This is a genomic window from Sphingobacterium sp. UBA7249, from assembly GCF_002472835.1.
GTDB lineage: Bacteria > Bacteroidota > Bacteroidia > Sphingobacteriales > Sphingobacteriaceae > Sphingobacterium > Sphingobacterium prati.
The window spans coordinates 57,672-173,014 of record NZ_DKST01000030.1 but is presented as its reverse complement, the minus strand read 5'-3'; the positions used below and the strand labels follow the sequence as shown (position 1 = coordinate 173,014).

General features: G+C 41.4%; 110 protein-coding genes and 1 other RNA gene (2 of these 111 cut by a window edge). 65 read left to right on the top strand and 46 right to left on the bottom strand.

All coding sequences use genetic code 11. From position 1 onward, the window contains the following. A protein-coding gene (locus B4A24_RS22280) for a SusC/RagA family TonB-linked outer membrane protein (protein WP_293947150.1) crosses the window boundary here: on the bottom strand, nucleotides 1–977 show its start. Its footprint begins 2,134 nt before the window's first position; the window shows 977 of its 3,111 coding nt (coding positions 1–977); it begins with the start codon at nucleotides 975–977; its stop codon lies beyond the left edge, outside the window. A gap of 339 nt (nucleotides 978–1,316) precedes the next feature. On the opposite strand from B4A24_RS22280, the gene B4A24_RS22275 reads away from it, so the two are divergent. After that, the gene (locus B4A24_RS22275; protein WP_293947149.1) at nucleotides 1,317–1,538 is read left to right on the top strand and encodes a hypothetical protein; all 222 of its coding nucleotides are present in this window, start codon (nucleotides 1,317–1,319) and stop codon (nucleotides 1,536–1,538) included. 64 nt (nucleotides 1,539–1,602) lie between these two features. Next, the gene (locus B4A24_RS22270; RefSeq protein ID WP_293947148.1) at nucleotides 1,603–4,773 is read left to right on the top strand and encodes an AsmA-like C-terminal region-containing protein; all 3,171 of its coding nucleotides are present in this window, start codon (nucleotides 1,603–1,605) and stop codon (nucleotides 4,771–4,773) included. Nucleotides 4,774–4,830: 57 nt separating this feature from the next. Here B4A24_RS22270 and B4A24_RS22265 read toward each other — a convergent pair whose 3' ends face one another. Then, nucleotides 4,831–4,980 carry a hypothetical protein gene (locus B4A24_RS22265; protein ID WP_293947147.1) on the bottom strand — a complete coding sequence of 50 codons (150 nt, stop codon included), beginning with the start codon at nucleotides 4,978–4,980 and terminating at the stop codon, nucleotides 4,831–4,833. An 84-nt stretch (nucleotides 4,981–5,064) separates the two neighbouring features. Between B4A24_RS22265 and B4A24_RS22260 the strand changes: the two genes are divergently transcribed. Continuing rightward, nucleotides 5,065–6,315: a hypothetical protein gene (locus B4A24_RS22260; protein WP_293947146.1), complete on the top strand. Its 1,251-nt coding sequence runs from the start codon at nucleotides 5,065–5,067 to the stop codon at nucleotides 6,313–6,315. A gap of 89 nt (nucleotides 6,316–6,404) precedes the next feature. Next, nucleotides 6,405–6,938, top strand: coding sequence for a hypothetical protein (locus B4A24_RS22255; protein ID WP_293947145.1), 534 nt, complete (start codon nucleotides 6,405–6,407; stop codon nucleotides 6,936–6,938). Nucleotides 6,939–6,961: 23 nt separating this feature from the next. Here B4A24_RS22255 and B4A24_RS22250 read toward each other — a convergent pair whose 3' ends face one another. The 3 genes from B4A24_RS22250 to B4A24_RS22240 form a co-directional block, all read right to left on the bottom strand. After that, the gene (locus tag B4A24_RS22250) at nucleotides 6,962–7,144 is read right to left on the bottom strand and encodes a hypothetical protein (RefSeq protein ID WP_293947144.1); all 183 of its coding nucleotides are present in this window, start codon (nucleotides 7,142–7,144) and stop codon (nucleotides 6,962–6,964) included. 72 nt (nucleotides 7,145–7,216) lie between these two features. Further along, on the bottom strand, nucleotides 7,217–7,378 hold the full coding sequence (locus tag B4A24_RS22245; protein WP_293947143.1) for an NUDIX domain-containing protein: 162 nt from the start codon (nucleotides 7,376–7,378) through the stop codon (nucleotides 7,217–7,219). Between the two features lie 204 nt (nucleotides 7,379–7,582). Further along, entirely contained in the window at nucleotides 7,583–8,749 is a 1,167-nt protein-coding gene (locus tag B4A24_RS22240; RefSeq protein WP_293947142.1) for an aspartate aminotransferase family protein, read from the bottom strand. A 220-nt stretch (nucleotides 8,750–8,969) separates the two neighbouring features. Here B4A24_RS22240 and B4A24_RS22235 point away from each other — a divergent pair, with 220 nt between their 5' ends. Both B4A24_RS22235 and B4A24_RS22230 read left to right on the top strand, forming a co-directional pair. Further along, nucleotides 8,970–10,403, top strand: a complete 1,434-nt coding sequence (locus B4A24_RS22235) for a PLP-dependent aminotransferase family protein (RefSeq protein WP_293947141.1) — start codon at nucleotides 8,970–8,972, stop codon at nucleotides 10,401–10,403. A 311-nt stretch (nucleotides 10,404–10,714) separates the two neighbouring features. Then, nucleotides 10,715–11,713 carry a beta-ketoacyl-ACP synthase III gene (locus B4A24_RS22230; RefSeq protein WP_293947140.1) on the top strand — a complete coding sequence of 333 codons (999 nt, stop codon included), beginning with the start codon at nucleotides 10,715–10,717 and terminating at the stop codon, nucleotides 11,711–11,713. A 66-nt stretch (nucleotides 11,714–11,779) separates the two neighbouring features. On the opposite strand, the gene B4A24_RS22225 is transcribed toward B4A24_RS22230, so the two are convergent. From B4A24_RS22225 to B4A24_RS22210, 4 genes are all read right to left on the bottom strand, one after another. Continuing rightward, nucleotides 11,780–14,071: a multicopper oxidase family protein gene (locus B4A24_RS22225; RefSeq protein ID WP_293947139.1), complete on the bottom strand. Its 2,292-nt coding sequence runs from the start codon at nucleotides 14,069–14,071 to the stop codon at nucleotides 11,780–11,782. A 184-nt stretch (nucleotides 14,072–14,255) separates the two neighbouring features. Beyond that, the gene (locus tag B4A24_RS22220; RefSeq protein ID WP_293947138.1) at nucleotides 14,256–15,143 is read right to left on the bottom strand and encodes a DUF3347 domain-containing protein; all 888 of its coding nucleotides are present in this window, start codon (nucleotides 15,141–15,143) and stop codon (nucleotides 14,256–14,258) included. 281 nt (nucleotides 15,144–15,424) lie between these two features. Beyond that, nucleotides 15,425–15,901 carry a hypothetical protein gene (locus B4A24_RS22215; RefSeq protein WP_293947137.1) on the bottom strand — a complete coding sequence of 159 codons (477 nt, stop codon included), beginning with the start codon at nucleotides 15,899–15,901 and terminating at the stop codon, nucleotides 15,425–15,427. Nucleotides 15,902–16,064: 163 nt separating this feature from the next. After that, nucleotides 16,065–16,871: an alpha/beta hydrolase gene (locus B4A24_RS22210; protein WP_293947136.1), complete on the bottom strand. Its 807-nt coding sequence runs from the start codon at nucleotides 16,869–16,871 to the stop codon at nucleotides 16,065–16,067. Nucleotides 16,872–17,099: 228 nt separating this feature from the next. Between B4A24_RS22210 and B4A24_RS22205 the strand changes: the two genes are divergently transcribed. From B4A24_RS22205 to B4A24_RS22190, 4 genes are all read left to right on the top strand, one after another. Then, the gene (locus B4A24_RS22205) at nucleotides 17,100–17,540 is read left to right on the top strand and encodes an SRPBCC domain-containing protein (RefSeq protein ID WP_293947135.1); all 441 of its coding nucleotides are present in this window, start codon (nucleotides 17,100–17,102) and stop codon (nucleotides 17,538–17,540) included. A 169-nt stretch (nucleotides 17,541–17,709) separates the two neighbouring features. Further along, a complete protein-coding gene (locus B4A24_RS22200) occupies nucleotides 17,710–18,168 on the top strand; it encodes a MaoC family dehydratase (RefSeq protein ID WP_293947134.1) in 459 nt (152 codons plus the stop codon). Between the two features lie 48 nt (nucleotides 18,169–18,216). After that, nucleotides 18,217–18,687: a GNAT family N-acetyltransferase gene (locus B4A24_RS22195; protein WP_293947133.1), complete on the top strand. Its 471-nt coding sequence runs from the start codon at nucleotides 18,217–18,219 to the stop codon at nucleotides 18,685–18,687. Nucleotides 18,688–18,860: 173 nt separating this feature from the next. Next, on the top strand, nucleotides 18,861–19,154 hold the full coding sequence (locus tag B4A24_RS22190) for a bleomycin resistance protein (protein WP_349681742.1): 294 nt from the start codon (nucleotides 18,861–18,863) through the stop codon (nucleotides 19,152–19,154). Between the two features lie 262 nt (nucleotides 19,155–19,416). On the opposite strand, the gene cysM is transcribed toward B4A24_RS22190, so the two are convergent. The 4 genes from cysM to B4A24_RS22170 all read right to left on the bottom strand — a co-directional run bounded on the left by cysM (nucleotide 19,417) and on the right by B4A24_RS22170 (nucleotide 22,551). Beyond that, nucleotides 19,417–20,289 (bottom strand): cysteine synthase CysM, encoded by an 873-nt coding sequence (gene cysM / locus B4A24_RS22185; RefSeq protein WP_293947131.1) that lies wholly within the window; start codon nucleotides 20,287–20,289, stop codon nucleotides 19,417–19,419. 7 nt (nucleotides 20,290–20,296) lie between these two features. Next, nucleotides 20,297–21,106 carry a serine O-acetyltransferase gene (locus B4A24_RS22180; RefSeq protein WP_293947130.1) on the bottom strand — a complete coding sequence of 270 codons (810 nt, stop codon included), beginning with the start codon at nucleotides 21,104–21,106 and terminating at the stop codon, nucleotides 20,297–20,299. 286 nt (nucleotides 21,107–21,392) lie between these two features. After that, nucleotides 21,393–21,776 carry a DUF3037 domain-containing protein gene (locus tag B4A24_RS22175; RefSeq protein ID WP_293947129.1) on the bottom strand — a complete coding sequence of 128 codons (384 nt, stop codon included), beginning with the start codon at nucleotides 21,774–21,776 and terminating at the stop codon, nucleotides 21,393–21,395. Next, nucleotides 21,754–22,551 carry a HipA family kinase gene (locus B4A24_RS22170; protein WP_293947128.1) on the bottom strand — a complete coding sequence of 266 codons (798 nt, stop codon included), beginning with the start codon at nucleotides 22,549–22,551 and terminating at the stop codon, nucleotides 21,754–21,756. The genes B4A24_RS22175 and B4A24_RS22170 overlap by 23 nt, the downstream gene beginning before the upstream one ends. Before the next feature lie 286 nt (nucleotides 22,552–22,837). Here B4A24_RS22170 and B4A24_RS22165 point away from each other — a divergent pair, with 286 nt between their 5' ends. Genes B4A24_RS22165 through B4A24_RS22150 form a run of 4 tightly spaced genes read left to right on the top strand, consistent with a single transcriptional unit; the run spans nucleotide 22,838 to nucleotide 26,050 of the window. After that, nucleotides 22,838–23,380, top strand: coding sequence for a DUF1599 domain-containing protein (locus B4A24_RS22165; protein ID WP_293947127.1), 543 nt, complete (start codon nucleotides 22,838–22,840; stop codon nucleotides 23,378–23,380). Nucleotides 23,381–23,384: 4 nt separating this feature from the next. Then, complete coding sequence (locus B4A24_RS22160) at nucleotides 23,385–24,572, top strand: BT_3928 family protein (protein ID WP_293947126.1); 1,188 nt, start codon at nucleotides 23,385–23,387, stop codon at nucleotides 24,570–24,572. A gap of 6 nt (nucleotides 24,573–24,578) precedes the next feature. Beyond that, the gene (locus B4A24_RS22155; RefSeq protein WP_293947125.1) at nucleotides 24,579–25,094 is read left to right on the top strand and encodes a shikimate kinase; all 516 of its coding nucleotides are present in this window, start codon (nucleotides 24,579–24,581) and stop codon (nucleotides 25,092–25,094) included. Nucleotides 25,095–25,111: 17 nt separating this feature from the next. Further along, nucleotides 25,112–26,050, top strand: coding sequence for a glycerophosphodiester phosphodiesterase family protein (locus B4A24_RS22150; protein ID WP_293947124.1), 939 nt, complete (start codon nucleotides 25,112–25,114; stop codon nucleotides 26,048–26,050). A gap of 122 nt (nucleotides 26,051–26,172) precedes the next feature. On the opposite strand, the gene B4A24_RS22145 is transcribed toward B4A24_RS22150, so the two are convergent. Further along, entirely contained in the window at nucleotides 26,173–26,469 is a 297-nt protein-coding gene (locus B4A24_RS22145) for a hypothetical protein (RefSeq protein ID WP_172396692.1), read from the bottom strand. A gap of 6 nt (nucleotides 26,470–26,475) precedes the next feature. Beyond that, nucleotides 26,476–26,676, bottom strand: coding sequence for a hypothetical protein (locus B4A24_RS22140; protein ID WP_172396691.1), 201 nt, complete (start codon nucleotides 26,674–26,676; stop codon nucleotides 26,476–26,478). A 267-nt stretch (nucleotides 26,677–26,943) separates the two neighbouring features. On the opposite strand from B4A24_RS22140, the gene B4A24_RS22135 reads away from it, so the two are divergent. Beyond that, a complete protein-coding gene (locus B4A24_RS22135; RefSeq protein ID WP_172396690.1) occupies nucleotides 26,944–27,468 on the top strand; it encodes a hypothetical protein in 525 nt (174 codons plus the stop codon). Nucleotides 27,469–27,824: 356 nt separating this feature from the next. On the opposite strand, the gene B4A24_RS22130 is transcribed toward B4A24_RS22135, so the two are convergent. From B4A24_RS22130 to fbaA, 3 genes are all read right to left on the bottom strand, one after another. After that, nucleotides 27,825–28,493, bottom strand: coding sequence for a sterol desaturase family protein (locus tag B4A24_RS22130; RefSeq protein WP_246251046.1), 669 nt, complete (start codon nucleotides 28,491–28,493; stop codon nucleotides 27,825–27,827). 233 nt (nucleotides 28,494–28,726) lie between these two features. Next, nucleotides 28,727–29,401, bottom strand: coding sequence for a GIN domain-containing protein (locus tag B4A24_RS22125; protein WP_293947123.1), 675 nt, complete (start codon nucleotides 29,399–29,401; stop codon nucleotides 28,727–28,729). 217 nt (nucleotides 29,402–29,618) lie between these two features. Next, entirely contained in the window at nucleotides 29,619–30,698 is a 1,080-nt protein-coding gene (gene fbaA / locus B4A24_RS22120) for a class II fructose-bisphosphate aldolase (RefSeq protein ID WP_288809843.1), read from the bottom strand. Nucleotides 30,699–30,928: 230 nt separating this feature from the next. On the opposite strand from fbaA, the gene B4A24_RS22115 reads away from it, so the two are divergent. The 6 genes from B4A24_RS22115 (at nucleotide 30,929) to B4A24_RS22090 (ending at nucleotide 37,024) form a co-directional block, all read left to right on the top strand. Then, the gene (locus B4A24_RS22115) at nucleotides 30,929–31,339 is read left to right on the top strand and encodes an ArsC family reductase (protein ID WP_312399457.1); all 411 of its coding nucleotides are present in this window, start codon (nucleotides 30,929–30,931) and stop codon (nucleotides 31,337–31,339) included. 93 nt (nucleotides 31,340–31,432) lie between these two features. Beyond that, nucleotides 31,433–33,379 (top strand): M1 family metallopeptidase, encoded by a 1,947-nt coding sequence (locus tag B4A24_RS22110; protein ID WP_293947122.1) that lies wholly within the window; start codon nucleotides 31,433–31,435, stop codon nucleotides 33,377–33,379. Nucleotides 33,380–33,526: 147 nt separating this feature from the next. Continuing rightward, nucleotides 33,527–34,213: a hypothetical protein gene (locus B4A24_RS22105; protein ID WP_172396687.1), complete on the top strand. Its 687-nt coding sequence runs from the start codon at nucleotides 33,527–33,529 to the stop codon at nucleotides 34,211–34,213. 114 nt (nucleotides 34,214–34,327) lie between these two features. After that, nucleotides 34,328–34,741 (top strand): Rrf2 family transcriptional regulator, encoded by a 414-nt coding sequence (locus B4A24_RS22100; protein ID WP_293947120.1) that lies wholly within the window; start codon nucleotides 34,328–34,330, stop codon nucleotides 34,739–34,741. 6 nt (nucleotides 34,742–34,747) lie between these two features. Continuing rightward, nucleotides 34,748–35,395 carry an NAD(P)-dependent oxidoreductase gene (locus B4A24_RS22095; RefSeq protein WP_293947119.1) on the top strand — a complete coding sequence of 216 codons (648 nt, stop codon included), beginning with the start codon at nucleotides 34,748–34,750 and terminating at the stop codon, nucleotides 35,393–35,395. Nucleotides 35,396–35,539: 144 nt separating this feature from the next. Next, nucleotides 35,540–37,024, top strand: a complete 1,485-nt coding sequence (locus B4A24_RS22090; RefSeq protein ID WP_172396684.1) for an amino acid permease — start codon at nucleotides 35,540–35,542, stop codon at nucleotides 37,022–37,024. 113 nt (nucleotides 37,025–37,137) lie between these two features. Here the strand turns inward: B4A24_RS22090 and B4A24_RS22085 are convergent, their stop codons facing one another. Then, on the bottom strand, nucleotides 37,138–37,680 hold the full coding sequence (locus B4A24_RS22085; RefSeq protein WP_293947117.1) for a DUF1543 domain-containing protein: 543 nt from the start codon (nucleotides 37,678–37,680) through the stop codon (nucleotides 37,138–37,140). A gap of 153 nt (nucleotides 37,681–37,833) precedes the next feature. Here B4A24_RS22085 and B4A24_RS22080 point away from each other — a divergent pair, with 153 nt between their 5' ends. Further along, nucleotides 37,834–38,706, top strand: coding sequence for a serine hydrolase (locus tag B4A24_RS22080; protein WP_293947116.1), 873 nt, complete (start codon nucleotides 37,834–37,836; stop codon nucleotides 38,704–38,706). A gap of 257 nt (nucleotides 38,707–38,963) precedes the next feature. Here the strand turns inward: B4A24_RS22080 and B4A24_RS22075 are convergent, their stop codons facing one another. From B4A24_RS22075 to B4A24_RS22060, 4 genes are all read right to left on the bottom strand, one after another. After that, nucleotides 38,964–39,452, bottom strand: a complete 489-nt coding sequence (locus B4A24_RS22075; protein WP_293947115.1) for a hypothetical protein — start codon at nucleotides 39,450–39,452, stop codon at nucleotides 38,964–38,966. Nucleotides 39,453–39,735: 283 nt separating this feature from the next. Beyond that, complete coding sequence (locus B4A24_RS22070) at nucleotides 39,736–40,623, bottom strand: bifunctional 5,10-methylenetetrahydrofolate dehydrogenase/5,10-methenyltetrahydrofolate cyclohydrolase (protein ID WP_293947114.1); 888 nt, start codon at nucleotides 40,621–40,623, stop codon at nucleotides 39,736–39,738. 69 nt (nucleotides 40,624–40,692) lie between these two features. Then, nucleotides 40,693–42,483, bottom strand: a complete 1,791-nt coding sequence (gene lepA / locus B4A24_RS22065) for a translation elongation factor 4 (protein ID WP_108636416.1) — start codon at nucleotides 42,481–42,483, stop codon at nucleotides 40,693–40,695. Nucleotides 42,484–42,631: 148 nt separating this feature from the next. Then, complete coding sequence (locus B4A24_RS22060; RefSeq protein WP_288809822.1) at nucleotides 42,632–43,621, bottom strand: cation diffusion facilitator family transporter; 990 nt, start codon at nucleotides 43,619–43,621, stop codon at nucleotides 42,632–42,634. Nucleotides 43,622–43,832: 211 nt separating this feature from the next. Here B4A24_RS22060 and B4A24_RS22055 point away from each other — a divergent pair, with 211 nt between their 5' ends. After that, nucleotides 43,833–45,038, top strand: a complete 1,206-nt coding sequence (locus B4A24_RS22055; RefSeq protein ID WP_293947113.1) for a pyridoxal phosphate-dependent aminotransferase — start codon at nucleotides 43,833–43,835, stop codon at nucleotides 45,036–45,038. A gap of 102 nt (nucleotides 45,039–45,140) precedes the next feature. Here B4A24_RS22055 and B4A24_RS22050 read toward each other — a convergent pair whose 3' ends face one another. Further along, a complete protein-coding gene (locus B4A24_RS22050; protein WP_293947112.1) occupies nucleotides 45,141–45,698 on the bottom strand; it encodes a hypothetical protein in 558 nt (185 codons plus the stop codon). A 62-nt stretch (nucleotides 45,699–45,760) separates the two neighbouring features. On the opposite strand from B4A24_RS22050, the gene B4A24_RS22045 reads away from it, so the two are divergent. From B4A24_RS22045 to ssrA, 3 genes are all read left to right on the top strand, one after another. Next, nucleotides 45,761–47,791, top strand: coding sequence for a M3 family metallopeptidase (locus B4A24_RS22045; RefSeq protein WP_293947111.1), 2,031 nt, complete (start codon nucleotides 45,761–45,763; stop codon nucleotides 47,789–47,791). A 356-nt stretch (nucleotides 47,792–48,147) separates the two neighbouring features. Continuing rightward, nucleotides 48,148–48,630 (top strand): hypothetical protein, encoded by a 483-nt coding sequence (locus tag B4A24_RS22040; RefSeq protein WP_293947110.1) that lies wholly within the window; start codon nucleotides 48,148–48,150, stop codon nucleotides 48,628–48,630. A gap of 200 nt (nucleotides 48,631–48,830) precedes the next feature. Next, nucleotides 48,831–49,198: a transfer-messenger RNA gene (gene ssrA / locus B4A24_RS22035) on the top strand. A gap of 44 nt (nucleotides 49,199–49,242) precedes the next feature. On the opposite strand, the gene B4A24_RS22030 is transcribed toward ssrA, so the two are convergent. After that, a complete protein-coding gene (locus B4A24_RS22030; protein WP_293947109.1) occupies nucleotides 49,243–50,091 on the bottom strand; it encodes an AraC family transcriptional regulator in 849 nt (282 codons plus the stop codon). A 233-nt stretch (nucleotides 50,092–50,324) separates the two neighbouring features. Here B4A24_RS22030 and B4A24_RS22025 point away from each other — a divergent pair, with 233 nt between their 5' ends. The 6 genes from B4A24_RS22025 to B4A24_RS22000 all read left to right on the top strand — a co-directional run bounded on the left by B4A24_RS22025 (nucleotide 50,325) and on the right by B4A24_RS22000 (nucleotide 56,198). Further along, the gene (locus B4A24_RS22025) at nucleotides 50,325–52,004 is read left to right on the top strand and encodes a GMC oxidoreductase (RefSeq protein ID WP_293947108.1); all 1,680 of its coding nucleotides are present in this window, start codon (nucleotides 50,325–50,327) and stop codon (nucleotides 52,002–52,004) included. Between the two features lie 4 nt (nucleotides 52,005–52,008). After that, nucleotides 52,009–52,581, top strand: a complete 573-nt coding sequence (locus B4A24_RS22020; RefSeq protein ID WP_293947107.1) for a gluconate 2-dehydrogenase subunit 3 family protein — start codon at nucleotides 52,009–52,011, stop codon at nucleotides 52,579–52,581. A 67-nt stretch (nucleotides 52,582–52,648) separates the two neighbouring features. Continuing rightward, nucleotides 52,649–53,710, top strand: a complete 1,062-nt coding sequence (locus B4A24_RS22015; RefSeq protein WP_293947106.1) for a sugar phosphate isomerase/epimerase family protein — start codon at nucleotides 52,649–52,651, stop codon at nucleotides 53,708–53,710. A gap of 20 nt (nucleotides 53,711–53,730) precedes the next feature. Then, nucleotides 53,731–54,882, top strand: a complete 1,152-nt coding sequence (locus B4A24_RS22010; protein WP_293947105.1) for a Gfo/Idh/MocA family protein — start codon at nucleotides 53,731–53,733, stop codon at nucleotides 54,880–54,882. Between the two features lie 296 nt (nucleotides 54,883–55,178). After that, nucleotides 55,179–55,682: a GNAT family N-acetyltransferase gene (locus B4A24_RS22005; protein ID WP_293947104.1), complete on the top strand. Its 504-nt coding sequence runs from the start codon at nucleotides 55,179–55,181 to the stop codon at nucleotides 55,680–55,682. 72 nt (nucleotides 55,683–55,754) lie between these two features. Continuing rightward, a complete protein-coding gene (locus B4A24_RS22000) occupies nucleotides 55,755–56,198 on the top strand; it encodes a hypothetical protein (RefSeq protein ID WP_293947103.1) in 444 nt (147 codons plus the stop codon). Between the two features lie 77 nt (nucleotides 56,199–56,275). Here B4A24_RS22000 and B4A24_RS21995 read toward each other — a convergent pair whose 3' ends face one another. Both B4A24_RS21995 and B4A24_RS21990 read right to left on the bottom strand, forming a co-directional pair. Next, complete coding sequence (locus B4A24_RS21995) at nucleotides 56,276–57,094, bottom strand: universal stress protein (protein ID WP_172396667.1); 819 nt, start codon at nucleotides 57,092–57,094, stop codon at nucleotides 56,276–56,278. Between the two features lie 117 nt (nucleotides 57,095–57,211). Continuing rightward, a complete protein-coding gene (locus tag B4A24_RS21990; RefSeq protein WP_293947102.1) occupies nucleotides 57,212–58,099 on the bottom strand; it encodes a sugar phosphate isomerase/epimerase family protein in 888 nt (295 codons plus the stop codon). Nucleotides 58,100–58,353: 254 nt separating this feature from the next. On the opposite strand from B4A24_RS21990, the gene B4A24_RS21985 reads away from it, so the two are divergent. Continuing rightward, a complete protein-coding gene (locus B4A24_RS21985; RefSeq protein ID WP_172396665.1) occupies nucleotides 58,354–58,536 on the top strand; it encodes a hypothetical protein in 183 nt (60 codons plus the stop codon). 459 nt (nucleotides 58,537–58,995) lie between these two features. Then, entirely contained in the window at nucleotides 58,996–59,499 is a 504-nt protein-coding gene (locus tag B4A24_RS21980) for a helix-turn-helix domain-containing protein (RefSeq protein WP_293947101.1), read from the top strand. Here B4A24_RS21980 and B4A24_RS21975 read toward each other — a convergent pair. Next, nucleotides 59,471–60,547 (bottom strand): fatty acid desaturase, encoded by a 1,077-nt coding sequence (locus tag B4A24_RS21975; RefSeq protein ID WP_293947100.1) that lies wholly within the window; start codon nucleotides 60,545–60,547, stop codon nucleotides 59,471–59,473. The two genes, B4A24_RS21980 and B4A24_RS21975, sit on opposite strands and share 29 nt — an antisense overlap. Nucleotides 60,548–60,689: 142 nt before the next feature. On the opposite strand from B4A24_RS21975, the gene B4A24_RS21970 reads away from it, so the two are divergent. The 5 genes from B4A24_RS21970 (at nucleotide 60,690) to pstB (ending at nucleotide 64,677) form a co-directional block, all read left to right on the top strand. Continuing rightward, a complete protein-coding gene (locus B4A24_RS21970; RefSeq protein WP_293947099.1) occupies nucleotides 60,690–61,184 on the top strand; it encodes a hypothetical protein in 495 nt (164 codons plus the stop codon). Between the two features lie 153 nt (nucleotides 61,185–61,337). After that, nucleotides 61,338–62,198, top strand: coding sequence for a PstS family phosphate ABC transporter substrate-binding protein (locus tag B4A24_RS21965; RefSeq protein WP_293947098.1), 861 nt, complete (start codon nucleotides 61,338–61,340; stop codon nucleotides 62,196–62,198). Between the two features lie 5 nt (nucleotides 62,199–62,203). Continuing rightward, nucleotides 62,204–63,094, top strand: coding sequence for a phosphate ABC transporter permease subunit PstC (gene pstC, locus B4A24_RS21960; protein ID WP_293947097.1), 891 nt, complete (start codon nucleotides 62,204–62,206; stop codon nucleotides 63,092–63,094). Beyond that, the gene (gene pstA / locus B4A24_RS21955) at nucleotides 63,084–63,941 is read left to right on the top strand and encodes a phosphate ABC transporter permease PstA (RefSeq protein WP_172396661.1); all 858 of its coding nucleotides are present in this window, start codon (nucleotides 63,084–63,086) and stop codon (nucleotides 63,939–63,941) included. Before pstC ends, pstA begins: the two co-directional genes overlap by 11 nt. Further along, nucleotides 63,931–64,677: a phosphate ABC transporter ATP-binding protein PstB gene (pstB, locus tag B4A24_RS21950; protein WP_172396660.1), complete on the top strand. Its 747-nt coding sequence runs from the start codon at nucleotides 63,931–63,933 to the stop codon at nucleotides 64,675–64,677. The genes pstA and pstB overlap by 11 nt, the downstream gene beginning before the upstream one ends. A 131-nt stretch (nucleotides 64,678–64,808) precedes the next feature. On the opposite strand, the gene B4A24_RS21945 is transcribed toward pstB, so the two are convergent. Beyond that, nucleotides 64,809–65,219, bottom strand: coding sequence for a hypothetical protein (locus B4A24_RS21945; protein ID WP_293947096.1), 411 nt, complete (start codon nucleotides 65,217–65,219; stop codon nucleotides 64,809–64,811). Between the two features lie 285 nt (nucleotides 65,220–65,504). Next, nucleotides 65,505–67,370, bottom strand: coding sequence for a vWA domain-containing protein (locus B4A24_RS21940; protein ID WP_293947095.1), 1,866 nt, complete (start codon nucleotides 67,368–67,370; stop codon nucleotides 65,505–65,507). 79 nt (nucleotides 67,371–67,449) lie between these two features. On the opposite strand from B4A24_RS21940, the gene B4A24_RS21935 reads away from it, so the two are divergent. From B4A24_RS21935 to B4A24_RS21915, 5 genes are all read left to right on the top strand, one after another. Continuing rightward, nucleotides 67,450–68,028, top strand: a complete 579-nt coding sequence (locus tag B4A24_RS21935; RefSeq protein ID WP_293947094.1) for an RNA polymerase sigma factor — start codon at nucleotides 67,450–67,452, stop codon at nucleotides 68,026–68,028. Continuing rightward, the gene (locus B4A24_RS21930; RefSeq protein ID WP_293947093.1) at nucleotides 68,015–69,274 is read left to right on the top strand and encodes an energy transducer TonB family protein; all 1,260 of its coding nucleotides are present in this window, start codon (nucleotides 68,015–68,017) and stop codon (nucleotides 69,272–69,274) included. Before B4A24_RS21935 ends, B4A24_RS21930 begins: the two co-directional genes overlap by 14 nt. Before the next feature lie 115 nt (nucleotides 69,275–69,389). Then, a complete protein-coding gene (locus B4A24_RS21925; protein ID WP_293947092.1) occupies nucleotides 69,390–71,360 on the top strand; it encodes a transglutaminase domain-containing protein in 1,971 nt (656 codons plus the stop codon). Between the two features lie 438 nt (nucleotides 71,361–71,798). Further along, nucleotides 71,799–72,347: a dihydrofolate reductase family protein gene (locus B4A24_RS21920; protein WP_293947091.1), complete on the top strand. Its 549-nt coding sequence runs from the start codon at nucleotides 71,799–71,801 to the stop codon at nucleotides 72,345–72,347. A gap of 96 nt (nucleotides 72,348–72,443) precedes the next feature. Continuing rightward, on the top strand, nucleotides 72,444–72,929 hold the full coding sequence (locus B4A24_RS21915; RefSeq protein ID WP_293947090.1) for a MepB family protein: 486 nt from the start codon (nucleotides 72,444–72,446) through the stop codon (nucleotides 72,927–72,929). 82 nt (nucleotides 72,930–73,011) lie between these two features. On the opposite strand, the gene B4A24_RS21910 is transcribed toward B4A24_RS21915, so the two are convergent. Then, on the bottom strand, nucleotides 73,012–74,493 hold the full coding sequence (locus B4A24_RS21910) for a PLP-dependent aminotransferase family protein (protein ID WP_293947089.1): 1,482 nt from the start codon (nucleotides 74,491–74,493) through the stop codon (nucleotides 73,012–73,014). Nucleotides 74,494–74,635: 142 nt separating this feature from the next. Between B4A24_RS21910 and bioB the strand changes: the two genes are divergently transcribed. The 6 genes from bioB to bioD all read left to right on the top strand — a co-directional run bounded on the left by bioB (nucleotide 74,636) and on the right by bioD (nucleotide 80,500). Continuing rightward, nucleotides 74,636–75,715, top strand: a complete 1,080-nt coding sequence (gene bioB / locus B4A24_RS21905; protein ID WP_293947088.1) for a biotin synthase BioB — start codon at nucleotides 74,636–74,638, stop codon at nucleotides 75,713–75,715. 42 nt (nucleotides 75,716–75,757) lie between these two features. Further along, nucleotides 75,758–77,044 (top strand): adenosylmethionine--8-amino-7-oxononanoate transaminase, encoded by a 1,287-nt coding sequence (bioA, locus tag B4A24_RS21900; protein WP_293947087.1) that lies wholly within the window; start codon nucleotides 75,758–75,760, stop codon nucleotides 77,042–77,044. After that, nucleotides 77,044–78,201, top strand: coding sequence for an 8-amino-7-oxononanoate synthase (locus B4A24_RS21895; protein WP_293947086.1), 1,158 nt, complete (start codon nucleotides 77,044–77,046; stop codon nucleotides 78,199–78,201). Before bioA ends, B4A24_RS21895 begins: the two co-directional genes overlap by 1 nt. Then, nucleotides 78,198–78,905 (top strand): DUF452 family protein, encoded by a 708-nt coding sequence (locus tag B4A24_RS21890; protein WP_293947085.1) that lies wholly within the window; start codon nucleotides 78,198–78,200, stop codon nucleotides 78,903–78,905. The genes B4A24_RS21895 and B4A24_RS21890 overlap by 4 nt, the downstream gene beginning before the upstream one ends. Nucleotides 78,906–78,918: 13 nt before the next feature. After that, on the top strand, nucleotides 78,919–79,707 hold the full coding sequence (gene bioC, locus B4A24_RS21885; RefSeq protein ID WP_293947084.1) for a malonyl-ACP O-methyltransferase BioC: 789 nt from the start codon (nucleotides 78,919–78,921) through the stop codon (nucleotides 79,705–79,707). Nucleotides 79,708–79,867: 160 nt separating this feature from the next. Then, nucleotides 79,868–80,500: a dethiobiotin synthase gene (bioD, locus tag B4A24_RS21880; RefSeq protein ID WP_293947083.1), complete on the top strand. Its 633-nt coding sequence runs from the start codon at nucleotides 79,868–79,870 to the stop codon at nucleotides 80,498–80,500. A gap of 132 nt (nucleotides 80,501–80,632) precedes the next feature. On the opposite strand, the gene B4A24_RS21875 is transcribed toward bioD, so the two are convergent. Further along, nucleotides 80,633–83,146 (bottom strand): phosphocholine-specific phospholipase C, encoded by a 2,514-nt coding sequence (locus B4A24_RS21875; RefSeq protein ID WP_293947082.1) that lies wholly within the window; start codon nucleotides 83,144–83,146, stop codon nucleotides 80,633–80,635. A gap of 169 nt (nucleotides 83,147–83,315) precedes the next feature. Between B4A24_RS21875 and B4A24_RS21870 the strand changes: the two genes are divergently transcribed. The 4 genes from B4A24_RS21870 (at nucleotide 83,316) to B4A24_RS21855 (ending at nucleotide 87,177) form a co-directional block, all read left to right on the top strand. Then, a complete protein-coding gene (locus tag B4A24_RS21870; protein ID WP_293947081.1) occupies nucleotides 83,316–84,002 on the top strand; it encodes a response regulator transcription factor in 687 nt (228 codons plus the stop codon). Between the two features lie 2 nt (nucleotides 84,003–84,004). Then, entirely contained in the window at nucleotides 84,005–85,384 is a 1,380-nt protein-coding gene (locus B4A24_RS21865; RefSeq protein ID WP_293947080.1) for a HAMP domain-containing sensor histidine kinase, read from the top strand. Nucleotides 85,385–85,864: 480 nt separating this feature from the next. Continuing rightward, entirely contained in the window at nucleotides 85,865–86,698 is an 834-nt protein-coding gene (locus B4A24_RS21860; protein ID WP_293947079.1) for a sulfite exporter TauE/SafE family protein, read from the top strand. A gap of 77 nt (nucleotides 86,699–86,775) precedes the next feature. Next, the gene (locus B4A24_RS21855; protein WP_293947078.1) at nucleotides 86,776–87,177 is read left to right on the top strand and encodes a DUF1634 domain-containing protein; all 402 of its coding nucleotides are present in this window, start codon (nucleotides 86,776–86,778) and stop codon (nucleotides 87,175–87,177) included. A 21-nt stretch (nucleotides 87,178–87,198) separates the two neighbouring features. Here the strand turns inward: B4A24_RS21855 and B4A24_RS21850 are convergent, their stop codons facing one another. After that, nucleotides 87,199–87,738, bottom strand: a complete 540-nt coding sequence (locus B4A24_RS21850) for a GNAT family N-acetyltransferase (RefSeq protein ID WP_293947077.1) — start codon at nucleotides 87,736–87,738, stop codon at nucleotides 87,199–87,201. A 274-nt stretch (nucleotides 87,739–88,012) separates the two neighbouring features. On the opposite strand from B4A24_RS21850, the gene B4A24_RS21845 reads away from it, so the two are divergent. Both B4A24_RS21845 and B4A24_RS21840 read left to right on the top strand, forming a co-directional pair. Continuing rightward, a complete protein-coding gene (locus tag B4A24_RS21845; protein ID WP_172396644.1) occupies nucleotides 88,013–88,600 on the top strand; it encodes a Crp/Fnr family transcriptional regulator in 588 nt (195 codons plus the stop codon). Nucleotides 88,601–88,705: 105 nt separating this feature from the next. After that, nucleotides 88,706–89,299: a YceI family protein gene (locus tag B4A24_RS21840; protein ID WP_293947076.1), complete on the top strand. Its 594-nt coding sequence runs from the start codon at nucleotides 88,706–88,708 to the stop codon at nucleotides 89,297–89,299. Between the two features lie 150 nt (nucleotides 89,300–89,449). Here the strand turns inward: B4A24_RS21840 and B4A24_RS21835 are convergent, their stop codons facing one another. The 4 genes from B4A24_RS21835 to B4A24_RS21820 form a co-directional block, all read right to left on the bottom strand. After that, a complete protein-coding gene (locus tag B4A24_RS21835) occupies nucleotides 89,450–90,235 on the bottom strand; it encodes an SDR family oxidoreductase (protein WP_293947075.1) in 786 nt (261 codons plus the stop codon). 66 nt (nucleotides 90,236–90,301) lie between these two features. Continuing rightward, nucleotides 90,302–91,957 (bottom strand): ABC1 kinase family protein, encoded by a 1,656-nt coding sequence (locus tag B4A24_RS21830; RefSeq protein WP_293947074.1) that lies wholly within the window; start codon nucleotides 91,955–91,957, stop codon nucleotides 90,302–90,304. Between the two features lie 198 nt (nucleotides 91,958–92,155). Further along, complete coding sequence (locus B4A24_RS21825; protein ID WP_293947073.1) at nucleotides 92,156–92,797, bottom strand: hypothetical protein; 642 nt, start codon at nucleotides 92,795–92,797, stop codon at nucleotides 92,156–92,158. Further along, the gene (locus B4A24_RS21820; RefSeq protein WP_172396639.1) at nucleotides 92,787–93,290 is read right to left on the bottom strand and encodes an RNA polymerase sigma factor; all 504 of its coding nucleotides are present in this window, start codon (nucleotides 93,288–93,290) and stop codon (nucleotides 92,787–92,789) included. Before B4A24_RS21820 ends, B4A24_RS21825 begins: the two co-directional genes overlap by 11 nt. A 122-nt stretch (nucleotides 93,291–93,412) precedes the next feature. On the opposite strand from B4A24_RS21820, the gene B4A24_RS21815 reads away from it, so the two are divergent. Continuing rightward, the gene (locus tag B4A24_RS21815) at nucleotides 93,413–93,850 is read left to right on the top strand and encodes an acyl-CoA thioesterase (protein WP_293947072.1); all 438 of its coding nucleotides are present in this window, start codon (nucleotides 93,413–93,415) and stop codon (nucleotides 93,848–93,850) included. A 113-nt stretch (nucleotides 93,851–93,963) separates the two neighbouring features. Here B4A24_RS21815 and B4A24_RS21810 read toward each other — a convergent pair whose 3' ends face one another. The 3 genes from B4A24_RS21810 to B4A24_RS21800 form a co-directional block, all read right to left on the bottom strand. Continuing rightward, nucleotides 93,964–94,407, bottom strand: a complete 444-nt coding sequence (locus B4A24_RS21810) for an Hsp20/alpha crystallin family protein (RefSeq protein ID WP_120262112.1) — start codon at nucleotides 94,405–94,407, stop codon at nucleotides 93,964–93,966. Between the two features lie 281 nt (nucleotides 94,408–94,688). Next, complete coding sequence (locus B4A24_RS21805; RefSeq protein ID WP_293947071.1) at nucleotides 94,689–95,450, bottom strand: AAA family ATPase; 762 nt, start codon at nucleotides 95,448–95,450, stop codon at nucleotides 94,689–94,691. Nucleotides 95,451–95,483: 33 nt separating this feature from the next. Next, on the bottom strand, nucleotides 95,484–95,852 hold the full coding sequence (locus B4A24_RS21800; RefSeq protein ID WP_293947070.1) for a dihydroneopterin aldolase: 369 nt from the start codon (nucleotides 95,850–95,852) through the stop codon (nucleotides 95,484–95,486). A gap of 182 nt (nucleotides 95,853–96,034) precedes the next feature. On the opposite strand from B4A24_RS21800, the gene B4A24_RS21795 reads away from it, so the two are divergent. Further along, a complete protein-coding gene (locus B4A24_RS21795) occupies nucleotides 96,035–96,763 on the top strand; it encodes a 3-keto-disaccharide hydrolase (protein WP_293947068.1) in 729 nt (242 codons plus the stop codon). 161 nt (nucleotides 96,764–96,924) lie between these two features. Then, a complete protein-coding gene (locus B4A24_RS21790; protein WP_293947067.1) occupies nucleotides 96,925–99,102 on the top strand; it encodes a S9 family peptidase in 2,178 nt (725 codons plus the stop codon). Nucleotides 99,103–99,258: 156 nt separating this feature from the next. On the opposite strand, the gene B4A24_RS21785 is transcribed toward B4A24_RS21790, so the two are convergent. Next, on the bottom strand, nucleotides 99,259–100,824 hold the full coding sequence (locus B4A24_RS21785) for a M20/M25/M40 family metallo-hydrolase (RefSeq protein WP_293947066.1): 1,566 nt from the start codon (nucleotides 100,822–100,824) through the stop codon (nucleotides 99,259–99,261). Nucleotides 100,825–101,038: 214 nt separating this feature from the next. Further along, the gene (asnB, locus tag B4A24_RS21780) at nucleotides 101,039–102,727 is read right to left on the bottom strand and encodes an asparagine synthase B (RefSeq protein ID WP_293947065.1); all 1,689 of its coding nucleotides are present in this window, start codon (nucleotides 102,725–102,727) and stop codon (nucleotides 101,039–101,041) included. 237 nt (nucleotides 102,728–102,964) lie between these two features. Here asnB and B4A24_RS21775 point away from each other — a divergent pair, with 237 nt between their 5' ends. Together B4A24_RS21775 and B4A24_RS21770 are read left to right on the top strand one after the other, a co-directional pair. Next, complete coding sequence (locus tag B4A24_RS21775) at nucleotides 102,965–103,540, top strand: Crp/Fnr family transcriptional regulator (RefSeq protein WP_172396631.1); 576 nt, start codon at nucleotides 102,965–102,967, stop codon at nucleotides 103,538–103,540. Nucleotides 103,541–103,767: 227 nt separating this feature from the next. Then, nucleotides 103,768–104,229 carry a VOC family protein gene (locus B4A24_RS21770; protein ID WP_293947064.1) on the top strand — a complete coding sequence of 154 codons (462 nt, stop codon included), beginning with the start codon at nucleotides 103,768–103,770 and terminating at the stop codon, nucleotides 104,227–104,229. A gap of 217 nt (nucleotides 104,230–104,446) precedes the next feature. Here B4A24_RS21770 and B4A24_RS21765 read toward each other — a convergent pair whose 3' ends face one another. The 3 genes from B4A24_RS21765 to B4A24_RS21755 all read right to left on the bottom strand — a co-directional run bounded on the left by B4A24_RS21765 (nucleotide 104,447) and on the right by B4A24_RS21755 (nucleotide 107,673). Continuing rightward, nucleotides 104,447–104,782 (bottom strand): HopJ type III effector protein, encoded by a 336-nt coding sequence (locus B4A24_RS21765; protein WP_293947063.1) that lies wholly within the window; start codon nucleotides 104,780–104,782, stop codon nucleotides 104,447–104,449. A gap of 38 nt (nucleotides 104,783–104,820) precedes the next feature. Beyond that, entirely contained in the window at nucleotides 104,821–106,659 is a 1,839-nt protein-coding gene (locus B4A24_RS21760) for a UbiD family decarboxylase (protein ID WP_293947062.1), read from the bottom strand. A gap of 144 nt (nucleotides 106,660–106,803) precedes the next feature. Then, a complete protein-coding gene (locus B4A24_RS21755; protein WP_172396627.1) occupies nucleotides 106,804–107,673 on the bottom strand; it encodes an NAD(P)-dependent oxidoreductase in 870 nt (289 codons plus the stop codon). Between the two features lie 443 nt (nucleotides 107,674–108,116). On the opposite strand from B4A24_RS21755, the gene B4A24_RS21750 reads away from it, so the two are divergent. The 4 genes from B4A24_RS21750 (at nucleotide 108,117) to B4A24_RS21735 (ending at nucleotide 114,911) form a co-directional block, all read left to right on the top strand. Beyond that, a complete protein-coding gene (locus tag B4A24_RS21750; protein WP_246251031.1) occupies nucleotides 108,117–109,373 on the top strand; it encodes a deoxyribodipyrimidine photo-lyase in 1,257 nt (418 codons plus the stop codon). 181 nt (nucleotides 109,374–109,554) lie between these two features. Next, entirely contained in the window at nucleotides 109,555–112,296 is a 2,742-nt protein-coding gene (locus B4A24_RS21745; protein ID WP_293947061.1) for a 2-oxoglutarate dehydrogenase E1 component, read from the top strand. 63 nt (nucleotides 112,297–112,359) lie between these two features. Then, on the top strand, nucleotides 112,360–113,601 hold the full coding sequence (gene odhB, locus B4A24_RS21740) for a 2-oxoglutarate dehydrogenase complex dihydrolipoyllysine-residue succinyltransferase (RefSeq protein WP_165309020.1): 1,242 nt from the start codon (nucleotides 112,360–112,362) through the stop codon (nucleotides 113,599–113,601). 230 nt (nucleotides 113,602–113,831) lie between these two features. After that, entirely contained in the window at nucleotides 113,832–114,911 is a 1,080-nt protein-coding gene (locus B4A24_RS21735; protein ID WP_293947060.1) for a hypothetical protein, read from the top strand. Nucleotides 114,912–114,917: 6 nt separating this feature from the next. Here the strand turns inward: B4A24_RS21735 and B4A24_RS21730 are convergent, their stop codons facing one another. Next, nucleotides 114,918–115,343, bottom strand: partial view of an LTA synthase family protein gene (locus B4A24_RS21730; protein ID WP_293947059.1) — the 3' end only. 1,500 nt of this gene lie beyond the right edge of the window; 426 of the gene's 1,926 nt are visible here — the last part of the coding sequence; the start codon falls outside the window, past its right edge; it ends in the stop codon at nucleotides 114,918–114,920.

Here is a 115,343-nt window from a genome sequence, read left to right as displayed (position 1 = left end):
GTTTTTGCTCCAGCAACAAGCTTACCATCTTCGCCGACAGGCTGTGGATACTTATTGCCATAAGGATTTACATTTAGATCGGTCAATAACGTTTTACTTGCGTTTGCAGCTGATTGAGCCGCAGTTAAGCCATTAGATAGGTTTTTGTTTCTTAACGCCTCCCAATAGAGCTGGAAATACTCATCCGTGGAAACTTGATCATAATCGCGAACCGCCCGGGTTGAATAACCTTGTGTAAAATTTAGATTAATCTTTGTATTATCAGAAGCCACTCCTGACTTGGTCGTAATAATAATCACCCCGTTCGCACCCCTAGATCCGTAAAGTGCGCTAGACGCCGCATCCTTCAATACCGAGATCGACTGTATATCATTGGGATTAATGGAATTGATATCACCGGCATAAGGGTTGCCATCCAACACAATCAAAGGTGCGCTAGAAGCATTGATAGAGCCAATCCCTCTAATCCGGATAGTTGCCTCGGTACCCGGCTGCCCTGAAGATGCTACGGATTGCAATCCCGGAACCTGACCCTCTAGCGCTTTGGTAATATTAGAAACCTGCCTGTTCTCAATCGCTTTACTACTCACCGTGCTTACCGACCCAGTGATATTGGACCTTTTGGATGTACCATAAGCCACCACAACTACTTCCTCTAGGTCTGTGCTCGATGGTTTCAAAGCCAAAGAAATATTCGTTCCCGAGACTCTCAGCTGTTGTGATTCATAACCTATAAATGAAAATTCCAAAAGAGGAACATCTTTGCCTGACGCGTTAATCGTAAACTCACCTCTCGCATCAGTTAGTGTCACCTTATTCTGATCCGATATTCGTACACTGACGCCGGCTAGTGCCTGCCCGGTAGTCACATCAGTAACCTTCCCCTGGATGGAACGTTGCTGTGCATACAGTTTATTCATATTGGCACTAGACAATGCTACCGCGACAATAGGAATGTATTTGAATGTTGAGTGCATATAAAGGGTGTTTTAATAAATTAGTTAAGTATGATAGTATATATAGAAAAAATAAATATTAATATAATTATTCAAGCAAAACTGCTCACCTTAGCGTTTATCTTTAAAATCTATCAAACTGATAGATTTTATTAGAGCGCAAATATAATATAAACTACACTAAATTACTATACTTTTTACATAAAAATTAAAGCGCTTAAAATCAGTGTTTTAAAAAATAATACTAACAATACGCTGATAGTAGTAAGCTAACAATTATTATTAATCGAGTCAGCGCTGAAATTTGGAGAGTGTTCTTCGCTCATAATAACGGCTATCGCCTTTGGATTTTAGGGATTTATGATGGATAATGCCGAGCAGTCCCCCACCTATCAACAGCAACAAAAGCAGACAGAAAATGAGGTTGGTACCGTATTTCTGTTCAGCATTTTTAAATCGAAAATTCACGCCGCGAAAGTACAGGAAAATTTTCTATCATTACCAAACCAGCTGATAAGAAAGGGCTTTGCTGATCCGTTTGTCATTGAATCTCGACATATTTTACGCGAGAGTCCAAAATAAATTTTTCAATCAGCGAACTTTAGCAATAAATTTCGGACTTTTGTAGCCACAAAAAAACAACACTGTGTCAAAAGCAACATTTCTAAAGCTTGCCAAACGAATCTCTATCGGTCTAGCAAGTTTAATAACACTATTTATTCTTTGTATATTATCCATTCCCTATATCTTCGAAAAAGAAGTAAACGACAAAGTCAAATCTTTGGCAAATGCGCATATCAATGGGGAGCTCAACTATACAAAAGTCAGATTGACCTTCTTTGATCAATTTCCGCTGTTGACAGCGTCCATGGATGACGTGTTGTTAAAAGGCGCCGAACCGTTCAGAAAAGACACTTTGCTTGCCGCCAAACAAGTAAGCTTTGGGATTGATCTCATGAGCTTATTTAAGTCTAAAATCATCATTGACAAGTTTATCGTTAACAACGGAAGAATCAATATTTTGGTAGATTCGCTGGGCAATGCGAACTACAACATTTATAAATCCGCACCTACGGATTCCTCCAAAACAAAAGACGATTCTGAAAGCAGTGCACTGGCGTTTCAGCTGATCAGATTTGAAAAGACCAATCTCCATTATGAGGATCAATCCGTTCCGTTATGGATCGAAGCCAAAGATCTGGACTATGAAGGCAAAGGTGACCTGATGTCAAATATCTTTGACCTGAATACCAAAGCAAAGATCGCTGCTTTTTCCTTTTCCTTTGACAATGAACTATACGTCGATAAAAAATCCATTGACGCCAGCTTATTAACACGTATCAATACCGATAATCTATCCTTTGTATTTGAAAGAAATGATATCAGGATCAATCAATTACCCGTACGGTTCCGTGGATTATTATCCTTTATTTCGCATGGTTATCATCTGGACTTTAAGTTAAAATCACAAGAAAGTACCCTCAGTGAATTGCTGTCGCTGGTTCCCAATAGTTACGCATCCTGGATAAAAGATCTATCGGTCAAGGGTACTTCTGAGGTATTTGTCAATTTAATAGGAGACTATATTATCGACAAGAACGAAATGCCCGATCTTTCTTTGGGCCTAACCATCAACAGCGGTTATCTTGCCTATAAACAATCTGGAAATCCACTAACAGACTGGAATGCAAAATTAAGGATAGATCTCCCCGCATTGAATCTCGATTCCCTCAAGGTAGATCTTCATCAGTTTGATTTCAAAGTCGCTTCCGGTTATTTCAATGCAAAAGGTCAGACCGCCGGACTACATCCAGTTACGGTGCACGCAGATATGAAAAGTGACCTGGATCTGGGCATCCTCCATTCCTCTTTGCAATTCCCGGGATTCTCTTTCGGAGGCCGCTGGAACCTCGACGCAAAGATCCACGGAACCTATGCCAAAGCCATACGCAAAGTCGGTCTTCAAAAGCGCGAACAGGAGTACATTGCTTCCATACCGACATTTGACATTAAAAACACCCTCACAGACGGTCATTTCAAATTGGCCGATCTCCCCAAAGGGCTTGAAAAGATCGCATATCGCTTAGAAGCAAAAGATCCGGATGGAAAAATGAAAAGTGCTTCCATCTCCATACACGATATTTCGATTCAGGCACTCAGTAATTATATCAAAGGTTACGTTTCCATAACAGATTTTACCAAACTTGCAGTGCAGTCTGAACTCAAAGCCTTGTTTAACTTGGCTGATATCAAAAGCTTCTATCCAATCAAGGATATCGAACTGGCGGGTCTGATTAATGTCAACCTCAATGCAAAAGGCTATGTTGATCTCAAACGAAATATTTTTCCGGAAACCAATACTTCCATTGTAATGAAAGATGGATTTATCAAATCCAAGGAGTACCCTATTCCAATGGAAAATATACATGTTGAAGCCTTCGTGAATAGTGAGAAGGGATCTTTACGTGATTTGAGGGTGAAAATACTACCTGTTTCGTTTACCTTCGCGGGGGAACCATTTTTCCTGAATGCAGATCTGTGCAATTTCAATAACATCAACTATAATATTCAGTCCAAAGGAAAACTCAATCTTGGCCCTATCTATAAGTTTTTTGCCTTGGACGGAACCAATATTGACGGATTCATCCATACAGATTTCAGTCTAAAAGGTCTTCAGAGCGATGCGACGAGCGGCCGTTATGCCAGACTCCACAATAGTGGTCACATCAACATCGGCCAGATCCAGGTACAGACAGATCTGCTCCCTCAGCCCATAGCAATCAAGAGCGGTGACTTTAGTTTTCACCAGGAGAAAATGAACTTTGATAGATTCCTGGCCAATTACGGTAAAAATGCGATTTCGATAAAAGGTTACATGAACAATATCATTAATTACCTGACTAATAGCAGTGCATCCTTACAGGGGCAGTTCACACTCAACAGCAAAAAAATCAATGTTGATGACTTCATGGTTTTTGCGGACAATCCTTCGGCGGCATCCTCTTCTGCGGAGACAGGTGTGGTCCTTTTGCCTAAAAACCTGGATGTTCAGGTACTGGGCTTAGTCAACAATGTTTCTTACAACAACATGAATATCAAAGATTTCAAGGGGGATCTACAGATCAAAGAAGGCAAACTGACGCTCAACAACACCACTTTTGAACTGGCGGGATTAAAAGCAGCTATGCAAGGAAATTACAAGCCATTAAATCCCCGCCGGGCAGCATTCGACTACGCTGTAAAAGCGGACAGCTTTGATATCCAACGTGCCTATAAGGAAATTCCAATGTTCAGAGAGATGGTGACTGCAGCCAAAAATGCGCATGGCCTTGTCTCTTTGGATTATAAACTGGGCGGCTTATTGAACAGCAATATGCAGCCTGTCATGCCTTCCATTGTCGGAGAAGGTACTTTGACGCTAAACCAGATCAAATTCAGAGGGTTCAAGTTACTGAATGGTATCAGCGAATCCACCTCAAAAGAAAAATTGAAAGACGGCGAAGTGAAAAAAGTTGTCATCAAATCACATATCAAGAACAATGTCATGACCATCGAACGCACCAAAATGAAGATGATGGGATTCAGACCCCGATTTGAAGGTCAAGTTACATTAGATGGACGGATGAATCTTGGGTTCAGACTTGGACTGCCTCCATTCGGAATCTTCGGAATCCCGATGCGCATCACCGGTACCGCAGATAATTTTCGGCTTAAAATGGGAAAATATAAGGAGGAAGATCTCGATATGGACATGGACGATGAGGACAGTAAAGTGTACAAAGAATCTCAGCAAGAAAAGACAGCGACTGAAAAATAATTGGGTCCTCAGGATAGGGGCGCAACAGGATAACAAGCCCGGATAATAGGGACATCTTTAGGACGAAGCTATGGCTAACAAAGTATTGTCGGAGGGAGCGGCAATCCAGAGTGGCGCGATGATACCGAAAATAAATGGTAGAATGACCGCTGAGATCAGGTGCACATAAATATAATACAGATTTAATAGTACGTTTATCCTATTCATCGTTGAATCATTTAGTTTCGCAGATAGCTTACAAACTATTTGCAGTTAGGTTTGTATAGGATTACATAAACCTCGATTACATAAATGATGATTCAACGACAAACACTTGGATTGATTTTTATGCTTGCCATGACAAGCATAAGCTGTCAGAAAAATGACGTAATGACGGCGTCAGCAGAAAATGAAGCATCATCAAAGCTTAAAGCGAACATAAACGCCGCTGCAGTCACGGTCAACAATTATGTCAATACCAGCACCTACATCAATTCAGGATTCAGTTTTCTAAATCCTTCCCAAGTAAACAAAAACAGGCAGGCTATCGGTGGTAGTGCCTATACCGAGGTTTATGGCTTCAATATTCCAGAGGAAAATCGGGTGCGCGGAATTCGTTGGAACAGCGATGATGAAACTACGGCCATCTGGCGGCCACAGGGCATTGCCGGATTTACAAAAAATGGCGTACGTTATCTATTAGTCAGCTGGTACGCCCGCAATAGCGCCGAACATAAAGGCTCTCGCATTACGCTGATCGACATTAGCCCAAGTTCAAGCACCTACCTGACTTACCGCCATATCCTGCTGGTGCAACCTGATATCCCGAGCGGTACAACAAGTCATACACAGTTCGGATCATATGCTCCGCTCAAAGTACATGCCGGTGGTATCGCCTACTTCAAAGGTAAAATCTACCTAAGCAGTACCAATTTAGGCGTCCGGGTATTCGATCTCGATAAAATTATTGAAGTCAGCACCGGTGAGGATACCAGTGAAAAATGTGGCAAAGACAGCAACGGTAATTTGTTCGCCTTTAACTATCGGTATATATTACCACAGGTGGGCTATCAAAAAATCAATAATGCCAGTCCCTTTTCGACCATCCAAGTCAATGATGAAGGCACTCAGTTTTGGACTGGGCAATATTATGCCGGTAGCGCCGATGCTGCCATCGTACCTCAGATTTTTGGCTTCCCTATTGATACGGATGGCAAACTTCAAAATACAGGAATTGTTACAGTTACACCAAAGAACAGCTTGTTTGCTGACCATCATGCGCATGGTATCCAAGGTGTATTCCGAAAGGGAAATCGCACCTGGCTATCCTGCACGGGTTCGCCGAGCAATTCCTATGGATCGAATGCCCGACTGGCGCGGTACAGCGATGGTGCGGATGATACTGTTCGTTACAGATGGCCATATGGTGCCGAATCTCTGTATTACGAAGCAACCTACGGTTATCTTTGGAGTCTTACTGAATTCGAACCCAATGCTGGCGCACAGAATGGCAGTCAGGTCAACCGCTGTATTTTTGCGGTAGATTTTTCAAAATATGAATAGCCCTACCCAATAGTAAAATATAGATCCTGTTCGTAAAGAATGTAGCGAGATTTATTATCTTTATTATTGTATTTAAATCCATTGAAACTATGCGATATTTAACGAGTATATTATTTGCGCTATTGGCCATCTGTAGCTGGTCTAGTTTTAGCATCATTCAAGATCAAAAAAATCCATTGTATGGAAAGATATTTCGGGAGATTAATGAAATTCCGGGACTGAGCAGTTATGCCCATGCATCAGGAGCAGTAATAGATGCGGGCAAAAGTGCCAGTGGCGACTATCGCTTTGCTGCCGGATATTATACCAACGATAAAAATGGAATCTGTATTTTAAACGAATTGCTTGACGACAAGGAAAATGGAAAGGGGCAGGTAAAGTATAAAATCCTAGACACGATCAATATCCCTAAGCTTAAATCCAACGAACAGCTTAGCCTCTGCAATTGCAGATTAGGCAACAAAATGGATAGTGAAATTGTTGCCATTAGTGTGGTGGAAGAAGACAAAGAATACTTTGATCAGATTGTGAAAGCCTGGCGATTGAATACCAAGACCGGAAAAATAAGCCCAATCCAAGATACAAAGACAATAAATTGCGTCAATGAAGGTTATGGTATCTAATAGCACTACATAAGGTATTTAGCTTAAATTAAGCCATCTGCTTTCAACTTAGTAAACACCTCTATTACACCGATGACCTGAATAGGTTCACGTAAATAATCTTCATGGGAGAAGTACTTCACTTCTCCTATTTCATTACTAGGCTGTATCGTTTCGGTGAGCGGATACAGGAAACAGTCCTGCTCCATGATCACTTCGGGTACCATACCATAGGCGGGAGCAGTGATATGACAATAATATGAAATCTTTTGGGGATCAAGATCGATGTTCAGTTCCTCCTAAATCTCCCGGCGAAGGGATTGCAGGGAGTCTTCTCCCGCATCTATTTTTCCACCCGGTAGATACCAAGCTTTTTTATTATTGCTATAAGCAAGCAATATTTTATGATCCACTATACTAATCAATCCAGCTGTTGGTAAGCCCTGTGTAATTGTTGACATCTGTTTCCGTGTATGTATCCAGTTAAAGTATTCTGTTGTGTTATAGTATCTGTCGTGAAATTACTTTTTTAACCGCATTTATCCAAGAAAATCTCCATTCCCTCGTCCAACAAGTCGTCCCCTTCGCCCCGATTAATCAATGAAATTTAGCAGGGATCAGCGAAACACGATTCTCTATTTAATTACTGCTCGTGATAAGTTTAATTACTGCATTTGATACGATTGATTTTGGGAATAGTGATCATTTTTCAGGAGCAATTTTTTCAAGCTCCTAAGAAAAATCTGCGCATGTTCCCTTGTAAAACACAGCGGCGGTAAAAGCCGCAAGGTATGTGCGCCAGCATATCCTATAAAGATTTTCTCGTTATACAGCAGTTCGTGGCGTATCTGCCGTATGTCCCCGTCAAATTCCACACCGATCATTAATCCCCTTCCCCGCACTTCGGCAATGCCCGTCATGTTCTGTAATTCTTCCATTAAAAATGTACCAACCTTTGCCGCATTCTCCATCAGCTTTTCATCCCGTATCACCTCTAATACAGCAATTGCCGCCGCACAAGCCAAATGATTACCCCCAAAGGTTGTTCCCAGTTGTCCCATTACGGGTGTAATGTCAGGAGAGATTAGTGTTGCGGCCATCGGGAGACCATTCGCAATACCTTTCGCTACTGTAATCAGATCCCCTTTTATTCCGGCATGCTGATGTGCGAAAAATTTCCCCGTACGGCCATACCCCGACTGGATCTCATCGAGAATAAGCATCGTTCCTGTTGCCGTACAGATCTGCCTGATTTCTTGTAGAAACGCCACAGAAGCAATATGGATTCCGCCGACTCCCTGGATCGGTTCCATAATCAGGGCGCAGTATTCCTCCGTTTCCAGCTGTTTTCTCAAACGGGACGGGTCATTGAAAGATGTAAAAAAATAATGGCGATTATCGTTTACCGCAGCTCGGATGCTAGTTATATCGCTAGCTGATACAGCTCCCGAAGTGCGCCCGTGAAAAGCATTGGATAGGGATAAGACCTTTTTGCGTCCCGTAACAAAAGAAGATAGCTTCAAAGCATTTTCATTTGCCTCTGCACCGGAATTGGAGAAAAACACCCCATAGTCCACATACCCACTGATTAGTCCCAATTGATCTGCCAGTTTATTTTGCAGATCATTGTATATCGTATTCGAATAAAAGCCGATCTTATTGAGCTGTCGCAAGGTGCTGTCGACAATATGCGGATGGGTATGCCCCACAGCAATAACAGCATGTCCGCCGTACATGTCCAAGTAAGCCTGTCCTGACTGGTCGTACACAAAGCAGCCAGCAGCATGGTCAATCTGTATGGCCAATTTTTCAAATACTGGAAATGGTTTCATCAAATGATCGAGATTTGGTTTACTCCAAAAATCAAATTAAATCTTCCTTTAAAGGTGGTCCAGGATCAATTTAAAGTCGATAGTCCAGCCCCGGGTAGAAAATACAAGCTACTCATCACAAGCCAAATACATAAACTACAAATGCGCTCGGATCACTGTAAAAGGTTTCAATTTTGCAGAACAATTGTATCTTTGGGTGAATTACCCGATATAATTGACCATGCTCAGACCCTGGAATTTGACAATGGAGATTGACCGATCCTCCACAAAGGCGATTTACTTACAGCTAGCAGATAATATTGCTGCGGATATACAGTTAGGCAGATTAACCCGCGGAACAGCGCTGCCCAGCAGCAGGGCACTTGCGGCCCAACTGAAGCTAAACCGCAATACTGTTGTTGAAGCATTCCAGCAGCTTTTGAGCGAAGGCTGGGTGGTGAGTGAACAGCGCCGTGGAATTTTCGTGGCCCAGCAACTTCCACAATTAATTGCCACAACTGAAAACACAGCGCACAACAACATTGAACCACATGCCTCCATACCATTGCGTATTATCTTTGACGATGGTAATCCAGACAGTAAAATCGCACCCATAGACCAGCTTGGGCGTGCTTACCGGCAAATTTTCAAACGGAGTGCCCGATGGAAAATGATGGGGTATGCCGACCCAAGGGGGCATATTGATTTCAGGCAGGCGATCGCGGATATGCTCAATCAGGAGCGTAATATGAATATTACGCTGGACAACCTATGCATCAGCCGTGGCAGTCAAATGGCCATGTACCTCGTTGCTCAATGCCTGTTGAAAAAGAATGATTTTATCTTCGTTGAATCTCCGGGTTATCATTCAGCATGGAAAATCTTTGAGCATACTGGCGCACAGCTCATAGAAATCCCCGTTGATCAAGATGGTATCATTGTTGATGAAATGATCCCCTACCTTAAAGAAAATAAAAATATCAAAGCGGCATACCTTACACCGCATCGGCAGTACCCGACCACGGTTACATTAAGTAAGGTGCGTAGATCCGAACTGATTCAACTGTCCAATCGGTATGGATTCACGGTCATTGAGGACGATTACGACTACGAGTTTCACTTTGAACATACACCTTACTACCCACTGGCTACTGATGCCGAACTACAAAACTCGATCTACATCGGAACACTGAGCAAAGTAGTCGCTCCGGCACTTCGCATAGGTTATCTTGTCAGCAAAGATAAACAGCTCCTGCAGGCTATCGCGCAACTACGTTATATGGTCGATATGCAAGGGGATAATATCATGGAACAGGCTGTTCTGGAGCTTATTCAAGACGGTACAATCAGAAGACACATCCGCAAAGCCACCAACTACTACCGGAACAAGCGCGACTTTATGGTCAAACAGCTAGACCTACATCTATTGGAACATATCAGCTATCAACCTCCTCAAGGCGGATTGGCTGTCTGGCTTGAACTCAGACATCAAGTAGACTGGACATTACTGTTCAAAAAGCTTAAAGAAAAATCAGTTCATATCCCCCACCCCGACAACTACCATAAAGACAATTGTTACGGGGGCTTGCGCTTAGGGTATGGCTCACTTTCCGAAGAACAGATCGAAGATGGAATCCGGATCTTGGCCGATCTTCTCCAGTTTGCCCGAATTTAGATATAAGTGGTCTCAGCGCATCAAAAACAGCTAGACCGTTTTCCTATTCTGAAAAGAACAAAAAGATTAATATTTCGATAAACACGAAACAAACAACATATAATTTCGCTTCACCAAGACCAATTAAAAGAATAGTATAGACCAAAGGTTAAAAACGGTTAATTTTACCACAAAACGTAATTATTTTGTCAAAAACCTATCTTTTCCGCTTTTAGTTGTTCAAATTAACCGTAGTTTTACGGCGCAAAATTACAGCCTATCTAATTTGTTAGATAGGCTGTATAAAAAGAGAGAAAAGAGTACATTATTTTATGACTGAAAGAATACCGAGCAGGCCGTATGCAGCAATAACTGGGGTTGGAGGATATATCCCACCGAACAAAAGATCCAATACCGATTTAGAGCAGTTTTGCGAGACCTCCGATGAATGGATTATCAAACGTACGGGAATTAAGGAGCGAAGGATATTGGACGAAAATCTTGCCACATCGGATATGGCCGTCAATGCCATTCAGGATCTAGCAAAGCAATACAACAAGGATTTGCGGGATGTGGATGCGCTTATTGTGGCAACTTCAACACCAGATATGCCTATGCCAGCTACGGCAAATATTATTCTCGAAAAATTAGGATTGACAAACGTATGGGCATTTGATGTCAATGCCGCTTGTTCAGGTTTTCTCTATGCTTTGGATATGGCATCGTCGCTCGTCGAGACACAACGTTATAAAAATGTGCTTGTTGTCGGGGCAGATAACATCAGTACCTATGTCGATCTAAAAGATCGCTCTACCAATATTCTTTTCGGCGATGGCGCCGGGGTCATTTGGCTCGAACCTTCGCTTGAAGGTGGCGTCATGGATGCCTACCTGCGTAGCAACGGTGCTGGACGTGAGTTTTTGAAAATCGAGGCTGGTGGTTCTCTCTATCCAATTGACAGTAACCTTCCGGTAAACGACAACCGCTTTCTTAAGCAAGATGGCAAAACAGTTTTTAAACATGCTGTTCAGTCCATGAGTGATGCTTGTAATACCGTTTTACAGCGAAATAACTTACAAATTGAAGATATCAACTGGTTAATTCCACACCAGGCCAATCAGCGTATCATCGATGCCGTAGGCCGTAGTCTTAATATTCCTGAAGATAGAGCGCTAAGCAATATCGAATACCTAGGCAATACCATTGCCGCGACGATCCCTTTGTGTATCTGGCAAAATATCAAAAAATTGAACACCGGAGACTTAGTGATGCTTACAGCTTTCGGAGCGGGCTTCTCCTGGGGAGCAAGCTTATTTAAGTGGATGATTTAAATCACATAAACAAGATAAAAAAGGAAGGCACTTCNNGAAGTGCCTTCCTTTTTTATCCACAAAATGCTAGTAATTTAACGATAGTCCCACACCAAAGCCCATATCACTATCATAATGCGTCCGGAAGGCGATATTCTTTGTGATAACATAATTTAATCCGGCCATATATTCAAGGTCCGAGTTGACCATAAAATCACCACGGATTCTGCGGGAAATTGCTATATCTTCGCGCATCAGCTGCAAGCGGACGATACCGTCATGATATACTTCAGCCTGGAAATTCACGAGCATTGGCAAGGTATACATAAAACCCAGGCTCAGCGCCTTCCGGCTATCCTTTTTATTAGCCTGACCGAAGATATTCTTTTCATGTTCATCTTCACCCATCCGGCGGTAGCGGTAATCAAAGCCTACAAAGGGCATAAACCACTGCATTTTCCCAAAAAACCGTCCCAAGTGGGTCTCTACCTCATAACCATGCATATCGTTATACCCCAAACGCCATTCCGATCCAAGTTGCCAGCGTGCATTCTGAAACATGGCCTGACCATCATTTCCATTTGTCGCAAAGTCATTCTGCGCCATAAAATGCGTCATATTGCTTTCCATTTGCAGCGCCTTATAAGCCTTGGCCTTACCCGGCAAATAAGGATTTTTATAGTTATCTACCGCAAATACGCGGTTCATCCCCGCCATCATATGATATAAAATATGGCAATGGAAAAACCAATCTCCCTCTTCATTCGCCAAAAATTCAATGGTATCCGTTTCCATCGGCATGATGTCGACCACATTTTTCAGCGGCGCTTTTGCCCCCTTACCATTCAACAACCTAAAATCAAAGCCATGCAAATGGATCGGGTGACGCATCATCGAATTATTGTAGATCGTGATCCGTAACACTTCCCCTTTTTTCACCGCAATTTTATCGGTCTCTGAAAGAATTTTATCGTCCATACTCCAGACATAACGGTTCATATTTCCTGTTAGGGTAAATTTAAGATCCCGTATAGGTGCGTCTTTGGGCAACTCAGTCGCATGGGGTGATTCCAGCATTGCATAATTCAGCGTAACAATATCCCCCAGCGCATTCGCATTATAACGGTTTGGATCTTCATCTGTCTTCATCTTTCCATGATCCATGCCACTATGTTTGCTATGATCCTCCTTGTTCTTCCCATCGCCCGTAATTTCAGGGTACATGACCACATTCATATCCATCTGATTCAGGCTCATATTCATGCCCATATCATTGAGATTACCATCCATCTTCATCATATCATTCATCATCTCCATCCCCTCAAAATATTTTAGGCGGGGCAGCGGGGATATCAGCTGCTTGACTCCATTTCCAACAAAATAACTCGCGGACTGCGTACGATCCTCTGTCGTTGCCATAAATTCGTAGGCCGTACCCTCATTCGGGATTGTCACCACCACATCATAGGTCTCCGATACCGCGATCAATAACCGGTCCACCTCCACGGGGACCACATCGTTTCCGTCATTGGCGACTACGGTAATTTTTCCACCTGCATAGCGCAACCAAAAGTAGGATGAAGCACCACCATTGGAAATCCGCAAACGCACCTTATCTCCCGCTTTCAGTGTTTTGCCATCCACTTCTTTTAAATCCGTCGTATAGGCACCATTCATTAAAATCTTGTCATAGTAGACATCACTGACATCCATCGCAAGCTGACGCTTCCACTCATTGGTGACCTTTGTTTTGAATTTGCCTTCTTTAATTGCTTCGGCATAAGACTGCGTAGCCCCCTTTTTAATGGCTGCCCAATCATTGCCGGTATGTAACATACGTTGGATATTGTCTGGATTATAATTTGTCCATTCGCTTATGATGACCGGAATAGTAGGTAAGTCATCTATCCCTTTGCGAAAAGTCTTGTCACCCGCACGTTTGTTCAGAATAAGGCTACCGTACATACCAATCTGTTCTTGCAAACCCGAGTGTGAATGATACCAGTGCGTTCCATGCTGGATGATCGGGAAACGATAGGTGTAAGTCGAATTAGGCTTGATCGGCTCCTGGGTCAGGTGCGGTACTCCGTCCTCTTTATTTGGCAGAAAGATACCGTGCCAGTGCAGTGAAGTACTCTCTTTCAACTTATTGTGAACAACAATTTCAGCGGTATCCCCTTCTGTAAATGTCAGGGTAGGCATGGGAATCTGTCCATTTACGGCAATGGCCCATTTTGCTTTGCCGGCGTAATTGACAATGGTATCCCGTACATACAGGTCATGGCGTACCACTTTCTGGCCAAACACCGCGACCTGTGTCGCTACGAATAAAACAACTATTAATACGATATTTATATTTCTCTTTTTACTTACTTTCATACGTTTGCTTGATTAAAACGGCATTGTCCTTAGGTCCTATACAATACTGGCAGACCAGTCGCGCACCATGGTTTCCTATAATAAATAGTATCACCGACAAACTATCAACAAATTCATTATCAAATAGTTTACCCATATTACTACACTCCACCTCATCTTGGTCGCATGTTGCTGGAGCGATGGATTAATTAAGTGTTTCAACTGTGCTTCCACAACTGATCATCTGCGATCCGAAGAATGGATTTTTAATGGATTTTTCCTTACTCAACCAGTTCGCCCCCTTCCCTTGATTAAACATCGGACAATGTTGATAATAGACAGGACTTTCTAAAGTACCTACTTTGATCAGTTCGTACATATTGCGGGAAAGCGAAGCAAATGCGACCCGTTGTTTGCCCACATCTTTCCCCTTAGCGATGGCTGTTGCGTCGATAGTTAAGTTGTTCATCACTTTCATCCAGACCGTGTGCTCGGCAGAAACAAGCTTATTCATATCCACTGCTTTTATGGCTGCCTGCAATATGGTGGCTTTCACCGCCGCCGCTGAAGCATCTGTCTTAACCAGCGCGTCTTTTAGCACAAAGTATTGACTGAGCAGATTTGTCAACTGTGTTTCTTTACCCTTTTCTGTTTCTGTTGTTGGTTGATGGGTGGAATGATCAGCTGCCAACATATTATGATGTCCGTTCTGCGGAGTGATTGCTTCAGTCTGATGTGCTGACGCCGGCTTTAAGGTTCTACTGTATTGATCCACTTTAGGCAACTGAGCATAAACATCATCCGGAGCCAGAAATTTCTCATTATCGAATCCTGCTAAAGCAATACGCTTTAGTATCTCATCCTCATTTGTCTTTGACGCATCATAGGTGATAGTCGCCATATTTGTTTCCTGATCCCACAGTATTTTAGCGTTTTTTTCCGATTTACCCTCCTTCTCAATGGCCGTCTTCGCGGCTGGAGTATTTCCGAATATCTTTACCGTTGCTGTTGTCGCATTTTTGATCTGCGCATGTATTGTGATATCGGTCAGTAACACGAGGCTTACCATACCAATTAGTGAAATTGATTTCATAGCTATATAATTATTTTTTGAGCTCGTTATGCTCAATTTATCTTTAAACACCGTCTGTAATACCCGCATATTTTGTGCAGTATTTCTACTTTTCATAGGCTTATTTCACGATGAATAATTTTTGATTAAATGAATTCCAATGAAAACAGTCATTTGCAGCGCTGAAGCAACACCAACAACAGGTCATATGATCCAATGACAGTTTTCATTTAAAAATGATTAAAGGGATTTTGGATGCAGATAACGATCCAAAAGGACATAGCATGGGCTATTGCCAATTATTAGGCTATCTTAGGAGGCTGCCAAATCGAAAAATAAGCATCGGCACAAAAAGGTTGCTTATACAAAGTGTATAGTTTTAGTTGACCGATCTCCGACAGTGGTATAAAACCCGTTCCATAAACAGCTATCATGGGACTGTATTGCATGAAAGTACGGCATGACTTTCCGCTGCAACGTTTACCACAGTCATCACCGTGATCTTTTTCATTTTGTACATCGTTACAACAATCTTTGCCTTCGGTATCTTCTACATCTCGATCCTTGTCAGTATTTTTTAATTCCTGATTTTTGTGGGTATCATTTACACCATGTGTATTATCGGTAGCGTTTAAATCCTGATCGTTTTCCGAACAGCAGGACATTTTTTCTTCTTGCTTGGTTTTTTCAGGAGTCAGATGGCAGGCAAACACCCGGCTCGGAGCTAAAAATAGCCCCAACATACAGATGACCAACAAGATGTTGACTTTTGCCCACATAACGGCTTAAAATTTATCTTTTTTTACAGTTACCCGATTACAAAACATCAAGGTATATGTTTAATTACCGAATAAAGGTCGCAACTTTTTTCCAAATCGCTGTTGTAATATTTTTTATTTTATTTATAAGATTTCATTTCCAGTCACTGAAACGACCGCCTATCTATTTCTCCTGTTCCTTGATCCATTTAAGCATCAGCAGGCAACCGGGAGCATAAACGCCGCCGTGGTCAAATCCCTGCAATTGATATAAAGAGGTTTTGGTATGCCCCACCTGTTTTAGTATCGCTGCGAGATGCGCGTTCTCTTCATATCTAGCCGGAAGTTCCAATTGTGGGTCGCCGATAATCAGTACAATAGCGGGTGCATCTTTGCGTGCAAAGGATATCGGCGCGTATTGATCCATCTGCGGGATTGCCATCGACTGTCCACGTTCCTTTTTGATCGTATAATGTGTGTTGGTCTGACCACTGATCGGTACCAGTCCCTTTAATTTATTTGCACTGACACCCTGTTTTTGAAGGTAACTACTATCGAGTCCTACCATTAAAGCCAAATATCCACCAGCGGAATGACCTGAAACATAAATCTTAGCCGGATCGCCCCCATAGGATGCGATATGGGAAAAAGCCCAGGCAACAGCTTCCGCTGCATCTTCAATATAATCTGGCGCCTTCACTTTGGGACTCAACCTATAATTGACAGCAACCACCGCCACACCTTTCTCTTTAAGTTCTAATGGAATAAATTTATTCCCTTCCTCCAATCCTCCACCATGAAACCACACGATCGTGGAAAAATTCTTCCGATCGGTCGGGACATAGAGATCGAGCTTACAACGTTCTTTTTTATAGTCGTCGGTATCAGTAATTTTACAATAGCTAATATTATCTATGGTACGGTATTTCTGGGCAAAGATTTGGTTCGATAAAATCGACAAAAAGAATATGACAAGAAATTTTGGAGACATAATAAATGGGGTTAAGGATTCACATTCATAAAGTTAGCAAAAACCCGTCAAATCCCCTCCCTATAGTTCAAAATTGTTTTACCTTGTAGCACGAAGACATCAGGCTACCATCCCGCTATTTTTTTTGGGAAATATCAGGTTTATCTCATCTAGGAACATAACAAAAGATAAATTTTCCTGTTATTAGTATAGAAACAATAATTACGTTAGAAACATTATTAACGACATATGGAGCAGATAAAAATACAAACACATATTGGCGTACGTGTGGAAACCATTTGGAACGCCTATACCTCTGCTGAAGATATTATGCAATGGAATCGAGCCTCCGAAGACTGGCATTGTATTGAGGCGATTAACGATTTGCGCATAGGGGGAAAATTCAAAAATCGTATGGAAGCAAAGGATGCTTCGGCGGGTTTTGACTTTACAGGAACCTATACCGAACTTGAGCCCTTTAAAAAAATAGCCTATGTGATGCCCGATGGCCGTCATGTAACGATCAATTTCAATCCCAAAAAGGCTGCTACCGACGTCGAAGTTATTTTCGATGCCGAATCCGAAAATCCGATCGATCTACAACGCCAGGGGTGGCAAGCCATTCTCGACAATTTCAAGTTCTATGTAGAAAAAACATACGGCAGCGCATCACAGGCACAGACATTTTAATACGGAGATTATCGGCTATTGCTCGTGCGGCGAACATTTCAACGAATAGACATATAATAACAGACATACTTGGATTGCTAACGACAATGGTTATCTTTGGCCAAAATTTGATATCCCAGCGTGAACCTTACGGAGCAAATTCCAACGAAAAGCGATAAAGACATAATATATGACAATAATTAACAATTATGAAGAGTACAAAGCCTTTGAAGGAAAGTCATTAGGCGAATCTCAATGGCATACAATTGACCAAAAGCAGATCAACCAGTTTGCCGATGCAACTTTAGATCATCAATGGATCCACCTGGACAACGAAAGAGCAAAAACAGAAAGTCCATTTAAATCGACCATCGCACATGGCTATCTAACCTTATCACTTATTCCTTATTTGTGGAAACAAATAGCAGAAGTACGAAATGTCAAAATGGAGATCAACTATGGTATCGAAAATCTGCGTTTTGCACAACCCGTTCTGGTCGATAATGAAGTACAATTGCATACACATGTTAAATCCGTTGCCAATCTTCGGGGGGTAGTCAAAGTAACCATTGAAGCAACTTTAAAAATTAAAGATAGCGCTAAGCCGGCCTATGTGGGAGACGTTATCTTTTTATACCACTTCAATTAAATCAATCAGATAAGCATTCACTTCAATAAATTCAGGTAAGCTATTTGCATGTTAACCGATTTAACAATAAAAGAGATCACAAATCATAAGGATTACCCTTATGATTTGTTGCTTTTGGCGGATGAAACGATCGCCGCGATCAATAAGTATCTTTTTGATTCGGCTGTCTTTGTTGTTCAGGAAGAACAACAGTCCATCGCTGCATTTTGTTTGTATCCCGTTGATAACGAGACCTTGGAAATCAAAAATATTGCTGTGTCTCCCTCACATCGAAACAGAGGACTTGGCAGCAAAATATTACGATATATCCAAGAGACTTACCATGCGCAATATCCGAATCTGATTGTTGGAACGGCAGATTGTGGCTTTGATCAGATCCGATTTTATGAGCGCAATGATTTTGTTAAATATGATCTACGTACGAACTTTTTCATTGAAAATTACGAACAGCCCATCTATGAAAATGGTCAATTGTTGAAGGACATGGTTTTACTAAAATATCAACCCAAGCGAACCTAAAAGGGGACTTTCATTACGATCCAATAGGTAGTGCTTCTTTAGCAGTATCAGGAGTAAAAATAAACACTTATATTTCAGTAAGATTCTAATAAAACCAGTAAATAAACAATGAAACTGACTACGATACACCCCAAATTACCTATGCGTGACAGGCTGTCACAAGCGATTTTTACTTGGGTCAACTGGGCTTCAGCCTATGCGGCACTGCAAACTATGAAGGATATCTGATGATCAAAAAAAATCAGATCGAAATTCATTTTTTTGAATTTAAGGAGCTACTACCTGAGGAGAATTATGGCATGATCTATATCCGCACCGACGATATTGACCAGCTCTATCACTCTTTTTTAGTGCGCAATATTACCATCCATCCGAATGGTAAGCTGGAGAGAAAACCTTGGGGACAGCGTGAGTTTTCCATCTTGGATCCGGATAGTAATTTGCTAACATTTGGACAGGGGAAGTAGAATTACACATCTAGCTTTAAGAGTAGAGACTTGATGTTGAAGCTATTGCTGTACCGGACACAATCAGACTGAGCAGATCACACTTTATCAAAGCTACACTGCCCAATAGAAAACGACACGACAAATAAAGGAGAAATATCCGTTGAGACGATTAGATAGGACAAGAAAAAATCAAAAAAAAACCTGTCATTATACGCAAAAATGGAGCGTAACGATGACAGGCGCTATAATTTTAGATACGGGTTTGCTGCATCAGAATGGACTAACCGAATAAATCTGAACTCAGGTAGCGGTCTCCGCGATCACAGGCAATAAAAACAATGACGCCTTCCTCGATCTCATTGGCAATTTTCAGGGCTCCGGCAAATGCTCCACCTGTACTCATCCCAGCAAAAACGCCTTCCCGTTTCACCAGTTCACGCGCCAGTTCGGTCGCCTCCTGTTGCGAAATATCAATGACACGATCCACACGGCTTGGGTCAAATATTTTCGGCAGATAAGCTTCTGGCCAGCGTCTGATTCCGGGGATGGACGACTCCGGTGTAGGTTGACAGCCGACAATCTGTATCGCCGGATTTTTTTCTTTGAGATAGATGGAATTTCCCATGATCGTTCCAGTTGTTCCCATCGCGCTCACAAAATGGGTAATTTTCCCATCTGTATCACGCCAGATTTCAGGACCCGTGGTTTTGATATGGGCTTTATAATTATCGGGATTGGCAAATTGGTTTAAAATAAAATAGCCTTCATTTGCCGCTTTTGCCTCAGCGTAGTCCCGGCATATTTCCATGGACTCCAATAGCGTAACCTTGGCACCAAAAGCTTCCATGGTCAGTGTACGCTCACGGGTAGACGATGCAGGCATGACCAACTCTAGATTCAAGCCATATATACCGGCAATCATGGCCAGGGCGATTCCCGTATTCCCACTCGTCGCTTCGATAAGCTTACTGTCTTTCGAAATTTCGCCACGCTCCATGGCTGAACGGATCATATTTAAGGCTGCACGATCTTTGACAGAACCAGCGGGGTTATTCCCTTCCATCTTTGCAAAGATCCGTACGTTGGTATTTGCATGAAATTGGGTAATTTCCACCAATGGTGTATTTCCGATGGTATCTATAATATTTCCCATAATGTATCTATATAATTGGTTTTGAATCTATAAATTTCGCTGTTGCTTGATGATACACAGTAGTATAAGGTTCTACTGAACTTGTCAGCCAAACATTACCTCCGATAACCGAATGATGGCCTATACGTGTTTCGCCGCCCAAGATCGTTGCTCCCGAATAGATGATGACATGGTCTTCAATCGTTGGATGACGTTTGACATTCGAAAACACCTTATCCACACTCAGAGCACCCATCGTCACCCCCTGATAAAGTTTAACGTAATTTCCGATTGTACACGTTTCTCCGATCACCAATCCGGTACCATGATCAATATGGAGGTGATGGCCGATGGTTGCTCCCGGATGAATATCTATTCCTGTCTTGGAATGTGCATGCTCGGTCAATATGCGTGGGATCAGAGGGACTCCAAGGCGATGCAGCTCATTGGCCATTCGGAAAATACAGATCGCAAAAAAACCAGGATAAGTACGTACAACCTCCCGCTTGTTCTGTGCGGCCGGATCCCCATCCATCAACGCGTCAGCATCCCAGCACATGAGTTCATACAACGCTGGAATGCGCTCAAAAAACTGATGGGCTATTTGCGCATGGTTGCAATGACCACAAGCTTTTGATTTGCTAAGGAGTTGTTCCAGTTCCAGTTCAAATTGTTCAAAAGCAAGTTTCACATCGTCTACCGATTTCATCTCGCCAGAATTTCGCTCCGGAAAAAGCACATCCAAAATTTTGGTAGCCCAGCCGCAGATCTTCTTATTGGAAGGCATTTCTAAAACAGCTAATTGCTGCTCATAGATATGTTGATAAAAATCATGCATCTTCAAAAGTAAATATTAAAACAACCTTAGCTCAAGTTTCTATTGTATAGAATTCTAATGGAGAAACATACAAATTTAATGTCTCTCTTTGATCTGCAAGAGCTTTATTCTTAAACAAAGATACTATACAATATTGATAGATTAAGCCTTATTACCACTTAACTATATGATTAAATCATTTTTTATCTTTATTTGACTTTTAGGACAACCCCAGACTTCCTCCCCATCGCCGTCTCGTCAATATCATTTCTTCATCGCATTAAATTTAGAAACCTGCTTATGCCTCTTAAAGCACTAAGCGCTCAAAAAGATTTTGTAATGTTGCTTCAGGATCTTCACAGAGTCCGGGATGCGAAGCCGAACATTGAATAACCGTGCTGCGTTTGGCGGTAAGCCATCGGAAACGTTCTGTAATATCCAATGCTGCTAGTTTTCCGGCACCTTTATCCCCATTACAGATTCGTTGAAAGGAGGACAGATGGTTTTCAATCAGTTCCAGTTCAATTTTAGGACAGAGCGCGCGTACCTTTTGCTCATCTACGGCATAAACCATCTTGGCAAAACGATATTTACGGCAATAGAGCGCGATACCAACATTGATAAATTCCTCTCGCTCTACACGTGGCACCAATCGTACCACAGCATATTCATATAAGGTTTTTTCTGGCATCTTCTATCTGTTTTACAAAAATTGACGAATTAGCCATACGTTGTTTCAGGAAGGATACGTATACCTCTCTCGCCTCTGTCGCAGACAGCTCACGTTCGGAATCCGCTAACCATTCATCCGGTACAACAGCTAATATCTTACGAAAAACATCCTCTGTAAAAATAGCGCTAAAGTCAGTATTTATTTTTTCGACGATGGCGGCATTTTTTAATAGCACATGGTCTTTGATCTGCACAAAGGGTTTGACCGCTTGCTCTTCCCAGTTGTCCCAGCTGTGGTGGAAATACAAAGCTGCACCATGGTCAATCAGCCATAATTCCTTATGCCAGATCAGCATATTCGTATTCCGTACTGTACGGTCAACATTCATCAGTAAAGCATCCAGCCACACAATTTTTGAAGCCTCTTCCGCTCCAATCAGGTCGACATTGGCATCAAAAGTTACTGCCCCACTCAAAAAGTGAAGCCCGAGGTTTTTCCCTACGCTAAATTTGAGTAGATCCTGTATTTCTTCGTCCGGTTCGGAGCGCCCAAAAGACTCATCAAGATGTGCGAAGACGATTTCGGGCACTCTTAATTTTAGAAGCCTGGCCAGCTCTCCACCGATCAGTTCAGCAATGAGTGCCTTACGGCCCTGTCCTGCTCCTCTAAATTTGATGACATAACTAAAGCCATCGTCCGCATCGACTAGCGCAGGCAAAGATCCACCTTCCCGAAATGGCTGAACATATCGGATAATTTCTACCTCGCGAATTATAGGTTGTTGAAAATTCATGAATTTATATTTTCTTACTGTTCAAAGTTGGTCATCAACGTTGAGCATTATAACAAACTAAGATAAATTTACCTTTATTTACAAGTTTGTTCGTCATGTACGCTACAAATTTGTTATTCCACCACAACCTTTGAACGTTTTAATGGTGGAAATATCTCAAATATTTATTTATATTTTAGCAAAATAGCACAAATTGTACATTCATTTGACCATTAGAAGTACTATTTTCTAATTATATTTGTCATAGAATCTCGACTTGTCTCATCAAGTTCTTTTCAAAAACGATATGGATACTATTCAGGAATATAACAGTGTGATCAAGCACTGTCAAGATTTATTTATAAAAAAAACAAAAGATTATGGCACGGCATGGCGGATCATGCGGCTATCCTCCATTACTGACCAGATTTATATCAAGGCGCAACGTATACGTACCCTTGAGATCAAAAAAGTATCTAAAGTTGGTGAAGGTGTCGTCGATGAATACATTGGTATCATTAATTACTGCATTATGGCCATGATCCAAATTGATCTTGGTGAAGATGGAGAGGAAAACCTCGATCCCGTCTTCGTAAATCAAAAATATACCGAAAAGGTAACGGAAACCAGAGACCTCATGCTGGCCAAAAATCACGATTATGGTGAGGCTTGGCGTGATATGCGCGTTTCTTCGATGACGGATTTGATCTTAATGAAAATTCACCGTGTCAAACAGATCGAAGATAACGATGGACAGACTATCGTTTCCGAAGGAATTAATGCCAATTACCAGGATATGCTTAACTACGCAGTTTTTGCCTTAATTAAGTTAGGACTCGCACAACAATAATTGAATGATGACAGCAGCACAACAGACAACTAAAACAAATTACCTTTTAGGTTTTTGTCGCATTTTCACTGGTCTTCTTTTTATTTTCTCTGGATTTATTAAGGCCAATGACCCTACAGGATTCGGCTATAAACTGCAGGAATATTTTGAAGTGTTTCACCTGACCACCTTCAATGAATACGCTACGGCGATAGCTGTGGTGATCTGTGGCTTTGAAATCCTCTTAGGTGCCTTACTGTTGTTTGGTGTCTACGCCAATTTGGTGGCTTGGGGATTACTGCTATTGATCCTTTTTTTCACCTTTCTGACATTCTATTCCGCATTTTTCGAAGTCGTGACTTCCTGTGGCTGCTTTGGTGATGCTATTCCACTAACTCCCTGGCAATCCTTTTCCAAAGATCTTGTGCTATTGGCCTTGATTCTGATTATCTTCTTTAACCGCAAACAGATCCAGTCCATCATCAAAGGATCTGGCAATCAATTTGTCGTCGCCCTGATTACTACCATCGTTTCATTGGGGATTGGCATTTATACGGTCAATTATCTCCCTTTTATTGATTTCTTGCCCTATAAAATTGGCAACAATCTTCCATCCCTGATGGTCCTTCCAGAAGGTAAACAGGGCGATGTCTTTGAGCAGCTCTATACCATGAAAAACAAAAAAACGGGCGAGACCAAGAAAGTGAATGACAAAGTGTACATGGCAGATAAACTATGGGAAGATGAGTCTTGGGAAATCATTGGCGAACCTGAAAGTAAACTCATCAAAAAAGGTTATGATATTCCCATCCCCGACCTTTTAATTACTGACGCAGACGGTACTGATCATACACAGGAGATCATAGCAAACCCTTATTATAATATTATCATCGTCGCCAAGGATCTTTCATCAACCAATATTAATGCCATCCAGAAAATCAATCAGACAGTCACACAGATGACCAAAGATTACAATGGTCTCCGTGTTGTCCTACTGACCGCCTCAGCTTCCAAAGACGCACAATACCTGAGTGACAAAATGCAATTGATTGCAGAAATTTATTATGCGGATTTAATTCCATTGAAAAGTATGGTCAGAGCCAATCCGGGGGTAATCCTTTTAAAAGGTGGAAATGTAATGGGCAAATGGCACTACAACAATTTCCCGGACGCAAAGACGTTTGAAGACAATTTTTTAAGTAAGGACAAATAATACAATATGCCTAAACCTATATTTTTGATTGGCTATATGGGCAGTGGAAAGACCACATTGGGAAAAAAGCTGGCCAGCAAATTAGATTTACCTTTTATCGATACCGACGAGGAGATTGTGAAACAGATCGGTATGAGCATCACTGAATATTTCGGTCAATACGGTGAAGAAGAGTTTCGAAAACTGGAGCGGGAGCAGCTTCGTAAATTTGTGAACAGCTACGCCGTTATCTCTACGGGTGGTGGTGCGCCCTGTTTTTTTGATAACATGGATTGGATCAAAGCCAATGGATACGCGGTGTATTTACAAATGACGCCCAAAGCTTTATTTGATCGTCTGTCGCAATCAAAATTACATAAACGACCTATTCTGGTCGGAAAATCACCGGAAGAATTAAGGGCTTTTATTGAGGAGAAATTAACGGAACGGGAGCCTTACTATACCCAGGCTCATCTAACAATAGATCAGCTCAATACACCAGTAGAAACATTAGTGACCCTGATCAATCAGCATAATTTATAACCGCACAATAGTCAATAATGAGAATACGCCTGTACTGCTTCCTTTTGTTCCTGACCTGTATAACTGTTTGCAGCTGTTTTCGCCATGGTGGTGACACAGACGGTTTACCTGTAGGCAAGCGTATTCAGCTGACAACGGTAGAGGACCTTTATCAGTTTCTGACCTATGATGACAACCGCTATCCGCTCGTTAGCCTGCATCGTGGGGGACCTGCCTCTGGCTATCCGGAAAATGCCTTAGAAACCTTTGCATATAATGCCAGCCTGCAACCCGTTATTGTGGAGTGCGATGTCAGGCTTAGCAAAGATTCTGCACTGGTACTGATGCATGATAATACGCTCAACCGTACCACAACAGGCCGAGGGTCTGTTAATGAACGTACATTGGCCGAACTCAAAAAACTAAGGTTGGTAGACAACGACAAGAAAATAACACCCTATAAAATCCCTACACTCGACGAAGCGCTCGCATGGGGAAAGGGTAAGGTCATTTTCACACTGGACATTAAAAATGAGGTACCTTACGAATCCGTGATCAATGTGATTCGCAAACAACGTGCTGAATCCAACGTTGTTATCATTACTTATAGCGCTGGTCAGGCCGGAAAAGTACACAATCTGGCCGGCGATCTGATGATATCCGCTTCGGTGAAGAACCTAGATGATCTCGCCCGTCTCAACGAAAAAGATATTCCAGACAATAAATTACTGGCCTTCGTCGGGACGCGGGAAGCTGATCCGCAGCTGACCAAAGTACTGCATGATCATGGTGTTATGTGTATCCTGGGTACACAAGGCAATCTAGACAGACAGGCCACAAAGAAAGGATTTCAGCTATATGCCAGCTTCATTGAACGCGGTGCAGATATCTTGAGTACTGATCGTCCGATCGAGGCAGGTAGAGCGTTAAATTTTTATATCAAGAAAAGAGGAATAAGTTCTAAATTTGTGCAGTAAAAGACTATTCAAAAGTAAGCAACGTTGTTTAACGGTTAAAAGATACATTTTACAGATATTGATCAAAAGATCCTGAGGTAAATTTTACTTTAGCTAAATTGAAATCTTAAATTGCCGTCTGATCACCAGACATCACGGTTAGAGGCATCTAGGCTATCCTTAATATAATTTACTAATTCGTCATTTTCATCTGATTGTTTCAACCGTTTTCGAAGATTTATTAACCAATCTTCCAATGCCTCCGCTGGCGACTCACCATTTCCAAAAACACCCCGGTGCGGGTCTGGGCCCAATAAGCACCAATAAGAAGTTTCTTCTCTGAATACAACAGGGCGTAATTCTCGAATTTCTCGAGGTAGTTCCTCTGCCTCAAAATCTATTGGCACTATTTTTTCCGCTGCTATCTTCATTTGTTCCATATTTCCTTACAATTTTTTAAGTTCTTCTTCTGGCCAAGTCACCAATTCTTTTAGCAAATAGGTTTTTGGCTCGGCTTCATCATCAAATTGAGCCAAAAATTCCGGTAGGTCCCCTTCGATTTTTAAGAGCTTGCCTTCCTGTAACACGTCATAGCCCTCTGCGAGCCATTGTTCTATTTTTTTTCTATTGATTTGAATATGCTCCATGGTGAGAAATTTTAGCACGTTATATTACAAATTAGTTGATTCATCATGTATTTATAAAATAAACAATACTGCAACAGATAACGTTTTGTCAATTTGAGCTTAGATGTATCACACCGTCAAATAAAACAAAATTAATACACTTAAAATAAATTAGTTAATAAAAAAAACATCCTCGATCGGCAAGAAACACCTATTTGGCAAGATATTTGTTCAAACAGCAAAAGTTTTCAGTTCGAAAACTTAACGCTAACATTTTTTAAAAATATCATGAAAAAAGTACTTCTACCTATTCTGACACTTTTTACATTCGTATTTGCCATTAACCAGAAAGCAAATGCGCAAACTCCTTACCGCACAGCCATCGGCTTGGGAATTGACTTAGGGGACGGTCAATCACTGTTTGGTCCGCAGATCAAACACAACTTTGGTGGCAATGACGCCGGAAATGCACAGGTATTATTTGGTGATAACATCACCGTAGTTGGGGTAGATTATTCTTACAACCAGCGGATTCCAGGAACACGTGGTTTGTCTTGGTACGTAGGTGTTGGTCCGCAAGTATCGTTTGTAGATTATGGCAAATGGCATGATGACTGGGACGATGACTATCACTGGAAAGATGGTGATACCGAAACTTTTTTTGCTATCCGTCCGGCATTAGGCTTGGAGTTCCGTATTCCTTCAGCTCCATTGGCCATGCATTTTGACTGGAAACCATGGTGGAATTTATCTCATGGCTCTGACTTTGAACCATCCCGTTTCTCATTGGGATTCAAATTTGTATTGAAATAAAAAAAACAATATATCCAGAAACAAAAAATCCTGCAGGTATTATCGCTTGCAGGATTTTTTTTATTCTTTAGCCCAAGGCAATACTTCGCTTTTTCCAGAATACTTTTTTTGCGCGCATTTACATCACGTATCAACTAGTTCAATAAAGATAAAAAATCGTTCTCTCATTCTTTTCAATGCATATCTAGAGCGTCTTTCGTATATACTTTTTCATTTCAATATATTGCCCATTGGCATGGTAGAAGAAGAGTTATTTACATTTTCATAATATTCATCCATCAAACAGAAAAATATTACCAGCAAAAAAGCCTTTGGATATCTCCAAAGGCTTTTTATTATAATGCAGTTAAAAAGCGTTATGCTTTTTCTTCTTTTAATGTCGACGTCTCTTTTTTGGATTCTTTTTCCTCAAACCCCGAGCGTAAGATTTCATCCCATAAAGACGAACTCACACCAAATCCTTTTTCAGGATCCGAATAATGGTGCAGCATATGATGTTGTTTAATACGTTTGAAGATACCACTCTTAAAATTTGCGTGGTGCATCGCGTAGTGACATTCATCATAAATCAGGTAACCCACCATAAATCCAGCGAAAAAGCAAGCCAAAATAAACTCATTTGAAAAGAACAATGTAAATCCAAAATACACTAGGGCCGCCAATGGAATACTCGCTGAAAGGGGCATGACCAAACGCATCCTATCCCTTGGGTAGTCATGGTGTACACCGTGAAAGATAAAAGCGATCCTTTTCCCCCATTCTGATGTTGGGTGAAAATGAAATACCCAACGATGTAATGCATATTCAAATGCAGTCCAGAATGCCAATCCAAAAACAAAATATCCAATATATGTTAATAGGTCAACATCTCCCCAGACTAGAGCTTTATACGAAAAAAAAACAACTACGGGTACATAGAAAATCAAAGGTACGCTCCAGTGCACTTTCGTCAATGACTCTAAAAAGTCATTTTTAAACATGCGCGTAGATTCCGTAGAATTTGAAACATAATTACGCTTTGCCATAATACAATATTTATTATTCCCCCACAAAAATAAGTATTTTAAGCGCAAATGAAGAAGGTTCCAGACTAGAAAAACAAAATATTTGACCTTTTCAACAAAAAGGTTAAACGTCTATTAACGCCCTTTCTAGTCTAAAACCTTTTATTTGATCTTTTAACTCTAATTTTCTTAAATTTTCGCAGCAGTTGATCAAAAACTCACAGCGTCAAAATTGACAAAATCAAGACAGTTTCCTATTTAAAGTTAACTGTCCCCCCTGCCATTTTCTTTTCGACCCGTTGTTCTGGCTTGCCGTAGACATCTATCGTACCGCCACCCCGTGTCTTTGTTTCAATTGCATCTACAGCATGTACTTCCGCTTTTCCACCACCATTTACAGTAACGGTAGTTGTTTTTGTTTTAAAATCTTTGCCCTCATATTTACCACCAAAATTAGAGATTATAACCTGTTTGTCGGCTTTACCATAAAGTGCTATCGTTGCGCCAGAGGTTACTTTGACATCCGTACTTTTTGCGTCTGCGTACAGATCAACCAAGCCTCCTTCGGATGCATAGACTTTGAGGTGGTCAGCTACAACTGTATTGTTTGACGTTGCAAATACCTTTGCGCCCTTTTTAGCCTCTACGTTTTTCAGACTTTTATAATATACTTTCACAGAAATATTACCGCCCTGCAACATATTTAGGGTATTCATTTTTAAAGCTAAAGCACCATTTGTATTGACCACCTTCACATTCTCGTAATTCTGTCCTTCAAAAGTCACCAACGATTCATTTGCCTTGATCAATTCAACTTGTATTTTATCTGTAGCGACAACTGAACTAAAATCTCCCACATTTTGTTTTGCCTGTCCAGATACCAGTTGAACCATTAATAAAAAAACCGCGCTAATTCCTAAAAATTTCATAGTGTATTTTCCAATTTTTAATTATTTGATATGCCGCTTTCCAGCAGTATTTTCACATACTTTATTCTAGCGGGATAGCATACGCATATCGACTTATCTGCATTTCTGACGTCAAAAAACACGCCAATCATCACCATAATCTTACTTTTTAACCTATTTTGACAAAAAAAAGGTGTCCTAAAAATTAGGACACCTCGCTATCTCTATTTTGTTCAGCTTACAATTTGCTATTTACGTCAACCGCATTCAAATCAGCAAAAGCTTCTTTCAGACGAGCAACAAATGTTTCTTCCCCTTTACGTAACCATACTCGCGGATCGTAATATTTTTTGTTTGGAGAATCAGCACCTTCAGGATTTCCGATTTGTCCTTGCAAATAATCGTGGTTTTTAGCTTCGTAAGCTCTCACGCCATCCCAAAATGCCCATTGCATATCAGTGTCTATATTCATTTTGATCGCACCATAAGAAATCGCTTCTGCAATCTCCTCAGGCGAAGAACCAGATCCACCGTGGAATACAAAGTTTACTGGTTTCTCAGCAGCAAGCTTGTATTTTTCGCGGATATATTCTTGTGAATTATGTAAGATTACGGGTTGTAATTTCACATTACCAGGTTTGTAAACGCCGTGTACGTTACCAAATGCTGCTGCAACTGTAAATTTGTCAGATACCTTAGACAATTCTTCGTAAGCATAAGCAACTTCTTCTGGTTGTGTGTATAATTTAGAGCTATCAACATCTGAATTGTCAACACCGTCTTCCTCTCCACCTGTAACGCCCAATTCAATCTCTACAGTCATACCTAGTGGTTTCATACGTGCTAAGTATTTTGCAGAAATTTCGATATTTTCCTCGATTGGTTCCTCAGATAGATCCAACATATGGGAAGAGAATAACGGCTTACCATGTTGTGCGAAGAATTTCTCACCAGCATCCAACAAACCGTCTATCCAAGGTAAAAGTTTTTTAGCCGCGTGATCCGTGTGCAAGATTACTGCCACACCATAGTGTTCTGCCAACAAATGTACGTGTTGCGCTGCAGATACCGCACCTAATACACAAGCTTGCAAGTTATCATTATTTAATGTTTTACCAGCATAGAATTGTGCACCACCATTTGACAATTGAATGATTACAGGAGAGTTTACTGCTTTTGCAGTTTCCATTACCGCATTGATAGAATTTGTTCCGATAATGTTTACCGCTGGCAAAGCAAATTTATGTTTCTTTGCAACTTCAAACAACTCTTGTACTTGATCTCCTGTCAATACACCTTTAAAATCTTTTAGGCTCATATTACTGTTATTGATTTATTTTAATCTTTATTAACTCTTGAAGCTACTAAATTATTAAAAATAATTATCACTTCCTAATTTTTAGAGTGTACTTAATACACTATCAGATTGTTTATCACATTAATCTTTAGAATCCGGATAAGAGTTAGACCAGTTCGATAGCCTTCAATTTAACCGTTCCATATTTTCACATGTTCTAACCGACCTCCTGTTCCATTAAAAAAATACACTTGGATATCCCGCTAATACACCTGGGATTGATTAAATTTGAGCTCACTAATATTGGAATCATTATGCTACAGGTATACGGTATCAAAAACTGCAACACAGTAAAAAAAGCGCTAACATGGTTAGAAGACAATGAGATTGACTTTCAATTTCATGACTTCAAAAAAGAGGGTGTCAGTGATGAAAAACTTGCAGAATGGGAAAGCCAAGTGGACTGGCAGTCCCTGGTCAACAAAAAAGGTACAACCTGGAAAAAATTGACAGCAGAAGAACAAGCCCAGGTGATCGACGCAAACAGCGCCAATAAAGTACTAAAAGAGCACACCAGCATGATCAAGCGCCCTGTAATTGAATATGGCAAAGGTGTCCTACTCGGATTTAATGAAGAAGACTATAAAAGCTCCTTAAAATAGTTGTTACAAGCTCCTTTTTAAGGAGCTTTTTTTTGCCTTATCTACTTTTCATTGTATATTGTGTTTAATAAACGTAATTTAATTCGAACAGATATGATGAAAAGATTTGCATTGGCTTCTTTGAGCCTGATTGCATTGAGCTATGCTTTTCCGTCCTTTTCCCAGGAAAAAACATCCAACTATAGTTACACTGAAGCCTTTGCACCGTTATTTTTCAAGAATAATGGAAATGATTACCGCTCTGCGGCCGGAAAACCTGGTCCCGGATATTGGCAAAACGCTGCAGACTATAAAATTCAGGCATCATTAAACGATCAAAACGATCAGGTGACTGGCTCGGTAGAGATCACCTATAGTAATAATAGTCCTGACAACATGGACTACCTTTGGCTGCAATTGGATCAAAATATGTTTTCTCAGCATGGACGTGGCCAGTTGATTTCCCCATTGACCAATAGCCGATATGGAGACGGAAACTCAAAATTTGATGGCGGTTATGAGATACAGTCAGTCACTGATGTCAATGGAAAAGCCATAGAACATATTATAAACGATACCCGCATGCAATTACGGCTCCCAGCTGCATTGAAAAGTAAGGGCGGGAAAATTACATTTAAGATTACCTATCAATACACTGTTCCCCAATATGGTGCCGATCGTACCGGTATACTTGACACCAAGAATGGAAAAATATATGCCATCGCACAATGGTTCCCCAGACTTTGTGTCTATGATGATATTAGGGGCTGGAATACATTGCCGTATACAGGACCTGGAGAATTTTATCGTGAATTCGGGAATTATCAGGTCGAGATCACCGCTCCTGCCAACCACATCGTTGTACTTGGCGGCGAACTTCTAAATCCACAGGAAGTATTTACAGCAGATCAGTTCAAAAGATATCAGCTTGCGCTACGTAGTGATCAAACGGTATTGATTCGCTCAGCCGAAGAAGTGACAGCGAAAAGTTCAAGGCCAAACAAAAAGACTTTAACTTGGAAATATCAGCTCAGCAATGCACAGGACATTGCCTGGGCCTCTTCTACGGCCTTTATATTGGATGGTGCAAAAATAAATCTACCAAGCGGCAAAAAATCTCTGGCCCTATCAGCCTATCCCGTGGAAAGCAATAGCAACAATGCGTGGGAGCGCTCCACGGAGTACACGAAAGCTGCCATCGAGATCTATTCCAAAAATTGGTTTGAATATCCTTATCCAGTAGCCGTAAACGTTGCTTCTAACGTAGGTGGAATGGAATATCCAGCCTTGTCATTCTGTGGGAACCAAGCGAAAGCAGCTTCTCTTTGGGGTGTTACCAACCATGAGTTTGGCCACAACTGGTTTCCAATGATTGTCGCATCTAACGAACGTGAGCATGGTTGGATGGATGAGGGATTTAATACTTTTATCAATGAACTGGCAACGCAAGAATTCAATAATGGCGAGTATTATCGCCAGCAGGCTAGTCGTCCATATATCTTTACCTCACAAAATCTCGAGCCAATTATGAGTACGCCTCAAAATATGAAAGAGCGCAACATTGGCGCCCTTGTTTATTATAAACCAGCCTATGGACTTAAACTGTTGCGCAACGAAATCATTGGCAAAGAACGCTTTGATTATGCCTTTAAAAAATATATTCAGGAATGGGCCTATAAACATCCAACACCCGAAGATTTCTTTAAAGCGATCGAAAACGGAACCGGGGAAAGCCTCAATTGGTTCTGGCGTGGTTGGTTTGTTAACAACTGGCAAATGGATCAAGCCATTAAATCCGTTTCCTATGTCAACAATCAACCCCTGCTGGGCGCGTTGGTTACCGTAGAGAATCTCGAAAAATTACCAATGCCTATTATTGTTGAGGCTACTACCGTATCGGGCAAAAAAATAAGAAAAAAACTACCTGTGGAAGTCTGGGAAAGAAATAATGTATGGCAGTTTAAGATCTCTACGAACGAAGCCCTGCTGTCTGTCCAGTTAGATCCTGATGACGTAATGCCAGACAAGAATCCGGACAATAATACCTGGAAGGCAAATTAGGGTTATAATTCAAAATCTATTCGTTATTTTTGATAAGAAAATTGGACCATATGAAGCCATTACGAATATATCAAAAAATGTTTAAAATGGTTTCATTATGCTAGCCGAAATGCAACGAGCTCATTTATGTATATATATTATATCCCCATGAAAGTCATACAAACGATTCTAAGCTGCTTATTGATAACGTTGTTCAGTGGACAACTATTTGCGCAGGAAAAAACCAAAGGCATTATTATGGAGCTTGTCAGCGGAGAGAAGATAGGAGCTGCGCAGATCCAGAATTTACGAAGCAAAACAGAAGTCCATACCGACAAGGATGGATCGTTTACGATCGATGCCAGTATTAACGACCTGCTCTTGATCAAGGCAACGGGATACGAACAAGATACTGTTTTTATCTATGATACGAGCTTGCGGAGAATCTATTTAAACAGAATAAATAACCCTATTGAATTGAATCAAGTAATCGTTGAACGAATGACCGACAGTAGACTTGCTGCTGAAATTCAACGGGAGAAAATAGCTGGAAAGTATTCGGACGCTAGCCAAAACCGTGGTGGGATCCGGATCTCTCCAAGCCGTATATTCAGCAAGGAAGGAAAACAGGCCCGCTCAAACTACAAACTTCTCGTAGCTGAACTGGAAAAGAGAGCCATTGACCGTAAGTTTACCGATAATCTCATCAAAGAGTTGACACCACTTGACGGTTCCGAATTAGCCCTGTTTAAAGAAAGGTTCAGACCTTCCTATAAGTTTATCCAAAACAGCAGCCAAGAAACATTACGGGTCTACGTAATGGATAGTTACAAAAAATTTAACGAGAAAAAATAAAAAACAAAGATTTTTATCATATAATTGTCAGAAGGTTTTAAACTGTAATATTTTTTGTTTCAGTTTAAAACCTTTTCCATTACTTTGTGTTATCAAAATTAAATCAGCAACGGGATGTTACACAACTTGAGGTTTGCAACAGCTTTACATATTATGGTCTTAGCACAATTGGAGGAGCCCGAACAATGGCTTTCCTCTGAATACATTGCTTCAAGCATTCAGGTAAATGCTGTTGTCGTACGCAAGGAAATTGCCTCCCTAAAAGCAGCATCCTTATTAATCAGTAAAGAGGGCAAAGGCGGTGGGATTCGCATAAATAATAAAAAAGAGCACATTACCCTTGCAGACATTTATCATAGTACCAAACAAAATGAGTTATCGGGTAAATTCAACAACCCCAATCCAGCTTGTATTGTCGGTAAAAACATCAATGCCAAATTACAGGTTCTTTATCAGGAAGTCGACACTGATATTGTACAACGTTTGGAAAAAATGGCGCTGGCTGATTTTAGCAGAACATTTAATTAAAAACACATGAAAGTAGCAGTAATTGGATCCACAGGATTTGTAGGAGCACATCTTGTCAAAGAATTGGTTGACCGAAACTACGAAGTCGTAGCACTCGCTCGCCATATAGAAAGCATTCCATCGAATGACAACATAAAAAAAGTAGCTGTTGACATCAACAACCATGGACAATTGGTTAACGCTTTAGTAGGTGCAGATGTAGTTATTTCGGCGTTTAATGCGGGTTGGACCAACCCTAACCTTTACGAAGACTTTACTAAGGGTGCTTTAGCCATCCAACAGGCTGTTAAAGATGCCGATGTGAAACGTTTTATTGTTGTAGGTGGAGCTGGAAGTTTATTAATTGAGGGCAATCGTCTAGTCGATTCACCTGAATTTCCGCAAGAAATTAAACCTGGTGCCTTAGCGGCAGCCGATTACCTGGATACCATCCGCAAGGAAGATCAACTTGAATGGACAATGATCAGTCCTGCGATAGAGATGAACCCACAGGCAGCCGGTACACGAACTGGAAAATACCGAACTGGATTGGATACGCCTATTTTTGATCAAGAAGGTCGCTCAAGATTATCTGTTGAGGATCTTGCTGTTGCGATAGTTGACGAGATTGCGAATAAACAGTTTATCAACAAACGTTTTACAGCCGCGTACTAATAGCTATACAATCGTTTGATTTATATTTAATATGAAATTTTATCACAAAAGGGAAGCGCAATCTTCCCTTTTGTCGTTGATATCATTTATATTTGACATTAATTAAACAATTAAAAAGCTAAATAATCGTAAAGAATTAATCCTATGCTATTTAAAAAATCGATTCCTCAACTGATCGCTGAGGCAAATGAAAATGGTGAACATACGCTAAAGAGAACACTGTCCAGTACAGGACTGATTGCCTTAGGCGTTGGAGCCATCATTGGAGCGGGACTATTTTCCTTAACCGGAATTGCCGCTGCCGAGAATGCTGGCCCAGCTGTTATCTTATCTTTCATTATCGCCGCCGTTGGTTGTGCTTTCGCAGGTCTTTGTTATGCTGAATTTGCATCCATGATTCCTGTCGCTGGAAGTGCCTACACGTATTCTTATGCCACCATGGGTGAATTCGTAGCTTGGATCATTGGTTGGGATCTTGTATTGGAGTATGCTTTGGCAGGAGCTACTGTTGCTGTCAGTTGGTCTCAATATTTCAATCAGCTCCTCATGATATTCCATATCCATTTGCCCGACATGTTGCTGAAGGGTCCATGGGAAGGCGGCATGGTTAATTTGCCTGCGATTATTATCGTGTGCTTACTTTCTTTGCTTTTGATGCGGGGCACGCAGGAGTCATCGACCGTAAATAATGTATTAGTTATTTTAAAAGTAGGTGTTGTTTTAATTTTTATCGCATTAGGATGGAGCTTCATCAACCCAGCTAATCACAATCCATTTATCCCAACAAACGCGGGCGAGGAGATGGTCAAAAATGGTCAACAAAGCTTATGGACCTTTCTAAAGAGCGATGACTTTGGTCATTTTGGGATTAGTGGTGTTTTGCGCGCAGCAGGGGTTGTATTTTTTGCTTTCATTGGCTTTGATGCGGTTAGTACGGCTGCCCAGGAAGCAAAAAATCCGAAAAAGGGCATGCCAATTGGTATCATCGGCTCGTTAATTATTTGCACCCTTCTTTATGTATTATTCTCATACGTAATGACAGGCATTGAAAATTACACCATGTTTAAGGGGGATGCCAAGCCAGTCGCTACAGCGTTTGCGAAGACAGGATATCATTTTCTCAATACAGCTTTGATTATTACGATTATTGCAGGTTATACCTCTGTTATTCTCGTCATGCTACTTGGACAAAGCCGGGTATTTTATTCGATGAGTAAGGATGGTTTACTTCCTAAAGTATTTTCTGATCTTTCAAAAAGACAGACTCCTTGGAAAACAAATGCTATATTCATGGTATTTGTAAGTATCTTCGCTGGATTCGTCCCAGTTTCCGACCTAGGTCACATGGTGAGTATCGGCACCTTATTTGCCTTCACATTGGTCTGCGTAGGGATATTGGTCCTACGTAAATCTGATCCTAATTTAGAACGTCCATTCAAAACACCTTTGGTTCCATTTGTTCCGATCATGGGGATTATAGTCTGTGTATTAATGATGGCCTCTTTGCCTATTGAAAGCTGGGAGCGTCTAGCAGTCTGGCTGGCCATAGGTCTATTGATTTACTTCGTCTATGGCAAAAAGCATAGTGTTATCCGTAAACAGCACAGGGATCAACAACATATTCAATAATACTCACAGCTGCTAAAATACTGCAACTTCATATAAAAATAGGGGGCTTCTAAAAAAGAAGTCCCCTATTTTTATAACTTAACAATCTATCTGACTATAACCTTTGCACCATCTTATAAAGCGCTCAGTTTAAAATACCCATTTGCAATGACATCTTCCTTCAATCCGGCTCTCGGTACAATCTGAATATGATATTTTTCCTTATCTGCAACAAGCAAGAGATCTTCAATTTCATAAATATCGTCAACATCCAAACCATACTTATCATCAATATGAGCACTGCTATGATGCTTCCAGAAAACGGTTCGCTTAGCCTTCTCAGTGGCCTTTGCCAAATTAGGTGCGACTATGAGTTCTTTATAATGAAATTCATCAAACTCATTTGGCTTATATCCCCCCAGATTGACAAAAAACAACTTCAATTCCGTATCTGAAATTGTCGAATCATTTTTTTCAATGACCGTAATTTCATACTCTCCGATCTTATTGACAATCCGATAAGCATCAATATGGATTTTACCATCGGCATCAGGCCAAAAATCTTTGATTGGGTCTATAAAATCCTTAAGTTCATTTCCGATTCCGAAAAAAATATCATGCTGTTCTGTACGTCTATTTTTCGGTTTGCAACCGATCAAAATCATAAATAATTTCATATGCAATAATCTGACTTTGTATGGGAATATCAAATATCCAGGTTATTTTCATTCCTGTTTTTGCTTCCAATCGTGGATATTTCATAACTTAAGCCCACTGAACAATAAAAATAACGATTATTCACCACATTTAATACACATAAAGTCCTGACTATGAGTAAAATTTTCCTATCATTTACGTTACTATTTCTATCATTATGCTCTTTCGGGCAAAAACGAAGCACTGATAAAAAACTTGAAAAACAAATTAAGAAGCTTATTCTTGGTTTTCAGGGAGACGTAGGCATTTATGTACACGATCTCAAGAAACACAAGGAAGTGAACATCGGAGCCGACACTATCTTTCCTACAGCTAGTATCGTCAAGATCCCAATTTTGATTGGTGTATTTGATAAAATTGAAAAAGGAGAACTGCAATTGGATCAAGAATTTATCTATCGTGAAACTCAGAAATATGGAGGATCAGGCTTGATGCAATTTTTTAAAGATAGCAGTAAAGTTGACCTCAAAACGTTGATTGCCCTAATGCTCTCCTATAGTGACAATGTCACTAGCATCTGGAACCAAAAACTTGCTGGTGGCGGAATAGCCATCAATAAATTAATGACCGACCTCCAACTAGCACATACCCGTGTCAACTCACAGACAGAAGGCAGAAAAGGGGACTGGGAAAATTATGGCTGGGGACAAACCACCCCAAAAGAGATAGCCGATCTCCTTACCTTGATCCGTCAGGGCAAGGTAATTTCGGAAAAATCCTCCGATCGTATGTATCGCTTTCTAGGCAATATGTTCTATGATGAAAGAGGGCTCTCTCAAATTCCAGCGACCGTAAAGGCCGCATCCAAAACAGGATCCTTGGATGATGTACGTAGTGAAGTAATGTTGGTCAATGCACCCAAAGGCGATTATGTATTCAGTATATTCACCAAAAACAATCAGGACCAGAGTTGGGGTAAAACCAATGGAGCAGAAGTGTTGACACGCAAACTTTCCAAACTACTATGGGATTACTACAATAAGTAAAATACAAAAGATATACAGTGAATCCGTAGACATTCGTTGTAATCTTGCAAACGGTATGGCTTTTCGTTGCATCCGCTAAACGGGCTTTTAACCAAACTGCAAAAAAATCGGATCAGCCAATTTATTATGTAAGCAGCAGTGGGTATAAAGAAATAGGGAACTTTATGTTCCCTATTTCTTTCTCTTAATGGTATTATAAGCGAATTCGTTTTTCAACTATTCACTAAGATTATTTGTTTTGCAGCTAATGCTGTCATCTACTTTTTAAAAGCATCTTTCACATCTTTAGCTGCCTCTTTTGTACCCGAAGCAACATCCTCAGCCACTTTTTTAGTGCCGTCCGCTACATCTTTCGCTACATCTTTAGTCTTATCGGCAGCTGTATTTGCAGCGTCTACCGTAGCATCTTTTGCGTCTTTCAATCCTTCTTTCACATCCTGACCAGCGTCACGCAAAGCAGTTTTAGTTTTTTCCCAAGCGGTATTAGCCTCCTCAGAAGCAGCACGCGCTTTCTCTTCAGCAGCTTTATCACCTTTGGCAATTGCTTCATCTAAAGCTTTTTTTGCTTCCTCAGCTTTCAAACGCGCGCTTTCTTCGGCGTTCTTTAAATCTGCAATCGCTGCATCTACATGATCGCCTACTGTTTGTGCAGTATCAGTCGAATCTGACGCTTTTTTCTCTGAATTGTTGCAAGAAGACATTACCAATGCTCCTGCTACTACCGCTAAAAGTGCAATTTTTTTCATCCGTTTAATTTTTTTTTTTTGATAAAGCCATCAGGTTTATTCATTACCCTGTGTAATTATTTACTCACAAACTGTCTTTCTTTCAATTTATGAATGCATTACACTCGCTTGAATAAATCATGATAATTTCATTAGAATATTTGTTTTTTAATGGCAAGAAGATATCATGAGGTTATATTTATCCATTTTGGACTCCCATCAACCACATGATATTCTCATGTAAGTTTGTAATTATATGATTAATTAGTCTTTAATTTACAACTTCTATGCCAAATAGACAAACTTAGTGCTTCGGATAAATTGTTCCCTTTGCAGCCTCCAATGTATTTTTCAATAATCCTACAATGGTCATCAGGCCCACACCACCCGGTACTGGAGTGATCCAGGACGCTTTAGGTGCCACATGCTCAAAGTCCACATCGCCGTATAATTTAAATCCTGACTTTGTTTCAGTGGATGTCTCTCTGTTGATACCCACGTCAATTACCACAGCCCCCTCTTTCACCATATCAGCAGTAACAAAATTCTTTCTACCGATAGCTGCCACCACGATATCTCCACGCAGTACCTCCGTTTTCAGATCTTTTGTACGGCTATGCGTTAAGGTCACGGTGCAGTTCCCTGGGTTAGCATTACGTGCTAGTAAAATACTCATTGGCGAACCAACAATATTGCTTCGGCCTACGACTACGGCATGTTTGCCTGCTGTCTCGATCTTATAGTAATCCAGCATCAACATAATACCATAAGGTGTCGCTGGAATAAAACAAGGAAGATTACGCTGCATCCGACCCAAGTTGACCGGATGAAATCCATCCACATCCTTACGGTAATCAATTGCTTCAGTAATCTTGTCTGGATCAATATGTTTTGGTAACGGTAATTGAACGATCAGACCGTCGATAGAATCATCTTTATTGATTTCTTTGACCTTGGCGATCAATTCCTCTTCAGTGATTGTCTCATCATAACGAATGTTTGTCGATTCAAAGCCGACCAATTGACAATTACGCATTTTGCTGGCCACATAAGTCTCGCTACCACCGTCGTTACCAACTAGGATAGCTACTAAATGCGGTTTCCGACCCGTTTGAGTTGTAAATTCAGCCGCATCCAGAGCAATCTGCTCTTTAATTTTTTCGGAAACTAGTTTACCATCTAATAGATTCATGTTTAGGAGATTTGATTGTATTTAAAAGGAGCCCAAGAGCTCCTTTATTTTGTATAATTTAAAATGTTATTAATCCAATTTCAATACCGCCATAAATGCAGATTGTGGAATTTCTACGTTCCCAACCTGACGCATGCGTTTTTTACCTTTCTTCTGTTTTTCCAACAATTTACGTTTACGGGAGATATCACCACCATAACATTTCGCGGTTACATCCTTACGTAATGCAGAGATCGTTTCACGGGCGATAATCTTCGCACCAATAGACGCCTGGATCCGGATTTCAAATTGTTGGCGCGGGAGCAATTCTTTCAATTTCTCACAGATTTTCTTACCGAAATCGTAGGCATTACTTCGGTGGATCAAAGAAGACAATGCATCTACAGGCTCATCGTTCAACCGGATATCCAATTTAACAAGATCCGAAGTACGGTAACCGATCTGGTGATAGTCAAATGAAGCATATCCTTTGGAAATTGTTTTCAACTTATCATAAAAGTCAAATACGATCTCACCCATTGGCATTTCAAAAACCAATTCTACACGGTCCGAAGTCAGGTAATGCTGATTCATGATCGTACCGCGTTTTTGAATACACAGCGACATGATCGGCCCTACAAAGTCCGATTTGGTAATGATATTCGCCTTGATATAAGGTTCTTCGATCGAATCTAATTTACTTGGATCAGGTAAGTCCGACGGGTTGTGCACGATCACTTCTTCCTTATCCTTCGTCATATACGCTTTGTAAGATACGTTGGGAACGGTAGTAATTACCGTCATGTCAAACTCTCTTTCCAAACGCTCCTGAATAATCTCCATGTGGAGCATACCCAAGAAACCACAACGGAAACCAAAACCTAAGGCGGCTGAGGATTCAGGTTCAAACACCAAAGAAGCGTCGTTCAACTGCAGGCGGTGCATTGATTCACGTAATTCCTCGTAGTCTTCTGTATCTACAGGATAGATACCGGCAAAGACCATTGGTTTTACTTCCTCAAATCCTTGGATCGCTTGACCGCAAGGGCGATCTTTGTGTGTAATGGTATCCCCTACTTTCACTTCACGTGCTTCCTTGATACCAGAAATAATATACCCTACATCCCCGGTTTTAATGACTTCTTTTGGCACCTGATTAAGCTTCAAAGTACCGATCTCATCCGCAAAATATTCTTTGCCTGTCGCCACGAACTTTACTCTATCCCCTTTACGGATCTCGCCATTTTCAACTTTGAAATAAGCCATGATCCCACGGAATGAATTAAATACCGAGTCAAAAATCAAGGCCTGTAACGGTGCATCAGCATCCCCCACAGGATGTGGTATACGTTCAACAATGGCTTCCAGGATATCTGGTACCCCAAGGCCTGTCTTTCCCGAAGCAGGAATAATTGCCTCACGTTCACCACCGATCAGATCAACAATTTGATCTTTCACCTCTTCGGGCATGGCCCCTGGAAGATCCATCTTGTTTAAGATCGGGATGATTTCCAAGTCATGCTCCAAAGCCAAATATAAGTTTGAAATTGTCTGTGCCTGAATACCTTGTGAGGCATCCACAATCAACAATGCCCCTTCACAGGCGGCGATAGAACGGGATACTTCATAAGAAAAGTCAACGTGTCCAGGAGTATCAATCAGGTTCAAAATATATTCCTGACCATCTTTTTTATAATTCATTTGGATGGCGTGACTCTTGATCGTAATACCACGTTCACGTTCCAAATCCATATTATCAAGTAATTGTGCCTGTGCCTCGCGCTGACTAATGGTATTGGTATACTCTAAAAGGCGGTCTGCCAAAGTACTTTTGCCATGGTCAATATGCGCAATAATACAGAAATTACGAATGTGCTTCATATAGGATTTTTAAACTCTTTTGCTAAAAGGCAAAGATACCTTTTTTTATACATATTTATAGAATCAAGTATATTTTTCGTTTGCGGACTGGAGGCGGACAAAAAGTTTTGCTATGCGCATGATGCACAGGCAAAAAGCATTTTCATTTCTAGTCTGCTACGGCGTAGGAAAAATGCTTCTGGTTGCGGGTCACCTTATCCATATCCCAGGCGATTTTCCCCTTAAACCGCTCCGAACGTATTGGGCAGTCTGCAACCTGGCAATAACGGCAACATTGCGGGAGACAAGGATCCGCATGGACAAAAAACTCGGTACGCACGGACATTTCCTTATTAACTATTTTATCGACAGCTGAAATCTCATCATGTACTTTCACTAGATCGAGGTAACTTGGCAAAGTCAGGTGACAATCGACATGCAGTTCGTTGCCATAGCGCTGCACCCTAAGATTATGCACATCAATCCACTCAGGCTTACGATTACGTTCCAAAATCGCTACCACATCCTGCACAAGCTCGGTATCTGATTCATCCATCAGTCCACCAATAGACTGTCGAAGCAATTTGTAGCCATTAAACAAGATAAAGAGACCCAATATAATGGAGATCACTACGTCGATCCATTGGAAACCTGTCAGCTTCATCAAGAATAAGCCTAATATCAAGCCAATCGTGCTATAAGCATCCACCTGGAGATGTTTACCATCGGCTACCAAGGTAATAGATCCCAGAACGCGTCCCCTTTTCATGATATAAAATCCCACAGCAAAATTGATCAGCGAGGTAATTCCGATCAAGTAGATCCCCTGTTCGAGATGAGTGATTTCTGCCGGAAAAAAGATATTATAACAGGCTTTGGCTAAAATAATCGCTCCAGCAATAAAAATCAGTCCTCCCTCAAGGAAAACGGAGAAAAACTCGACTTTGCCATGACCATAGGGATGATTTTCATCTTTAGGTTGCGCAGCAAGATAGATACTGTAGAAAGCGAAACCAGAAGCGATCACATTGACGATACTTTCGGCAGCATCTGTAAAGATAGCGCTGGAATCTGTTAGAAAATAGGCAACAAACTTAATAATCATTAAACCTATTCCTGTAAACAGCGATAATAAAACCAATCTTGTTTGTCTCGACATGATCTGCATTTTGTAAGGCAAAGGTAAAGATATAACGTCAAATCAAATTGATTAGTTTTACACATCAACATCAAAAAAAGTCGATATTGATGGGCTAAATCGCGACAATTGCTTTTTATTACCAAAGCCCCAATAAAAACCACCCTTTTCTTTGTAAATTTTCAAAAATAAACACAATTATTTGCAACGTATATAATATCTTTGTCTCACCATGAGCACATCATCATACTTATCAGACAGGATAAATAATTTGTCCGAATCGGCTACACTTAAAATGACCAAGTTGGGCCGCGAATTAGCAGCAAAAGGCGTTAATGTAATCAGCCTTAGCGTAGGTGAACCTGATTTTAACACTCCTGAACATGTAAAAGATGCAGCAAAGAAGGCCTTGGATGAAAACTGGACACGTTATTCGCCAGTACCGGGATACCCTGAATTGCGTCAGGCGATCGTAAATAAATTGAAGACAGAGAATAATCTGGACTATGATATTTCGCAGATCGTCGTTTCAACAGGTGCAAAACAATCCCTGTCTAATGTGATCTTAACATTGATCAACCCAGGTGATGAAGTCATTATTCCTACACCGTACTGGGTATCTTACTCTGAAATGGTTGTTTTAGCCGAGGGAAAATCAGTATTTATCAGTACAGAAATCGACAATAACTTTAAGATTACGCCAGCGCAATTGGAAGCGGCTATTACGCCAAAAACCAAATTGTTTATGTTCTCTTCACCAAACAATCCAACAGGGACAGTTTATAGTAAAGATGAATTAGCAGCATTGGCTAAAGTTTTCGAAAAGCACCCGCAGGTATTTATTCTATCTGACGAGATCTATGAGCACATCAACTTTGTGGATAAACACGAGTCCATTGCACAGTTTGACAACATCAAAGATCGCGTTATTATCATCAATGGTTTTTCAAAAGCCTTTGCCATGACAGGCTGGCGTTTGGGCTATATTGCAGCCAACAAGACAATTGCTGCGGCAAATGATAAATTGCAAGGACAGACAACATCTGGAACTTGCTCAATTTCACAACGTGCAGGGATTGTTGCCTATGAACAAGGGTTAGAGTCAGTCAATAAAATGAAAGAAGCTTTTGCGCGCCGCCGCCAATTGGTTTACGATCTATTGAGTGATATCCCAGGTGTACGTACCAATCTTCCAGAAGGCGCATTCTATTTCTTCCCTGAAATTTCATCCTTCTTTGGCAAGAAAGACCAAGACGGCAATATCATCAAAAACTCATCTGATCTCGCTTTATATTTATTGAATGTTGGTCACGTCGCTACTGTAGGCGGTGACTCTTTTGGTAATGACAACTACATTCGCTTATCTTATGCCGCTTCAGACGAAAGTTTGATCGAAGCATTAAAGCGCATTAAAGCAGCATTAGGCAAACTAGCATAATCAGTATTAAACATTGAAAATGGGCTGTTCAGGAAAACTGGACAGCCCATTTTTATATACTTTACTATATTTCCTTCAGGAGACTATGATCACAGATCTTCTTTACCTAATGTGTTCCATTACCTCAATGAATTTCTTTTCTTTATTTTTCGGGTCAAAAAGTAATTTTTCTACTTTATCAAGCTCAAGGGCCTCCAGGTGACTGGGCAGCAAGCTAGTTTTCATTAGCTTCAGTAATTGCTCCCAATCCGGACGATTGATCCTATGCTGGATCAATTGCATCATCTCTGCCGCATTTTGGTATTCCTTTCCTGCTTTCAGTTCCGTCACCATATCCATCCAGTCACCGTAAGTGAAAAGTCTATTTTTTTCCCGTTGCAATTGCAAGGCTTTCATTTTGACCAGATCATAGCCCAGCAACATCTCCGTGACAGAGTCAATCTCCATACAGGCAGCGATTTTAGCATAATCTTTCGAAAATTCCACTCGGGCCTCGTCATCCAGAAGCTTGCAAAAAGTTGGCACTTCCATTTTCAAGGAATCACAGTCCCGTTGCGCATATCCCACCATCGGTACCAGAGCAATCATCAAAGCTAAGATCTGTAAATACATCCTTCTTAATTTCATGCTCCGAAGATAGCCATTTTCTGGAAATATCATTCTCAGCACATAATTTACATTGGTTTTAGCGCTTCAAGCAAATATTTATTACATTTACCTCTATGAGTATTTTAACAGAAAAATTCGAAACGAAGCACGGTACCGCTCCGTTTTCACAAATAAAGAACGAAGATTATATCCCTGCATTTGATCGTGCAATTCAAAGGACAAAAGATGAAGTTGACGCTATCGTCAATAATCCCGAACCAGCCACATTTGATAATACCATTGCAGCGATGTCCTATTCTGGACAGACCTTAGATCGTTTATCCAGCATCTTTTTCAACTTACATTCTGCGGAGACCAATGATGAACTTGAAAAGATCGCCCAAGATGTTGCCCCTAAATTATCCGCTTTAGGTAATGACATCACCTTAAACTTTGACCTTTTCAAACGTGTAAAAGCAGTCTATGAGCAAAAGGATCAGCTGTCACTTACCGCAGAACAAACCACTTTGTTAGAGAAATCCTATAAAGATTTTGTGCGAAATGGCGCGTTATTGAACGATGAGCAGAAAGAACAGTTACGTACGATTGATGCCGAACTATCGCTCTTAAAATTAAAATTCGGCGAGAATGTTCTTGCGGAGACCAACGCCTATCAGCTCCTGGTTACCCAAGAGAAGGATCTGGCAGGACTTCCGGAGGGAGCCATTGAGGCAGCCCATGCTTTAGCCAAAGCCAATGAAAAAGAGGGTTGGTTATTTACCTTGGATTTCCCAAGTTATCTTCCTTTTGTCACTTATGCAGATAATCGCGCATTGCGGAAGGAGATCACTTTGGCAGCAGGACGCAAGGCTTTTCAGGACAATGAATACAACAACGTGGAAAACGTGTTGAAAATCGTAAAACTACGTTTTGAACGTGCTAAATTATTAGGTTATGCAACCCATGCAGATTTTGTACTAGCTGAACGCATGGCACAAAATCCGACAAAAGTAACCACGTTTTTGAATGATTTGCTGGGGAAAGCAAAACCTGCTGCACAGCAAGAATTTGCCGAATTAGGTGCTTTTGCCAAGAAACTGGACGGGATTGAACAGCTGGAGAAATGGGATGGCGCTTACTATGCGGAAAAACTAAAACAGGAGCGCTTTAACCTGGATGATGAAAAGCTGAAACCCTATTTTAAGCTTGAGAATGTCCTAGACGGTGCATTTGAGGTTGCCCACCGCCTATTTGGCATCAATTTCAAAGAAGTCAACGATATTGACACCTATCATGAAGAAGTACAGACTTTTGAAGTCACCAAAGATAATGGTGAGCTAGTCGCTATATTCTATGCCGATTTCTTTCCACGCAAAGGGAAACGCAATGGTGCCTGGATGACCTCCTTCAAACCGCAGTATGTACAAAATGAAAAAAAAGAACGTCCTCATGTATCCATTGTATGTAATTTCACCCGCCCTACAGCTACGAAACCTTCCTTGTTGACCTTTCAGGAAGTAACGACACTGTTTCACGAATTCGGACATGCCCTACATGGGATGTTGGCGGATACGATCTATCCAACTTTATCCGGTACATCTGTCTATTGGGATTTTGTCGAGTTACCAAGTCAGGTAATGGAAAACTGGTGTTACGAAAAAGAGGCACTAGAATTGTTTGCCAAACATTATGAAACAGGCGAAGTAATACCAATGGAGCTCGTGGAAAAAATCCGTGAGAGTGCATCTTTTCTGGAAGGAATGGCTACGATGCGCCAGCTGAGCTTTGGCTTATTGGATATGGGCTGGCATGGGCAAGACCCGAGTGGCATTGCTGATTTGAAATCATTCGAAGATGAACAATTCGCATCCACGAAGTTATATCCCGACGTGAAAGATAACGCTATGAGCACTGCTTTCTCCCATATTTTCAACGGGGGGTATTCCTCTGGCTACTACAGTTACAAGTGGGCCGAAGTACTGGACGCTGATGCCTTTGATTACTTCAAACAAAATGGCATTTTTAACGCCGAAATTGCGCATAAATTTCAAGAAAATATCTTATCCAAAGGAGGAACTGAACACCCAATGGTACTTTACAAGCGCTTTAGAGGCCAGGAACCATCTGTCGAACCCCTACTTAAACGCGCGGGATTATTAAAATAAAAAACTGTATCAAAGTCATTTTTGATCAATAATAATGATAGTTTAGAAATTCTGTCCAATGATCGAATAAGGTCCAAGTTCCATAACGGGTTTGGACCTTATTCTTTAAAATTCCCTTTCCACAATTGATCACGCAACTTAGACCTACCCTACAACATTGAATGCTCATTCCGAATTTCAAAGTTTAACTGAGACTAGGCTATGTCAAGCATACCCCGTTTATTGTTAAAAAAAATCTTCTCCCCGGAATCCCCTAGCAACCTGACTGTCACAAATTACAAAGATTTTACTATCTTCACCATTTATTAATTCTTCAAAAAGATAAAAATTAGACTCAATTCAAACGTTTCCACAATATGAATGAAATCAACTTCTTATTCCGAGATAAAAATCGTCGTAAATTTTTCTTCAAGTGCATTTTAATCGGGCTTCCCATACTGATAGGCGCGGCATTGCTGATCAATTATATTGAAGATAGTTCTGCCGCCGAGGGCACACCAAACGATAAAGGTGGAAGGGACTATTATTTTAGAGATGCCATAACGGAAACAGCTCCCGATGTTCTATGTAAACTAATCCCCATGTATCCCAATGGCAAAATTACTTACTACAACTTTTCTACAGATCAAGCTAATAATCCAGTTGGGGACCTATTTTTATTTACATCCGACTCTTTCGACAAAGTGAAAGCATTCTACCAGGAAAAAGGAAAGATAATTGATGAGAGCACCGATACATTTGTCTGTGCTATTGATGGCAAAAAAATAACACTAAGCAAATTCACTACACAAGAAGACGACCAAATACAGGGCGAGAATAAGATCAATATCTCATTTTAAATTTTGCTGCCTTAGCGTTCATAGCAGTTGAATTTACCGTAGTATACCAAGTTATGTTTAACAGCTCCGCAGCATCCGTTATGCCTGTTATAAAATGAACATGTGTTCCTATGCCGATATTTTAGGATGTTGTAATGCCAATAAAAATAGGTTGGTGTTGATTTATCATCAAAAAAGCTGTATCTTTGTAGGACATAATTGGGGTTGACCGGAATTGACAGGATGGAGACGGTTATGTAAGCATGTAGTGCGTTGTTAGTAGAGCACTTTAATCTGAACTTTCAGAATTATAACTGGCGAAGAAAACTACGCCTTAGCTGCTTAAGTTAGACTTAACATAGCTATTTGTCCCGTTAGATCCTGTTCTTTGGTTTAACATTCGGGGCATCGAACGATAGAACTGGCAAGTGTGATGTTGCTAAGCACTTGTGAGAAACAGCAACTACGGCGTACGGTATAGGTAAGCGACTCACCTTCCCTCGCCCGACAATCAAAGAGAAGCTAAACATGTAGAAAGCGTATACAGTACCATGACTGGACGAGAGTTCGAATCTCTCCAGCTCCACTAAATAAGCCACATTCAATGCTAATGTGGCTTATTTTTTTAAAGGACTATCCCGTACGAAATTGCTTTCTATACTTTAAGGGAGACACCTTAGTCACCACCTTAAATTGTTTGCTGAAATGTGCCCAACTGTTATAGCCACTATTATAACAGATATCCAAAATAGGCCGGTCCGTATCGCGTAACAGTTTACATGCATGTCCGATCCGGAGTTCCTTAATAAAATCAAAATAACTCTTTTTTATGTTCTTCTTAAAGAAACGACAAAATGCCGAAACGGACATATTTGTATTGGCGGCGACTTCTTTCAACGAAACCGGATTTAAGAAATTCTTGAAGGAGTAATCTATTATTGTTTCTATCAACACGTTTTCCGCACCGCCGGCAAAAGTATCAAACGCGATCGTAATCACTTTTTGTTCTTCAGATAATCCGATCTGTTCCAAGCATTTCAATAGTAACTGAATCCGCTCAAGTCCCTCCATATTTTCTATTTGTCGGATCATATGAGCAATATTCTGCCCACTGCTTCCTTGGAGTCGGATTCCCATGCTCTCATTTTTCAATAATCCAGCAATTACATGCATTTCAGGCAAGGATAAAAAAGCATCCCCTAAAAAATCCTTTAGGAAATGAACGACGATTGCACTGCCAATAGCGTCCTGCTTAGATTTGCGAAACCAATGTGGCAGGTCTGAGCTGAGAAAAAACACGTCACCCGGCTTGTAATCGCCGATATAATCGCCGATAAGTGCAGTACCATTCCCTGCCGTGATTACAATCAGTTCACACTCGGGGTGCCTATGCCAAGCCGTTTCAAAATTCGGAGTTCTATACATCCGACAAGCGAACGAATATTGTTCTTCAACATGTATTTTCTGGATCAGTGTTTTCATAACAAACGGTTTATAGCAAATACATCTGCTATCTAAACAGATAATATACAATTAAAAACAAAAAAAATGACAAGATAACATATTTTTTTATTGAAATAGCAGTTGAATGATGGTTGGTCGATGCTGTAAATTTATCTTAAGATAAGGGTACCACTTTTGAACAGTATGCGGATACCGCAATACCTTATAAACCCAAAAACTAATTATGAACACAACTTCAATAAAAATAAAGTATGGAAGCGAATACCTATGATGCCATTGTCGTAGGCTCTGGTATCAGTGGCGGATGGGCCGCAAAAGAGCTTTGTGAAAAGGGCTTGAAAGTACTGATGTTGGAACGTGGCGGCCCCTACGAGCACATCAAAGATTATAAATCTGCGCTACGGGAACCCTGGGATCTCCCACACCGCGGACGGACGACGATAGAACAGAAACAAAAATACCCCGTTATTCATCGCGGATGGGCGGCCTCAGAAGCGGTTATGGACGGCTGGGTAAACGAAGAAGATTGTCCATATACCGAACTGAAACCCTTCACCTGGTGGCGTAGCTACCGTATGGGCGGACGCTCTACCCTATGGGGTCGGCAGTCCTATAGATTTAGCCCAATGGACTTCGAAGCCAACGCCCGGGATGGAATCGCTGTCCCATGGCCAATTGGCTATCATGATGTGGCCCCCTGGTATGACCATGTTGAAAAATTTGCTGGAATCAGCGGATCCATCGAAAATATCGCACACCTTCCCGATGGACAGTTCTTGCCTCCCATGGAGTTGAATTGCGTAGAAAAAGATGTCGCCAAACGTATTAAACAAGAATATGGGGACAAGCGACACCTGATCATTGGACGAACCGCAAACCTAACAGCCCTGATTCCGGGGCGATCAAAATGTCAATTTAGAAACCGATGCTGGGAAGGATGTCCTTTTGGGGGCTATTTTAGCACACAGTCCTCTACCCTGCCCGCTGCAATGAAAACCGGCAACTTGACCGTCCGGCCCTATTCGCTGGTCAGGCAAGTATTGTACGATAAAGATACTAAAAAGGCTACTGGGGTTGAAGTGTTGGATACCGAGACCAATCAAACCTACGAATTCAAAAGTAAAGTGGTTTTTCTATGTGCATCGTCCCTCAACAGTACATGGGTCTTATTCAATTCCGCGACAGATATATGGCCCGAAGGCCTGGGCAGCAGCAGTGGCGAACTGGGGCATAATGTAATGGATCATCATTACAACCTCGGTGCATCAGGTATGGTGGAAGGCTACGAGGACAGCTATATATTCGGCAAAAGAGCCAATGGATTTTATATACCGCGATTTGTCAATATTGGCAGTGACAAAAGAGACTATCTGCGTGGTTTCGGTTATCAAGGTAGTGCCAGTCGCGAAGGCTGGAGTAGGGATATCGCCGAACTGAGTATAGGAGGTGATTTTAAGGATGCGCTCACCGAGCCCGGTCAATGGACCATCGGTGCGACCGCTTTCGGAGAGATACTCCCTTACCATGAAAATAAAATCTCCCTGGACAAAGACCGAAAGGATAAATGGGGGCTACCCGTACTAGCGATGGATGCTGAGCTAAAGGAGAATGAACTGAAGATGCGCAAGGATATGCTTGCGGAAGTGAAAGCGATGTTGAGCATCGCAGGTGTAAAAAATATTAAGACTTGGGACGGTGGCCATGCTATGGGACATGGCATCCACGAGATGGGAACGGCGAGAATGGGACTGGATCCCAAAACTTCAGTGCTCAACAAATGGAATCAGGTGTGGGATTGTCTTAATGTATATGTCACAGACGGTGCTTGCATGACCTCATCGGGTTGCCAAAATCCTTCATTGACTTATATGGCACTAACGGCGAGGGCCGTAGACCATGCAGTCAATGAACTAAAGAAAAATAATAGCTAAGCCAATGGAAAGAAGAACACTTTTAAAGATGATCGCCCTGCTTACGGGTGGGGCAGTGATTGGCGGCAATGCTTTTTTGACGGGTTGCAGCTCCAGCGAGGAACGCAACCTTAAAGCACGCCTCAAATTAACTCCCCAACAGGTTGCATTCTTGGACGAAGTGGCTGAAACCATACTCCCCACTACACAAAAAAGTCCAGGAGCCAAAGCAGCCAAAGTCGGTTCGTTTATGACAATCATGGTAAATGATTGTTATGAAGCTCCGGATCAGCAGATCTTTCTCGACGGGATGGACAAATTGGATGTGGCTTGCAAAAAAATGCACGATGTGGGTTTCATGGAAGCCACAGCTGAGCAAAGGCTTGTCCTCCTGACTGCTATCGATAAAGAAATCAAAGAACATATGCTCCAAAAAGGGCAATCACCCAATCACTATTACACGATGTTTAAGCAATTAACACTCCTGGGTTACTTCTCTTCAGAAATTGGCTATAAACAAGCCCTCCGCTATAACCAAGCACCGGGTAGGTATGAAGGGGATGTCCCTTATAAAAAAGGAGATAGAGCCTGGGCTTAACATAACGAAAAACGAACAAACGAATAAGGTTCCCTATAGGAGTAGCCTTTTTACAAAAAAAACATGTATGACAACAATTAAAGGACCTGCTATTTTTTTGGCTCAATTTGCTGGAGATAACGCACCTTTCAATACGCTGGAAGGCATCTGTGAATGGGCAGCATCGATTGGCTATAAGGGTATCCAAATACCAACCTGGGATGCGCGATTAATAGATCTTCAAAGGGCTGCGGAAGATAAAGATTATGCGCAGCAACTAAAGGCTACCGTACAATCATACGGTCTGGAGATTACCGAATTATCGACACATCTCCAGGGACAGCTGATAGCCGTGAATCCATCTTTTGATAGCCTATTTGACGCATTTGCCCCGCAAGAGCTACATGATAAACCAAAAGAACGACAACAATGGGCTGTACAACAGCTCCATTATGCCATCAAGGCCTCTAACAACCTAGAGTTGAAAGCCCTAGCAACTTTTAGCGGCGCTTTTCTGTGGCCATATGTATACCCTTGGCCGCAGCGCCCAGAAAATTTGATCGAAACAGGGTTTACCGAATTGGCAAAAATGTGGTTACCCATATTGGATGCAGGCGAACAATACGATGTGGATCTCTGCTATGAACTTCATCCTGGTGAGGATCTACACGACGGCGTCAGTTTCGACATGTTCTTGGCGAAAGTAAATTATCATAAACGAGCGAACATTCTCTATGATCCATCACATTTTGTCTTGCAATGCCTTGACTACCTACAATTCATCGATATCTACCACGAGCGGATCAAAATGTTTCATGTAAAGGATGCAGAATTTAATCCTTCTGGCCGTCAAGGTGTCTACGGAGGTTACCAAAATTGGCAAGCACGAGCCGGCCGTTTTCGTTCCATCGGGGATGGGCAGGTAAATTTCAAGGCTATTTTTACCAAATTGACACAATATAATTTCCAGGGATGGGCAGTCTTGGAATGGGAATGTGCCTTTAAGAATTCAGAGGACGGGGCTCGCGAGGGTGCACAGCATATTAAGGATTACATTATCCGGGTAAGCGATCATGCATTCGACAATTTTGCTTCTGCTGGCAGCGACAACGACCTAAACCGAAAATTGATAGGATTATCAGACCAATAACAGCATAAAATAAAGTTATTATGGAAATCAGAAAAATCAGGATGGGCATGGTAGGTGGTGGCAAGAATGCGTTTATTGGTGCCGTACACCGCATGGCCGCGAGTATAGATGGACAGATCGAACTATGCTGCGGTGCTTTAAGTTCTGATCCTGTTAAAGCAAAAGAATCGGGAACACTACTTTCGCTTCCGGCGGATCGAATCTACGCAAATTTTCAAGAAATGATCCTGCGCGAAAGTAAATTACCTCCAGACGAACGGATGCATTTTGTAAGCATTGTAACCCCAAATGTTGCCCATTTCGAACCGGCCATGCTTGCCCTCGAAAATGGTTTTCATGTGCTTCTGGAAAAACCCATGACTTTCACGTTAAAAGAAGCAGAGTTATTGCAGCAGAAAGTGAATGAAACGGGACTGCTTCTTTGCGTTACCTATACCTATTCGGCATATCCCATGGTCAAACAAGCACGACAGCTAGTCCGCGACGGCAAGCTCGGTAATATCCGTAAAATCATGGTCGAATATCCCCAGGGATGGCTCAGTACATTGATCGAGACTGAATCGCCACTTGCTGCCTGGCGAACCGACCCTGAAAAAGGTGGGCTGAGCAGCTGTATGGGAGACATCGGAACACATGCTGCACATTTGGCTGAATATATTTCTGGTTTAAAAATAACCAAAGTATGTGCAGATCTCCGTACTGTCGTAGACGGAAGGCGATTAGAAGACGACGGGAATGTCTTACTGGGATTTGAAAATGATGCAACAGGTGTATTGTCGGCTTCACAGGTCGCGGCAGGGGAAGAGAATGCCTTAAAAATAAGAATATATGGTGAAAAAGCAGGCTTGGAATGGAATCAGCAGGACCCCAATACCCTTCTGCTAAAATGGCTCAATGAACCGGCACAGATATTCCGTGCAGGACAACAATATCTCGTCCCACTTGCGCAACACAACAGTCGTTTACCGGCCGGGCATCCGGAAGGTTACATCGAAGCATTTGCCAATATCTATAGAAATTTTTCAGCGACAATCCTCGCAAAAATAAACGATAGCAGTCCTTCTGAAGCAATGTTGGACTTCCCAACTGTGGAAGATGGGGCGAGGGGCATGAAATTTATCGAAACAGTAATAGCCTCGGGACAGTCCAGTCAAAAATGGACAACATTCTGATTCGCTGATCGAAAAAACATGCTTAAAATCGGTAGCGATTACTGAAATTACTGAACGGTCCATAAGATATCTTACGGGATCCTTCAGTAGTTTTGGTTTTTCATCACTTTTTTGAACGATTTATATCAATCCATTAGCCCCTTAATTACCGTATCCCGCAGTACGTCGCGTTTGGTATCCACAAGTGGACTATCAGAAACACGATAAAATTTCATCGGGATGAAAAACTTTGTCAAAAAGTATCAACTATTGTGTAAAACTGATATTTTTGATGTCAGTTCTAAACAACATGTAACATGAGCCAGTTAACATTTCGGGATGCCCAACAATCAGATTTATCCCGTATCGTAGCGATATACAATACCACCATTGCATCGAGAATGGTTACAGCAGACACCAGCCCAGTATCTGTAGAAAGTAGGCAAAAATGGTTTGACGAGCATAGTCCTTCAAAAAGACCGCTTTGGTTGGTAGAGGACGAAAATAACAACATGCTAGGTTGGGTCAGTTTCCAATCCTTCTATGGCCGACCAGCCTATGATGCCACCGTAGAGATAAGCATTTACCTGGATGAACAGCAACGTGGCCGGGGACTGGGCAAACAAATCCTCCTGTACTGTATAGACAGAGCTCCGTCACTTGGAGTACATACTTTATTAGGATTCATCTTTGCGCACAACCTTCCAAGCATCACGCTATTTGAAAAAATGGGGTTCCAGGAATGGGCGAATCTTCCAAATATTGCCACGCTAGATGGTGTAGAACGGAGTCTAAAGATATTGGGAAAGAGATTGCGCTAAATTTCATAATTGTCGCTCAAAAGAATTATCATTAGCTTTAAGTAATTATTTTACATTCTTAACGCCATAGGTATGAGACGACGATCACAAGTATTTTTCTTATTGACTCTTTGTATGTTATTCTGGTTCAATCTCGCCACGGCACAAAATCCGGAGCGGACCAAGACCGTCGCGATTTCCGCGGATTCTGTCTATACAAAAGTCTTGCGGGCGCTTCACGAAAGCGGTTACTATATTGCACAATTGGATCGTCCTTCGGGTTTTATTCAAAGCAGTGTATTCCTTAAAGATAAATCAATCATTGGCTTCAAAGAGGGTGAAAAAAGAATCCTTAACTTCTTAGTTAGTTCACATTCCGATAGTACAGCCACAATTGTATTAAACATATTTCGAATAGAACGTTATCGAGGCGGCAGCTTTGATTCACCGAATTATTACGAAGAAGATAAGGGGCTTGTTCAGGACGATAAGATCTATCAGCAGATGTGGAACAAAATTTTACCACTTATCCACTGAAATAAATTCATATCTCCTCAAAGCTCTTCAGCAACAAATTTTATATGCACTATAAAAAATCCCTGAGTTCTGTCCAGCTATATTGAGATGGTCAGCAGCGGAACATCCAGGCCAGAAGCCATCATCCGTGTTTTGCTGCGATGAGTCAGCGAACTCCAGAAACCATATTTATACGGAATCATAACCAATAGGTCCGTATCACTTTCTTTAACCTCATCACGGATGGCTTTGACCACCTCATTGGAAGTTACATTTTTATAGTAGTAGCTAACGATTCCCATGACATTGCCGATTGCCTCCCGGGTTTCACTTCCCTTTTCCTCGTTTAGCTGCTCAACAGTTTTACGGATATTAAGTACTTCCAATACCGCATTAAACTCAGTCGCGAAATCTTTCACTTTTTCAAGGATCTCTTTTTGCACGCCGCGTACGATATCGCAAGCGAAGAGAATATGTTTAAGCCCGCTAAATTGTGCTCCCAGTGGAACTGAGAGAATAGGGATTTTTAGTTTACTGATGGCGGCAGTTGTTGTGTTACCCAACATATCCTGGTCGAACGACCTTTTGGCCATCCCCATGACCAAAAGATCGGCACCGGTTTCCTGGATACACTTTGTAATCTGATCATAGAACAGCCCCGTAGCCAAATAAGGGACGGTTGACACACCGTTCTGGAGGGTTATAGCTTCGGCTTTACGTTTCAATATCTCGTTTTGGTGTTCAAAAATCTTGAACATGGAATCGGGAGAAAGACGTGCATTCATTGCGTGGATAGAAGGATTCTGGAGTGAAAACAAGACAATCTCATATTCTTTACCAGCAAAAACTTCAAGTATAAATTTTAAGGCATGTTCTGCCTCTGCAGCATAGTCTGTAGCAACAATAATCCGTTTCATATGATCCGATTTAATACGTTTAAATAACCCTTTTTATTACGATCAAGTTAACGAAAAATAATAAATCTATCAACCGGATAATTGTCTCAGCATCGTCAATTTTCTCCCGATTTACGACTATTTTGAATAGCTGTTTTTTACAAAAGATGCCTTTTTTAAGTAATCAATACTTTGCTCAAGCCCCGTGTAAATATCATTGTGTGTTTCTTCCAGTTCGACGAATAGATAATTAAGGCCAGCTGTTTTGGCATTGTTAAAAATCGCGTCAAATCCTACCATTCCACTTTGACCGATTTCACGGTGATCTTTGATATGCAATGCTTTAAATCTACCCGCGTATTTGTTGAAATAATCCACAGGACTTACATCTCCGATTACTGCCCAGTAAACATCCATTTCGAAAAATACGTTTTCAGGATTAGTGTGCTCCAACATATAGTCATACATGACCTTATCTTCCACTTTTTTAAATTCGTGCGAGTGGTTGTGGTAACCGTACAATAGTCCCTGTTCACGGCATTTTGCACCTACCGCATCCAAATAGCGGCACTGTGTTTCTAGATCTTTGAGAGTCTTAGGTACCTCCATCCAAGGTGTTACAATATATTTCATACCGGCAGCCTTGTGGGTCGCAATACATTCGTCCCACCACTTTAAGGACTCAGAGAAATTTCCTGAGGCGAGTTCTTCAGCGGACAAAGTTTTTGTTGCGTGCGAAGACAATACTTTCATTCCCGCTTTTTCCACTTTCGCTTTAAATTCCTGCGGACTGAGGTTATACAATTTTCCTTCTTTATAACCAGCGGCTTCCACTCCAGTATAGCCAAGAGCAGCAATCTTTTGTAAAATTTGATCGAAATTCGGGTTTTTACTGATTTCTTCACGTACAGAGTATAACTGTAGGCCGATTTCTTTTTTTGCGGCTTTTTGCTGTGCAAAAGTCGGATTGATGGCCAATAGCATACAGCCTGCCATGAATGATCCGATAAGTGTTCTTCTTTTCATGTGTTTTATTTATTCATAGACCTAAACAACACGAAAGCTATTGCAAACATCAGTTTACGGGTTGTTTAGGTTTATCCGTGTTAAGTGCAGCTGCAATGTATGCAAATACTCTAAAAAACACAATGCTTTGGACTTTTATTTATTCACATGCGGATATTTTAATGTTTTTGGGGGCCTGTTAGAAGGCGATAATCGAACATGTAAACGATTTACCGACGAAACTTGTTCTCTTGACAAGGACAACAATTTAAAAGATGGAAAATCAATTCAACACCCCGGAGAATAGCCATGAAAAGCAGGATGGAAAATTACCTGATGTAGCCGTTAAAGAAAGAGACGATGCACCTGCTGGTCGCAATATTAAACGAACGATCATTATCGCCGTTTGTGTGCTGATTGTAATTTATTTGATCTATTATTTTATGAGTGATCATTAAACACCGAAGTTTATTTCATGGGCTTTATAAGCATATAGCAAAATATTTCAGTTTTATCAGGCTAACAGCTGATAAAACTGAAAAAATAATTCCACGACAACATGTACGCTCACCAAACTAGCCTCTATCTAAATCTTTTTGATACAGCTTTCGGGTTATCCAACTTACCACAGCTTCGGTTAAGCTTGACGGATTCTCTGAAAACCGAAGCTGGGCAAGGTGGCTTGTTTCTGTTTACATGTTTTTCAATTGCTGTCCAAGAATTTACTACTGGGACAGAGACATAGGGATTGGTTATTCGTCCGGCTTATTGTTAATTCATAGGTGTATGTAGCCTTGAAATTCGTCAAAAAAAACTATCTTCCTATCAGATGGTTTCATAAAACAAATATAAATAAAGCAAATATTTAAACAAAATAATAAACATTATTTTGCATAAACTATCATTCAATTCGTCATATGACGGATAAGGACAGAGAAAAACTTGAATCCATTGGTCTGCGCTTCCGCGCACGGCGTAATGAACTATACTATTCTTTAAAAGATGTATCTAATTTAACAGGTATTTCTACCGGTACACTTAATGGAATAGAGCGGGGAAAAGATTTAACGCTCACCAATTTTTTGATCCTATGCCGGAGTCTCGAAATCCAACCTAAGACCTTTTTCCAAAGCGATATAGAACTCATTCCCCCCTATTCACTTCCGCCTGATGTGCAAGAAAGAATTTCAATAAATAAAAAGCTGGACGACCTTGTTTATTATTCCGACTTCTTTAACAGTCCAAAACGGGTTTCCGATGTATTAAAGGAATTAAACATTGATAAAAGTCAAAGCAACAAATTCTCGGTCTATCTTTCTGCTTATTGTGAAGAAGGCGCGCTTGAATATGAGCAACAAGGCAACTATAAGGTATATCGGAAGAAAGCGGACGCTACTTCGAAAATTCCCGGAAACGGTTAGCTCTTTTAAAAGTCCCTAGATCATTAAACCGCACACCATATTTCCGTAATACTTCCTGTGCTTTCTTGCGACCGATATGCCGTACATAAAAGGTTTCATTCACAACAAAATGATGAATACTATGTGTCCATCCGAAAAAGAAACAGAATAATTGCATGGGGTAAGTCCACCAGATATTGAGCACCTGTGTTTGTTCAATCACGTTACCCTCCTCCACATCACCGAAATAATGCATATTGGATGTAATAAAATGTAAACAAAATTGACGTAACAAATTTGGAAGTAGAATCGTATAAATAATCAAATTTAGACTTATCAACATGTTATCAACATAGTGTGGAAAACTCAAATTGGTTATAGCGTACCCGTTTAACCAATCCAATAACCCATCTACAAAAAAGAAATATAACACCACATGTGCAAAAATCGTTACGGGCACGATACTCAAAAACATGATCCTTTTTAATTTTGATGATGTTTCCAGTTTAAGATTTCCATTCTTGACCTCCCGATCCATATCACCAAACATGCGGTACAAGCGTAGCAGTCCGCCTAAAACAACATCAGGAGTTGTCAACAGACGCTTGATTGTCCAACGCTCACCATTAGTTACACTGCGTTCCTCAACATCATGCAAAGTTCCCGAAAACTTGTGATGATGATGGTGTAAAGTGCGTCGAATCCAGGGGTTGACAGTCAATGGACGTAAAATCCAAACAATAAAAAGCATAGCATGGTGTATGGTTTTCTGCTTCTTAAAATAGAGCCAATGAATAAGATCATGTTCGATCTCATGTAGCAGCCCCATAAAAAAAGCATTTGCAACGATCATAAGCCAGGTCGGCACAATTGCCCTATACCAGCCTATAGAAACTGCAATAATAGCGATCACAGCGATTAAAAAGATAACAAACCCAATGCTATTCTGCCGTTTTAATATAGGGTGCGCCCTCTTGAGCTGTTGGTAAGATAGATTGATCTCCTTTCTGATCCGGCCCGACTTTTCCTGATGTGTCAATATAATGTGATTTTGGAGGCAAAAGTACATATTTTTTTATTAGATACACCTGCTAACCTTCCTGTTATCAAAATAATGAACACAAGGTATCTACTTTTTTTTCAATAAATCTGTAACATAAGATTCCGTCCCTATACTAATTCGAAAAATAAACATATTAAACTAAGCAATTATGGAAAAGCAATCGATTTACAGCTGGAAAAGCAACCTATTGGGAAATAAATCAAAATTATATAACAATGACACCATGATTGGAACACTGGAATCCAACGATTGGACATTGGATGCCAACGTCTTTATCCATTCGGACCAATATAGTTTTAAAAACAAAGGCTTATTTACCCCTTATACCGAAATACGGAATAAATACGGCGAATTAATAGGTGATATTGAATACAATAACTGGACAGGCGGAGCAACTATTAGCTTCATTGACAAGAAATACAAATGGAGCCCGCGAAATATGTGGATGTCGGCCTGGAAAATTGCAAACGAACAAGGCCAAATTGCTGAAATAACCCCCTCTGCAATGGGAAATGGCGGAACGATAGAAAGTGTGGAAAACAATGAACTTTTACTATCCATTAGTCTTTATCTCCAAAAACGAACGGTCATCATGTATTCCATGCTTGCAATAATTCCCGCCTTTGCAATATTCTTATTTTAATCTATACCGAAAATATGTAGCTATTTCTCGAGCTGACTAATCAAGTTTGCAACAGCTTTTGTCGCATGAAGTTATATTTACAAAATATTAATTCACAATAAGATAACATCAACTTAACACAAAATCACTCTTCTTCTGTTTAACTTAGTAAGAATGAATGATATGGTTTTCAATCGTCTTATTTTTACAATCCTTGTTAGTTTCGGCACATTGTTATGCTCCTGCGGAGATACCGAACATACCATCAAAATGAAAGGTTCGGATACCGAAGTCAATCTGGCTGTTAATCTCGCCGAAGCATATAACGGCACTGATCCAACATTCAGTATGGCGATTTCAGGCGGTGGGTCGGGTTTGGGTATTACCTCACTTTTAAATGGACAGGCAGATATTGCCAACTCATCAAGGCCCCTGACCGAAGAAGAAAAGGCTCTCTTTAAAAAGAAAAATATACGCCTGAAAACCGTTGTTTTTGCCGAAGATGCCACCGCTTTCGTTACTCATAGTGACAATCCGATTTCGGAGATAGATGTGAAAACACTTTCAAAAATTATGAGCGGTCAGGTTGAAAACTGGAAATCAATTTCAGGCCAGGATATCCCGATCACGATCTACGGCAGACAAAGCAGTTCGGGCACCTATTCTTTTATTCGTAAAAAATTAAAAATCGTCTACAGTCAAAAGGCCAAGGAAATGACAGGGAATGCACAAATTCTGGAAGCTATCAAAATTGACAAGTCTGGTATCGGTTATGTCGGTGCCGGTTATATTTCCAAAAAAATTCAAGATAATAAAGGTATCAAGGTATTGAAGATCAAAAATGAGGGAGATTCCAATGCCATATCGCCTTTAGACCCTACTGCCATTAAAAATAGGATATACTTTTTTCAACGCCCTCTTTATCAATTTATTCCAGAAAAATCATGGGACAAGGTCCTGTCATTTATCCATTTTGAAACAAAGGGGGAAGGAACAAAGATCATCGAAAACTCAGGTTATTACCTTATTCATTAAATAGCATGCAGTACAAAAAACGGATAGCCATCGATAAGATTGCCAAAATCATATTCAAGTCAACCGGGTATTTGGTGCTTGCACTTCTCGGCGGTATTTTCTTTATGTTACTTTATAATGCAATTGCGTTCTTTTTGGAAGTTTCGCCGCTCGATTTTATCACTGGAAGCCAGTGGAATCCTACAGCTACAGATCCGGCCTATGGAATTCTGCCTTTAATTGTAAGTACTTCCATTGTCTCCTTGGGTGCTATGTTGATCGCCATACCGCTCGGCGTGGGTACCGCAGCTTTTATTTCTGAATATGCTAGCCCCAAGCTCAAAACTATTCTAAAACCAGCCATAGAAATGCTTGCCGCGATTCCTTCGGTGGTAATAGGTTTTTTAGGGATTGTGCTCGTTGGTCCTGGAATAGCAGATCTAAACAATTTACCAAATGGACTAAATGCATTAAATGGGGCAATTTTACTGGCAATAATGGCTCTTCCAACCATCATCACGATTTCCGAAGATGCTATCCATGCCGTACCACAGACTTACCGTGAAGCAAGCTATGGCCTCGGCGCATCCCGTTGGCAGACATTGCGCAAGATTACGATCCCGGCAGCAGCACCCGGAATTATTGCAGCAGTCATGCTAGGGCTGGGAAGAGCCATCGGTGAAACCATGACCGTACTGATGGCAACCGGTAATGCCGCGATCTTTCCAAAGGGATTTTTTGACTCGGTCAAAACCATCACGGCAACCATCGCCATCGAAATGGGTGAAGTACCTTATCAGACAACACATTATTATGCCTTGTTTGCCATCGCTATTGTGTTATTTTTTATGACCTTGGTGGCTAACCTGATCGGTGAATATTTTATCAACCGCTTTAGAAAATACCATGCAGCATAAATTCAAAAAACTGGCGCCGATCGTCGAATGGGGCACACTTCTCCTCACCACCGGACTGGTATGCTTCTTTCTGTGCGTGATCTTATATGATATATTTACCAAAGGCTACCAAGTGCTGTCCTGGGAATTTGTTTCTCAAATGCCTACCGATGGTATGACGCAGGGCGGGATTCTGACCCCAATTATTGGTACGGTATTTTTGACATTAATAACAGCAATATTCTCCATTCCGTTCGGAATCTGTTGTGCCATTTACCTCAACGAATATGCAGAAAATACCTGGCTGACCCGCACAATCCGCGCTTCGATCCGTAATTTATCCGGTGTCCCATCAATTATTTATGGTCTGTTTGGTCTGGCACTATTCGTTCAGGCGCTGAATTTCGGAACTTCGATTTTGTCTGCCGGACTCACTTTAGGTCTCCTATCTCTCCCATATATTATTACAACCACCGAGGAGGCCTTGCTCCGTATTCCCCGCAGCATGCGGGAGGCCGCATTGGCCGTAGGCGCTACTAAATTTGAATCTATCAAAGACGTGGTACTTCCCGCCTCCTTGCCCGGTATATTAACAGGTATTGTTCTGACACTTTCCAGAGCTGCTGGCGAGACAGCTCCCATACTCTTTACGGGAGCCGCTTTCTATATCACCAATTCCTCTGGAAACCTCAATCAGGAGTTTATGGCACTGCCCTATCACCTATATATGTTGTCAACGCAACACCAGTCTATCGAAGAGGTCAGACCTATCGCATATGGCACAGCATTAGTGCTTATCATTGTGGTCTTCCTCATGAATTTAACAGCTTTCTATATTCGGTATAAGTTTAGAAATAATGAAAAGTAAATTGGTCGCTGAACATCTCAACCTATGGTTTGGGAGCAAACAGGTGTTGAAGAATATCAATATCGAATTTGAAGAAAATAAAGTTACAGCTTTGATCGGCCCATCCGGTTGCGGCAAGAGTACCCTTTTGCGAAGCCTTAACCGGATGCATGATCTTTATCCAGAAGCCAGGATCGAGGGACATATCAAATTAGACGGTCGGGAGATCTATCAAAAAGATGTAGAGGTAACCGATCTGCGTAAACGTGTGGGTATGGTATTCCAAAAAGCTAACCCATTCCCCAAAAGTATTTACGAAAACATTACCTATGGCCTCAAGATCAATAATTTGGTTGCCGACAAGGCAACAGTACAAAAAGCATTGGAAGAAGCCTATATCTGGGAGGAAGTAAAAGATGATCTAAAAAAGCCCGCTACCAGGCTTTCTGGTGGACAACAACAACGACTCTGTATCGCCCGTGCCGTCGCGTTGCGTCCTGAAGTTATTTTGATGGATGAACCTTGTTCAGCATTGGATCCGGTGAGTACCCTGAAGATTGAGGAACTGATTCACCATTTGAAAAAAAAATATACGATTGTCATCGTCACGCATAATATGCAGCAGGCACAGCGTGTCGCTGACAAAACAGTCTTCATGTATCTCGGAGAGATTATTGAACAAGGAGATACGCATCAGATTTTTAACAATCCACAACACGAGACCACTCGTAATTATATCAGTGGGCATTTTGGTTAACCCCTTCAGCAAATTCTAAACACACATTCTGTGTGTATGTACCACTGCTTTCTCCTATGTTCGGCGAGTTCCTGTCTTGCCGAACATGCTAGAGGAAAAAACCAGTTTAACAAAAGGACAATACACTAACGTCAGCTTCCAAAGGGATCCGTCTTCTTTTCCGTTTTCAGTATCCCGATCAGATGCTGCAAAGCTTTTTGCAAACGTTTGGCGTCATCTTCGGTTTGAATAGCCCACAAAATCTCCTCAGTAATCGCAGCCGATTTATAGCGGATTTGATAGCCTGCCTTTACTCTTGCGATAACAAGAGGCTCCGATTTAGAAATATCACTCCGATAATGTTGTCCTGTCGAGAGAAATACAGTCAAGACCTTCCCATCGACAGTAACCGTGTCTATCTTGGTTTCTTTGTAACGATAAGCTATCTTATACAGCTTGTTAATATAAGCTATCGTCTGCTGTTTATTTAGCGTAGTATGTTGACCCTGTGACTGTGTCCCTATTCCTATTAAAAGGAAGCAACATAAAAGGAAATTTTTCATTCGAAATTGTGTTATTTGTCTACCCCTTATAACCTGTGCCGCATTCAGTCAAATACACAAGTAATAATTTGCCCCTAAAAATATCTATTTATTTAGGATTTTCATTTGTCTTTTTTATAAAAGTCTACTATCAAATCGCATGCTGTTGCAAATCGACAACGATCTCCCTCTGCTACCTATTAAATCGAAAAAAGGCCGGGCCAGATCTGTCAATCAACTTCCCAACCCTTTTTCCCTCTATTTTACTTCACCAATTTATTCTACCGCACTAAATAAAAAAATCAGCTACAGTCTAGTTTTCAATAAATCCCGCGCATTTTCTGCCATCCGGATAAATTCAGCGCGATAGCCTTCATTATCCACCCCCTTGGCTGCTTTAGCGCGTGCGATCAAACTGTCAAAATTAGCCTGTTGTTTAAAATCCGAGTCCCGAAGTAATAAACCTAGTTCAGCCACCGCCGTCGCAAAGCGTAAATCTTCACTGACCTTATTCAAATCAGCAACCTTAGCCTGTACAACCTGTTGTTGCAATTTACTTTTTTCGCCATCAGGGTCTTTGTAACGGAATTTCACTGTCGCCAATTCTCCATTCCCCCGGACCTCGATGTATTTCGTCGAATTTCTCTGGTATTTCAACGGATCAACTGTTCCGACCATTGTCGAGTTAACACCTACAGGAACGATCTCATATAGCGCCGTAACGACATGACCCACCCCCATATCGCCGCCCATCTTTTGATCGTTGTTGAAATCTTCCGCTTCAAGCAGGCGGTTTTCATAACCGACTAGGCGATAGGCCTGAACATAATTCGGATTAAACTCTACCTGAATCTTGACATCTTTGGCCACGGTAAATAAGGTGCCACCAAATTCGGTGACCATGGCTTTTCTAGCTTCTGAAATATTATCAATATAAGCATAGTTACCATGTCCTTTATCGGCCAAGGTCTCCATCTTACTATTTTTCAAATTTCCCATACCATAACCGAGCACGGTCAGAAAAACTCCCGATTTGCTTTCTTTACCAATCAACTCCTCCATGGATTCGTCGCTACTCTCCCCTACGTTGAAATCGCCGTCACTAGCCAGAATAATTCGATTGTTCCCACCCTTGATCAAATTTTGACGGGCAATTTCATAGGCTTTTTTGATTCCTGCAGCACCCGCTGTACTTCCTCCAGCCTCGAGCTCATCTATGGCCGTTTTGATTTTCATTTTTTGACTACCGCTTGTACTTTCCAATTTCACATCCGCCGAACCCGCATAGGTGACAATAGCAACACGGTCTTTATCGCGCAACTGATCTACCAACATCTTCAAGGAAGATTTTACCAAAGGTAATCGTCCGGGGCCCATCATGGATCCCGATACATCAATCAAAAAGACTAAATTAGAGGCTTTGAGTTTGTCCGTTGGGATATCTTTGGCTTTTAACGTCACACGCATCAACTGATGCTCATTGTTCCAGGGCGCCTTGGTCAGTTCCGTCACGATATTTACCGGTTCGCCATGCTTTGGTCCTTCAACCTGATACTGAAAATAGTTGATCATCTCCTCAACACGTACGGCATCTTTATCGGGCAAACTGCCCGCATTGATAATCCGACGGACATTGCTGTATGAAGCGGCATCCACATCCACAGCAAATGTTGACAAGGGTTCCTTTAGTGGATTGATAAACTTATTTTCTTTGATTTTTTGATAGGATTCCTGATTTTGATTTGGTACATACACCATTCTCCTTACGTTTAAATTCGTAGCCTGTCCAGACAATGCTGCGACCACCTGCGCCGAACCGACAACGCTCGTCTTGGCTTTGGGAGCGTACCCCATAACGACCACTTCTTCCAGTGTACGGTTATCCTGTACCATAGCTACATTGACCTTCGTTTTCCCCTTTGCCTGGATACGCTGTGTCATATAGCCGAGATAGCTAAACTCCAAAGTCGTATTTTCCGCATCCACTTGGATTTGATAATTCCCTTCACGATCGGCGGATTTGCGTTCGTTCGTTTGCAGATTCGTTACTACCACGCCACTTAACGCCAATTTGGTCGTTGCATCAGTCACTTTCCCTTTCAGCTCATATTTGTGGCCAGCATAACCACCAATCGATAGCAGCATGCTCATTAAAAAAAGTATTGTTCTCATATCCTCAAATTTTGTCAAGGGATGCGGCAAATATTAAATTTCCATAAACCAGAAAAAAAAAATATTTTTAACAAATAAAATGCTCGCATTCAAGTCGTCAAAAAAGGATTCAACGCAAGACCATGAACTCTTGCAACAATATCAGGAGACAACAGATCTCAAGGTATTGGGGGACCTCTATCAACGACATACCGAAATGGTATATTATGTCTGCTTACGCTATCTTCAGGATCCAGAACTGAGCAAAGATGCTGTAATGAATATATTTGAAGAGCTCATCTACAAAGTTAATAAGCAAGAAATCAAAGACTTTCCGAGGTGGCTCTATGTGTTGAGCAAAAACCATTGCTTGATGTACTTACGATCACAAAAGAACAAATCACAAATTTCTTTGGATGAATTTGTGAAATATCCCGAAGATGTGCATCAGTATGAACATCACGATGAAAAAGAAGAACAATTGACAGCCATGGAAGGCTGTCTGGAAAAGTTACCCGATAAGCAGCAACAGTCTGTCAGACTCTTTTTTCTGGAAGAAAAATGTTACAAAGAGATCAGCGACTCGACAGGATATAGCTTAAATGAAGTAAAGAGTTATATCCAAAATGGGAAACGGAATTTAAAAAATTGCATGGAGGCTTGGAATGAGCGACAGTAATTACGACATAGCATATTTAAAAAAATACCTCAGCGGTCAGCTCTCACCTAAAGAGATGTACGCCATTGAGCGTGAGGCCCAACGTGATCCTATGTTGGCAGATATTCTTATGGGTATAGAAATGGATCAGAACGACACTGTTCCTTCCGAACTCAATGTCCGTATTGCACAACGTGTCGAAGAAAAAAAAGAAGCAAAAATAAAAGTCTTTGACTGGAAACGATTGATCATCGCTGCAACCGTAGTTGCTGTTTTAGGTGCTGGCATCCTATATTTCCAACAAGAGAAAAATACCGCTGAGGCAAACCGAACTGCAGATGTTGCGCTGCCAACTGATATCCCCTCATCAAAATCGGTGCCTCAAAATGATACTGTAGCTTCGGCTGACATTCAACCCAATATCAAAGAGCAAGACAGCCCTCACTTGGCAGATAACAGTAAACCAACAGTTGTGCACAATCGTTTACAGGAGGAGACGACCCCATCCCTAAAGAATCCATCTCTGCGACTAGCCCCAGTTGAAATGAAGAGGGGTATTCAATCGGAAAGGTCCTTTGGCGACTCAAAATTGATGGACAGTGCAGTTGTATATGGTTACGCTCCAAAAGCAAAACAGAGTATTACAGGAAGTAATGTTATTATCAGAGGCGACCAGCTCAATACCATTGCCGGCCGTGTAGCTGGAATCAATCTAACACCACAGATGAGCGGAACTCCCTTGCAGGTAACCGTACGGGATAAAGAAACAGGTCTGCCCATATCGGGTGTCACCATTATGCAACCCAATAGTAAGCTGACCACAAATACCGATGTACAAGGGAAGGCAACCATTCAGCCAAGTACAGTGGACTCACTGGTTGATATTATGGCTGTGGGCTATAATACCGTTGCATTAAATATGCGCCGCAACAAAAACTTGAATGTAAAATTACAACCATCCAATGCCACACTTGAGGAAGTGGTAGTTACAACCATGTCCTCCCGAAAAATAAAGAGCGCAGAACCTATTTGGGGTTGGAAATCATTTAACAATTACGTCAAGAAAAAAACAGCCAACAGTCGATATGAAGGTACCGTACGTTTAAATTTCTATATTGATAAAGATGGATTTCCATCCAATATCAATATTTTACAGCGTGCGAATGACTATTTGGACAACCGGGCCAAAGAGATTTTACTTTCGGGACCAAAATGGAAAGGTGAGGACAACAGATATGTAACACTGACCTTCGACTTTACCTATTAAAATATACAAGTAAATCCGATACAGCAACAGCTTAATCTTATTTTTTTAAACTTATAAAATTTAAGATTATTTCATAAATTAGCATTATAAATTCTTAACCATATAGTGACTTTTTATGAAAGGCTTTTTCACCAGTCTGCTTATTTTCGGCAGTTTTTGGGCGCATGCCCAAGATTTTTCATTTGGTAAAATAAAAAAAGAAGATTTCGCCATTGATATCAGTAAGTTGGATACTGCCGCCAATGCATTTGTCATTCGCGAATATGGCTCCGCACAAGTCAACTACACCTCGCATACTGGCCTCATTGTCGAGTTTGTCAAGCACGTCCGGATTAAAATATTGAACAAGGAAGGCTACAACTATGCAAATTTTACAATTCCACTTTACAAAAGCGGAAATGATCGTGAAGTTGTCACCGATATCAAAGCTGCTTCTTACCACCTACAGGGAGATAAAGTGATCGAAACCGAAATGACAAAAGCAAATGTCTTTAACGAAAACTCTTCGGAAAACATCTCCTTGACTAAGGCTGCGATCCCACAGGTGCAGGAAGGAACAATTATTGAATACCGCTATAAAACAGAATCTCCCTTTATTTTCAACCTCAACTCCTGGGAATTTCAGGAGGAACTTCCCAAACTATATAGTGAATATGTCACACGTATCCCAGAAATCTGTCATTATAAAACCAATTTAAAAGGCGGTATCCCGATCAAGGACCGCAAAACTGAAAATTATAACACCGGGCTACATAGCGAAGTCGGTGAAATTCTGGGTGACAAAACGACCTATACCATGGAGAATATTCCAGCCTTCCACAGCGAAGACTACATGACATCTTCCAAAAATTTTCGATCAATTATATTTTTTGAGCTTGGACGGTATAGTATCCCCATGGGGCCCACAAAAGACTTTTCCCTAACTTGGGAAAATGTACACGAAAAATTGATCGCCGATGAAAGTTTTGGCGGTCAGGTAAAAAGAAAAGGAGCCCTAAAGGAATTTATCGAGCCCGTATTGCAAGGAGCGAACAACGATATAACTAAAGCTTCCCGTCTTTATGCCTATTTCCAGAAACGCATCAAATGGAACAATAAACATTCTATCTATGCAAAAAATATTAAGGATGCGCTTGAAAAACGAACTGGCAACAGTGCAGACATCAATCTCGGATTGGTCAATGCGCTACGTTATGCGCAATTAGAGGCTATCCCCGTGATCTTGTCAACGCGTGACAATGGTTACGCCGGATTGTATGCCCCAGCAATATCAGAATTCAACCACGTTGTCGCCCAGGTAAAACTCGGTGAGGAATACTATCTATTGGACGCCACCTCACCCTATGAACCCTTTGGCAACATCCCCCTAAAATGCGTCAATTATCAAGGCCGTTCGATTCCGTTGACCGGAGAGTCGGATTGGGTGAAACTAGAATCAAAACTTCCATCGTCCCAAAGTAATTTCTTCTTTGGTGAGTTAATGGAAAATGGCACTTTAAAAGGAAAATGGGTTACTTCTAGGAATGGCTATCTGGCCTCGAGAATGCGTGAACGTCTACAGGGTAGCAATTCGGAAGAGGAATTTTACGAAAAATGGGATGAGGAAAATAATCGATTCAAAATCAACAGCTTTAAGGTATCCAATCGGGATTCATTAGACAAACCCCTAGCCGAAGAATTTGAAATCGAAATTGAAAATTTTGCTAGCTTACAAAATGACCAACTCGCGTTTAACCCTTACATTGATAGCAAAACAACCAAAAATCCTTTTAATTTGACCGAACGGAATTACCCGATTGATTTTGGTTCCTTGATTCAAGAGGAAAGCTATATGGAAATCAAACTACCAAAAGGATATACATACGCCCCAGAGACAAAATTAAAAAATGTCAGTATGGCCTTACCTGAACGTGCAGCCCGCTATATTTTTAAGGTCAGTAACTTAGATCCAAATGTCTTGCTTATTGAGTCCGCAACACAATTTAACAAACCGTTGTTCCTACCCGAAGAATATTTTGATCTAAAAGAGTTTTTTAGCCGGATCATCCAAGCCCAGAAACTGGATATTGCACTAAAGAAAATCTGACCGACAGCTTAACAAAAACTTCATGTTATATTGACGATAAGCTTAAATAAAGATGATAAATTTGAATATCAAAAAAGAAGAAATAAAATGATTAAAGATTCAGAATTGTTCGAACTAGAGTATACCTTTCTTGGTGAAGGTTTCGAGTTAGATGGTGATGATATTATCACCGATGAAGACTAGGTCTTCACTTTTTTAAGCAAGTATTATTCCCCTTATATAATCTCTAAGCCCGGTTGATTCCTCTCTGGGCTTTTTCTTTTTCTTAATTCTGAGCCTGGTCAAACACAATCAAAGTTTGCCTACTTTTTATAAATTAGCTATATTTAACTCATTCCTATTAACACATAAGCAACCGTAATTCAACAAGCTGCCCCAGATCCGAAACACAGGATATGATAGGTTATATCTAAAAACACATGTTCAAACAGTAGCTATATGAGAAAAATTATATTAGATCTAGCCATGACGCTAGATGGATTTATTGAAGGCCCTAATGGCGAAATCGATTGGTGTATCATGGATGATGATATGGACTTCGACGGTTTTCTATCGGGTATCGACAGCATATTTTATGGACGGGTAAGTTATGATGCATGGGGGAATTTCCAGCCAGACAGTGAGGCAGGAAATGCCGAAGCAAATCTTTGGAAAAATGTGCACAGCAAGAAAAAATATGTTTTTTCCCATCAGCTTAGACAGGATCCGCAAGCCATCTTTATCAGCGACGATATCCAGAAACGAGTTTCAGCGATAAAGCAACAGGATGGAAAAGACATCTGGCTTTATGGAGGCGCAAGCCTCATCAAAACATTTATTAAGGCAAATCTTGTTGATATTTATCGGATCTCTGTCCATCCGATTGTTTTAGGTAGTGGAAAACCGCTTTTCGAAAACCTCTCCGGAAGGCTGAATTTAAAACTCATCGAAAGCAGAACGTTCAAATCAGGTGTTGTGCAGTTGATCTATAGCGCCAGGATTGAGTAAAAAACAGCTCTGTGCAGTCGTTCAGGAGGTATAACTCCATACTTTGCCACTACCTCCTAAATTCTAACAAAAGAAATACAACATCCCCCTTCCTACATGATGAAAGAACTAAAACTACTCGAAGAAATTCTATCTATAGGCGTAACAAACTTAACCAAAGATCAAGAATGTGCAAGTTATTTCGGTTTCACCTTTCAACTTGGCGACCGGAATATCAAGTTTAGAAAGGCTAAGGTCACACCTAAAAAGACAGGACAATTCGTTACCTTCTGGAAACGCAACAGTCAAGGCCAAACAATCCCTTTTTCAATTGATGACAAGGTGGATTATTACTTTATTGCTGCAGAAGACGAACGACATCTCGGTTTCTTTATCTTTCCAAAACAGACCTTAATCGACAAACAAATCCTTACCACGGCCCGCAAGGAGGGTAAACGTGGATTTCGCGTTTATCCAAGCTGGAGTATAACAGAAAACAAGCAGGCCACGCAAAGCAAAAACTGGCAGACACAATATTTTATTGATTGCACAGTTCCCTATCTGGGAGTAAAAGAAAAATTGACAAGTATTCTACAGCTCTGAAGGTAATTTCCGGTTACATCTTGACAAGGTTCAAGCAACTGGTAGATTACTTTCATCGCCCTCCACAGCCCAGAGACACGTACTACATCGTTCCAAACAGCTCCTGATAGGCGCTATGTAGGAGATGTATTGCGTCGCTCATATCTTTCTCATCGAGATGGGCAAAACCCAAACGTAAGGCAGTAACCGCTCGGTTCTGGTATAAGCAATTACTAGGCAACAACACCCCCTTTTCCCTTGCTTTTTCTTGCAAAGCAGTCAGTGAAAAACTGGAATTAAATTGAATCCAAAAGGCCAATCCCGAAACGGGAACCGTAAAAGCGACCTTATCTCCAAAATGGCTATCCAGCAATTGCGCAAATAAGTCCTTTCGTTCGGTAACTATTTTTTGAAACTTCCGTTGATAGCGAAAGATATCACCCTGATGGATAATTTCCCCCAAAGTTTTTTCAATCATAAAATTGGGTTTACCAAAAAGATTCAGGTATTTTTTCCCTTCTTCCAAGAGATCCTGTGGAGCAATCAAAAAATTCATCTGAAATCCGGTATCCAAAAAACGACCAAAAGTACCTATGTAAATAACGTGCTGACCGGCATTTTTCCGAAAAAGGGATTCACTTTTATCCTTGACCAATGAACACTCAAAATCGACATCATCTTCGATCACAATAAAATGGTACTGCTCAGCGAGTTGTAACAGCCGTAATTTTCTCTCTTCGGAAAGACTTACAGTGGTTGGATATTGGCATTTCGTATTGATATATACACATCTGATCTCACCAGGTTTAAATTGATCTGCAATATAATCAATATTCATACCCATAGCATCGACCGGCACTGTTTTCAGTCTGGCTCCGGCTTGGCTAAAGATCATATTCGGTAAAAAATAACTTAGATTTTCCACCAGCACCACATCTCCTCTTTGAATCAATAAGCGCGATAAAATAGAAAATATCTGCTCCCGGCTGGCAATGGGCAGCAAAAAGTTTCGGGAGAGGTGAAATCCACGTGTCAGGTTGAGGTAGTAGCTCAATTGATCCCTAAAAAAAAGATTTCCATCAGCAGTAGCCAGAAATTCATCGCTCTTCTTTTTGCGCTTCACCATGGCGGCGTAAAAACGGACCAGCTCTTCGGTCTCAATGATACGGTAATCAGGAGTACCATCCGTAAAATAATATTTTTCCGGAATCTCAAACACGGGCGTGTCCAGGATCAATTCCCGTCTAAAATGGTATGGGGCCCTATCCGGCGGTTGTCGAAAAGCTACAATTGCTGAAGCTGCGTTCGCAACACGATCGGGGTTCTTGACAAAAGTCCCCCTGTTTGGGCGGATCTCCACCCAGCCTTGTTCCTGTAGCTCGGATAAGGCAGCGACGACCGTTTTTCGGTGCACCTTCAATTCCGTCGCGATCTTTCGGCTTCCCGGAAGAAGATCACCATCTTCCAGCAAATTCCGTTTAACAGCATTGATAAATTGATACACGATCTGTATATAAACAGCATCTTCTTTACGGCGATCAATCTTAATAATTGAATAAAAATTTACACTAACCGGACTACTCATTATGTTTATTTCGGACTACCAAAATTAAGATTTAAACTATAATCTTTGCAATTCATTTGAAAAAATACGCATACAAAAATTCAAAATCCAGCTAACAACAACACGACAAACAACTGATTTACAAACGATAAACACATGAAACATGGACACAAAAAAGAAATGGACACAAGCGGAAGTTGTTGCTTTATATAACAAACCGATTATGGAGTTACTGTATGAAGCAGCGACAGTTCACCGAAGCTACCACGATCCAAATAAAGTACAGGTGTCCACCTTGATTTCCATTAAAACAGGCGGATGCCCCGAAGATTGTGCTTATTGTCCACAGGCAGCACGTTACCATACTAACGTCAAGGCGGAGCGACTGATGAGCGTAGAACAGGTCAAAATACAAGCCTTGGCTGCCAAAGCCAATGGCAGTTCGCGGATATGTATGGGTGCCGCATGGCGAAACGTCAAAGATGGCCCTGAGTTTGAACAAGTACTGGACATGGTCCGCACCCTGAACAGACTCGATATGGAGGTGTGCTGCACCTTGGGTATGTTGACCGAAAATCAAGCACAACGCCTATCGGAGGCAGGACTCTATGCCTATAACCACAACCTAGACTCTTCTGCTGACTATTATGAAGAAATCATCTCCACCAGAAGCTATAATGACCGTTTGCAAACCATCGAAAATGTACGCAAGACCAACATTACGGTATGCAGTGGCGGCATTATTGGCATGGGCGAAAGCATAGCCAACCGTGCAGATATGCTGATTACACTTGCCTCGCTTGTTCCCCAACCGGAATCAGTTCCGATTAATGCGCTCGTCCCGGTAACAGGCACTCCTATGGAGGCAATGGAAAAGATATCCATCTGGGAAATGGTACGAATGGTTGCTACCGCACGCATTTTATTACCGCAGACTCAGGTTCGCCTCTCTGCAGGTCGCAGCAACATGAGCCACGAGGGACAAGCGCTATGTTTTTTTGCAGGTGCCAATTCTATTTTTGCGGGCGACAAATTACTCACAACGCCCAACCCGGATGTAAACGAGGATATGGATATGTTCAAAATACTTGGGCTGATACCCCAACAACCCTTTGAAAAGAAAAGCCAACCCCACACGATCACAACAGATGGAACCCAATATCATGCACTGGGAGAGCGACCACAGTGGTCACGCCCCGACCACAAGATTGAACGCAACCTAGCCAAACAACAGGAGAAGTAGAGCACAGACAAAAAATCAGTTTTTATAATCAAAAATAACGGCATGACACAACAGTACGCTACGGACGAATTCGACAGAAACCATTTATGGCATCCTTATACCAATATTACGGATCCACTACCAGCCTACAAGGTCCGTCGGGCCGAAGGCTGCATGATCGAACTGGAAAATGGACAGCAGCTTATCGATGGCATGTCGTCCTGGTGGTGTACCATCCATGGTTATAACCACCCTGTGTTAAATGCTGCGGTAACTGAGCAGATCAGCAGCATGTCGCATGTAATGTTTGGCGGATTGACACACGAACCGGCAATTGCCCTGGGTAAAATACTCATTGACATCACACCACAGTCGCTCAACAAAATATTTTATACCGATTCCGGTTCTGTTGCGGTAGAAGCGGCACTCAAGATGGCCGTACAGTACTGGGTGGCACAAAACAGGGTCAATAAAACCAACTTTGTCACCATTCGCTCAGGCTATCATGGCGATACCTGGAATGCGATGTCTGTATGTGATCCGATAACAGGAATGCATCGCATTTTTGGCAATACCTTGCCGTTACGTTACTTTGTTGAGGCACCCCAGATCAGATTCGATGAAACATGGGACGAAAACGACATTGCACCACTGGCACAACTGATCAGGACCCATGAGGACGAACTCGCAGGTCTGATCCTCGAACCCATTGTTCAGGGTGCCGGTGGCATGCGCTTTTATCATCCCGAATACCTACGCCGGGCAGCTCAACTTTGTAAGGAAAATAACATCCTGCTGCTTGTTGATGAAATTGCAACGGGATTCGGTCGCACTGGTAAGTTATTTGCCTGCGAACATGCAGCAGTGGAACCGGATATCCTCTGCATCGGAAAGGCATTGACAGGTGGATACATGACTTTATCAGCCGTCATTACCAGCACGACCATAGCAGAAACGATTTCCAATGGTAGCCCCGGAACATTTATGCACGGCCCTACTTTTATGGCAAATCCCCTGGCCTGTGCCGTTGCCCTTGCGTCGATCAAATTATTATTGTCTACAGACTGGAAAACAAAGATTAAATCCATCGAAGCCCAGTTGACACGATCGCTTGCACCTGCAAAACACTTTCCCCAGGTGGAAAATGTCCGGGTTCTGGGTGCCATTGCTGTCATTGAAATGAAGAAAACTGTGGCTATGGCCAGCATACAACAACGATTTATTGAAGAAGGTGTCTGGGTAAGGCCTTTTGGTAAGCTAGTCTATATCATGCCCCCCTTTATTATCAGCACCGAAGAGCTAAACAGATTAACACAGGCTTTGCTCCGGGTCGTCAAAGAAATCAAATAATGGAAAACAATCTCCTGCATAGCATTTCAAATGAGCTTCTAGAACTCGAAAAACAAGGAAATAGCCGAAAGCTCCACCTAATTACACAACAAGGCAACATGATACAACAAGAAGAGAAAAGCGGCTATAACCTCTCCTCAAACGATTACCTTGGTCTAGCTAGGGATACTGCATTACATGAAGAATTCCTACGTTCGATGAGCAGAGACAATGCAATTTTCAGTGCTTCATCTTCACGCTTGCTAACAGGAAATCATGTCTTGTACGCACAGCTAGAGGCACAGCTTAGCCATATGTTCGGCACCGAAAGCGCACTGGTTTTTAACAGCGGTTACCACATGAATATGGGAATACTTCCTGCGATTAGTAATGTGCGCACCCTAATTTTGGCCGACAAATGGGTCCATGCCAGCCTAATTGATGGCATCCGGCTTTCGGCGGCTCAGCATTTTCGGTATCGTCATGGCGATTATGCACATCTTGAAGAATTATTAGCAAAGTATGCTTCCCGCTTTGAACGCATTATTATCGTCACCGAAAGCATTTTCAGCATGGATGGCGACTGCACAGACCTCAGTTACCTAGTTCGCCTCAAACATCACTATCGCAATATCATCCTGTATGTGGATGAGGCTCATGCCATAGGGGTGCGCGGCATAAAAGGGCTTGGTTGTGCCGAAGAACAAGGATGCAAAGCTGAAATTGATTTCTTGACCGGCACCTTTGGAAAGGCACTGGCTTCCCTGGGCGGTTATCTGGTCTGCAGCCAGCCTATTCGGGATTACCTGATCAATAAAATGCGAACCCTACTGTTTACAACAGCTCTCCCGCCAATCAACCTGATGTGGAGTTTATTTATTCTGGAACGCTTGGATAGTTTCGTGGATCAACGTCGACAATTACACAAAAATAGCGCCTTACTCAAAAAACAGATCGTTGCAAAAGGCTATGACTGCCGTTCGGAGAGTCATATTCTGCCCCTTATTATCGGTGATAGCAAGGCAGCGGTATTAAAAGCTGAAGAATTGCAGCGGAACGGATTCTATGTACTCCCCGTCCGTCCACCTACTGTACCGGAAGGTACCGCGAGAATACGCCTCTCATTAACGGCTAATATAACAACATCGCTCATCCATCAACTTGCAGCAAACTTATGAAACTCGAAAAAATTATACCTGTGCCCCATGTCGGGCACCTCAGCAATTCGAATCTGCTGAATCATTCTGTACCATCCAACAAAAAGCTTATTTTATTTTTTGCGGGCTGGGGAATGGATCAACAGCCTTTCCTAACATACGCCCCGTCCAACTGGGACCTCATCGTTGCCTATGACTACTATTCCTTGGCAATAGACGAAAGCCTACTCAAGGGCTATAACGAAATTCGGGTTTTTGCATGGTCTTTCGGGGTGTGGGCCGCCTCCCAAGTATTACCAGGGCTGCAGAGCAAAAGTTATCCGCTTCTTACTTGCTCCGCTATCAATGGTACCCCATTTCCAATTAACGACCAGAAGGGCATTCCAACCCAATTATTCAGAGGAACCCTAGACAGGTTGAGCGAGGGGACGCTTTATAAATTCCGGCTACGGATGTGTGGCTCGGGCGAACTATTGCAACATTTTCTTGCTAACGCACCCAAACGGAATATCGAAAGTCTTCGAAAGGAGCTGTCCGCAATAGAAAAACAGGTAACTGAAAGTTCCGTTACTGCGTTGCAATGGGATCAAGCCTACATCGGAAGGCAGGACCGAATCTTCAGCCCAGAAAATCAACGTCGTGCATGGGAACATACACCCCACACGTTTTTCGATGCAGGTCATTATGCTGAAAAACTATTTAAAGCGCTCTTTCAGGAGATTTAAAATGAGCATAGTTATGAACAAACAACGGATCACATCGCGCTTTTCCAAAGCCGCATCGAGCTATCAGTCGGCAGCTATTGTGCAACGTCAAGTTGCCGAAAAAATGATTACCCTGCTGCAAGGAACGATCCCTTTACGAGCAGAAAAGGTTTTGGAAATAGGTTGTGGAACGGGAATTCTCTCCCGCTTATTGCTTCAGCGTCTCTTGCCAAAACAGCTATTCCTCAATGATATCAGCCTAGAAATGATAACCCAAGTAATGGCTATGGTTAGGTCGCAGCATCGTTCGATCCAATGCAGCTTTATCTGTGGCGACGCCGAAACCTACCCCCTACCCAAACAGTTGGATCTTATTACCTCCTGCTCCACCATTCAATGGTTTGAAAATCCCACTGCTTTCTTTGTGCGCTGCCATACTTTGCTCCATGCAGATGGTATCCTGGCATTTAGCACCTTTGGTGAAGAAAATATGCGCGAAATTAGTACTACGACCCAAGTGGGATTAACCTACAGTTCGAAATCAAGCCTTGTTGCAGCGCTGTCGGCATTGGACTATGAAATTCTTTTCGCAGCGGAAGAGTTGATAAGACTATACTTTGACAGCCCATTACAGGTACTCAGGCATCTGAAACAAACTGGAGTAACAGGTATAAAAAGTCAAAGCTGGACAAAAGGTAAACTTCAGGCCTATTGTACTGTATATACAGCGCACTATGCTGTGGGAACGCAGGTATCACTCACTTATCATCCCGTCTATATCATCGCGAAGAAAAAAAGGATCACAAAACAAAAAATAATTTGAACATTCACTTCCATCATTTCACACGAAGTAAAATGGTGCTAGCGCAAAGCCTAAATACAGAAGTCCATACACGAACAACCTGAAAGTCAGCAGATCCGTGCTACAGCTTCATAAATGAAATCTGTTCAAATAATTAAGTAAGCAACAAACACATACAGAAATGAAAAACAATATTTATTTTGTCTCTGGCATAGATACAGGGATTGGGAAAAGTTACGCAACCGGACTTATCGCAAGGCAATGGAATGCCACTGGTCTACGCACAATAACGCAAAAATTGATACAAACCGGAAATACAGCTGTCTCAGAAGATATTATCCTGCATCGCCAACTTATGGGCATCACCTTTACTGAAGAAGATGAACAGAAAATGACTATGCCCGAAATTTTCAGCTACCCTGCTTCCCCTCATCTAGCAGCACGTATAGACAACCGTGACATCGATTTTGAGAAAATCAGACAAGCAACAATTCAGTTGAGCCAACTGTATGATGTGGTATTGATCGAAGGTGCCGGAGGTTTAATGGTACCACTCACTGAAGATTACTTACTCATAGATTACATTCAGGAAATGGGTTATCCCCTACTTTTTGTTACCTCTGGAAAATTGGGCAGCATCAATCACACACTTCTAAGCTTAGAAGCCATCGCCAAACGCAGAATTCATCTGCATACGCTAATTTACAACACATTCCCCTTAGAAGCAGACAATATCATCAATACAGATACACAACGGTATCTGCGTAATTATATCCAAACACAGTTTCCAGAAACCAAATTTATCACCCTATAAATGCATGAATACATTACATCAGATTGAGCCATGCAATGCTATTTCAGGTTGTAAATACGCAAATTGAGACAATCCTGCCCGTTATGAGCAAAGTCAGGCTTGCTTGCTTGCTTGCTTGCTTCTATCGTCAATTTACGCCAACAAGGGATCAGTTGTAGTTTCCACGCCAGTCTCTAATCGTCCGGCAAGCTGTAATCCAAAACTTGAATTGCCCAATTCCCGAATTGCCAGATCATACCAATTTCCCTGCGCAGCAATATCTAAAACCAAAACGATTTCTTCGCCGGCTTTGATTTCTCTTGTCGTTTTATAATCCTGATAATTCAAGCTTTCGACCTCCACCTGAACAGCCTTTGCATCAAGATTTTTCAACGATAACTGCAACTTACCCGTAGGCGCTTTGGTCAGCGGTTTAAGTTCTGGAGATACCGCCACCCATACTGCTGGCGTATCTTTTTGCCCAGCAAACTGTCGATAATAGCCATTTGGTCCATGCAACTCAAAAGCATATCCCTGCCCCTCAAACCTCTTAAGATCCCATTGATAGTGGAGCCGATCGCCCGCTTTGACTGCGAAATTCCAATTTCGATAAGCTTCAATTTGCCCCTCCTCATCTGTATAACTTAGCGGACTATACACATTAAAAGGCACGCCGCTTGTCTTTTTACCAAATAGGGTCGTATCCACCTGCATTATCAATTTGAATTGCCCATTCTGCACGTAGCCTATCACATCATGGCCATAAGGTAAGCTAGGGGATCTACGGGTTCCCTTTTCCTGTACACGATTAAATTTCGGAGCCCATACCTCCTGCTTAACCTGGTTCAGGTCGGTAATTTCGATAAATCCACTCGGATTATCTTTGAATTGCGCATTATAGATGGTTTCGATATATTGATTGCGCTCCAAGAAAGGGAGTTCTTCCTTCCCATGAATGAAGGGTGTAAAGGCGGCTGTCAGGTCACCACAGATCGCTCGTCGCCAGGCGCTGATATGGTCAAGCTGGATATTTTTATTGTATTTATGATTAAAGAAGTACTCTAAAAACTGTAGGGTAGATGTATGGTCAAACACTTGTGAACAGACTTTTCCGCCACGCGACCAAGGTGATGCGATATACATCGGCACACGGAAGCCCAATCCAACAGCTCCCTCGCGGGCCTGTTTCTTCGGAATCCCCTGTTTGAGTTCGTTGTCCAGCCGCACCATTTCCACCTCACTATCAATCCCTGCTGAACAGGCCCCCGTATCTTTTTTCTTTAAGTCCGGAACCAGGAAAGGTTTTACATGGTCATAATAACCATCATTCTCATCATACGTAATGATAAAGATGGTTTTCCTCCAGACTTCTGGATTTTTGGTCAGAATATCCAGTACTTCTGATACGTACCAGGCACCATACCAAGGTGCGCTGGGATGATCCGAGAAGTTTTTGGGACCAGCCAACCAGGATACTGCTGGCAATTTTCCTGCATTTACATCTTTTCGGAACTGATCGAGCACATCGCCTTTAGGCACTTCCAATGTCCTTTTTTTCCCCTGCTCCTTAAACACCAAAGTTTCGAGCTTACGGTAATTCTGGTCCCCTCTATTGATTGTAAACGCACGCTGGTGCAAAGATTTGGTAACATCAGAAAGCTTATCGTAATTATCGGCATTGAATTCCTTCAGCTCAGCCTCAGCCCGCTCCAATGCGTCGCTTTTCTTACGAATGTCAATGCGAATCTTTTCAGCCTGTTCCTCCGATTCTGGTGACCGCTCCTCGAGTTTAGAAATCTGCCCAGGCAGATCCCGCAACTGCACCTTGAGGTTGTCAACATAGGTATCTTTGAATTTAACCTGATACGCCTGAAAGAATTCCAATAGATTACAGCCAAAGTTGGAAAGCCAAGCCCGCTCTTCGCCCGATAATCCACCACCACAACTGGTCTCATTTTGGTAAAAACGCCAATCTATGCCATTCCTTTCCAACAACTCAGGAAAGGTCTCCCAGGTCATTTTACCATAACCAAAATCATCATTGCGAATATTAACCTTCTGCAAACCGTCCTTCAACTCGGTGATCTTACCTGTCCAAAAGAACGCACGGTTGGGTGTTGTACTGGTCATGCCCGAACAGAAATTCTGATCACATACGGTAAAGGCATCCGCCAGTGCATAATGAAAAGGTAAGTCTTCTCGGTTGAAGTACCCCAAAGTAAGGGGCATAGTAGCATACTGTTTATTCCCCGATTGCTTCGCGGTCAACCATTGGTCGTATTTCCCCCGATTATAGGCGTCTACCTGGCTTGCCCTACTGTGTGGAAGTGAGCCCATCCAAGTCACCTTGCTTTCTTTGAGATTTAACCGAAAAGGAGCAAATACTTTCCCGGTCTTGTCCGTTTGATACCAAACAGGGAGGCCATTGGGTAGCCGCACAGCGCGTGGATCATTAAAACCACGAACACCGGAGAGACTGCCCAACGTATGGTCAAAGGAGCGGTTTTCCTGCATCAGGATTACAATGTGTTCTGCATCAAGAAAACTGCTCCCCGGTGCCGGATCTATTGCAAAGGCTTTTTGAATTGAGGCTGGCATAAAACTCGCAATACCAGCAGCTCCTGAAAATAATAAGCTTTTTCGAAGGAACTCTCTTCTGCTTTCCATAATATTTATTTATAATTTCGATTTGAATCTACTTAGATTTCTTTTTGTTTCATATTTCTTCGTGTAAATCTTATGTTACTAAATTGTATACCCAAGAAAGAGCTATACTGCATCGCTTGATGAAGGATGGCAAAATTTGCTTATTTTTACAGAAAGACAATGCGATATTATGGTGGACATTTTGCTATTGGAAGATGACAAGGTTCTTTCTACAGAAATTAAATCCTTTTTATTGAGTCAGGGATTCTCCTGTGACCAGGCTTTTGATGGCATCGAATTTTTGGCCCAAAAGCATCAAAAGAAATATGGTTTTTACCTGTTAGACATCAATGTCCCAAAGATAAATGGTTTGGAAATATGCAAGAAAATAAGAAGCCATGATGCGCTGACCCCGATTATCATTCTTTCCGCCTATGACGATATCGACGACAAAAAAGAAGCTTTTCTGCGTGCCGCTGATGATTACCTGGTCAAGCCCTTTGTCCTGGATGAATTGTTGATGCGTATCAACTCACTTTTGCGCCGTCATCAGCACAACGATAACAACGGCACCACAACATTGGTTATCGATGATCTGGTTATTCATCCTACTGAAGCCCGAGTGCTTCGGGCCAATGAGGAGATCGGCCTGACGCAGAAAGAATTTCAGTTGCTCCTGATTTTGGCGCAGGCCAATGGACGGACCTTGTCCAAACAGCGTATCGCTGAAGAGGTATGGCAAAATCAGTTTCAGACAACACAAAATACTATCGAAGTTTACATCAATTTTTTACGAAAAAAAATCGACAAGAATTTTGAACATAAGCTGATTCATACCAGACCAGGATTTGGCTATTACCTCGCTGCCGATAAATGACCTTGAAAAAAAAAATAGCGATCAGTTTTAGCATTGCTTTCTCCGTTTTATTTGGAATTGCAATGCTTATTATCTATTATGCCAGTGTCGATTTCAGAACTGATCAATTCCGTCGGCACCTGGAGGATAAACTGGACTATATTTCTCATTACATTGCTAACGCACCTTCCTTCGACCCTGAATCTTATAAAACTTATTTTCAGGATATCGAAGACGGCCTCTTTTATGAGGATGTCATTATTCTGAATAAGGATAAAAAACTTGTTTTCAGCACAATAAAAGACAAAAAAATTATCTGGAATCAGGCTATTGTAAACCGTCTGAGAAATGAAAAACGTATTTTTTATAAGCAGGATCAATATGAAATAATGGGCAAATATTACCTGGTCGACAAACAAGCTTATTACCTTTTGGTCAAAGCACAAGATTACTCGGGCAATGAAAAATTGGATCACCTGGCCATCGTATTAACGATTTTGTTTTTATTGAGTACGATGCTGGTCTGGATCTTTAGTTACAACCTTATCCTCCGTTTATTGAACCCATTAGACAGACTCAAAAAAGACATTACACAAATCAATGCCAGTAAGTTGACCAATCCCGTTAAATATACGGGAAACACGGATGAGATCGCAGTATTGACCTTGGCATTCAATACGATGCTGAAACGATTGTCCAATGCATTTGAATCGCAAAAAGAGTTCAATTCCAGCGCATCCCATGAACTACGGACGCCGCTAGCGAGAATGTCATTTCAATTGGAGAATCTCCGACATCAACATCAGCTTGATGAACGCGTCGGCCATGTACTTGATAATATTTCAAAAGAAACACAGCATCTCTCCGAAGTAACAAACTCGCTGATGTTACTTTCAAAATTTGATTCAGCAACATTACAGGCAACCTATCAGGAAGAACGCATTGATGAAATCATTTTTACTGCATACGACAAGGTAGCAAAGACCTTTCCCAATCTGCAACTCAATTTTTCTATCAAAGGTATCGCAGATCCCAAACTGACTTTATTTTGTTCCGCTCAATTGATTGAAATTGTCTTTACCAATCTATTCAAAAATGCAGCGCTATATTCGTACAATCCCGAGGTAGAGGTAGTTATACACGAGTCTACAACATGGTTAAAAGTAATGGTTACCAGCCATGGTCCATCGCTCAGCGCCAATGACCAAAAGCGTATTTTTGATGCATTCAGCCGTGGTGAAAACGCCTCTGAAATTACCGGATCAGGCTTAGGGCTCCGGATCGTCAAACGCATTATGGATTCACAGCAGGCCAGCATCGAATACAAAGCCGATACAGCACATTCGGCGCACATATTTGTACTCAATTTCCCTAAACCAGCAATAGAAGCTCCCCAGCTTTAGTTTACCTCCGCGACCTCCATACCAGACCTTTATAATTTTTACCGGCTCGATTACTATACGGCTAACAGAAATTAGCCCATTTTCTTTTTAAGTTCCCGGTACTCTTTTAACTTTTTTCCTCTGCTTTTTTATAGGAAAGAGCTTCTTACCTCGAATGGTTAAATTTTAAGTTTTTTTTAAGTCACCGTCCCAACCTTGCTAATTCTTTCATCATCTACGATATCTCCGACCGGGAAGAACGTCTAACAAAGACTTCAAGAACAATAGTTTTCATCTGACAGGCAACAACTTACAACATTAACAGCCTCAACGCTTCGATAAGCCTTGGCCTGTAATGCTGTACCTCCCTAAGGATACATATTGATGTAACATTTGTATCTATTCGGATCATAAAGTTTCAAAAACAACAAAAAGCCCTTAAGTTTACAACAAATTATCTTCTTGGGGATATCTGATACCCGGGAGCAACAAACAAAATATATGACTATTCTCACCTTTACGCTCATCCTCCTTTTGGGTGCATTTGTAGCAGGGCTTTTAGGGTCACTGACGGGCTTAGGCGGAGGGGTCGTCGTGATTCCATTGCTGACTCTCCTCTTTCACGTTGACATTCGTTACGCCATTGGGGCAGCCTTACTGGCCTCGATAGCAACCTCTTCGGGGGCAGCCACCGCTTACGTAAAAGAAGGAATCACCAATATTCGGCTTGGAATGTTTTTAGAAATTGCAACCACGATCGGCGCTGTCATTGGTGCTATTATCGCGATCTATATGCCGACAAATACCATCGCTATAATCTTTGGCGTAGTACTGATCTTTTCGGCAGCAATGACTATACGCAAGAAAAATGAACATGCTCTTTCTGGTGGCTCAGCTTTAGCCGAAAGGTTAAAATTGAACAGTACCTACCCTTCGAATGGTAAGCTTGTCCCCTACAAACTGACCAATGTGCTCGGCGGTTTTTCTTTGATGGGCGTCGCCGGCGTTCTATCGGGATTGCTTGGTATCGGTTCCGGTTCCCTTAAAGTACTCGCCATGGACAGCATGATGAAAATTCCATTTAAAGTAAGTACAACAACAAGCAATTTTATGATTGGGGTAACCGCCGCGGCTTCAGCTGTAGTTTATCTGCAACGGGGCTATATGGATCCAGGGATTGCTTTTCCAGTAATTCTAGGCGTACTTTGTGGTGCAATTACAGGCTCAAAGCTTTTGAAGAGAATGAATCCCAAGACCTTGCGTATTATTTTCGCTATTGCGATCACATTAGTGGCACTGGAGATGATATTTAATGGGTTTCAACAAAAATTTTAGATGGATCATTCCACGGTTGATTTTCAGCACTTACCGTTTCGGGCGCTGGTCATAACATTAAAAAATAAAGATTACAGATGAAACAGGTATTTTCAAAAAACTATTGGGACGATAAGGATATCTCCCTTTTGGTGGGACAGATTTTACGGATCGGTATTATCCTTGCCTCTTCTATCTTGATGATCGGTGGCATCTGGTACCTGATCGTCCACGGACAGGATGCAGTGCCCAACTACAGCGATTTTATCGGAGAGGGTAAGTCCAATACGACCATTACAGGAATTATCGTAGGAGCATTCAACCAAAATATTCCCCAAATCATACAACTTGGGGTCTTGCTCCTGATCTGCACACCGATAGTCCGGGTGATTGGCTCCCTATTTGGTTTTGTTATTGAAAAAGATAAGCTCTATATCATCATTACATTAATTGTATTGACTGTTATTATCGGAAGCATATTGAGCGGAGTAAAGGGATAATTCTACGAAGAGATAAACTGCTTATCGCTTGGCTCTAAGCCATGTGGACTTTTCCAGCATATATTCAAAGTTCATCCTTTCGGGCTCGTTGACATAGGAGACCATTTTCTCAGCGACCTTGCTTGCACCCAAACGTTCTACCGCTTTTTGTGAACGATAATTTTCGGCACCCACATGCAAATAGATCTTATCCACAAAATTAAAAGCAAAGTCGAACATCATTTCCTTGACCAAAGGATTTATTCCTGCTCCCCAATAGGCCCTTGCATAAAAGGTAAAGCCAACAAAAATAGATTTTTCAACCTCATTCAAACCATAATATCGGGTGCTTCCTATGCATTCGCCTGTCGTTTTATCCAGAATAAGGTACGCAGCTTTGCTCTCCAGCGCAGCATCAAAAAAGGACCGAAAGACATCCTCTTTCCAACGGTCTTTATTAGGATGTTGCTCCCATATCAAGGGATCTTTCGCTACTTGATACAGGATATCAAAATCGCCTGGATCAAGTAACTTTAATACGACCTTATCATTTTCGAGTTTATTCGGTGCTACAAACTTCATTAGAACATATTTAACGTTGGACTTCTACCAAAATTCAAAATTTCTATATAAGATACCAATTATTGGTGAAACCAAACGGAATTAGCTTGTCTTTATTCAAATATTACACCAAAATGTTCATTTAACAGACTACTATGCCGGTGCAATAATAAATCCCGCAATTATTGTTATTTTTCATACCAATCACGCACATCAAATTATTTTACGCTCAAAATTGACTAAAATCGCTTAGCTTATTAAATTCGCAAAACAAAATTTTGTATTTTACACCCTAATGGAACAATTCAAGGAATTTGTAAAACAGCGCATTCATGTCAGCGAAGAAGAATTAAATGATATTGTATCGCGTTATCATGTCAGAAAAATCCGGAAAAAGGAATACTTTTTAAGGGCAGGTGAAATCTGTCACTATGAAGCTTATGTCGTCAGTGGTCTTTTTAAGTCGTTCTATGTTACGGCAGATGGTATCGAACATATTTTGCAATTTGCCATTGAAGACTGGTGGGTGGGTGATATTGCCAGTTTTAATTATCAGGAACCAGCCTTGCAAAATATCCAGGCCCTGGAAGATTCGGTCATACTTACACTTTCGAAAACGGATAAAGATAAACTCTATGAAGACCATCCGATCTACGAGAAGCTTTCCAGAATTATGGCCCAGCGGGCACAAATTGCCTCCCAACACCGCATCATATCGAGTATAGGTTTTACGGCTCAGGAACGTTATCTGGATTTTATCAAGCGGTATCCCAAAATATATCCGAGGATCTCGAACATGCAGTTAGCTTCCTATCTCGGGGTGACGCAAGAGTTTTTGAGCCGCTTAAAAAGACAGATTTTGAAGCCTAATCGAAATTCTTGACCTACATCAATGTTTTCTATTCAAGTTTACCCCACCTTTGTAAAAGCTTGTTCAAACAAACATTTTGAACAATTAAACGTTTGATAAATAACAAATAGAAATAACATGAATAGATTTTTCCAATTTCTGGCCATAGCAGCATTAATGGTTAATGTTGCTGTAGCGCAAGTTAAATGGTCTGCCGATCCCGCACACACCAATGCAAGATTTGATGTAAAACACCTTGGTATCAGCTTCGTGGATGGCGAGTTCACAAAAGTTGAAGGAACAGTTGAAACAGCAACCGCTACAAGTTTCAACAATGCAAAAGTAAACTTCTCCATTGATGTCAACAGTGTTGACACCCGTATTGAGGCACGTGACAATCACTTGAAAACAGATGATTTCTTCGCTGCAGACAAGTTTCCAAAAATGACCCTAAAATCAGTTTCATTCAAAAGCGCCAAGATGAAAGGAAAATACCTCATGGTCGCAGATTTGACCATTCGCGACGTCACTAAGAAAGTAACGTTTGATGTCACTCAAAATGGCGGTGTCATTACCGATCCTTGGGGAAAAACACGTGCGGGCTTTACTGCAAAAGCAAAAATCAACCGTCATGATTTTGGCATAAAATATAATGACAAATTACCTTCAGGTGTAGAGGCCGTTGCCTCTGAGGTGGACATTATTGTCAATACTGAATTGGTATTGAACTAAACAAAATTTTTAAAATCACATAAACTAGCATAGGCTATCCANNTGGATAGCCTATGCTAGTTTACACAGCTTTTAACCATAAACGTATTTTCCTGTATTGCCAAGCAGGAGTGCTTCCCTATCATTTTTCGAGCAAACTTTCTTTTCAGCTTAAAAGCCTTTTAACATGCCACCATCCAAGGGAATATTGGTTCCAGTGAGATAGTTGGCGTACGCAGAACAAACAAAGGCAACCAAATAACCATATTCATCAGGCTCCCCCAAGCGTGCTGCTGGCACCTGTTTTAATCGTAGCTGTAAAGCCTCGTCATACGAAATCCCTAAACGCTGGGCATCCATATTGGTCAACGATTGAATCCTTTCGGTATCAAATAAGCCCGTTAATATACTGTTGACCGTCACGCCCTCCTTTGCAACATCGTCCGAAAGGGATTTGCTCCAGCTCATCAATGCCGTACGTATGGTATTTGACAATACCAGATTGGACACAGGTTCCTTAACTGTGGAGGAAGATACATTGATAATACGTCCATATCCATTTGCCAGCATATAGGGTAATGCACAAGAAGTCGTATAACAGTGATTTTGGAACAAAAGTTCAAAGGCATGCTGGTAGTCTGTCAGATTTTTCTGGTCGATCGTCCCCGCCTGCGGTCCATTGGAATTATTGACCAGAATATCTACTTTATTTGACCGAAAATAATCATCTATTTTCACTTTATAAGCTTCGTGATCATTATAATCGACCAGGAGGTATTGATGCTCCTGCCCCTTTGAGGTATCGAGGCTTTCCAAGGTACGTTTCAATTTCTCCTCATTCCGTGAGGCTAGGGTGACTGATGCTCCACAGGATGCCAGCACTTTGGCAATCCCGGCTCCTATACCGGTGGAACTGGCGCCAATCAATGCCTTTTTTCCGATTAGATTGATTTCCATATTTTATGATGCTATTACTTTAATACAGGATTTACACAAAAAAATAGGGTAACGACAGCAAGCAACTTAATCGTTATCCTTCGCACGGATCATCGCAATAAATAAATAGACAGCAAAGACCCATGCTGAACCTAGACATATCCAGGCAAAAACAGGAATACCCCACCATCGTGGTTCAATACGCGCAACAATAACCATTCCACCCAATAAATTAAGGGACATAAACATAATGCCGATCACAATCCGGTTTACCCCTTTACGGAGAATAGCATTAAAGGAACGCGCACTGATCAAGCGATGGTTCAGGGTAAAATTCCCCGTACGAAAAAGGCGCACCAAGGCACGCATATCTTCGGGAAGCTTTTCAACATCCCGCGCAAAAGATTCGATTTTATGTTTTCCTTTCTTGAAAATAGCCTCTGGTGAAAGCCGCTCCATCATGATCCGTCGCGCAAAAGGCTTAATGCTCTCCATGATATTCAGATCAGGATAAAGCTGACGACCGATGCCTTCCATCAGAGAGATGCCACGCATAAGTTGATAAATATATTCTGGAAAATACAACCGATTATCACCAATGATTTTCCAAAGTTTATTGAACAGCAGATCGAGGCTAAGATCACCCAAGGAGACATTATCAATCATATCAAATATTTCATACAGGGAGCGTTCAAACTGATTCCTGTCTGGGATATGGCTCACGACAGCCACATCTTCAATAACGTCGGCAAGCCGAACCGCATCTTCGGAAATCGCGGACTGAATAAACTCTTCGAGCTGCCGCCGGTCAATTCCCAGCAATTTACCCATGTTGCCAAAGTCCAGAAAGGCAATACGGCCGTCGGGCAGCACCATCATATTACCGGGATGGGGATCGCCATGAAAAAAGCCGTGGATAATCACCTGTTCCAGGTAAAGGTTAATACCATTTTTCACCAAGGTCTCCACATCCATTCCCCGCCGTTTAATTTCCGCTATATCTGTCACTTTGAATCCGTCAAGATACTCCATACAAAGCACACGGTCAGTGGACAGATCAGGATAGACTTTAGGAACCTTAATCAGTTTATTGCCTTTAAAATTCTTAGCAAACCGTTCGATGTTATGGCGTTCGATGACCAGAGACATCTCCTCCTGCAAGGTCATCGCAAAAGATTCGACGATCAAAGAAAGATTAAGATTTTCCAGTGCATCATTGTACATGGTCAGAATCTTAGCAATATCCCGCATGAGCGCAAGATCAATGCGCATGATCTCGTCAATTCCCGGCCGGCGTACCTTTAAAACGACCTCTGTACCATCTTTCAATGTTGCCCTGTATACCTGCGCGATCGATGCGGCAGCAAAGGGTTGTGATGCGATCGTTTGAAATTGTTCGCTAACGTCTAATCCCAGTTCCTCAGCAAGATATTCCTGGATATCAACTTCAAAAGGGGGCACGTTGTCTTCAAGCCGTTTGAGTTCTTCGACAAGATCTTTTGGGAGCAGACCTTCGCGCGTAGAAGCTGACTGTCCCAATTTAATAAAGGCTGGACCAAGCTCTTCCAACGCCATTCGGATACGTGTATACACACTAATCTTGTCAACATCAATATTACGTTCTAAGCTCGCTCTTGCTCCCTTCCAAGGTAATCGGGCAATGGCATCTTTGAAACCATATTTTGCCAATATGCTTAAGATTTGGGAACTACGCTGTAATTTCTTGGTTGGATTGTACATCATGGACAAGGGTTTTCGAAAACAAGATACAAAATATCCATGTTCGAAAACACAAACACTTATGAAAACGAACTGAATATTCCTTAGCTTAAAAAAACATGTAACGAATAAATGGAACAAAAACCTTACCTTTTTCGTATCAGGGTTTGTTGAAAATAAAAATTCATTGTTTCAACTGTGGCTTAGCCATTTCAAATAGCACTATTCAGCTTCCATTTCGTCCAAATTTTCTTTGATCTGCTTGAGATAATCTCCATAGTAGGCACGGATCATAATTTCGGTAATCACCACGATAATTACAATGGAGATAAGAGCCGAAAGGATCATCCACAGTATAAAATCAGGATCCTGCTGGAGAGTTTCTTTGAAATGATATAATTTTTCAAACCAAGCGACAGCCCTATTTTGGCCGATCATAATAAGATAAAGAAATAATCCTTGCGGAATCATGACATAGGCAACAATACGATAGGTCTCCACGGCATATTTGAGGTCATAATAAAGCTTGAGGAGATGCTCACGGGATGCCAGCAGATCAATCTGCTTGGCGCTTTTTATCAGATAATAAAATCTACGGTAATACAGCAGGCTCGATAAAGAAATCTGTACAAGAAAAAAGTAATACGCAAAAGCCGCATACCCCGAGATTTTATAGATTGGAAGCATGGGGACAGCAATCAGGAAAAACATGCACACCACCCAGGAAATAAATTCACGTTTGATATTGCGTCTCAGTTTGGCCATGATATTACCGACTTCCTTATAGTGTTTGAGATTTGGATTTTGTAAATCCTCATCTGTAGGCTGTTCTTGCCAAGATTTTTTTAATTCATCAAAATTCATAATTGTATTTTTTAATGATTTGTTGAATCCGCTCTTTTGTACGATTTAATTTAACCCGTGCATTCACTTCAGATATCCCTAGGTGTGCGGCTATTTCGCGGTGGCTCTGACCCTCCAAAAATAAAAAGATCAATGCTTTTTCTATTGCATTCAGTTCATGTACCGCCTGGTAGAATATTTTTAACTGTTCGTCCTTTTCCGAATCATAAGCCTCTTCCGGAAAATCATGTCGTTCTTGGAGGCTATCGTAAATCTGGTGTTTCTTTTCCTTTTTTAAAAATACGATGGCTGTATTCAAGGCCACCCGATACATCCAGGTCGAAAATTTACTTTGCTGTTTAAACGTTGGGTAGGATTTCCAAAGCTGATATACAATTTCCTGATAGAGATCCTGCCGCCCGTCGTGATCATCCATATACATACGGCTCACCTTGACGATAATTCCTTTATTTTCGTCAATCAACCGAAGAAATTCTGTTTCCGAATGGGCCACCTGGTAAATTTTACTTTTAAGATCTTTTCAGTTAATAAGTATAGCAAACAAACAAAGTGTTACAGCTTAACTTAAAATTATGTAAATTGTTCATAAAAAGGAGGCAAATCAGGATAATAATTATGGAAAATATATTTTATGAGGGACAGGTCATTTGGGCGCAAATCGATGCCAATAGACATATGCGCCATTCCGCTTATGCAGATATCTGTGCACAGGCACGGAGCAATATGTTAAACAAAATGGGCTTTTCGTTGGATAAGTTTGCTGAGTTTCAGATCGGCCCTATTCTATTTAGAGAAGAACTAATCTATTCCAAGGAGGTGCATCTTGACGAATATGTACAGGTAAAGGTAGAATTGACCAAATACAACAAAAACAACAGCCGATTTTCTTTTATACATCAGGTCTACCGTAAAGACGGTGCGCTATGTTGTACTGTCCATGTTGATGGTGCCTGGCTAGATTTAAAGCGGCGAAAACTGACCAAATTACCTGAAGAAATGGAACCATATCTCGCCAAAGTACCCCGTGCTGCAGGATACGAGGAAGTTGGATAAAAAAATCCCTCGGAATACAAGTGAATTCCGAGGGATTAAAACATAAACTAAACCTAAAAACTATCTTAAGAAACATCCCTCAACCCCAGGTCAAGATATGTCTGTTACTTAAACTATTTAACTTCGATCAAACGCTTTGCAATAATTGCGTCTTCTTTCTTTCCAACAGTCAAGATCAATATTCCACCTTCGTAAGCTGCCTCAATATTACTATAGTCAACGGTTTCAGGCAAGGTAAATGATCTTGAAAACGAGCTGTAATTGAATTCTTTTTTGCTATATAATTTCTCTTCACTTACTTGCTCTTCTTTTTTCTCAGCTGAAATAGTAATCAGATTTTTATCCACGTTGATTTTAAAATCTGACTTATCCAATCCCGGAGCAGCCATTTCGATCTTAAATGATTTTTCAGATTCCGAAATATTTACTGCTGGAACACGTGACACCAAACGATCTGAAATAAAATTGTCGTTGAATAGATTATCAAATACGGTATTCACAAAAGGGTTTACTGCATCGGTATTCAAACTTTTTGTAGGGAATTTAATTAATGCCATTTTTTGTCCTCCTAATTTTTTATTTTGTTAAGCTGTATTTTCTAACTCTTTTATAGGGGATATTCAATTCGCATACCAGTTGCAAAAAAAAGACAAAATGACACTTAAACACAATTAATGATGTCATATTGACATAATTTAACTAAAAATAGCTTTAAAAATGAACATTCTTGTCATTGCAAAGATCCCGCTATCTGTTATAGCAATAACGCCGCAATACACAAACTGTTTTCACAGGTATTTAATTTTACAAAACATTAACTTCGCGGCAGTTACCTTTTTTACTTCTGGTCTTCCCGTTGTTCCAGTGCAGAAATTAGCAAAGATTTAACTGCGTCGTAGATATAATCTTTTGCCTCGGCGTAAGAAACGCTATAAATACGTGATATGGATGCCTCATACTCCGGAAATGCGGAAAATAATTTATCGTAGTAAGCATCCAACTGTGCAGGGGTGGGCAATTCAAACGCCAGACGAAGCTGGAATCGCCGGATAATCGCGGTGTCTAATATTTCTGGATGATTGGTTGCTGCTATCAGCACGGCCTCTGCGGGAAAATAGTCGATTAATTGGATAATCGTATTCACCAGGCGGCGCATCTCCCCCACATCTTTCTCCTCACTGATACGGGCTTTTCCGATTTGGTCGAATTCATCCAGAAACAGAACAGCTTTTTCACGGCCTGCTTTATCAAATACCTGTTTGATATGCTGTGAAGTTTCACCGATACGGGATGAAATCAAATTACTCAAATTCAACACATAGATGGGTTTGTCGAGTGCTGCTGCAAGCGCTTTTGCCGTCGTTGTTTTTCCGCAGCCCGAATAACCGTGCAAAAGGACCTTATTGCTAACGGGCAGACCATATTGTGAGAGCACTTGAATATAACGATGTTCCTTAATCAGCTGCTGCAGTTTCTGCCGACTTTCCTCCGCTAAAAAAACGTCTTCTAGCGCAACCTTTTCCTTATCGGCTATAACAAGATCATAAATATTCATTTGACCAAATAATAATTTATACAATGGGTCCGCAAAATTAAGCATGCATTGCTAATTTTTGTTGGTCCAGTTTGAAAATTAATCTTTCAGGTATTTAAGACTCACCTGCGAACAGGATAGATCTCCGCCAAAAGGCGGGTTTGATTTACGGATAACAACCTCAATCATTTCGGCATGCAAAACAGCTGCTCTGATCTGTTCTAAAATTTCTGCTACCGCAGATTCCAGTAACTTTCTTTTGGGCTGCATCACCTTCGCCGCAATTTGGTACAACTCTTCGTAGTTCAATGTATTGCGCAGTTCTTCCGTTTCCGTATTACGAAAAGGAAAACAAACATCAATAGATACAAAAAATTCGTTACCCAGAATCTGTTCTTCTTCGTAATACCCTATTGGCGCAAAAAACCGCGCTTCTTTCAACGATACTGTCTGTATAATGGTTGCCATGTACAAACCTAAACAAATTGTTGCAAATCAAAAAAACAATAAGTACAAGAAATTCCATGCGGAAATCTACCGCAATAGCCTTTAATATGTAGATGTGAGAGGCAAATATTCTCTATTTCTGAAATTATAATTGTATTTAAAAACAAATTTCCCTAAGTTTAACTACAACAAAAAACCAACAGATGAACTTTTCTTTACCTTCAGTACTAGTAATGGCGATCTTATGTGGTGCCAGTGCACTCCATGCTCAAACGAATATGAAGCCCAGCGATACCGAATATTACAGTCCCGTTCCGCCTACAATAACGCTTGACAAGGGAATCCCGAGCGACGCCATTGTGCTCTTTGATGGAAAGGACCTAGGCAAATGGAAGAGCGAAAAGGGAAAAGCAAACTGGACTGTCGCCAATAATACCCTTGAAGTAAAACCCGGAAGTGGAAACATCGAAACAGCCGAGCATTTCGCAGACTTTCAACTCCATATCGAGTGGAAGAGTCCGGAGCTAATCAAAGGCGAAGGACAAGGCAGGGGCAATAGTGGTATTTTTCTGCAAGGTCTTTATGAAATCCAGGTTTTGGACAATAATAATAACCCGACTTATGTCAACGGAGGAGCAGGAAGTATTTACAAACAACGTCCGCCACTGGCGCAGGTCATCGTAGCAGACAAATGGCATGTATACGACATCATCTACAAAGCACCTCAATTTAACAAAGACGGTCTATTAATCAGCAAAGGTACGGTTACCGTCCTCCATAACGGTGTCGTCGTTCAAAATAACACCCAGATTGATGGTACAACTGAGTATATTGGACTTCCTAAGCAAGTAAGTCATGGCGCGGGGCCCATCGTGCTGCAAGATCACGGCGATCTGGTCCAGTTCAGAAATATCTGGCTCCGCAAATTATAATTCAACACAGCAATTTCAGTTAGATAAGCAACAATTCTGTACTAGGTTTTATAGGGCTATTTACCTAATTTAGCCCTATAAAATCTACAAGCAAATACCATTATGAGTGCATGAAAAAGCACTTATGATCGGTATGGCATCATTAAAAATAAATTATTCTAATGAAAAGAATTGCGCTATTCTTCTTGTTGGCAAGTGCCTTAACCGGCCATGCCCAGCGAAACCTTAATTTGGAAGAAACGGTATTTGGACCACGCACCTACGCACCGGCATCTATCACTGCAGCTTCCTGGATCCCAAAATCAAACAGCCTCTCTTACCTCGATAAATCGCATCAAAACCTGCTCTCCAAAAGCGCGGCAAACAACTGGACCGAAACGAGTGTGCTGTCAAAAACAGAACTCGAGGCAGCCCTAAGAACCGCGATTCCAAACGAAACATTCAATTTGCAAATGTTTCCTTACGACTACAAATGGCTTGACGGCACTTCGCTTTTGCTCCAGGTCAATGGAAAGAACAAGGTATATTCGGTAACCTATAACAGCAAATCTAAAAGCATCGAACGTTTTATCGGTAACGATAGCCAGGGAGCCAACCGTGAAGTGAGCACAGATTTTTCTAAAATTGCCTATCTGGTTGACAACAATATTGCTATCGTTGACAAAAATGGAAAAGTAACAGCGGTAACCAATGACAAGGATAAAGGCATCGTCAATGGCAGCGATTATACCCATCGCCAGGAGTTTGGCATAAAAAAGGGAATGTGGTGGAACACTCAGAATGACAAGCTGCTTTACTACCGCAAGAATGAAACCATGGTTGCCAATTATCCGCTGCCGCAGTGGAGTCCCAAAGTTGCCGAAATCAAATGGATAAAATATCCCATGACCGGGCAAAAATCAGAGGAGGTAACCCTGGTGGTCTATAACACTGCAACAGGAGAAAAAGTAACGTTACAGACCGGAGATCATAGCGAGCAATATCTTACAAGCGTAACCTGGGATCCATTAGGTAAATTTATCTACGTGGGCGTCCTCAACCGGGATCAAAATGACCTAAAGTTCAACAAATACAATGCAGAAACTGGCGCATTGGTTAAAACATTGTTTGAGGAAACCGCAACGACTTGGGTAGAACCGGAAACCCCGCTAACCTTCTTGCCCAATAAACCAGATCAATTTCTTTACCAATCCGACAAAGATGGCTACAACCAACTTTATCTCTACAATACTGAGGGAAAGCTGATCAAAAAACTAGGATATCAGGATATTGTACTGGAAAACCTACTGGATTTCTCAGGTGATGGAAACAAAGTAAGCTATATTGGCGTCACCAACAATGGCATCGACCGTCAATTATTTGAGGTAGAACTTAAATCCGGAAAAACCACACAGCTGACAAATGAATCAGGCATACACCATGCATCCCTGAGTGGGGACGGGAAATTCATATATGATCAATACAGCAACCTAAAGACGCCGAATATAATTCAGATCAAAGCGGTCAAATCAGGCAAGGGAACTGTACTGGTCAAAGCAGACAATCCATTTAACGGAAAAATCAATAACCCAAAAATAGAATTTGTCCAACTGACTTCGGCAGATGGCAAATACCCGTTGACCGGTCGTATTATTTATCCAAATGATTTCGATCCAGCCAAGAAATATCCGGTCATGTACTATTTGTACGGTGGTTCCCATTCTCAACTGGTTTCCAACAAATGGCTAGGTGGTGCTGGCTACTTTGATCTCTATATGGCGCAACAGGGATATCTTGTATTTACAATGGACAACCGGGGGACCAATTACCGTGGTCGTGATTTTTACACCGCTACCCACCGCAACCTTGGCCAAAATGAAATGGCTGATCAATTAAAGGGGATTGAATTCCTGAAATCAAAATCCTTTGTCGATCAACAGCGCATGGGGATTTTTGGATGGAGCTTTGGTGGTTTTATGACCACGTCATTCATGTTACATCATAACGACATTTTTAAAGCGGCAGTCGCCGGGGGACCGGTCATTGATTGGAAGTTCTACGAAGTCATGTACGGTGAACGTTATATGGACACACCTCAGGAAAACCCTGAAGGATACAAATTAACGTCTTTACTAAATAAAGCGGATCAACTAAAAGGACGTCTATTGATCATTCATGGCGCACAGGATCCGGTCGTTGTACAACAAAACAGCATGGAATTTTTGGAGGCCTGCATTAAAGCTGGCAAACAGGTCGATTATTTCTTATACCCCACCCACGAACATAACGTCATGGGTAAAGACCGCATTCATATGTACGAGAAAATTGCAGATTATTTTAATCAGCATCTCAGAAAATAAACGAGCATATCTTTAAAAACAAAGGCGCCGATCAGAAAGAAAGGCGCCTTTGCTCTTTTGGGACAATAGTTGTCTCTAATCAACGTTATCTTTATTCCGGCAACCATTTGAACAGCCTTCAAAGGAATACAATAGTAAATACAAGCTGCTCTGTCATTAATTAGCACTTGTTCTTTTGGCCCGCAAATTTGTTGGCCATTCCATTTGTTTACCTGTTTTGTCTAGGGGCAACACAATTTTGTCACGCGATACCAAGCTCGGTTCCTCACAGGCCAGGTAAGTCAGCACCGCAACAATAATTGCATTTTGCCGGACTTCATCAAAGACAATTTTGTCATAGGTATCCCTATTGGTATGCCAGGTTACTTTACCATAATCCCAAGAGGTGGAAGAAAGACCAAAGGCCGGAATGCCTTTTTGGACAAATGAGGAATGATCGCTTCCGCCGGTTCCCGGCATTCCAGGAAAGCTCGTCTGGATTTCATTGCGAAATTCTTCGGGCAGATATTGCAACCAACGACCAATGTATTCATAAGCCTTTTCAAAACCGCTTCCTGCTATACGTACAATACGTCCAGTTCCATTGTCCTGGTTCCATACGACCTGTATATTTTTGGCAATATCCGGATGATCTTCCACAAAAGCCGACGAGCCGTTCAATCCCTGTTCCTCGCTACCCCAGTTGCCCACCAGAATGGTTCTTTTATTATCGGGATATACTTTTCGCAAGATCCGAACTGCTTCCATCATGGTGATAACGCCTGTTGCATTGTCCGTCGCACCCGAGGCCCCATCCCATGAATCCAAATGTGCTGACAAAACCACATATTCATTGGGTTTTTCTTTCCCTTTGATCTCAGCAATACTATTATACGTCTTCACGGTTCCGAGCTCTTTGGACTTTCCTTGCAAAAGTATCCGTGGCTTGACCCCACGCTCAGCCATGCGATAAAGGAGACTGTAATCTTCCAAAGCAAGGTTAAAGACCGGAATCTGTTTGGATTTTGCATCAAAAATCCGCGTGATGCCCGGCAGTTCCGTCCAATAGGAATCGATCACAGCTATAGCACCTGCAGCTTCTAAGGCTACCGGCAAAGTACGGCGGGTACTTCCTGTATAGGACATACTCAGCTCCCATTGCCTGAGCTGCTCGTTTTTGAGGTTCTGATATCTTTCATAAGCTTTAGCAGAGGCCGATTCCCTCCAGTTGCCATCCGACCGACCTGAAATAGGGTTCATTCCGATCAGGACAATTTTACCTTTTACACTATTTAACCAAGATTGAAAATCACTTTGAGAACCAAACAGCGGCATCGCTATCACTTCAGCTTCCACACCTTTTTCCTTTGTCATTGGACTAAAAGCCAGCTGTGTTCCTTCGAGTGATTTAATTCGGGGGTAGGTCATTGTTACTTGAGAGGTTCCGCGCTCCCAGGAACGCCATTCTCCATAAGGTTCATTTCGCGCGTCCGCACCAAGTGCAGTATATTGTTTGACTACCCAGTCGTGTGCCTGTTGCATCTGTGGGCTCCCGACCAACCGCGGACCGATCATATCAACAAGTTCAAATGCATAGTTTTCAAGCTGGGAGTTGGTCTGGGCTTCTTGGACAATAGCTGCGACGACAGCATCTTTATTCTGTGCAAATATAACTGTGTTGCTCAATAGCAAAAACGCTAATCCAAAAGACTTTAAATTTCGTTGTTTCGTATATCCTTTCATTTGTATTTAATTGTTCACACCCCTTACCCTTAGGTTAGGCGGGATTGGTTTTTCCGAAAATTACTAAAGATAATTCAAAAAACATATTCATTTTAAATGCAATTCAAGGCTGTGAAGCCATTTGACTTTGCTCAATTCTACTGACTGTATCGCAAAAAAGCCTAAGAAATTCTCCTTAGGCTTTTACAACATTAGTATATGGTCGGTTGATTATCTACACGGCTTCCACTTTGGATTTCTCGTAACTTTCTTGGTGTACCGAGGCTACAGCTCTACCTGATGGGTCGTTCAGGTTCTGGAAGGAAGCATCCCATGCCAACGCTTCAGGTGTGCTACAAGCCACGGATTTTACCGAAGGAACGGTCTGCGCAGCTGCAGCAGACGGAAAATGCGACTCAAATATCGTGCGGTACAAAAATTCCTCTTTATTCTTCGGTGTATTGACGGGAAAACGCTCGGCAGCGGCCGCAAATTCCTGATCTGAAACTTTGCTCTCTGCCTGCTCTTTTAAGGTATCGATCCAGCTATAACCAACACCGTCCGAAAACTGTTCTTTTTGACGCCACGCAATGCTTTCAGGAAGATAATCTTCGAAAGCTTTACGCACGACCCATTTCTCCATTCGGCCATCACGGATCATTTTATCCGATGGGTTGATACGCATGGCGATATCCATAAATTCTTTATCCAGGAAAGGCACACGCCCTTCGACACCCCAGGCTGCCAGTGATTTATTGGCACGCAAACAGTCATAAAGGTATAGTTTTTTCAGCTTACGCACAGTTTCTTCATGAAACTCTTGCGCATTTGGAGCCTTGTGAAAATATAAATAACCACCAAAAAGCTCATCAGAACCCTCACCTGATAGCACCATTTTGATCCCCATGGATTTGATCACACGTGCCAATAAGTACATCGGTGTTGAAGCACGCACAGTTGTGACATCATAGGTCTCCAGATGATAGATTACATCACGGATAGCATCCAGGCCCTCTTGTATGGTAAAATTGATTTCATGATGGATTGTTCCAATATGATCCGCCGCTTTTTGTGCCGCAATTAAATCCGGAGCTCCTTTTAATCCGACGGCAAAAGAATGCAATTGTGGATACCAGGCTTCTTCTTTGTCATCTGTTTCAATCCGCTTGGACGCAAATTTTTTGGTCACAGCAGCAATTACAGAGGAGTCAAGTCCACCCGACAGCAATACACCATAGGGCACGTCAGACATCAGCTGACGATGTACTGCATCTTCCAAGGCTTTACGCAAGACAGCAATATCAATATCGCTATCTTTCACAGTATCGTAGCTTTCCCAATCCCGTTGGTACCAGCGTTGCGGGGCCGTACCTTCTTTGCTATACAAATAATGTCCCGGAGGAAATTGTTCAATTGTCTCACAGAAACCTTCCAACGACTTTAATTCAGATGCCACGAACAATTGCCCCTGGGTGTCCTTTCCATAATACAATGGAATGATTCCCATGTGGTCACGTGCGACAAAAAAGGAATCATCACGTGAATCATATAGTGCAAAACCAAAGATACCGTTCAACTCATCGACAAATGATGGGCCCTTGGCCAGATAAAGCGCCAATATTACTTCGGAATCGCTTTGTGTTGCGAATTCATAATCAGGAAGACTATTTCTTAATTCATGGTGGTTATAGATTTCGCCATTCACAGCCAGAACGACTTTACCATCCGGACTATATAAAGGCTGACTACCCGATTTCGGATCAACGATAGCTAATCGTTCATGCGCCAATAAAGCTTTCTCACCAGTGAATATACCAGACCAATCTGGACCACGGTGACGAATACGTTTTGACATTTCCAATACTTGGGATCTCAATGAGTCTGCAGGTTGCTTCAATTCAAAAGCGCCAATAATTCCACACATATTATGAAAATTTTAAATATTTCGTTTTTACATTATGTTATTGACACAAAGTAAAACAATTAAAAACTAAATTCATAATAATTTTTTATTTTTATTACACTTTTATTAATAAACACTCTTTAAACAAATCAAATTAACAACAAATCCTTTATTTATTTACAATAATCACACAATAGCTTAATAATGCATTTCAAGATTTATCTTTAAATTCACTACATAATCAAATAAACCAAGGACATGGATCTAATAGGAACATTTTACAGTGACCTCGCAATTACGCCTGATGAACTGAATTCCATAAAAGAGAAACATCAGGCCATTACGATAAAAAAAGGTGAGTTTATATTAAGCAAAGGTCAGGTTGCCAATGCCTACTATTTAATTGAATATGGCCTTACCCGATCATTTTTACACGACTATGAAGGCAATGAAGTTACCATAGGTTTTTGCAGCGACAACGATGTCGTGATCGAAGTTGCTTCTTTTTTCCAGCGTACACCAACAGTGGAAAACATTCAGGCCCTTACGGACACAAAGCTTTGGAAAATACGGTTTGAAGATCACCAGGAACTATTTCATCGTATTCCTGAGTTTAGGGAATGGGGGCGTTCGTGGATGGCAACAGAACTGGTTCACAGCAAAAACAGGGCAATAGCCATGATCACCGAACCTGCGACCAGTCGCTACTTGCGTCTCATTAAAGAAAAACCCATCCTGATCCAGCAGGCTCCATTGAAACACATCGCTTCTTACCTGGGCATTACAGACACCTCACTAAGCCGCATACGTAAAGAAATTGTTCACGGCAATTAAATCTTTTCCCCACCATGGAAGCCCAATATGAAATCTTGCCCTAGGGCAAGATCATTATCAAAAGTTCCCCTTAATTTTATCTTCATATCCAAAGATAGCCCTTTTATTTACTGGGCTATAGGAAAGAAAAATTTGAAAAAACTCAGGTTTCGCGTGTATCTTTTCGGGTCATCAAAGCGATAGATGCACGCCCAACGAAATAATCAATATATTCAAAAATTAGAATCATGGCAAAATTACACGCTTATTTAAATTTCAATGGCAACTGTGAAGAAGCATTCATGTTTTATGAAAAGGTCTTTAAAACAAAAAATCCGGGATACATGCGTTATGGCGACATTCCTGCAGATCCGCAAATGCCAGCAATTCCGGATGAAGCCAAAAACAAAATTTGTCATACCGCTATTTCCATCAATGGGGAAAGCATGCTCATGGGTGCAGATGTTATCCCCGCTTTCGGCCAACAGTATGTGCAGGGAAACAATACCTACGTCATGTTGATGTGCGACAATGGGGACGAAGCCAAAACACTTTATGAAGCACTCAGTGTCAATGCAAAAGTGGTGGAAATGCCTTTGGGCGAAACATTTTTCGCGGAGCTCTACAGCTCATTCCAAGATCAGTTTGGCATCTGCTGGATGGTCTATTACGGCGGCAGCAAAGATGAAGATTGCGAAAGCAATAGTTAAAGAAGATTGCCGTTCTACACTTCGTATGCAAATTAGGGCTGTACAAAGGTGAACAGCCCTAATTATATGCGGAAGCAGAATAACTAAAAATTGAAAATTTCGTTTGTATTCTTCTGCCCTATCATTTCAACTATTCGGTTCCAGCGGGTGAACTGACAATGCCCATCCCGGATCAGTTTATCTGTGTTTTACGAAACGGGAAACTGTACGCTTGATTTTACTTATCAGTCAATACCACAGCATCAAAAATGACCCCGTTCCAGCCATTTGCCATAAACTGCCGGATATTCTGATGCCCCTCCCCTGCTGGATCGTCCAATACATTTTGATAATGTTCTGCAAACAACAGCAATGTATCTGCCCGCGAAAGATTATGGAGCTTGGCAAAATACAGGACTTTTGCACTTCCTTGATTTTCCGTTGCTGCATTTTTCACGTTTCCATTTTGGAATGCAGCTGGACTATACATATAATTTGCTGCAATGTGATCCAATACGTTTTGAAACTGCAGCTGGTTCTCTTTTGACTTTACTAATAATTCTTCTGTTTTCATCAGATTAAATTGTCTATTCTTATTTTGCTTAATTGATCCTAAATAATTCCGTGGAGCGAGCCCCCTTTCGCTCCCAATTCGTCAACCCGTTTCTCGACTGCAGCGTCTTTAATCAGTGCCGGTGCATGATGTGGCTTGGTACGTGCATCGATAATAATTGGCCCCGCACAGCCCCAGTGTTTGAAGGACGTAAAACTCTTGATCCCATATATATCAAATGCTGGGTTACTTCGCGTAAAGGTCGTCCAGACGAAATTATTGACTGTCTCGGCGGTAAAACCGGCATCATCGCACAATACGAGCAATGGAAAACCTTCCCAAGCCAGTCCCTCTGCGGCACGACACCACTCCTGGACCAGCACAGCCTCATCCGTATAGGTCGTGAAGGGCTGCCCTTCGACTGCCAATACACCTGGAATCACAACCTTCGCTTTATTGAAAGGTCTTGGTAGATCAAAATTTGCCGACAGTTCGTGTGCTAACTCCCTTTTCTTGGTGCCTGCTGCCGCAAAAACCACCTTCGACCCCATGTTTAGCCCATCACCTGAATAATCCAACGTATCTATCGTCGTATTGGTCTGAAAATGGAGATCTCTTGTCGGATCAATCCGCTCCAAGATATGACCAAAGAATGCCGGAATATCATAAATATCCAATTTGGGATCATCCTCATGCGCAGAAATAAAAAGATATTTGGCTAAGCTCAGCTGATTTTTTCCAAGAATCTGATTGGCAATGGTTAAAATTTCTTGAGGACGGTCCACCGTTTGGTAAGGTGTGTAACGTTCCGATCCGATCGCAAACAATAATGGATGTACTCCGGCTGCATCTACTGCATTTACTGCATGCAACCCTGAGATTTCCTGTGGGATTGCTGAACCCGTAATTTCATGAATAAGCGCGCCGAAACTCGTGTCTTCCTGTGGCGGTCGCCCCACCACGGTAAAAGACCAGATCGGATCCTTCTTATGATACACATTATGTACCTTCATCAAAGGGAATGGATGCGTGAGGCTATAATAGCCAATATGATCACCAAAAGGTCCCTCGGGTTTATTCTCATTGGGATATACCGTACCTGTAATGACAAAATCAGCATCCGCAGAAATGCAAAAACCTTCATTATCGTAAAAATAACGAAACCTTCTATTGCCTAATGCGCCGGCAAAGATCATCTCCGAAAGCCCTTCTGGCAAAGGCATAACCGCAGAAAGCGGGTGCGCTGGCGGACCACCCACAAAAATACTTACCTTGAGTGGTAGGCCGAGCTTATTGGCTTTGGTCTGATGGATACCGATGCCGCGATGCAGCTGATAATGCAGTCCAATTTCTCGATCCGGAATATAATCGTTGCCCGAAAGCTGAATCCGGTACATCCCCAGATTGGCATGCATGATTCCCGGATTATTCACATCTTCAGTATAGACCTGTGGCATGGTGACAAAAGCTCCACCATCCATTGGCCAGTTGACAATTTGAGGAAGCTTACTGATGCTCGTTTTACCATGTAAGATAGGGGCACCCGATTTCTTTTTCCAGGGCAAAGCACCCAATGCGATCATGGAGGAACCGATATATTGGAATGGATTTTTTAGTACAGCGCCCGGGTTCATCTTGACATCCACTAATTTTTTAAGATGGTCCAAGGAATCACGGAACATAAACTTCGAACGATCCAACGTTCCAAATAGATTGGATACGGCAGGAAATTCCGAGCCTTTGATATTTTCAAAATACAAGGCAGGTCCCTCAGCATCAAACACCCGCATATGAATGGCGGCCATTTCCAGGTAAGGATCCACCTCCTCTTTAATCCGGATTAAATGGCCATGTTTTTCAAGATCCGCAACACATGCTGCTAGACTATTGTATCCCATATAATATTAAATCTGTATCAACGCGTTAATCCACAAATTTAACAGAATAAATCAAAACTGCCCTATGCATCTACCAATAACAGTTCGGAAAATCAGGCCAACGATTCTCGCTCAGCCATCAAGTGATCGGCAGGTACCAAACAATCAGGTATCCATCTTGACATAGGCTTTCAGCGGTGTAAATTCAAAGGGCTGCACTTTCTGCCAGGTTGAGTTGTCGACATTTTTTTCATAATACAGCACCCGTCTAAATTCATCAATATCTTCTTTATTGATATCGTTAAATCGACTCAACAATAGTTTTGCAAGAAATTTATTTACTCCGATCTCCCTTTTTTGTGTATTGGAAGTAGAACTCAGAAATTGATAAAATAAGTTTCTAAACGTCACCTCTTCATGCCCGCCGAGGTAAATCACCTCGGAGATAAAATTATTTTCCCAGGGCATTTCCCGAAGCCAACGATAGACATCCAACAAGGGTAAAGGATGAAATTTCAAGGAGGCTACCCAGTTCCAATAGAATATTGTCTGCCGTTTGGCCAGTTTACCAAAAATTCGGTTCAACACACTTTCTTTTCCAATAACACTGCTTTTGACCACAATAGTATACTGTACCCGCAAAACTTCCAATAGATTACGAACGGGTTCCAAAAAATGCTCATCCATCAGTCTAGCCACATAAATCACCCGATTGTTGCCAGCACGCTTACAGATTTCCACAAAATTACGGAGCCCGAGCAACTCCAGCTGAAGCTGAATATCATTATCGAGAGAGGGAACTTGTGTAAAATAGATTCCAAAGTTCAAGTCACTGATCTGAAATTTATCGTACGCAGGACCTTTCCGTAAGAGATCTAATTCAAATAGTTTCGCCGTCACCTTCTCTTTCACGATTTTATTAAAAATGGATAAGTTGCGAACCAACCCCGTCACATCAAAATCCTTCGTTTGTAAATAGCATGATGCCCGTCGTCCCAAATAGGTATTTAGCCCACTGATTAAAACCTTTTTCATTCTTATAATTATTTTTGAGCATTCGCTTTCAATGGCACAAATATGTGTTAGCTGCCCCTATAGATTACGTAAGCTCACGATGGTTTTGTTTCCGATATGCTGACTAACAACTATCATAATTCTTTGATTTTAGAACAGAGAAACCCCAAATAAGTTTAACACTATTTTTTATTTTTCTATTTAGATAAGTTATTCTTCTACACAAAGGAATGAGTATTGATCAGTCTGGCAGTATTCTAGCCCAGAATTCAAGTGTATCATAATACTGTAAGAAACTTATTACATGCCTTAAATTTTGTCCCAAACCACTTCTTTGTCCTTTTTATGTCAATTCATGCCTAAATATTTTCACAAACATAATATCCTTATATATTTGTAAATCTTCTGAAAATAGGCTGCACTAAAAAGTATTTATCTTCACCTCTATGGACAAAAGGGCTACAATGATCTGGTTTAGAAATGATTTAAGACTTCATGACAATGAAGTATTTTATCAAGCCTCTGAGAAGAGTTCCTTCATCATTCCCGTCTATTGTTTTGATCCCCGTTATTTTGACCGTAATCAATTCGGCACTTTAAATACAGGCGTACAGCGTGCGGCTTTTGTGATCGAAGCAGTCACCGCTCTGAAAGAAAAATTGAAAAGCCACGGCAGCGACCTACTGACATATATTGGCAAACCCGAAGATATTATCCCTCGGATTGCTCAAAAATACCAAGTCAATGAAGTTTATCATCATCGGGAAGTTGCACTTCGCGAGACTTCTATATCCGAGAAAGTAGAGAGTGAATTATGGAGCAGCAAAATCAATCTCCGTCATTTTATAGGCCATACACTTTACCACAAAGAAGATCTCCCATTTCCAATTAAGGATATTCCTAATGGATTTTCCGTTTTTAAGAAAAAAGTAGAACGTGAGAGTTCGGTGCGCCAGCCGATTCCTTTCCCGTCAAATTTCTTGACACCCCCACATCTTGAAGACACCAAAATTCCTACGTTAAAGGACTTGGGTTATTCGGATGAGGAAATTAAGTCAGTTGATGATATTTATATATTAGGTGGGGAAGACACGGCATTGAGTATTATGCATTCGGTTTTGTCCACTTATCCGGAAACAGAGCAGGATCCGGTCATATTAGGTCCCTTTATTGCTGCCGGAGCCTTATCGCCAATTCTTCTTTACAACAACATTAAGAAATTAGGAGAAGGAAAAAAAGATAAACGATTTGAGAAAATAATAGACATTTTACTCTGGCGGGATTATTTCCGTTTTATGCTCAAAAAATATCCCAATATATTTTTCAAACCCTTAGGCACTAAAAGCAGCAGCACGGTAGCGATCCCGGCATTAACGGTGAATGAAGAATTATTTGAGAAGTGGAAGGCTGGACAGACCGACCATGATTTTATCAATAGCACCATGATACAACTAAAGAAAACGGGATATATCCCTTATCAGGCGGGATTGATTGCAGCGAGTTATCTGGTACACGAATATCAGGTCAATTGGTTAAAGGGGGCTTCCTGGTTTGAAGAACAGCTATTGGATTATTCCCCAGCTACCGTATATGGACAATGGTCCCACGTCGCTGGTGTTGGCACCAGTGAAAAGGACAACAAAGCTTTGGACTGGCAAAAATTGATCAAAACAAACTTCCCAAATGGGCTTCCAAAATTGGATGAAATATTGGCTAAATAAATCTTCGGCAGAAATAAATAAATTCAAAACAAAAGAAATTTGTAGGGGTTTGTAAGCCCTTTTTAAATCATGCCAAAAATGTTAATAATTGGATATATTTATTGATTAAATTATTCAATTTCAGTATTAGAAACTCTTTTTTTATTCATAACTTTGACAAATTTCATAGTTTTAATTGTAAATGGACAATCTGACATATTTGAGTAATGCTGATTCGGCTTATGTCGATGGCTTATATCAATCGTACAAGCAAGATCCCCAATCGGTAGATTTCGGATGGCAAAAATTCTTTGAAGGTTTTGATTTCGGTCAAAATGCTGGTGGAACAACAAGTTCGGTAGGCGAGGCTACCCCTGAGCACGTATTGAAAGAAATCAATGTGCTGAACATGATCAATGGTTACCGTGACCGCGGGCACCTCTTCACACACACCAATCCTGTTCGCGAAAGACGTAAGTACTACCCTGGAAAGGAATTGGAAACCTTTGGTCTTGCCGAAGCAGACATGAACACGGTTTTCAATGCAGGTGTCGAAGTGGGTTTAGGTCCAGCAACATTAAAAGACATCCGTCAACTGGTGGAGGATACTTACTGCCGTTCTATTGGTGCAGAATTCAAATATATCCGTAACCCTGAGAAAATAAAATGGTTACAAGACCGCATGGAAGCGGATCGTAATATGCCTAAATTCTCTTTAGATACTAAAAAGAGAATCTTAAATAAATTAAATCACGCTGTTGTTTTTGAAAACTTTTTGGGAACCAAATTTTTGGGTCAAAAACGTTTTTCATTAGAAGGTGCGGAAAGTTTAATTCCTGCATTGGATTCTGTGATCGAAAAAGGTGCTGAAATCGGTATCCAAGAGTTTGTGATCGGTATGGCTCACCGTGGTCGTTTGAATGTATTGACTAACATTATGGGTAAATCCTACAAATCCGTATTCTCTGAATTTGAAGGTAAGACTTATGCTGACGATCCTGAAGTAAACTTTGGCGGTGACGTAAAATACCACTTGGGATTCTCTTCTGAGGTTAAAACAAATGATGGCAAAACTGTCCATTTAAGTTTGGCTCCCAACCCTTCCCATCTGGAAACTGTAGATCCAATCGTGGAAGGTATGGTCCGTTCTAAAATCGACTTCAAATACGAAGGAGATTCTTCCAAAATTGCACCGATCATCATCCATGGTGATGCTGCAATCGCTGGTCAAGGTGTGGTTTATGAAGTGACCCAAATGTCGAAACTAGACGGTTACAAAACCGGTGGTACTGTACACATTGTCATCAACAACCAAATCGGATTTACAACAAACTATAAAGACGCTCGTTCTGGTACATACTGTACTGATGTTGCAAAAATCACCTCTTCACCCGTATTCCATGTCAATGGTGATGATGCTGAGGCGGTAGTATATGCAATTAATTTAGCTGTTGAATACCGTCAAAAATATAAAACAGACGTATTTATCGATCTATTATGTTATAGAAGATTCGGTCACAATGAAGCTGATGAACCTAAGTTCACCCAGCCTTTGTTGTACAAAATCATCGAAAAACATCCAAACCCGAAAGAAGTTTACGCTAAAAAATTAATTACTGAAGGAAGTATTGATGAGGCGTATTCTAAAAACATTGAAAAAGAATTTAAAGCTGAATTACAGACTAAATTTGAGGAATCCAAAACAGTTGAGGTATTGACTGAGGAGATTCCAATGTTTAAAGGAGCTTGGGAAGGATTACGTCCGGCTAAAAAAGGAGAAGTATTGACAACTTCCGATAAAACGAAAGTTGCGAAAGACTTATTCTTAAAACTAGCGAAAGAGATTACAACTTTACCTTCTGACAAAAAATTCTTCCGTAAGATCACACGTCTATTTGAAGATCGTGCCAAAATGATCAGCAATGATGCATACGATTGGGCAATGGGTGAATTAATGGCTTATGCGACATTATTGGATCAGGGCAACCGCGTTCGTATTTCAGGTCAGGATGTACAACGTGGTACCTTCTCACACCGTCATGCGGTATTGACGCTGGAAGATTCCGAAGAGAAATATGTTCCATTGGCAAATATCAAAGGTGGTGACAAGTTCTCGATCTACAACTCTTTACTTTCAGAATATGCTGTTTTGGGTTTTGAATATGGTTATGCATCTTCTAATCCAAATTCATTGACAATCTGGGAAGCACAGTTCGGTGATTTCTACAATGGAGCTCAAATCATTGTAGACCAATATTTGTCAAGTGCAGAAACAAAATGGAAACGTTCAAACGGTTTGGTGATGATGTTGCCACACGGTATGGAAGGACAGGGGCCTGAACACTCCTCGGCACGTATCGAGAGATTCCTGGAATTATGTGCGGATGAGAACATGATCTTGGCAAACTGTACATCACCGGCAAACTACTTCCATTTGTTGCGCCGTCAACTGGTACGTGAATTCCGCAAGCCATTGGTGGTCTTTACGCCAAAATCGTTGTTGCGTCACCCGAAAGTAGTTTCTCCACTGAAAGACTTCACGGAAGGCGTATTCCAGGAAGTGATTGACGATGCAAATGTTGCTGCAAAAGATGTAAAACGTGTATTGTTCTGTTCTGGTAAAGTTTACTATGATTTATTGGAAAAACAAGAAGCTGACAAACGTAAAGATGTTGCGATTGTTCGCATCGAGCAGTTATTCCCAATTCCGGCTGAGCAGTTGAAAGCGATCCGTAAAAAATACAACAAGGCCAAAGAGTTTGTATGGGTGCAAGAGGAAAATGAGAACATGGGCGCATGGTCTTACTACTGCCGCAAACTGATGGGTACCGACATTGCGTTTACAGGTTTCGTAGCACGTAAAGAAAGCGGAAGTACAGCGACAGGTTATATGAAACAACACGTTGCCCAACAAGCAGCAATCTTAAATAAATCATTCGAATAAAAACAATTTAAAATCAATTGCGTCTTATCTATAGGACGCAATTGTCAATAAAGAACATTATATATGAGCTTAGAAATTAAAGTACCAACCGTAGGTGAATCAATCACGGAGGTAACCTTATCACAATGGTTGAAACAAGATGGCGATTATGTGGAGATGGATGAAAACATCGCCGAACTGGAGTCAGACAAAGCAACGTTTGAATTACCAGCTGAAAAAGCAGGTATCTTAAGAATCATTGCACAAGAAGGTGATACTTTAGAAATCGGTGCTGTCGTTTGTACAATTGAAGAAGGTGAAGCTCCTGCTGGCGGTTCAGCTCCGGCTGCTGCACCTGCTGCTGAGGCATCATCAACTGCAGCTCCAGCTGCTGCTGCAAAAGACGAAGATCCAGATAGCTACGCTGCTGGTACGGCCTCTCCTGCTGCCGCAAAAATTTTAAGAGAAAAAGGAATTGATCCTTCGACAATAAAAGGAACAGGTAAAGATGGACGCATTACCAAAGAAGATGCTGAAAAAGCACAACCTGTTGCTAAAACTGCTGCTCCAGCGGCAAAACCTGCGGCTCCGGCTGCTACTCCTGCAGCGGCTCCAGTTGCTGGTTCAAGAAATGAACGTCGTGAGAAATTATCGTCTTTACGTAAAACAATCGCAAAACGTTTGGTAGCTGTTAAAAACGAAACGGCCATGTTGACAACATTCAATGAAGTCAATATGCAGCCAATCATGGATCTACGCGCTAAATATAAAGATACGTTCAAGGAGAAATTTGGTATCGGTCTTGGTTTCATGTCTTTCTTTACTAAAGCAGTAACAACAGCATTGGCAGAATGGCCAGCAGTGAATGCTCGTATCGAAGAAAATGAAATCGTGTATTCTGATTTCGCCGATATTTCAATTGCGGTTTCCGCGCCTAAAGGGCTAGTTGTTCCTATTATCCGTAACGCAGATGCGATGTCATTGGAGCAAATCGAAAAAGCGATTGCTACATTGGCGGGTAAAGCACGTGACAACAAGTTAACGATCGACGAGATGACTGGTGGTACATTTACAATCACTAATGGTGGTGTATTTGGATCTATGATGTCAACGCCTATCATCAACGCTCCACAATCAGCAATCTTGGGTATGCACAACATTATCCAACGTCCGATCGCTGAGAACGGTCAGGTTGTTATCCGTCCGATGATGTATATCGCACTTTCTTACGATCACCGTATTATCGACGGTCGTGAGTCAGTAAGCTTCTTGGTTCGTGTAAAACAATTATTGGAAGATCCAGCCCGTTTATTGTTGGGTGTATAATTGTTACCAAAATATGATAACAAAGAAAAGACCTATACGATCGTCGTATAGGTCTTTTCTTTTTGCGAATATCAATCATTGCTCCCTATCCCGCGCCACATAGACCGTCTGACGTACCTTTTGCCAAACTTGCCGCTGCGAATCTACATCAGGGTTTTCATTTCTTCTTTTTAATTTATACTTTCAACGGTGGATATGTACCGGCGCATGAAAGCTTTAGGATATAAACAATGATGAACAGAAAGATAATAGGCCTGACGATGATTCTTTTGCTCGCTGTGTTGACACTCTCTGCCAACATGGCCAACCCCTATGGCCCACATAGCATCACGGCACAATTGGTACCCGCCAATAAAGCAAAGGTACTCCACGAACGGATAAATATCCATATTGTACACGATACCCTCGACCACACATATAAAAGCCAATTCGCGGTCGAGTATATCGTCCATGCCGAGCAAAGCATGAATCTTCCGTTAGTATTCCTTGCCCTTAATTTAGATGGATTAGAAAAGGTGATCATTAACCAAAAAGAAATTAAATCCGTCCCTTTGGATCCATCGGACACAAAATTCTCTTTCCTACGGTTCAAAGATGGTTATTATGAGATCAGCTATGGAAAAGCGGAATGGGAACGAATTAACCTGAGTGACGCATTTTATTTTACAGCCAAGCTTCACAAGGGTGAAAACAGCATCAAAGTTCAGTACCGTGCTTTTATGGGCTTTGACCGAAGGGATATTCTGACGAAGTACCAAATTGAATACCTCCTATTTCCCTCCAAGTACTGGTCGTCTTTTGGTCCTATTGACCTATATCTGCACCCAGGAAATAAGATGAAGGCTTATATTCAAAATTTGGGAGCCCCGAAAGAGCAAACTGACACGCTCGTTCACTGGATCATTGAATCCCCGGGAAAACAAGGCAGTTTTACAATCGAAGTAGGCGAAAAAATATCCTTTCTCGCACAGGCACTCCTTTGGATCCATCCCGAAGTCCTTGCCCTAATCGGATCCATTCTACTGCTCTATTTACACATCAGGTATATCTACAAAAAATACAAAATAGGTGCTTATCGTTATGCGCTGCTGCTAGGAAATCTTATTGTACCGGCGTCATTTTACGGCTTTTGCTGGTTTTGGACCAGTCTGGCAAATTACTTGATCAATGGCATTTTTGAGCATAATGCCCGGGGCTATATCCTCCTGGTCTTATTTACGCTACCTCTGATCTATATCGTCTATGACCTCATCCTATTTGTTGTTGACAGGAGTATCAGGGCGCAATTTCAGAAAAGACAACGGGAGTAAGCTGGCCTATTTTTTATAGGTCAGCTTATTTTCAATCATGCGATTGTTATATTGCTGAATAAAAGCTTTCATCTTGGTTTCCATGGTATCCAGAATTGCAGGATGCTGATTGAGTAAATCTTGTTTCATCAACCGATCTTGCTTCATATTATAAAGCGATACCGGCTTAAGACCATCATAAGACATCATATAGTCTTTATAATAAAAATTATAGCTTCCTGCATTATTGTTCAGCACAAAATTATCCCTTCCCGGTTTAAATGCATCCGAGCCAAATGCAAAATAAGGTTCGTCATAGTGGAGGTAATTTAAGACCGTGGGCATAATATCGATCTGTTGGACCAATTTATCTGCTTTGCCGACCAATCCTTCCCCAGGGGCATAAAATATAATCGGAATCTGAAAACCGCCCGCTGTGGTCTGGTACTCCGG

Bases quoted from the DNA above. Each gene is read 5' to 3' on its own strand.
- B4A24_RS22275 (WP_293947149.1), top strand. From the start codon at position 1,317: ATGATGGATAATGCCGAGCAGTCCCCCACCTATCAACAGCAACAAAAG.
- B4A24_RS22265 (WP_293947147.1), bottom strand. From the start codon at position 4,980: ATGAATAGGATAAACGTACTATTAAATCTGTATTATATTTATGTGCAC.
- B4A24_RS22260 (WP_293947146.1), top strand. From the start codon at position 5,065: ATGATGATTCAACGACAAACACTTGGATTGATTTTTATGCTTGCCATG.
- B4A24_RS22255 (WP_293947145.1), top strand. From the start codon at position 6,405: ATGCGATATTTAACGAGTATATTATTTGCGCTATTGGCCATCTGTAGC.
- B4A24_RS22250 (WP_293947144.1), bottom strand. From the start codon at position 7,144: ATGGTACCCGAAGTGATCATGGAGCAGGACTGTTTCCTGTATCCGCTC.
- B4A24_RS22245 (WP_293947143.1), bottom strand. From the start codon at position 7,378: ATGTCAACAATTACACAGGGCTTACCAACAGCTGGATTGATTAGTATA.
- B4A24_RS22240 (WP_293947142.1), bottom strand. From the start codon at position 8,749: ATGAAACCATTTCCAGTATTTGAAAAATTGGCCATACAGATTGACCAT.
- B4A24_RS22235 (WP_293947141.1), top strand. From the start codon at position 8,970: ATGCTCAGACCCTGGAATTTGACAATGGAGATTGACCGATCCTCCACA.
- B4A24_RS22230 (WP_293947140.1), top strand. From the start codon at position 10,715: ATGACTGAAAGAATACCGAGCAGGCCGTATGCAGCAATAACTGGGGTT.
- B4A24_RS22225 (WP_293947139.1), bottom strand. From the start codon at position 14,071: ATGAAAGTAAGTAAAAAGAGAAATATAAATATCGTATTAATAGTTGTT.
- B4A24_RS22220 (WP_293947138.1), bottom strand. From the start codon at position 15,143: ATGAAATCAATTTCACTAATTGGTATGGTAAGCCTCGTGTTACTGACC.
- B4A24_RS22215 (WP_293947137.1), bottom strand. From the start codon at position 15,901: ATGTGGGCAAAAGTCAACATCTTGTTGGTCATCTGTATGTTGGGGCTA.
- B4A24_RS22210 (WP_293947136.1), bottom strand. From the start codon at position 16,871: ATGTCTCCAAAATTTCTTGTCATATTCTTTTTGTCGATTTTATCGAAC.
- B4A24_RS22205 (WP_293947135.1), top strand. From the start codon at position 17,100: ATGGAGCAGATAAAAATACAAACACATATTGGCGTACGTGTGGAAACC.
- B4A24_RS22200 (WP_293947134.1), top strand. From the start codon at position 17,710: ATGACAATAATTAACAATTATGAAGAGTACAAAGCCTTTGAAGGAAAG.
- B4A24_RS22195 (WP_293947133.1), top strand. From the start codon at position 18,217: ATGTTAACCGATTTAACAATAAAAGAGATCACAAATCATAAGGATTAC.
- cysM (WP_293947131.1), bottom strand. From the start codon at position 20,289: ATGGGAAATATTATAGATACCATCGGAAATACACCATTGGTGGAAATT.
- B4A24_RS22180 (WP_293947130.1), bottom strand. From the start codon at position 21,106: ATGCATGATTTTTATCAACATATCTATGAGCAGCAATTAGCTGTTTTA.
- B4A24_RS22175 (WP_293947129.1), bottom strand. From the start codon at position 21,776: ATGCCAGAAAAAACCTTATATGAATATGCTGTGGTACGATTGGTGCCA.
- B4A24_RS22170 (WP_293947128.1), bottom strand. From the start codon at position 22,551: ATGAATTTTCAACAACCTATAATTCGCGAGGTAGAAATTATCCGATAT.
- B4A24_RS22165 (WP_293947127.1), top strand. From the start codon at position 22,838: ATGGATACTATTCAGGAATATAACAGTGTGATCAAGCACTGTCAAGAT.
- B4A24_RS22160 (WP_293947126.1), top strand. From the start codon at position 23,385: ATGATGACAGCAGCACAACAGACAACTAAAACAAATTACCTTTTAGGT.
- B4A24_RS22155 (WP_293947125.1), top strand. From the start codon at position 24,579: ATGCCTAAACCTATATTTTTGATTGGCTATATGGGCAGTGGAAAGACC.
- B4A24_RS22150 (WP_293947124.1), top strand. From the start codon at position 25,112: ATGAGAATACGCCTGTACTGCTTCCTTTTGTTCCTGACCTGTATAACT.
- B4A24_RS22145 (WP_172396692.1), bottom strand. From the start codon at position 26,469: ATGGAACAAATGAAGATAGCAGCGGAAAAAATAGTGCCAATAGATTTT.
- B4A24_RS22140 (WP_172396691.1), bottom strand. From the start codon at position 26,676: ATGGAGCATATTCAAATCAATAGAAAAAAAATAGAACAATGGCTCGCA.
- B4A24_RS22135 (WP_172396690.1), top strand. From the start codon at position 26,944: ATGAAAAAAGTACTTCTACCTATTCTGACACTTTTTACATTCGTATTT.
- B4A24_RS22130 (WP_246251046.1), bottom strand. From the start codon at position 28,493: ATGGCAAAGCGTAATTATGTTTCAAATTCTACGGAATCTACGCGCATG.
- B4A24_RS22125 (WP_293947123.1), bottom strand. From the start codon at position 29,401: ATGAAATTTTTAGGAATTAGCGCGGTTTTTTTATTAATGGTTCAACTG.
- fbaA (WP_288809843.1), bottom strand. From the start codon at position 30,698: ATGAGCCTAAAAGATTTTAAAGGTGTATTGACAGGAGATCAAGTACAA.
- B4A24_RS22110 (WP_293947122.1), top strand. From the start codon at position 31,433: ATGATGAAAAGATTTGCATTGGCTTCTTTGAGCCTGATTGCATTGAGC.
- B4A24_RS22105 (WP_172396687.1), top strand. From the start codon at position 33,527: ATGAAAGTCATACAAACGATTCTAAGCTGCTTATTGATAACGTTGTTC.
- B4A24_RS22100 (WP_293947120.1), top strand. From the start codon at position 34,328: ATGTTACACAACTTGAGGTTTGCAACAGCTTTACATATTATGGTCTTA.
- B4A24_RS22095 (WP_293947119.1), top strand. From the start codon at position 34,748: ATGAAAGTAGCAGTAATTGGATCCACAGGATTTGTAGGAGCACATCTT.
- B4A24_RS22090 (WP_172396684.1), top strand. From the start codon at position 35,540: ATGCTATTTAAAAAATCGATTCCTCAACTGATCGCTGAGGCAAATGAA.
- B4A24_RS22085 (WP_293947117.1), bottom strand. From the start codon at position 37,680: ATGAAATTATTTATGATTTTGATCGGTTGCAAACCGAAAAATAGACGT.
- B4A24_RS22080 (WP_293947116.1), top strand. From the start codon at position 37,834: ATGAGTAAAATTTTCCTATCATTTACGTTACTATTTCTATCATTATGC.
- B4A24_RS22075 (WP_293947115.1), bottom strand. From the start codon at position 39,452: ATGAAAAAAATTGCACTTTTAGCGGTAGTAGCAGGAGCATTGGTAATG.
- B4A24_RS22070 (WP_293947114.1), bottom strand. From the start codon at position 40,623: ATGAATCTATTAGATGGTAAACTAGTTTCCGAAAAAATTAAAGAGCAG.
- lepA (WP_108636416.1), bottom strand. From the start codon at position 42,483: ATGAAGCACATTCGTAATTTCTGTATTATTGCGCATATTGACCATGGC.
- B4A24_RS22060 (WP_288809822.1), bottom strand. From the start codon at position 43,621: ATGTCGAGACAAACAAGATTGGTTTTATTATCGCTGTTTACAGGAATA.
- B4A24_RS22055 (WP_293947113.1), top strand. From the start codon at position 43,833: ATGAGCACATCATCATACTTATCAGACAGGATAAATAATTTGTCCGAA.
- B4A24_RS22050 (WP_293947112.1), bottom strand. From the start codon at position 45,698: ATGATATTTCCAGAAAATGGCTATCTTCGGAGCATGAAATTAAGAAGG.
- B4A24_RS22045 (WP_293947111.1), top strand. From the start codon at position 45,761: ATGAGTATTTTAACAGAAAAATTCGAAACGAAGCACGGTACCGCTCCG.
- B4A24_RS22040 (WP_293947110.1), top strand. From the start codon at position 48,148: ATGAATGAAATCAACTTCTTATTCCGAGATAAAAATCGTCGTAAATTT.
- B4A24_RS22030 (WP_293947109.1), bottom strand. From the start codon at position 50,091: ATGAAAACACTGATCCAGAAAATACATGTTGAAGAACAATATTCGTTC.
- B4A24_RS22025 (WP_293947108.1), top strand. From the start codon at position 50,325: ATGGAAGCGAATACCTATGATGCCATTGTCGTAGGCTCTGGTATCAGT.
- B4A24_RS22020 (WP_293947107.1), top strand. From the start codon at position 52,009: ATGGAAAGAAGAACACTTTTAAAGATGATCGCCCTGCTTACGGGTGGG.
- B4A24_RS22015 (WP_293947106.1), top strand. From the start codon at position 52,649: ATGACAACAATTAAAGGACCTGCTATTTTTTTGGCTCAATTTGCTGGA.
- B4A24_RS22010 (WP_293947105.1), top strand. From the start codon at position 53,731: ATGGAAATCAGAAAAATCAGGATGGGCATGGTAGGTGGTGGCAAGAAT.
- B4A24_RS22005 (WP_293947104.1), top strand. From the start codon at position 55,179: ATGAGCCAGTTAACATTTCGGGATGCCCAACAATCAGATTTATCCCGT.
- B4A24_RS22000 (WP_293947103.1), top strand. From the start codon at position 55,755: ATGAGACGACGATCACAAGTATTTTTCTTATTGACTCTTTGTATGTTA.
- B4A24_RS21995 (WP_172396667.1), bottom strand. From the start codon at position 57,094: ATGAAACGGATTATTGTTGCTACAGACTATGCTGCAGAGGCAGAACAT.
- B4A24_RS21990 (WP_293947102.1), bottom strand. From the start codon at position 58,099: ATGAAAAGAAGAACACTTATCGGATCATTCATGGCAGGCTGTATGCTA.
- B4A24_RS21985 (WP_172396665.1), top strand. From the start codon at position 58,354: ATGGAAAATCAATTCAACACCCCGGAGAATAGCCATGAAAAGCAGGAT.
- B4A24_RS21980 (WP_293947101.1), top strand. From the start codon at position 58,996: ATGACGGATAAGGACAGAGAAAAACTTGAATCCATTGGTCTGCGCTTC.
- B4A24_RS21975 (WP_293947100.1), bottom strand. From the start codon at position 60,547: ATGTACTTTTGCCTCCAAAATCACATTATATTGACACATCAGGAAAAG.
- B4A24_RS21970 (WP_293947099.1), top strand. From the start codon at position 60,690: ATGGAAAAGCAATCGATTTACAGCTGGAAAAGCAACCTATTGGGAAAT.
- B4A24_RS21965 (WP_293947098.1), top strand. From the start codon at position 61,338: ATGAATGATATGGTTTTCAATCGTCTTATTTTTACAATCCTTGTTAGT.
- pstC (WP_293947097.1), top strand. From the start codon at position 62,204: ATGCAGTACAAAAAACGGATAGCCATCGATAAGATTGCCAAAATCATA.
- pstA (WP_172396661.1), top strand. From the start codon at position 63,084: ATGCAGCATAAATTCAAAAAACTGGCGCCGATCGTCGAATGGGGCACA.
- pstB (WP_172396660.1), top strand. From the start codon at position 63,931: ATGAAAAGTAAATTGGTCGCTGAACATCTCAACCTATGGTTTGGGAGC.
- B4A24_RS21945 (WP_293947096.1), bottom strand. From the start codon at position 65,219: ATGAAAAATTTCCTTTTATGTTGCTTCCTTTTAATAGGAATAGGGACA.
- B4A24_RS21940 (WP_293947095.1), bottom strand. From the start codon at position 67,370: ATGAGAACAATACTTTTTTTAATGAGCATGCTGCTATCGATTGGTGGT.
- B4A24_RS21935 (WP_293947094.1), top strand. From the start codon at position 67,450: ATGCTCGCATTCAAGTCGTCAAAAAAGGATTCAACGCAAGACCATGAA.
- B4A24_RS21930 (WP_293947093.1), top strand. From the start codon at position 68,015: ATGAGCGACAGTAATTACGACATAGCATATTTAAAAAAATACCTCAGC.
- B4A24_RS21925 (WP_293947092.1), top strand. From the start codon at position 69,390: ATGAAAGGCTTTTTCACCAGTCTGCTTATTTTCGGCAGTTTTTGGGCG.
- B4A24_RS21920 (WP_293947091.1), top strand. From the start codon at position 71,799: ATGAGAAAAATTATATTAGATCTAGCCATGACGCTAGATGGATTTATT.
- B4A24_RS21915 (WP_293947090.1), top strand. From the start codon at position 72,444: ATGATGAAAGAACTAAAACTACTCGAAGAAATTCTATCTATAGGCGTA.
- B4A24_RS21910 (WP_293947089.1), bottom strand. From the start codon at position 74,493: ATGAGTAGTCCGGTTAGTGTAAATTTTTATTCAATTATTAAGATTGAT.
- bioB (WP_293947088.1), top strand. From the start codon at position 74,636: ATGGACACAAAAAAGAAATGGACACAAGCGGAAGTTGTTGCTTTATAT.
- bioA (WP_293947087.1), top strand. From the start codon at position 75,758: ATGACACAACAGTACGCTACGGACGAATTCGACAGAAACCATTTATGG.
- B4A24_RS21895 (WP_293947086.1), top strand. From the start codon at position 77,044: ATGGAAAACAATCTCCTGCATAGCATTTCAAATGAGCTTCTAGAACTC.
- B4A24_RS21890 (WP_293947085.1), top strand. From the start codon at position 78,198: ATGAAACTCGAAAAAATTATACCTGTGCCCCATGTCGGGCACCTCAGC.
- bioC (WP_293947084.1), top strand. From the start codon at position 78,919: ATGAACAAACAACGGATCACATCGCGCTTTTCCAAAGCCGCATCGAGC.
- bioD (WP_293947083.1), top strand. From the start codon at position 79,868: ATGAAAAACAATATTTATTTTGTCTCTGGCATAGATACAGGGATTGGG.
- B4A24_RS21875 (WP_293947082.1), bottom strand. From the start codon at position 83,146: ATGGAAAGCAGAAGAGAGTTCCTTCGAAAAAGCTTATTATTTTCAGGA.
- B4A24_RS21870 (WP_293947081.1), top strand. From the start codon at position 83,316: ATGGTGGACATTTTGCTATTGGAAGATGACAAGGTTCTTTCTACAGAA.
- B4A24_RS21860 (WP_293947079.1), top strand. From the start codon at position 85,865: ATGACTATTCTCACCTTTACGCTCATCCTCCTTTTGGGTGCATTTGTA.
- B4A24_RS21855 (WP_293947078.1), top strand. From the start codon at position 86,776: ATGAAACAGGTATTTTCAAAAAACTATTGGGACGATAAGGATATCTCC.
- B4A24_RS21850 (WP_293947077.1), bottom strand. From the start codon at position 87,738: ATGAAGTTTGTAGCACCGAATAAACTCGAAAATGATAAGGTCGTATTA.
- B4A24_RS21845 (WP_172396644.1), top strand. From the start codon at position 88,013: ATGGAACAATTCAAGGAATTTGTAAAACAGCGCATTCATGTCAGCGAA.
- B4A24_RS21840 (WP_293947076.1), top strand. From the start codon at position 88,706: ATGAATAGATTTTTCCAATTTCTGGCCATAGCAGCATTAATGGTTAAT.
- B4A24_RS21835 (WP_293947075.1), bottom strand. From the start codon at position 90,235: ATGGAAATCAATCTAATCGGAAAAAAGGCATTGATTGGCGCCAGTTCC.
- B4A24_RS21830 (WP_293947074.1), bottom strand. From the start codon at position 91,957: ATGATGTACAATCCAACCAAGAAATTACAGCGTAGTTCCCAAATCTTA.
- B4A24_RS21825 (WP_293947073.1), bottom strand. From the start codon at position 92,797: ATGAATTTTGATGAATTAAAAAAATCTTGGCAAGAACAGCCTACAGAT.
- B4A24_RS21815 (WP_293947072.1), top strand. From the start codon at position 93,413: ATGGAAAATATATTTTATGAGGGACAGGTCATTTGGGCGCAAATCGAT.
- B4A24_RS21810 (WP_120262112.1), bottom strand. From the start codon at position 94,407: ATGGCATTAATTAAATTCCCTACAAAAAGTTTGAATACCGATGCAGTA.
- B4A24_RS21805 (WP_293947071.1), bottom strand. From the start codon at position 95,450: ATGCTTAATTTTGCGGACCCATTGTATAAATTATTATTTGGTCAAATG.
- B4A24_RS21800 (WP_293947070.1), bottom strand. From the start codon at position 95,852: ATGGCAACCATTATACAGACAGTATCGTTGAAAGAAGCGCGGTTTTTT.
- B4A24_RS21795 (WP_293947068.1), top strand. From the start codon at position 96,035: ATGAACTTTTCTTTACCTTCAGTACTAGTAATGGCGATCTTATGTGGT.
- B4A24_RS21790 (WP_293947067.1), top strand. From the start codon at position 96,925: ATGAAAAGAATTGCGCTATTCTTCTTGTTGGCAAGTGCCTTAACCGGC.
- B4A24_RS21785 (WP_293947066.1), bottom strand. From the start codon at position 100,824: ATGAAAGGATATACGAAACAACGAAATTTAAAGTCTTTTGGATTAGCG.
- asnB (WP_293947065.1), bottom strand. From the start codon at position 102,727: ATGTGTGGAATTATTGGCGCTTTTGAATTGAAGCAACCTGCAGACTCA.
- B4A24_RS21775 (WP_172396631.1), top strand. From the start codon at position 102,965: ATGGATCTAATAGGAACATTTTACAGTGACCTCGCAATTACGCCTGAT.
- B4A24_RS21770 (WP_293947064.1), top strand. From the start codon at position 103,768: ATGGCAAAATTACACGCTTATTTAAATTTCAATGGCAACTGTGAAGAA.
- B4A24_RS21765 (WP_293947063.1), bottom strand. From the start codon at position 104,782: ATGAAAACAGAAGAATTATTAGTAAAGTCAAAAGAGAACCAGCTGCAG.
- B4A24_RS21760 (WP_293947062.1), bottom strand. From the start codon at position 106,659: ATGGGATACAATAGTCTAGCAGCATGTGTTGCGGATCTTGAAAAACAT.
- B4A24_RS21755 (WP_172396627.1), bottom strand. From the start codon at position 107,673: ATGAAAAAGGTTTTAATCAGTGGGCTAAATACCTATTTGGGACGACGG.
- B4A24_RS21750 (WP_246251031.1), top strand. From the start codon at position 108,117: ATGATCTGGTTTAGAAATGATTTAAGACTTCATGACAATGAAGTATTT.
- B4A24_RS21745 (WP_293947061.1), top strand. From the start codon at position 109,555: ATGGACAATCTGACATATTTGAGTAATGCTGATTCGGCTTATGTCGAT.
- odhB (WP_165309020.1), top strand. From the start codon at position 112,360: ATGAGCTTAGAAATTAAAGTACCAACCGTAGGTGAATCAATCACGGAG.
- B4A24_RS21735 (WP_293947060.1), top strand. From the start codon at position 113,832: ATGATGAACAGAAAGATAATAGGCCTGACGATGATTCTTTTGCTCGCT.